The 113,634-nt window shown below is 69.8% G+C and carries 77 protein-coding genes; 47 read left to right on the forward strand and 30 right to left on the reverse strand.

The window, feature by feature from the left end:
• The coding region (locus Q664_RS60430; protein ID WP_235216513.1) for a DUF4215 domain-containing protein at nt 1-456 on the reverse strand (456 nt) is incomplete at its 3' end.
• Between the two features lie 123 nt (nt 457-579).
• Nucleotides 580-1,533, reverse strand: coding sequence for an alpha/beta fold hydrolase (locus tag Q664_RS01765; protein WP_043389151.1), 954 nt, complete (start codon nt 1,531-1,533; stop codon nt 580-582).
• A 63-nt stretch (nt 1,534-1,596) separates the two neighbouring features.
• Between Q664_RS01765 and Q664_RS01770 the strand changes: the two genes are divergently transcribed.
• Nucleotides 1,597-2,589 (forward strand): aldo/keto reductase, encoded by a 993-nt coding sequence (locus tag Q664_RS01770; protein ID WP_043389154.1) that lies wholly within the window; start codon nt 1,597-1,599, stop codon nt 2,587-2,589.
• A gap of 2 nt (nt 2,590-2,591) precedes the next feature.
• Nucleotides 2,592-3,383 carry a phytanoyl-CoA dioxygenase family protein gene (locus tag Q664_RS01775; RefSeq protein ID WP_075207287.1) on the forward strand — a complete coding sequence of 264 codons (792 nt, stop codon included), beginning with the start codon at nt 2,592-2,594 and terminating at the stop codon, nt 3,381-3,383.
• Between the two features lie 6 nt (nt 3,384-3,389).
• Here the strand turns inward: Q664_RS01775 and Q664_RS51425 are convergent, their stop codons facing one another.
• Nucleotides 3,390-5,792, reverse strand: a complete 2,403-nt coding sequence (locus Q664_RS51425; RefSeq protein ID WP_235216514.1) for an ATP-binding protein — start codon at nt 5,790-5,792, stop codon at nt 3,390-3,392.
• Nucleotides 5,793-6,171: 379 nt separating this feature from the next.
• On the opposite strand from Q664_RS51425, the gene Q664_RS51430 reads away from it, so the two are divergent.
• Together Q664_RS51430 and Q664_RS01795 are read left to right on the forward strand one after the other, a co-directional pair.
• The gene (locus Q664_RS51430; protein ID WP_052517545.1) at nt 6,172-7,281 is read left to right on the forward strand and encodes an endonuclease/exonuclease/phosphatase family protein; all 1,110 of its coding nucleotides are present in this window, start codon (nt 6,172-6,174) and stop codon (nt 7,279-7,281) included.
• A gap of 17 nt (nt 7,282-7,298) precedes the next feature.
• Nucleotides 7,299-8,099: a WbqC family protein gene (locus Q664_RS01795; RefSeq protein WP_425117388.1), complete on the forward strand. Its 801-nt coding sequence runs from the start codon at nt 7,299-7,301 to the stop codon at nt 8,097-8,099.
• Between the two features lie 30 nt (nt 8,100-8,129).
• Here the strand turns inward: Q664_RS01795 and Q664_RS01800 are convergent, their stop codons facing one another.
• The gene (locus Q664_RS01800) at nt 8,130-10,073 is read right to left on the reverse strand and encodes an ATPase (protein WP_043389155.1); all 1,944 of its coding nucleotides are present in this window, start codon (nt 10,071-10,073) and stop codon (nt 8,130-8,132) included.
• A 68-nt stretch (nt 10,074-10,141) separates the two neighbouring features.
• Between Q664_RS01800 and Q664_RS01805 the strand changes: the two genes are divergently transcribed.
• A complete protein-coding gene (locus tag Q664_RS01805; protein ID WP_043389157.1) occupies nt 10,142-11,803 on the forward strand; it encodes an acyl-CoA dehydrogenase family protein in 1,662 nt (553 codons plus the stop codon).
• A gap of 21 nt (nt 11,804-11,824) precedes the next feature.
• Here Q664_RS01805 and Q664_RS01810 read toward each other — a convergent pair whose 3' ends face one another.
• The 4 genes from Q664_RS01810 to sitA5 (Q664_RS01815) form a co-directional block, all read right to left on the reverse strand.
• Nucleotides 11,825-12,619 (reverse strand): alpha/beta hydrolase, encoded by a 795-nt coding sequence (locus tag Q664_RS01810; RefSeq protein ID WP_152621848.1) that lies wholly within the window; start codon nt 12,617-12,619, stop codon nt 11,825-11,827.
• Nucleotides 12,620-12,748: 129 nt separating this feature from the next.
• Nucleotides 12,749-13,120 (reverse strand): DUF2019 domain-containing protein, encoded by a 372-nt coding sequence (locus Q664_RS54370; RefSeq protein WP_075207289.1) that lies wholly within the window; start codon nt 13,118-13,120, stop codon nt 12,749-12,751.
• Nucleotides 13,121-13,139: 19 nt separating this feature from the next.
• Complete coding sequence (locus tag Q664_RS54375) at nt 13,140-13,559, reverse strand: DUF2019 domain-containing protein (RefSeq protein WP_084609469.1); 420 nt, start codon at nt 13,557-13,559, stop codon at nt 13,140-13,142.
• Nucleotides 13,556-15,010: a SitA5 family polymorphic toxin gene (gene sitA5, locus Q664_RS01815; protein WP_481954990.1), complete on the reverse strand. Its 1,455-nt coding sequence runs from the start codon at nt 15,008-15,010 to the stop codon at nt 13,556-13,558. The genes Q664_RS54375 and sitA5 (Q664_RS01815) overlap by 4 nt, the downstream gene beginning before the upstream one ends.
• A gap of 243 nt (nt 15,011-15,253) precedes the next feature.
• On the opposite strand from sitA5 (Q664_RS01815), the gene Q664_RS01820 reads away from it, so the two are divergent.
• From Q664_RS01820 to Q664_RS57240, 3 genes are read left to right on the forward strand one after another with little or no spacing between them, the layout of a single operon-like run.
• On the forward strand, nt 15,254-16,231 hold the full coding sequence (locus tag Q664_RS01820) for an SPFH domain-containing protein (protein ID WP_052517548.1): 978 nt from the start codon (nt 15,254-15,256) through the stop codon (nt 16,229-16,231).
• Nucleotides 16,224-17,150, forward strand: coding sequence for a diacylglycerol kinase catalytic domain-containing protein (locus tag Q664_RS01825; RefSeq protein WP_043389164.1), 927 nt, complete (start codon nt 16,224-16,226; stop codon nt 17,148-17,150). The genes Q664_RS01820 and Q664_RS01825 overlap by 8 nt, the downstream gene beginning before the upstream one ends.
• A 14-nt stretch (nt 17,151-17,164) precedes the next feature.
• Complete coding sequence (locus Q664_RS57240) at nt 17,165-17,797, forward strand: hypothetical protein (protein WP_152621850.1); 633 nt, start codon at nt 17,165-17,167, stop codon at nt 17,795-17,797.
• An 8-nt stretch (nt 17,798-17,805) separates the two neighbouring features.
• Here the strand turns inward: Q664_RS57240 and Q664_RS01830 are convergent, their stop codons facing one another.
• Nucleotides 17,806-20,835 (reverse strand): error-prone DNA polymerase, encoded by a 3,030-nt coding sequence (locus Q664_RS01830; RefSeq protein WP_043389284.1) that lies wholly within the window; start codon nt 20,833-20,835, stop codon nt 17,806-17,808.
• A 327-nt stretch (nt 20,836-21,162) separates the two neighbouring features.
• Here Q664_RS01830 and Q664_RS01835 point away from each other — a divergent pair, with 327 nt between their 5' ends.
• The 4 genes from Q664_RS01835 (at nt 21,163) to Q664_RS01850 (ending at nt 25,813) form a co-directional block, all read left to right on the forward strand.
• A complete protein-coding gene (locus Q664_RS01835; RefSeq protein WP_235216515.1) occupies nt 21,163-22,245 on the forward strand; it encodes a DUF3142 domain-containing protein in 1,083 nt (360 codons plus the stop codon).
• Between the two features lie 4 nt (nt 22,246-22,249).
• Nucleotides 22,250-24,247 carry a hypothetical protein gene (locus Q664_RS01840; RefSeq protein WP_043389167.1) on the forward strand — a complete coding sequence of 666 codons (1,998 nt, stop codon included), beginning with the start codon at nt 22,250-22,252 and terminating at the stop codon, nt 24,245-24,247.
• Between the two features lie 27 nt (nt 24,248-24,274).
• Nucleotides 24,275-25,360 (forward strand): acyl-CoA dehydrogenase family protein, encoded by a 1,086-nt coding sequence (locus Q664_RS01845; protein WP_043389168.1) that lies wholly within the window; start codon nt 24,275-24,277, stop codon nt 25,358-25,360.
• Between the two features lie 66 nt (nt 25,361-25,426).
• On the forward strand, nt 25,427-25,813 hold the full coding sequence (locus tag Q664_RS01850; protein ID WP_043389171.1) for a hypothetical protein: 387 nt from the start codon (nt 25,427-25,429) through the stop codon (nt 25,811-25,813).
• Nucleotides 25,814-25,854: 41 nt separating this feature from the next.
• On the opposite strand, the gene Q664_RS01855 is transcribed toward Q664_RS01850, so the two are convergent.
• Nucleotides 25,855-26,622 (reverse strand): glucose 1-dehydrogenase, encoded by a 768-nt coding sequence (locus Q664_RS01855; RefSeq protein ID WP_043389174.1) that lies wholly within the window; start codon nt 26,620-26,622, stop codon nt 25,855-25,857.
• 93 nt (nt 26,623-26,715) lie between these two features.
• Here Q664_RS01855 and Q664_RS01860 point away from each other — a divergent pair, with 93 nt between their 5' ends.
• The 10 genes from Q664_RS01860 to Q664_RS01905 all read left to right on the forward strand — a co-directional run bounded on the left by Q664_RS01860 (nt 26,716) and on the right by Q664_RS01905 (nt 36,988).
• On the forward strand, nt 26,716-27,198 hold the full coding sequence (locus tag Q664_RS01860; RefSeq protein ID WP_043389175.1) for an NfeD family protein: 483 nt from the start codon (nt 26,716-26,718) through the stop codon (nt 27,196-27,198).
• On the forward strand, nt 27,199-28,266 hold the full coding sequence (locus Q664_RS01865) for an SPFH domain-containing protein (protein ID WP_043389178.1): 1,068 nt from the start codon (nt 27,199-27,201) through the stop codon (nt 28,264-28,266). It abuts the gene before it with no gap.
• A 142-nt stretch (nt 28,267-28,408) separates the two neighbouring features.
• Entirely contained in the window at nt 28,409-28,798 is a 390-nt protein-coding gene (locus tag Q664_RS01870) for a hypothetical protein (protein ID WP_052517550.1), read from the forward strand.
• A gap of 197 nt (nt 28,799-28,995) precedes the next feature.
• Entirely contained in the window at nt 28,996-30,498 is a 1,503-nt protein-coding gene (locus Q664_RS01875) for an ATP-binding cassette domain-containing protein (protein ID WP_043389180.1), read from the forward strand.
• 69 nt (nt 30,499-30,567) lie between these two features.
• Entirely contained in the window at nt 30,568-31,875 is a 1,308-nt protein-coding gene (locus Q664_RS60435) for a PAS domain S-box protein (RefSeq protein WP_052517551.1), read from the forward strand.
• A gap of 11 nt (nt 31,876-31,886) precedes the next feature.
• Complete coding sequence (locus tag Q664_RS60440) at nt 31,887-32,531, forward strand: sensor histidine kinase (protein WP_235216517.1); 645 nt, start codon at nt 31,887-31,889, stop codon at nt 32,529-32,531.
• Between the two features lie 88 nt (nt 32,532-32,619).
• Nucleotides 32,620-33,864, forward strand: coding sequence for an acyl-CoA dehydrogenase family protein (locus Q664_RS01890; protein ID WP_043389185.1), 1,245 nt, complete (start codon nt 32,620-32,622; stop codon nt 33,862-33,864).
• Complete coding sequence (locus Q664_RS01895; protein ID WP_043389186.1) at nt 33,861-34,685, forward strand: SDR family oxidoreductase; 825 nt, start codon at nt 33,861-33,863, stop codon at nt 34,683-34,685. Before Q664_RS01890 ends, Q664_RS01895 begins: the two co-directional genes overlap by 4 nt.
• Nucleotides 34,682-35,758: a phosphotransferase family protein gene (locus Q664_RS01900; RefSeq protein ID WP_043389188.1), complete on the forward strand. Its 1,077-nt coding sequence runs from the start codon at nt 34,682-34,684 to the stop codon at nt 35,756-35,758. Before Q664_RS01895 ends, Q664_RS01900 begins: the two co-directional genes overlap by 4 nt.
• A gap of 219 nt (nt 35,759-35,977) precedes the next feature.
• Entirely contained in the window at nt 35,978-36,988 is a 1,011-nt protein-coding gene (locus tag Q664_RS01905) for a DUF481 domain-containing protein (protein WP_043389190.1), read from the forward strand.
• A gap of 9 nt (nt 36,989-36,997) precedes the next feature.
• On the opposite strand, the gene Q664_RS01910 is transcribed toward Q664_RS01905, so the two are convergent.
• From Q664_RS01910 to Q664_RS01950, 9 genes are all read right to left on the reverse strand, one after another.
• On the reverse strand, nt 36,998-37,960 hold the full coding sequence (locus Q664_RS01910; protein WP_043389192.1) for an NAD-dependent epimerase/dehydratase family protein: 963 nt from the start codon (nt 37,958-37,960) through the stop codon (nt 36,998-37,000).
• Nucleotides 37,961-38,056: 96 nt separating this feature from the next.
• Nucleotides 38,057-39,415, reverse strand: a complete 1,359-nt coding sequence (locus Q664_RS01915; RefSeq protein ID WP_160174311.1) for a protoporphyrinogen/coproporphyrinogen oxidase — start codon at nt 39,413-39,415, stop codon at nt 38,057-38,059.
• Nucleotides 39,412-40,137 carry a glycosyltransferase family 2 protein gene (locus tag Q664_RS01920; RefSeq protein WP_052517553.1) on the reverse strand — a complete coding sequence of 242 codons (726 nt, stop codon included), beginning with the start codon at nt 40,135-40,137 and terminating at the stop codon, nt 39,412-39,414. Before Q664_RS01920 ends, Q664_RS01915 begins: the two co-directional genes overlap by 4 nt.
• Nucleotides 40,134-40,751 carry a hypothetical protein gene (locus Q664_RS01925; RefSeq protein WP_043389196.1) on the reverse strand — a complete coding sequence of 206 codons (618 nt, stop codon included), beginning with the start codon at nt 40,749-40,751 and terminating at the stop codon, nt 40,134-40,136. The genes Q664_RS01920 and Q664_RS01925 overlap by 4 nt, the downstream gene beginning before the upstream one ends.
• A gap of 7 nt (nt 40,752-40,758) precedes the next feature.
• Nucleotides 40,759-41,349, reverse strand: coding sequence for an FMN-binding protein (locus tag Q664_RS01930; RefSeq protein WP_043389198.1), 591 nt, complete (start codon nt 41,347-41,349; stop codon nt 40,759-40,761).
• Nucleotides 41,346-41,870, reverse strand: a complete 525-nt coding sequence (locus tag Q664_RS01935; protein ID WP_043389201.1) for a hypothetical protein — start codon at nt 41,868-41,870, stop codon at nt 41,346-41,348. Before Q664_RS01935 ends, Q664_RS01930 begins: the two co-directional genes overlap by 4 nt.
• 14 nt (nt 41,871-41,884) lie before the next feature.
• The gene (locus Q664_RS01940; protein ID WP_152621851.1) at nt 41,885-43,294 is read right to left on the reverse strand and encodes a porin family protein; all 1,410 of its coding nucleotides are present in this window, start codon (nt 43,292-43,294) and stop codon (nt 41,885-41,887) included.
• 5 nt (nt 43,295-43,299) lie between these two features.
• Nucleotides 43,300-44,007 carry a hypothetical protein gene (locus Q664_RS01945; RefSeq protein WP_043389207.1) on the reverse strand — a complete coding sequence of 236 codons (708 nt, stop codon included), beginning with the start codon at nt 44,005-44,007 and terminating at the stop codon, nt 43,300-43,302.
• Nucleotides 44,007-45,521, reverse strand: coding sequence for a glycosyltransferase family 39 protein (locus Q664_RS01950; RefSeq protein ID WP_043389209.1), 1,515 nt, complete (start codon nt 45,519-45,521; stop codon nt 44,007-44,009). The genes Q664_RS01945 and Q664_RS01950 overlap by 1 nt, the downstream gene beginning before the upstream one ends.
• 103 nt (nt 45,522-45,624) lie before the next feature.
• On the opposite strand from Q664_RS01950, the gene Q664_RS01955 reads away from it, so the two are divergent.
• The 10 genes from Q664_RS01955 (at nt 45,625) to Q664_RS02000 (ending at nt 57,967) form a co-directional block, all read left to right on the forward strand.
• A complete protein-coding gene (locus Q664_RS01955; RefSeq protein ID WP_043389213.1) occupies nt 45,625-46,641 on the forward strand; it encodes an FAD:protein FMN transferase in 1,017 nt (338 codons plus the stop codon).
• 55 nt (nt 46,642-46,696) lie between these two features.
• Nucleotides 46,697-47,650 (forward strand): gliding motility protein GldB-related protein, encoded by a 954-nt coding sequence (locus Q664_RS01960; protein ID WP_052517554.1) that lies wholly within the window; start codon nt 46,697-46,699, stop codon nt 47,648-47,650.
• Nucleotides 47,651-47,700: 50 nt separating this feature from the next.
• Nucleotides 47,701-48,981, forward strand: a complete 1,281-nt coding sequence (locus Q664_RS01965; protein WP_043389215.1) for a lanthionine synthetase C family protein — start codon at nt 47,701-47,703, stop codon at nt 48,979-48,981.
• A gap of 3 nt (nt 48,982-48,984) precedes the next feature.
• Complete coding sequence (locus Q664_RS01970; protein ID WP_052517555.1) at nt 48,985-49,911, forward strand: MsnO8 family LLM class oxidoreductase; 927 nt, start codon at nt 48,985-48,987, stop codon at nt 49,909-49,911.
• A 413-nt stretch (nt 49,912-50,324) separates the two neighbouring features.
• The gene (locus Q664_RS01975; protein WP_043389218.1) at nt 50,325-50,528 is read left to right on the forward strand and encodes a hypothetical protein; all 204 of its coding nucleotides are present in this window, start codon (nt 50,325-50,327) and stop codon (nt 50,526-50,528) included.
• A 259-nt stretch (nt 50,529-50,787) separates the two neighbouring features.
• The gene (locus Q664_RS01980) at nt 50,788-50,991 is read left to right on the forward strand and encodes a hypothetical protein (protein ID WP_043389218.1); all 204 of its coding nucleotides are present in this window, start codon (nt 50,788-50,790) and stop codon (nt 50,989-50,991) included.
• A 259-nt stretch (nt 50,992-51,250) separates the two neighbouring features.
• Nucleotides 51,251-51,454, forward strand: coding sequence for a hypothetical protein (locus tag Q664_RS01985; RefSeq protein ID WP_043389220.1), 204 nt, complete (start codon nt 51,251-51,253; stop codon nt 51,452-51,454).
• A 125-nt stretch (nt 51,455-51,579) separates the two neighbouring features.
• Nucleotides 51,580-54,792, forward strand: coding sequence for a lantibiotic dehydratase (locus Q664_RS01990; protein ID WP_052517565.1), 3,213 nt, complete (start codon nt 51,580-51,582; stop codon nt 54,790-54,792).
• Nucleotides 54,793-55,737: an efflux RND transporter periplasmic adaptor subunit gene (locus Q664_RS01995; protein WP_043389222.1), complete on the forward strand. Its 945-nt coding sequence runs from the start codon at nt 54,793-54,795 to the stop codon at nt 55,735-55,737. It abuts the gene before it with no gap.
• Nucleotides 55,730-57,967 (forward strand): peptidase domain-containing ABC transporter, encoded by a 2,238-nt coding sequence (locus Q664_RS02000; RefSeq protein WP_043389226.1) that lies wholly within the window; start codon nt 55,730-55,732, stop codon nt 57,965-57,967. Before Q664_RS01995 ends, Q664_RS02000 begins: the two co-directional genes overlap by 8 nt.
• Nucleotides 57,968-57,993: 26 nt before the next feature.
• On the opposite strand, the gene Q664_RS02005 is transcribed toward Q664_RS02000, so the two are convergent.
• The 4 genes from Q664_RS02005 to Q664_RS02020 all read right to left on the reverse strand — a co-directional run bounded on the left by Q664_RS02005 (nt 57,994) and on the right by Q664_RS02020 (nt 62,745).
• Nucleotides 57,994-58,893: an efflux RND transporter periplasmic adaptor subunit gene (locus Q664_RS02005; protein ID WP_052517556.1), complete on the reverse strand. Its 900-nt coding sequence runs from the start codon at nt 58,891-58,893 to the stop codon at nt 57,994-57,996.
• A 137-nt stretch (nt 58,894-59,030) separates the two neighbouring features.
• The gene (locus Q664_RS02010; RefSeq protein WP_043389229.1) at nt 59,031-60,542 is read right to left on the reverse strand and encodes a Y-family DNA polymerase; all 1,512 of its coding nucleotides are present in this window, start codon (nt 60,540-60,542) and stop codon (nt 59,031-59,033) included.
• A gap of 21 nt (nt 60,543-60,563) precedes the next feature.
• Nucleotides 60,564-61,412, reverse strand: a complete 849-nt coding sequence (locus Q664_RS02015; protein ID WP_043389231.1) for an ImuA family protein — start codon at nt 61,410-61,412, stop codon at nt 60,564-60,566.
• A gap of 118 nt (nt 61,413-61,530) precedes the next feature.
• Nucleotides 61,531-62,745 carry a vWA domain-containing protein gene (locus tag Q664_RS02020; protein WP_043389232.1) on the reverse strand — a complete coding sequence of 405 codons (1,215 nt, stop codon included), beginning with the start codon at nt 62,743-62,745 and terminating at the stop codon, nt 61,531-61,533.
• A 261-nt stretch (nt 62,746-63,006) separates the two neighbouring features.
• On the opposite strand from Q664_RS02020, the gene lon reads away from it, so the two are divergent.
• Together lon and Q664_RS02030 are read left to right on the forward strand one after the other, a co-directional pair.
• Nucleotides 63,007-65,475, forward strand: coding sequence for an endopeptidase La (gene lon, locus Q664_RS02025; protein WP_043389234.1), 2,469 nt, complete (start codon nt 63,007-63,009; stop codon nt 65,473-65,475).
• Nucleotides 65,476-65,655: 180 nt separating this feature from the next.
• Nucleotides 65,656-66,591 (forward strand): N-acetylmuramoyl-L-alanine amidase family protein, encoded by a 936-nt coding sequence (locus Q664_RS02030; RefSeq protein WP_052517557.1) that lies wholly within the window; start codon nt 65,656-65,658, stop codon nt 66,589-66,591.
• Here the strand turns inward: Q664_RS02030 and Q664_RS51440 are convergent.
• From Q664_RS51440 to Q664_RS02050, 3 genes are read right to left on the reverse strand one after another with little or no spacing between them, the layout of a single operon-like run.
• Entirely contained in the window at nt 66,562-78,741 is a 12,180-nt protein-coding gene (locus Q664_RS51440; protein ID WP_052517558.1) for an amino acid adenylation domain-containing protein, read from the reverse strand. The two genes, Q664_RS02030 and Q664_RS51440, sit on opposite strands and share 30 nt — an antisense overlap.
• The gene (locus Q664_RS02045; protein ID WP_043389236.1) at nt 78,738-90,170 is read right to left on the reverse strand and encodes a hybrid non-ribosomal peptide synthetase/type I polyketide synthase; all 11,433 of its coding nucleotides are present in this window, start codon (nt 90,168-90,170) and stop codon (nt 78,738-78,740) included. The genes Q664_RS51440 and Q664_RS02045 overlap by 4 nt, the downstream gene beginning before the upstream one ends.
• The gene (locus Q664_RS02050) at nt 90,163-95,472 is read right to left on the reverse strand and encodes a non-ribosomal peptide synthetase (protein WP_043389238.1); all 5,310 of its coding nucleotides are present in this window, start codon (nt 95,470-95,472) and stop codon (nt 90,163-90,165) included. Before Q664_RS02050 ends, Q664_RS02045 begins: the two co-directional genes overlap by 8 nt.
• Before the next feature lie 226 nt (nt 95,473-95,698).
• On the opposite strand from Q664_RS02050, the gene Q664_RS02055 reads away from it, so the two are divergent.
• From Q664_RS02055 to Q664_RS02065, 3 genes are read left to right on the forward strand one after another with little or no spacing between them, the layout of a single operon-like run.
• Nucleotides 95,699-96,235, forward strand: coding sequence for a hypothetical protein (locus Q664_RS02055; RefSeq protein WP_152621853.1), 537 nt, complete (start codon nt 95,699-95,701; stop codon nt 96,233-96,235).
• Nucleotides 96,232-97,242, forward strand: a complete 1,011-nt coding sequence (locus tag Q664_RS51445; RefSeq protein ID WP_052517559.1) for a M28 family peptidase — start codon at nt 96,232-96,234, stop codon at nt 97,240-97,242. The genes Q664_RS02055 and Q664_RS51445 overlap by 4 nt, the downstream gene beginning before the upstream one ends.
• A gap of 27 nt (nt 97,243-97,269) precedes the next feature.
• Nucleotides 97,270-98,250, forward strand: coding sequence for an aldo/keto reductase (locus tag Q664_RS02065; RefSeq protein WP_043389243.1), 981 nt, complete (start codon nt 97,270-97,272; stop codon nt 98,248-98,250).
• Between the two features lie 4 nt (nt 98,251-98,254).
• Here the strand turns inward: Q664_RS02065 and Q664_RS02070 are convergent, their stop codons facing one another.
• A complete protein-coding gene (locus Q664_RS02070; protein WP_043389246.1) occupies nt 98,255-99,226 on the reverse strand; it encodes an FHA domain-containing protein in 972 nt (323 codons plus the stop codon).
• Nucleotides 99,214-100,545, reverse strand: a complete 1,332-nt coding sequence (locus Q664_RS02075; RefSeq protein WP_043389249.1) for a S1 family peptidase — start codon at nt 100,543-100,545, stop codon at nt 99,214-99,216. The genes Q664_RS02070 and Q664_RS02075 overlap by 13 nt, the downstream gene beginning before the upstream one ends.
• Before the next feature lie 272 nt (nt 100,546-100,817).
• On the opposite strand from Q664_RS02075, the gene Q664_RS02080 reads away from it, so the two are divergent.
• The 7 genes from Q664_RS02080 (at nt 100,818) to Q664_RS02110 (ending at nt 108,061) form a co-directional block, all read left to right on the forward strand.
• Complete coding sequence (locus Q664_RS02080; protein ID WP_052517560.1) at nt 100,818-101,135, forward strand: hypothetical protein; 318 nt, start codon at nt 100,818-100,820, stop codon at nt 101,133-101,135.
• 399 nt (nt 101,136-101,534) lie between these two features.
• Nucleotides 101,535-102,020, forward strand: coding sequence for a tetratricopeptide repeat protein (locus tag Q664_RS02085; protein ID WP_043389252.1), 486 nt, complete (start codon nt 101,535-101,537; stop codon nt 102,018-102,020).
• A gap of 124 nt (nt 102,021-102,144) precedes the next feature.
• Nucleotides 102,145-103,962, forward strand: coding sequence for a serine/threonine-protein kinase (locus tag Q664_RS02090; protein ID WP_043389255.1), 1,818 nt, complete (start codon nt 102,145-102,147; stop codon nt 103,960-103,962).
• Nucleotides 103,959-104,948, forward strand: coding sequence for a hypothetical protein (locus tag Q664_RS57245; protein WP_043389257.1), 990 nt, complete (start codon nt 103,959-103,961; stop codon nt 104,946-104,948). The genes Q664_RS02090 and Q664_RS57245 overlap by 4 nt, the downstream gene beginning before the upstream one ends.
• Nucleotides 104,949-104,966: 18 nt before the next feature.
• Nucleotides 104,967-106,856 carry a sigma 54-interacting transcriptional regulator gene (locus Q664_RS02100; protein ID WP_043389260.1) on the forward strand — a complete coding sequence of 630 codons (1,890 nt, stop codon included), beginning with the start codon at nt 104,967-104,969 and terminating at the stop codon, nt 106,854-106,856.
• 98 nt (nt 106,857-106,954) lie between these two features.
• Nucleotides 106,955-107,770: a hypothetical protein gene (locus Q664_RS02105; RefSeq protein WP_152621855.1), complete on the forward strand. Its 816-nt coding sequence runs from the start codon at nt 106,955-106,957 to the stop codon at nt 107,768-107,770.
• 54 nt (nt 107,771-107,824) lie between these two features.
• Nucleotides 107,825-108,061, forward strand: a complete 237-nt coding sequence (locus Q664_RS02110) for a hypothetical protein (RefSeq protein ID WP_043389263.1) — start codon at nt 107,825-107,827, stop codon at nt 108,059-108,061.
• Between the two features lie 23 nt (nt 108,062-108,084).
• Here the strand turns inward: Q664_RS02110 and Q664_RS02115 are convergent, their stop codons facing one another.
• A complete protein-coding gene (locus Q664_RS02115; protein WP_063934644.1) occupies nt 108,085-108,540 on the reverse strand; it encodes a DUF2019 domain-containing protein in 456 nt (151 codons plus the stop codon).
• Complete coding sequence (sitA5, locus tag Q664_RS02120) at nt 108,534-109,931, reverse strand: SitA5 family polymorphic toxin (RefSeq protein WP_152621856.1); 1,398 nt, start codon at nt 109,929-109,931, stop codon at nt 108,534-108,536. The genes Q664_RS02115 and sitA5 (Q664_RS02120) overlap by 7 nt, the downstream gene beginning before the upstream one ends.
• A gap of 213 nt (nt 109,932-110,144) precedes the next feature.
• Here sitA5 (Q664_RS02120) and Q664_RS02125 point away from each other — a divergent pair, with 213 nt between their 5' ends.
• The 3 genes from Q664_RS02125 to Q664_RS02135 all read left to right on the forward strand — a co-directional run bounded on the left by Q664_RS02125 (nt 110,145) and on the right by Q664_RS02135 (nt 113,573).
• Nucleotides 110,145-110,699: a hypothetical protein gene (locus Q664_RS02125; RefSeq protein ID WP_052517562.1), complete on the forward strand. Its 555-nt coding sequence runs from the start codon at nt 110,145-110,147 to the stop codon at nt 110,697-110,699.
• Nucleotides 110,696-112,306, forward strand: coding sequence for a peptidase associated/transthyretin-like domain-containing protein (locus Q664_RS02130; RefSeq protein WP_043389269.1), 1,611 nt, complete (start codon nt 110,696-110,698; stop codon nt 112,304-112,306). The genes Q664_RS02125 and Q664_RS02130 overlap by 4 nt, the downstream gene beginning before the upstream one ends.
• A 115-nt stretch (nt 112,307-112,421) precedes the next feature.
• A complete protein-coding gene (locus tag Q664_RS02135; protein WP_043389270.1) occupies nt 112,422-113,573 on the forward strand; it encodes an AI-2E family transporter in 1,152 nt (383 codons plus the stop codon).
• The last annotated feature ends 61 nt before the right edge of the window (nt 113,574-113,634 follow it).

The following is a 113,634-nucleotide window of genomic DNA, read 5'->3' on the forward strand; positions in this document are numbered from 1 at the left end:
CCACGTCCCCGCGTCGCCGGTTCCCGCGTCATGGCCCGCATCCGGCCACCACGTCCCCGCGTCATGGCCCGCGTCCGTCGGGGTACCCGCGTCCGTCACGGTGCCCGCATCCGCGGGGAAGCCAGCATCCGCGAGGCTGCCCGCGTCCGTCACGGTGCCCGCATCCTCGGGGAGGCCAGCATCCGCTGGGGTGCCCGCGTCCGAGCCAGCGTCCGTCCACGACCCCGCGTCCGTCCCTGTCCCCGGCCCCGCGTCCAAGCCCGTGCCGATGATGACCGGCAGGGTGCAGTTGTTCTCGCACCCGTCACCGCCCACGGTGTTGCCGTCGTCGCACTGCTCGGCACCAGTCACCACGCCATCGCCACAGCGCTCCGCTTCCTCCCCTTCAACGCACCCCGTGAGTACGAACAGCAAGGCGGTGAAGGCAACGATTCCGAGACGGCGGGCTGGCAGCATCGGGAACACCTGCTCCGGTACGGAGAGTCCCGCGAAAGGCAGGGGACCGGATCGGCGCCCATCATGCCCGAGAGGTCATCCCAGTGACATACGCGCCCTTCCACCCGGGGCGGAACTCCCCTCTCAGTGCGTCAGCACCGGGTACGCCGGGCCCACCCCGCATCTCTGCCGGAAGGCGCGCACGACCTCGGCGATTTCCGTGCCCGCCTCCACCAGGCCCGCGTGGCCCGCGTCCTCCACCAGCATCCACTCCGCGGCGGGCATCCGCGTGCGCATCCGCTCCATTTCGCGCAGGGGTATCAGGAGATCGTTCTTCGCGGCGATGATCTGCGTGGGCACCCGGACCTCCGGCAGCACGTCCCAGCATGGCGGGCAGTCCACCAGGCCGCGCATCATCATCCAGAAGGCCTGCGGATCCATCCGGCGCAGGGCGAGCAGGAACTCCACGATGTCCGCGCGCGGAGCACGCGCCCTCAGCAGACCCGAGACCCGCCCGAGCGGATACGCCAGCCGCGAGGCGAGCACCTGATGGACGAGCGGCGCCACCCGGGGCACCAGCGGCGTCAGCGTCTTCAGGGCGCGGCCGAGGGTGGCGTGTCCACCCGGCAAGGGGATGAACCAGGCGCTCGGATCCGGAGAGGACGGACTGCCGGCGATGAGCGTCATGGCGGGCACCAGCTCCGGCCGCCGCCGGTACAGCTCCAGCACCACCCGGACACCCATGGAGAACGCCACGTGGTGGGGCGGGCGCCCATCTCCCCGGACCATCATCTCCTCGGTGACGCGCTCCAGGTCATCCACGTGGACGCGCAGCGCGTAGTCGCCATTGACGGACAACTGGCTGCGGCCGTGGCCCCGGTAGTCCCAGTGCACCACCCGGTGGTCCTGCTCCAGATCCGCGACGAGGTAGCGCCAGAAGTTCTCCGACGTCCCGATGCCGTTGGTGAGCAGCACGGACGGACGGGAGGCGAGCGTGGGTTCCGCCTCGCTCTCCGGGGCATTGCCCACATGCGTGTGATACGCGACGCGGGTGCCATCGGGAGCGGTCACGAAGCGGGTGAGGCGGAGGTAGGGCATAGTGCACCCACCATTCGGCCGCTCCCCCATTGGCGCAAGGTCCGGCGTTCACTAGTGGCTATCATGACCCCTCCCCTTCCCCTCTCGCGTTGGCTCGAGCCCCGTGCATCCGGGTCCGGAGCGCCACCCGCCGCCGTCTCCGTGGGAACGATGAACTTCGGGGCGCGCACCCCGGCGCCCGAGGCGCAGCGGCTCATCGCCCGGGCCCTGGAGCGCGGCGTGCCCTTCTTCGATACGGCCAACTCGTACGGCAACGGAGAGGCCGAGCGGCTCCTCGGCCAGGCGCTGCGCGGCCGGAGGGCGGAGGTGGGCATCGCCACCAAGGTGGGGCTGGCGCGCGTTCGGGGCAAACCCGAGGGCCTCGCCCGGGAACAGGTGGTGCGTGCGGTGGAGGACAGCCTGAAGCGGCTCGGGACGGACTACGTGGACGTGCTCTACCTGCATGCCCCGGATGCCGCCACGCCGGTGGAGGAGACGCTGGAGGCCGTGCACGGACTGCTGCGCGCCGGCAAGGCGAGGCACTGGGGCGTGTCCAACCACGCCGCCTGGCAACTGCTGGAGCTGCGTGGCCTGTGCGATGCGCGCGGCATGCCCCGGCCGGCGGTGTCCCAGGTGCTCTACAACGTGCTGGTGCGCCAGGTGGAGGTGGAGTACCTGCCCTTCACGAGGCGCTACCCCATCCACACCACCGTCTACAACCCGCTGGCCGGAGGGCTGCTCTCCGGACGCCATGTGCCGGGCGGCACCATCCCCGCCGGCTCCCGCTTCGACGGCAACCGCTTCTACCAGCGCCGCTACTGGTCCGAGCGCCTCCTGGAGCAGGCCGTGCGCCTGCGCGAGGTGGCGGAAGCCGCGGGCCTCACGCTGGTGGGGCTCGCCTACGCGTGGCTGGCGGGCCGGCCCGGGGTGGACTCGGTGCTGGCCGGCCCGGCGACGGTGGAGCACCTGGACGCGGCGCTGGACGCCTGCGCGAAGCCGCTGCCCCCGGAGGTGGCCTCGCGCGTGGACGAGCTCTCCCGGGAGTGGCTGGGCACGGACGCCACGTACGCGAGGTGAGCATGTTGGCGGTGGATGCGGAGACGTTCGACCTGGCCGGGCCGCTGGCGCACTACGCCGAGCACGGCTACGCACGCCTGGGCCGGCTGCTCGGCCCCGAGGGCCTGGAGGCGCTACGCGAGCGCGCGGACGATCTGATGCTGGGCCGGGTGAGCTACCCGGGCTTCTTCTGGCAGATGGACGCGCCCACGGGCCGCTACGAGGACGCGCCGCTGGGGCTCGGCTGGCAGGGGCCGTCGCTGGACTACCGCAAGCTGGAGAAGCTGGAGAAGGATCCGCGCTTCCTCGAGTGGATGGAGAACCCCCTCTTCGAGCGCCTCGCGCGGACGCTCATCCCCGGGGACATCTGCCTCTACCGGGCCATCCTCTTCCACAAGGGCCAGCGGGGCGGCAGCGAGCTGCCCTGGCACCAGGACGGCGGCAAGCTGTGGGGCCTCACGAAGGATCCCGAGCTCCAGCTGTGGACGGCGCTGGACGACGCGCCCCTGGACGGAGGCTGCGTGGAGGTGGTGCCGGGGAGCCACCGCTGGGGACTGGCCACGGCGCTCGGGGGCGTGGTGCCGCCGGATCAAGTGGCGGCGCGAGGGGCGGACCGGCTCGCGGTGCCGCTGCCGGTGGAGGCCGGGGAAGTCCTGCTCCTCCACAACTCCGTGTGGCACCGCTCGGGGCAGAGCCGCACGGGCCAGCGGCGGCGGGGCTTCTCGGCCTGCTACATGAGCGCGGACACCCGCTGCGTGCGAAAGAAGAAGGCGCCTCGGGACTTCTTCCCGCTCTTCCGCCACGCCTCGCGCTGAGGCGCCCTACGCCGTCTTCAGCTTCTTGCGGATGGCGGGCAGGCTGATGCGGAAGATGCTGCCCCGGCCCACCTCGCTGTGGGCGGTGATCTCCCCGCCGAAGCCGGTGATGATGCCGTGGCAGATGGACAGTCCGAGCCCCGTGCCCTCTCCCACCGGCTTGGTGGTGAAGAACGGATCGAAGATGCGATCAATCACCTCGCGGGGCATGCCACACCCGGTGTCCTTCACCTCGATGATGGCGTGGTTGCTCTCCGCGCGCAGGGTGACGCGGATCTCGTTCTTGTCCGGCTGGCCGGCGTTGATGGCATGGGCGGCGTTGATGAGCAGGTTGAGCACCACCTGGCCGAACCGGGCCTCGCTGCCCTCCACCAGCGGCACATCGGAGGACACTTCCCTCACCACGTTGGCGCGGTGGCGCAGCTCGCCGCGCGCCAGCATCAGCGCCGAATCGACGACGCGCTTCAGATCCACCGCCGTGGGCTGCTCCTCGTCGCCGCGAGAGAACGTCTTCAGGTCCTGGACGATGAGGCGCACGCGGTTGACGCCCTCGTTCGTCTCCCGGAGCACCTCCTCCACCTCGCCGAGCCGCCCCTCGGGCAGCAGCGGGTTGATGGCCTGCAGCTCCTCCGAGAGGAACGACAGGTTGGAGATGACGAAGGCCAGCGGGTTGTTGATCTCATGCGCCACGCCCGCGGCGAGCGTACCCACCGAGGCCAGCCGGTCGGCGACGACGAGGCGCGCCTGGATCTGCTTGCGCTCGGTCAGGTCGCGCGCACTCACCAGCGTGGCGGGCTGGCCGGCGAAGACGAGCCGCAGGCTGCTGATCTCCGCCGTGAGCAGACCGCCGCCGGGAGGCAGGAAGCGGATCTCCCGCACACGGTTGGAGGCGCCCCGGCCGGGCAACCCATCGAGCGTGCCGGCGGCGGCGCCGCGATCCTCCGGGTGGACGAAGTCCAGCAGCGAGCGGCCCACCAGCTCACTGGCCTTGAGCCGCAGGAAGGAGGACGCGGACGGGTTGACGTAGAGCAGCGGCCCGCCACGGTGCACGAAGATGGCCTCGGGCGAGCCCTCGATGAGGGCGCGGAAGCTCTCCTCGGAGCGGCGCAGGGCCTCCTCCGCCGCCTTGCGCTCGGTGATGTCGAAGGACACGCCTCCGAGGAAGCGCCGGCCCGAGCTGTCGCGGGCGATGAAGCGGTAGGTGAGGAACTGACGCGGCTCGCCCTCCGGCGTGGGCATCATGCTCTCGGAGACCGAGGGCTGGCCGGACTTGAAGGCCTGCTCGTCCTGCTCGCGCAGGTGGGCCACCGTCTCCGCCGGCATGAGCTGCTCGTCGGGGATGGTGCTCACGTCCACGCCGGGCGACAGGCCGAAGAAGCGCCGGAAGGGCTCGTTGACGAAGACGCGCCGGCCCGCCTCGTCCTTCATGTACGCGAGCGCCGGGTTGTTGTTGAGGAAGGAGTCGAAGAGGTGCTGGCTCTCCTGGAGCGCGGTAACGATGGAGGCCACCTCCGTCATCAGCGCCTGCTTCGCCGCGTGCTCGGCGGCGTTGCCCATGGCGGCCCCGAGCAGCCCGGCCATCAACTCCAGCGTGCGCTCGTCCGAGTCCACGAAGGCGAACGGCACCTGCGAGGCGATGCTCAGCACGCCCACCGTCTGGTTATCGCGCTTGAGGGGCACGTTCAGCATCGAGCGCACCTTGAGCCGGCGCGCCGCGGCCACGTTGGCGCGAGGATCCCGCTCGGTGTCGTCGGTGCGCATCACCTCGCCGCGCAGCACGCTGCTGCCGGCCATGGTGTTGGCGATGGGCAGGCGCGCGCCCTCGAACTGCTTCGAGTAGCCCGTGCAGACCCGGTAGTACATCTCCTCGCCCTCGATGATGCCCACGGCCGCGCCACCCGCGCCGCAGAGGATCATCGCCCGCTCGGCGATGAGCCGCATCACCACGTCCAGATCCAACCCCGCCAGCGCGATGTCGTTCTGCGTCTGGATGATGGCGGCCAGCCGCTCGATCTCCCCGCGCGCGGACTCCTCGTGGGACTGCCGGCGCATGAAGGCGTAGCAGCGGCGCTCGAAGAGGGCGATGCGGGCGCGCACGTCCACCGGGTTGAAGGGCGCGACCAGGTAGTCGTCCACGCCGATCTCCATCAGCGGGGCGATGTCCTCCTCCGAGAGGCCGTCGGCCATGCCGAGCACGGACACCTCGGCGGCGCGGATCTGCGCGCGCAGCCGGTTGAACCAATCGGACTTCTCGCGGACCTGTTCGGCGCCAACGACCAGCACATCCACCAGGGAGATGGTGGCGGCGGTGACCTCGGGGCCCGAGGCGACCACCACCTCATGTCCCATCCGGGAGAGCTCCGCCCCGATGGGGTGGTCACCGTCGCGACTGAGGAGGAGAAAGCGCATGGAGGCAGGAGCGGATTCTAAGGGAACAGAAGATTGCTAGATCGAGGCCCTTCCGGTCCACCATGAGCGCCCGAACCGGGGAGAACCGCTCTCCGTTGGACGGAAGCCTACCCTCGTTCGCTCTGCGCGGGGGAGGGTTGGGAGGCGCAAGAGGGGCACCATGGGCCGCCCGTGCAGCGGGCGGACAGCCCCCATTATTGCCACGTGTCCAACGTTTGTGCGACCTCGACGTGCTCAATGGTGGTCGGCCGGGTGGAAGAAGGGGCTCGGTCCCCTGGCATTCGAGCAAGAGCGGCCTATCTCCTCGGGGTGGTCCGCCGAGGTCGGACGCGGGCACGGGTTGCTCGGGGCGGGGTCGGTCCGGGGGGGAGGGTCGCAGATGAAGTACGGCATCGCGGTGGGGCTATGGATGGTGGCGCTCGGCGCCTGTCAGGTGGCGACGCTGCCCCAGGTGGTGGACGGACGGGAGGAGCGCTCCACGTCCGAGCTCTTCGATCGGGGCTCCCTCACGGTGATGACGCGCGGCCTGTCGGGTGGGAGTCACCTGGAGCAGGTGCTGGAGGGTCCGCTCGCGGAGGAGCCGGTGCGCGCCGCGGAGCTGCTCGATGCACTGCGGCAGGAGGACGTCCTGGCGCGGGCGCGCAAGCTGGCGGAGGAGATCCAATACGCGCGGCCGCACCTGATCGGACTGCAACAGGTGACGCAGGTGCGGCGGCAGTCGCCGGGGGACGCGATCTTCGGAGGCACGCGGCCGGCGGAGGCGCTGCACCTGGACGTGTTGCCGGTGCTGCTGGGCGAGCTGGAGGCGCGCGGGCTGCACTACCGCGAGGTGGCGCGGGTGCGCAACGCGGACGTGGAGCTGCCGCTGCTCACGAGTGGCGCGCCGACGTTCGACGACGTGCGGCTGACGGACTTCGACGTGATTCTCGCGCGGGCGGACGTGGAGGTGAAGGAGGCGCGAGCGGGCAACTACGTGGCGCGCCGGGAGGTGCGGCGGCCGGGCCAGGAGCCGGTGGCGCTGCCGAGGGGCTGGGTGTCGGTGGCGGCGAAGGTGGAGGGCCGGAAGTACCGCTTCGTCAGCACGCACCTGGAGCCGGCGCCGGACGAGCAGGGGCTGCGCGTGCAGGTGGCGCAGGTGGGCGAGCTGATTGGCAGGCTGCGCGGCGAGTCGCTGCCGGTGGTGCTGGTGGGGGACTTCAACACGCCGGCCAACCTGGGACTGATGGGGGCGCCCACGTACCGGGAGTTGCTGCTGGCGGGCTACGTGGACGTGTGGACGCACCGGCCGGGGCGCACGCGGCTGGTGGGAGCGGAGCTGCCGCTCGCGATGCCGGAGCGCCTCGAGCTGGTGCTGGTGCGCCAGCCGGTGGCGCCGGGCCCGCGGCGGATGGGCCCCGTGCTGGCGTACGGAGTGGGAGGTGCGCTGGAGGAGCGGTTCAGCCCGTGGAAGCCGGAGCTGTCGGGAGTGGTGGCGCGCCTGCGCATGTGACACCTACACTGAGACCCGTGACGGAGCCGCACGCGGGAGTCCTGGTCGCCGAGCAACCCCACTACCTGCCGTGGCTGGACTTCTACGAGCAGGTGGCGAGGGCGGACACCCTGCTGGTGCTGGACAACGTGCAGTGGCTGAGGAGGGGTTGGCAGCGGAGGGCGCGGGTGGCACTCCCGCCGGGCACTCCCCTGCCCGCCCCCACCGAACCGGCGTTCCAGTGGCTGACGATACCGTTGGAGGGAGCGCACCGGGACACGCGGATCTCCGAGCTGGCGGTGGACACGGGGCAGCGGTGGACGCGCAAGCATCTGGCGACGCTGACGATGCTGTACGGGAGGAGGCCCTACTTCCGGAGCCAGGTGCTGCCGAGGCTGGAAGGCTTCTACGCGGAGGCGGAGAAGGAACAGGGCCCGGGCTCGCTGCTGCGCACGTTGCTGGCGAGCATGGCGCTCTTCAACGAGCCGCTGGGCATCAGCCCGAGGGTGGAGCTGGCATCGAAGCTGGACCGCTCGCACCCGGACAAGACGGGGAGGCTGGCGTCGTACTGCACGCAGCTGGGAATGGGGACGTACTACTCGGCGGTGGGGTCGCTGTACCTGAAGCCGGGGCCATTCCGGGAGGCGGGGGTACGGCTGCTGTGGCAGAAGTTCCGCTACCCGGCATACGACCAGGGGCGCAAGGGAGAGCGCTTCGTCGTGGGCCTGTCGATCGTGGACGTGCTGTCGAACGTGCCGGTGGACGAAGTGCGCGAGTGGCTCAAGCCGAGCCCCTGGGGCCCCTTCGCCCCATCCCCTCTCCCTTTGGGAGAGGGTTAGGGTGAGGGTCTACGGCCTTCCCCGCCTCCGTCAGCGCCCGCCCCCGCGCTCCTTGTCGAACCGGACGAAATAACTCCGCACCGCGGAATCGATGAGGTCCTGATCCAACTGCGGCGCCATTCCGCGGTAGTGCGCCATATCGATCATCTGATCGAGCAGGTCACGAGGCTGGCATGCGGCGAAGCGGCGGCCAACGGGCTTGTAATGGGTATCGATGAGGTACTGGACCATCTCGGAGTCATAGGGAACGCCGCGCTTGCGGCACATGACGTCGAAGATCTGATGGAACAGCTCCTCATCGGGGGGCTGGACCTCGAGCTTGTAGCGGACGCGGCGGAGGAAGGCGTCGTCGACGAGGTCACTGGGATCGAGGTTGGTGGAGAAGGCGGCGAAGACGTCGAAGGGGACCTGGATCTTCTTGCCGGTGTGGAGCGTGAGCATGTCCACATCGCTCTCGAGCGGGACGATCCACCGGTTGAGGAGATCCTTCGGGGAGACCTTCTGACGGCCGAAGTCGTCGATGAGGAGCATCCCGTTGGTGGCCTTCATCTGGAAGGGGGCCTCGTAGTACTTGACCTCGGGGGAGTAGACGAGGTCGAGCATCTCGAGGGTGAGCTCACCGCCGACGACGACGAGGGGCCGGCGGCAGCGGACCCAGCGCCGATCATAGGAGGGGGTGGTGTCGTCGTCCTCGATGGGCTTGTGGAGGATGCTGTCGTAGATGCGGACGACGAAGTCGTCGATGAGGATGGCGTGGGGGACGAAGATCTCGCCGTCGAAGCAGTTGACCATGCCCTGGCAGATGGCGGTTTTTCCGTTGCCGGGGGGCCCGTAGAAGAAGATGGCGCGGCCCGAGTTCATGGCGGGGCCGATGCCATCGAAGATGTAGTCGCGGATGATGAGGTCGCCGAACTGGTCCTCCATCCGGTTGCGGGTGATGCGATTGCCGCGGACGGTCTGCTTCTTGACCGAGTCGATCCACTCCTGGAGGGTGACGGGAGCGGGGCCGTTGTAGCGGTTGCGATCGAGGATCTGCCGCAGCACGTCGGTGGCGAACGTGGTGAGCTGGTAGATCATCGTGGACTTGCCCACGCCCGAGCCGCCGCCGCCGCGGATGTCGATGTACTTCTGGCGGCGCAGGCCCTCGACGACCTCATCGATGATGGTGGAGGGGAGCTTGAGGCGGTTGGCGATGTCCATGCCCCGCATCTCGCCGGCGTAGAAGATGGCCTTGAGGACGAGCTCCTCCACCATGGAGGCGGTGAGCCCCGTCTCGGAGAGGGTGCGCGGCTGGGCGGGCCAGAAGCCGGCGGAGCTCGGAGCGCCCCCACCGTCGGCGATGGCGGCGCGGCGCATGGTGCCGGTCATCCTGCGCTCGGAGCCGGGAACGGCCATGCCACCCATCGTGGGCCGCCGCATCTCGACGGGGACGGGAGGCAGCTCCGACGTCGGGACGGGGGGAGCGGAACGGCGCTGATCCACGATGACGGAGGGCAGATCCATGGAGGGCACCGGCGGGGCCGGGCGGCGCTGTTGCTCCATGGGGACGGGAGCCATCTCCATGCTGGGCACGGGAGGCGCGGACCGCTTCTCCAGGGGAACGGCGGCCAGGTCCATGCTGGGCACGGGAGGAGCCTGGCGGCGCAGCTCCGCGGGCACGGGGGGGAGCTGCTCCGTGGGAAGGTTGGAGATGACGCGGCGGGCCTCGGGGCTGGGAGGGCTCGGGGCGCGGCGCTCGAGGAAGGGACTGGGACCGAGGGGACGGCGCTCGGGGGCACCGCCCTGGGGGGGAGTCCGCGCCGGGCCGCCCTGGGCGGGACCCTGCCCCGAGGGGTTCCGGAGCTTGGGAGGCGCGGAGAGCACATTGCCCACGGGGGGAGTCTCCCGTGGGTTGGCGGTGTGACCCGTGTCGGTCTCGAATTCGGGGGACTCGAATGGAGGGGGATTCGCCCCTGGCCTCCGCTGCTCGGGCATGGTTGCTCCGGGTTGGGACGGACGAGTCTAGCAGGAACCAGGCGCGGCTCGATGCTAGCTTGCCGGGTATGAGCTTCTTCCAGGAACCGCCGAGGCTTGGAAACCAGTACGACGACGACGCGCTGCTGCGCGGCTACCTGGAGCGGGTGCTGCCGAAGGAGATGCGGACGGGGCTGGAGGACGAGTTCCGGGAGCTGGGCGAGCTGGGAGGCGGGCCCCTGTACCAGTTCCAGCTCGGGGACCGGTTGAATGAGCCGGAGCTGACGCAGTGGGACGCCTGGGGCCACCGGGTGGACCACATCGAGGTGTCGCCGCTGTGGAAGGAGGCGGAGACGCTGGCGGCGAAGCGGGGCCTGGTGGCGGTGGCGTACGAGCAGAAGAACGGAGATCGCTCGCGCATCCACCAGTTCGCCCTGAACTACCTGGTGCAGCCGTCGCTGGACGTCTACTCGTGCCCGCTGGCGATGACGGACGGGGCGGCGCGGACGCTGCTGTCGCTGGGGAACCCGGAGCTGATCGAGCGCGCCCTGCCCCACCTGACGTCGAGGGACCCGAAGACGTTCTGGACGTCGGGCCAGTGGATGACGGAGCGGACGGGCGGCTCGGACGTGGGGCTGACGCAGACGGCGGCGAGACAGTCACCCGAGGGGTGGAGGCTGTACGGAACGAAGTGGTTCACCTCGGCGACGACGGCGCAGATGGCGCTGACGCTGGGGAGGCCGGAAGGGAACGGACCCGGGGGCAAGGGGCTGGCGATCTTCTACGTGGAGACGCGAGGGGCGGACGGGAGGCTGAACGGGATCCAGATCAACCGGCTGAAGGACAAGCTGGGGACGAGGAAGGTGCCGACGGCGGAGCTGACGCTGGACGGGACGCTGGCGGTACCGGTGGCGGGGCTGACGGACGGCATCCGGAACATGGCGTGGATGCTGAACGTGACGCGGACGTGGAACGCGATGGGCGCCGCGTGGAGCATGAGGAGGGCGCTGGCGCTGGCGAGGGACTACGCGAAGCGGCGGGTGCAGTTCGGGGCGCCGCTGGCGGAGAAGCCGCTGCACGTGGACACGCTGGCGGGGCTGGAGGCCGAGTTCCACGGTGGGTTCCTGCTGGCGTTCCGGGCGGTGGAGCTGCTGGGGAAGATGGAGGCGAGGACGGCGACGGAGGAGGAGCTGCTGTTGCAGCGGCTGGTGACGCCGTTGGCGAAGCTGACGACGGGGAGGCAGGTGGTGCACGTGACGTCGGAGGCGGTGGAGAGCTTCGGCGGAGCGGGCTACGTGGAGGACACGGGGCTGCCGAGGCTGCTGGCGGACGCGCAGGTGCTGAGCATCTGGGAGGGGACGACGAACGTGCTCTCGCTGGACACGCTGAGGGCGATGGCGAAGGGCGGCGCGCTGGAGGCCTTGTACGCGGACGCGGAGCGACGGCTGGGGGCGGCGAAGGACGCGGGGCTGAGACCGTGCGTGGCGGCGGCGCAAGACTCGCTGGAGAAGGCGCGGGCGTGGGTGATGAAAGCGATGGAGAACCCGGCGGGGGTGGAGGCCGGGGCGAGGCGGTTCTCACTGACGCTAGGCCGCACGTACGAGCTGGCGCTGCTGGTGGAGCACGCGCAATGGTGCCTGGACAATGGACACGGCCCGAGAGCCATGGCGGCGGCGCGCCGGCTCATGCGCAACGGCGTGGACCTGATCGCCGACATGGACCTGGACGACGCGCGGCTGCTGGTGTCTTGACTGTCTTCCCCGCGAGGGTGGCTACGAACCACCCTGTGCGAACCGCACCAGCTCTTGAAGAGTGGCGGGTTGATCGAGCACATCATTGTGACGCTTGCCTTCGAGCAGGCGCACGGTGGCATTCGGGAACAAGGTTCCCAACGTCTGCCCCATGTCCACGGGAACGACCTCATCCCGCGTCCCGTGGACGATGAGCACCGGCAGCTTCAGCCCGGGAGCCTTGGCCGCGTTGTCGAACGGATCCCTCACGAGCAGGCTCGCGGGGAGCCACGAGAAGAGCCTCGCCCCCAGTTCCACGATGGAGGTGTAGGGTGTGATGAGCACCAGCCGCGAGCCGTGGCCCCGCTTCGCCATCTCGACCGCCACGCCCGAGCCGAGTGATTGTCCCTGCAGCACCGTGAGTTCGCGAGGCACACCCAGCTGCTGGTGCAGGTGCTCCAGCGCGGTCTCAGCAGCCGCGTAGATGCCAGTCTCGGAAGGCGCCTGCACGGCCGCGAGCCCATAGCCCGGGTACTCCACCGCGTAGAACCCGAGTCCCGCCTCCTGGAAGCGCTGCGCCAGCCACGCCCCGTCCGCGAGTTGCTCGCCATTGCCGTGGAAGTGCACCACGGTTGGCGCCCCCGCCGGGGCGGGTACATGGAACGCGTAGACCATCGAGCCGACGGGTCCCGGGATGCGCAGGAGCGTAGCCCCACGCAGCGAGGGCTCACGAGCCCCTGGAGGGACCGGGAACACCATGTGCCGCTGATTGAGGAACACCAGCAGGCAGATGCCCACGTACGCGATGACCACCGTGACCAGTACCAGGAGCAACATCCGCTTCGCTCCTCGGAGGAGACGATCCATGGCGGTACCTTACGCCAGACCGGTCTCCACGTCAGAACTCCTCATAGTGGCTTCAAAGTTCCCGCCCTCCACTCCTCCAACGTCCACTCCGCCAAAGCATCAAAGAGGTTTGAAGGTACCTGCTTTCCATTGCTCCAGCGTCAACTCTGCGGAAAAGCCCACCAAGCTGTCAGGCAGTTTAGCGAGTTCCGCAAGCACTCGCTCCCCCTCACTCGGAGCGAACTCCAAAACAGATACCGCAGCCCAACAACGAATCCCCGGTTCTGGATCATCGAGCAACCTCAAAAACTGGAGCTGGGCGTCCAGACCTCTCATTCGCAATTCCCTGCGAATTGCAACGAGAAGATCAAACATGCGATTCCCGTCTTTAGGCCTGCCTGCCTCAATGGCACGCCACCTCTCGGCGGAAGCGGTCCTAGTCATTTCAATCAACTGCTCAACCGAAAGCTTCTTCAACTGCGTCTTCTTCATGGCATAGGCTTGAAACGCTTCAACGTTTGCTAGAGGAGCCCCATGTGGCCGGGTTACCTGGCTCATTGCCACCTTCCTCTACAGGGGGGTCTGCGGGGTCCAGGGCCCAGACTCCTTCTTCCCAACGCTTCAATGCCTCGGACGCTCCAAACGCAGCCAGCCCTTCTCCCTTCGATATATCCGCCAGAACAGCTTTAGACTCCGCTGTTCGGTGACGAAGCAGATATGCCGCAGCCATGACGCGAACATCCATGCGCGGGTGTTTGAAGAGTACAGCGAGCGCATCCCGTCCGGCATCCCCATGAGCGCGCAACTTCTTGAACGCGGCAAGGCGCTTATTGGCGTGTTTGTTTCCTGCCTTGGCATCTCCGCGAAAAATCGCGTCGGTCTGTGCTGCCGTATGGCGGGCAAATGCCTCAACAAGCTCTTCGAGACTCATTTTCGACCTCGCCAAGCTCCACTCCTGATGTTTTCGATGGCTCTCAATCCAAATTGACGTTGGACTTCATAGGATTGCGTATTAAGCCATTGCCGTACGGTCAAGCCTGGAGAGCCGGTGATGAATTCCTGCTTTGACGAATAGAATGCGCTCACGTCAGCATGCAAACCCTCCTCCAAAGGAACGACATTCTCTGTATTGTGCAGAGCTTCAGAGCCAAACCGCTTCAGATTGGCTTCGCGCTTCTCGACAATGTGATGCCATTGCTTGCCCTCGCCCGCAGGGCCCACGAAGTCCTTGAAGTCGTCGAAGGACTTGAAGGCCCGGTGCCCACTCGGAAGCACTCTGCCCTCCTTGGGTGTCCCGCTCCCTCCTCCAGAGGATTTGTCACCACCGCCCCGGGCCGCCATGGCCACCGCAGTCATGGGCAGCACGGCCCGGAGCGTTCCCTCGGGCACGGACACGATGACCCGCTCGGCTCCGACCGCCGCCTCCATCAGGTTCCAGCCGGTGTTGAGCTCGACGGTACGTGAGGCCTGCCCGAAGCTCGGCAGCTTCGGCGCCCTGGACATGAGTGCCGCTGTCTCCCCGACCGCCGCCGTCCCCACCAAAACGAGAATGCGCACGCTGTTGGGGCCAATGACCTGGCCGAACCGCTCGCCCGCCTCGCGCAGCTCCTCGAACGTGGTGGCCCGCGCCGCTTCCTCGGAGAGCCGCCTATAGGCTCGGATCAGATCGAAGAACTCGAACCCGAGATAGCCCCACAAGAGCAATGCAGCCCCCGCCGCTACGCCCTTGGTCATCACCGGATCCGGTGCCGCCAACAGCGCCATGTAGGCCGTGATGGAGATGCTGAGCGTCGCCAGCACTCGCGTCGGATCGAGCATGGCCCGCACCTCCGCGTCCACGCCCTCCAGCGCCGGGCCCACCGCCAGGGCCATGGCGATGCTTCGCTTGTCATCCTCCTGGAGGAGGGGCCCGTCCTCGAGACGTATGAAGCAGTCACCCGGCGTTCCGCGTTGCTCGCAGTGACGTATGTAGGACCGGGTCAGTTCTGCCTGCCACGCCTCTCCGTCCGAGCCCCCAGTGCCGGGCATCCACTGGCCGCCGCGTCTCTCAGGGGCGGAGGAGACCACCCGCAGCGGCATGTCCAGCACCATCCTCACCAGTGCGTCCTTGAACTCCGCCTCCCCGAGTCGCACCGGCGCGAAGTCCGTGGGCAACCTGGCGAAGAGCAGCGCGTCATGACCCGCCCCTCCCCAGGCCGCCTCTGTCCACTCCCGGGTTTCCGAGGGCTGGCGCATCCCTGGTGGCTGGTCGCGCTGTGCCATCAGCCGTCCCCCCGAGGACGCGACCGGAGTGCACGCCCCAAGGAGCACCAGCGCCACCAGGGCCAACGCCCCCACCCGCGAGCGCCGCCGCTCACTCGAGGGAGCATGATGAGTAGACATGGCTGGACCTCTCTTTACCTGGGGGTCCAGATGTCAGGTGGTCACGAGTCCCACTGTCAAGCCGACGGCTCCGTCAGGGAGCCGGATTGGTTACGTGCGGCACAACCCCTGGGGCCATACACCCTCACCCCAGCCCGCTCCTAGAGGGAGAGAGCGCATCCACGGATTCATTCCCTGTTGCATCAGTGTCTTATGGACACTATGTTGGTGTCAATAAAACACGAAGACAGGAAGAGTCCGGCCATGAGCATCCGGTACATGAAGGCGCCTCCGACGACGTACGTCATGCAGTTCAAGGATGGACGGGTGAAGCGGGAGGGGCCAGGCCTCTCCTTCTTCTACTGGGCACCCACCACCACCGTGGTCGCCGTGCCGCTCGCCAGCTCGGACGTGCCCTTCGCCTTCAACGAGATCACCCAGGACTTCCAGGCCGTCACCCTCCAGGGCCAGCTCACCTACCGCGTGGCCGACCCCAAGCTGCTCGCCGGGCTGCTCGACTACTCGGTGAAGCCCTCGGGCGAGTACGCCTCGGAAGACCCCTCGAAGCTCGAGGAGCGGCTCGTCCAGATTGCCCAGGTGCGCGCCCGCACGGTGGTGCAGTCCATGCCCCTGCGCGAGGTGCTCGTGCAAGCGGCCACCATCGAAGGCAAGGTGCTCGCGGCGCTGCGGGAGACGGAGGCAGTGCGGATGCTCGGTGTGGAAGTGCAGGGCTTCTCGCTGCTCTCGGCCCGCCCTACCCCGGAGATGGCTCGAGCCCTGGAGGCCGAGGCCCGCGAGGCCCTCCAGCGGCGCGCGGACGAGGCCATCTACGCCCGCCGCAACGCCGCCGTGGAGCAGGAGCGCCGCATCAAGGAGAACGAGATCGCCACCGAGCTGTCCGTGGAGGCCGGCAAGCGGCAGATCCGCGAGGCACAGATCGCCGCGGACATCGCCGTGGAGGAGCAGCGCGCCTCCTTCATGGAGCGCTGGAGCGAGAATGAGCGCAAGGCCGCCGAGGCCAAGGCCTACGCGCTGGAGAAGACGCTCGCCCCGGTGCGGGACGTGGACTGGAAGGTGCTCATGGCAGCGGCCGGAGGCGGGAACGATCCCAAGCTGAACATCGCGCTCGCCTTCCGCGAGATGGCGGAGAACGCGGGGAAGATTGGCGAGCTGAATGTGTCCCCGGACCTGCTGCGCTCGCTGCTCTCGGCTCCGTCCGGCAACCAGGGCCGCCATGGCTGAGTACGAGAAGATTGTCCTCGTCACCCGCAAGACGAGGCTCGCCGAGCTGGTGGAGCGCTTCAACACGCGCTCGCAGGCGCGCTTCTACCTGGAGCACGCCGGCCAGGACTTCGAGGACTACGCGCGGGAGGATGACACCTACCGCCGCTCGCTCGATGCGCTGCACAAGCTGCTGGAGCTCGGCCTGCCGGTGCAGCAGGTGGACCGCTCGCTGGTGCCCACCTTCCTCTTCACCGGCAAGGAACTGGTGGCGACGGTGGGCCAGGATGGCCTGGTGGCCAACGTGGCCAAGTACGTGGGCTCGCAGCCCATCGTCGGCGTCAACCCGGACCCCGAGCGCTTCGATGGCGTACTGCTGCCCTTCGGCGTCGACAAAGCGCGGGTGGCGGTGCGCCATGTGCTGGAGTCACACGCCCGTTTCCGCGAAGTGACGCTCGCCGAGGTGGTGCTGAGCGATGGCCAGCGGCTGCTCGGGTTCAACGACTTGTTCCTCGGGGCGCGAACCCACGTCTCCGCGCGATACATGCTGCACTACGAGAAGCGCGCCGAGTCCCAGTCCTCCAGCGGCATCATCGTCTCCACGGGCGCGGGCTCGAGCGGCTGGCTGTCCTCGGTGTTCACGCTCGCCCAGGGACTCACGGCGGCAACGGGTGGACAGCCGGGCCAGCCCTGGCGAATGACTTGGGAGGACCCGCGGCTGGCCTTCGTGGTGCGCGAGCCCTTCATCAGCCGGCACTCGGCGGCCAGCGTGGTGGCCGGATTCGTCAGCGCTCAGCAAGAACTGGAGGTGGAGTCGCGGATGCCCTCGGGGGGCGTCATCTTCAGCGACGGTATCGAGGAGGACTTTTTAGCATTCAACGCGGGAACCACGGCCCGAGTGCGTCCGGCGACCCAGCGCGCTAGGCTTGTCGTCTCCTAGAAGGAGCAAACCGCATGCCCGTGCCGAGCTGGTACCACTTGCACGAAGAGTGGTTCAACAAGATCCCATCAGACCATGAGCGCCTGGAAAGTCTGATGCAAATTGCTCTCCACGCGCTGAAGACAGAGGACGACGACCTCTCATCTCGGTTTGCGCTAGGCACAGCTCGAGGGTTCGCGTCCACATATCACCCTCATTACAATCAAGGTGTCGGCTCCCTTTTTGAAACGGCCCTTGCCTATACGGTTTTCAAGGCATGGTTGCCTGTAGCGCCAGTAGGGTGGGAAGCGGCATACCCATCAAATTTAGCTCAGAAAGCAGATCTCGTGGTGCGAGATGCATCTGGGAATGCGCAGTGGGTTTTCGAGATGAAGTGGTGGCAGAACAACCACGCTAAAACTCTGAATGTGCTGCGAGATGATCTAGACAAACTGCGAACCTGGAGCCCTGCCGAAGAACGGTTCCTGCTTGCGATCTGGTATGGCCGTCGAAGCGATTACGGCAAAGATCGCGAAGCAATGCTGGCTGGGTGTGAGCAATTCAACCAGGTTACCCCCATTTACCTTGGAAGTTTCGCAACGGATATTGCGGCCTATCGTCAAGTCGGTGGAGGGTATTTCGCTGTAGGCTTGGTGCGAGTCCTCTGAAACCAAACTCAGCCCGGAAGCCCCTGGGCGAGCGGCTCCAGGTGCTGCACCTTCACGTTCAGCACCTTCCCAGTCTTCTCCAGGACCCCCTGCCCCACCAGGAACAACGCGCCATGGATGTCCTTACGGAACCGCGCGTACGCGTCCGGCGCCACCACCAGGTTCGCGATCCCCGTCTCGTCCTCGAGCGATAGGAAGCAGAACCCCTTCGCCGTCGGCGGCATCTGCCGGGTGATGAGCATCCCGCCCACCGCCACCCGGGCCCCCGCTCGCACCCGCTCCAGCCCCGCCGCCGTCACCGCGCCCCTCTTACGCAGTGCCGGTCTCAACAGTTCCAGCGGGTGCTTCTCCAGCGACACCCCCACCGTCTCGAAGTCCTTGCTCACCCGCTCCGCCACGTTCATCTGCGGCAGCTCCACCTGCGTCCCGTCCATCGCCATCCCGAAGAACAGGTCCGTCTCCTCCAGCGGGCCCAGTGCCTGGATCTCCCACAGCGCGTCCCGCCGCGAGCCGCTGATGCTCCCCAGCGCCCCCGCCAGCGCCAGCCGTGCCAGCTCGTGCCGAGGTGCCCGCGTCCGCCTCGCCAGCTCGCCGATGCTCGCGTAGCGCCCTCCCTGTCTCGCTGACTCCACCCGCCTCCCCGCTGCCTCCTGGAGCCCTCGTATCATCCGCATCCCCAACCGCAGCGCCCCGCCCTCCTCCATCGTGCAGTCCCACCCCGAGTGGTTCACGTCCACGCCCAGCACCTTCACCCCATGCCGCTGCGCGTCCGCCACCAGCGTGTGCGGCGCGTAGAAGCCCATCGGCTGCGAGTTCAACAGCGCCGCCGTGAACGCCGCCGGGTAGTGGCACTTCAGCCACGAGGACGCGTACGCCAGCAGCGCGAAGCTCGCCGAGTGGCTCTCCGGGAAGCCGTAGTGCGCGAACCCGCGGAACTGGCGGAACAACGTGTCCACGTACTCGGGCGAGTATCCCCGCCCCACTCCACCCTCCACGAAGCGCTGGTGGTACGGCCCCAGCCGCTCCTCCGCCCGCTTGTGTGACAGCGCTCGCCTCAGTCCGTCCGCCTCCGCCGGCGTGAAGCCCGCCACCGCCATCGCCAGCTTCATCGCCTGCTCCTGGAAGAGCGGCACCCCCAGCGTCTTCTGCAGGATCCGCCGCACGTCCTCCGACGGGTACTCCACCGGCTCCTTCCCCTCCCGCCTCCGCAGGTACGGATGCACCATGTCCCCGACGATCGGCCCCGGCCGGATCAGCGCGATCTCCACCACCAGGTCATAGAAACACCGCGGCTTCAGCCTCGGCAGCATGTTCATCTGCGCCCGGCTCTCGATCTGGAACACCCCGATCGAGTCCGCGTTGCACAGCATCTCGTAGACCTTCGGATCCTCCGCCGGAATCGTGGCCAGCGACAGCTCGCGCCCGTGGTGCTCCTTGATCAGCGCCAGGCACTTCGCCAGCGCCGTCAGCATCCCGAGCCCCAGCAGATCCACCTTCAGGACGCCCACCGCCTCCAGGTCGTCCTTCTCCCACTGCACCACCGTGCGGCCCTTCATCGCCGCGTTCTCCACCGGGATCATCTCCACCAGCGGCTCACGCGTGATGACGAACCCGCCCACGTGGATGGAGAGGTGTCTCGGGAAGCTCTCGATCTCCTGCGCCAGTGCCAGCGTCTGCCGCACCCGCCGGTCCTCCTCCGACAGCCCCACCTCCTTCAGCAGCTCCAGCGACATCTCGCCGTGCGCCCCCGCCACCTTCGCCAGCCGGTCCACCTGGTCCAGCGACAGCCCGAGCGCCTTGCCCACCTCGCGCAGCGCCAGCCTCCCCCGGTAGCAGATGACCTCGCACACCATCCCCGCACGGTGCCGGCCGTGCTTCTCGTACACGTACTGCAGCACCTCCTCGCGCCGCTCGTGCTCGAAGTCCACGTCGATGTCCGGCGGCTCCTTGCGCTCCATGCTCAGGAAGCGCTCGAAGAGCAGCCCCATCCGCACCGGATCGATCGCCGTCACGCTCAGCGCGTAGCACACCGCCGAGTTCGCCGCGCTCCCACGCCCCTGGCACAGAATCCCCTTCGAGCGCGCGAACCGGACGATGTCCCAGATCGCCAGGAAGTACCCCGCGAAATCCAATGCCGCGATCAGCTTCAGCTCGTGCTCGATCTGCTTCACCACCTCGGGCGGCACGCCTCCCGGGTAGCGCACCTGAAGCCCCTGGTACGTCAGCTCGCGCAGCCACGTCGACGTCGTGTGCCCCGGCGGCAGATCCTCTTCCGAGAAGTGATAGCGCAGCCCGTCCAGCGTCGCGTTGCAGCGGCTCGCCAGCTCCACCGTGCGCTCCAGCGCCTCCGGGCAGTCCGCGAACAGCCGCGCCATCTCCTCCGGCCCCTTCAGCGTCCGCTCCGCGTTGGGCAGCCTCCTCGTCCCGAGCTGCCCCAGCGTCGTCTTGTACCGGATGGCCGTGAGCACGTCCTGCAACGGCTGGCGGCTCCGCTGGTGCGTGTGCACGTCGTTGTGCGCGCACAGCGGCACCCCGAGTGTCTTCGCCAGTGCCTTCGCCTTCGCCACCCGCGCTTCGTCCCCAGAGGACAGCGTGCGGCACATGCCCACGTAGAAGCGATCCCCGAAGGACTCCGCCAGCGGCCCCACCCGATCCGCCGCCACGGGGTACGGCAGCAGCGCCAGCAGCCCCTCGTTGCCCTCCGCCAGCTCGCGCCACGGCAGGCCCGCCTCGCCCTTGGGGTGCAACATCCGGCTCTTCGAGATCAGCCGGCTCAGGTTCGCGTAGCCCCTCGCGTCCTGCGCGTACACCACCACCGGCGGGCCATCCATCAGTGTCAGCTCGCTGGCGATCAGGTATTTGATTCCCGCTTCCCTCGCCGCGAGGTGGGCCTTCACCGCTCCGTACAGGCCGTCCCCATCCGCCAGCGCCACGGCGGACAGTCCCCGCTCCGCCGCTGCCTGGATCAGTTCCTCGGGGTGCGATGCCCCGCGCAGAAACGAGAAGTTCGACCGGCAGACCAGCTCGGCGTACACGATCGCCACCCTACTGAGCGGCCGTTCAGGCGGAAGGTCCGCCCCGGTAGGTATGTTGAGGCTACCCGCCGTGTCTCGTCACTGGGGAAGTGGGATCATCCCGCATGACCTTCTTGCCGGGTGTGGCACGGGGTGGAACCTGGGACGTCTGATCCAGACCCTCACCCTGACCCTCTCCCAGAGGGAGAGGGGATTCACACGGGTGGGAACCTGGGAGCCGGATACCCTCACCCCAGCCCTCTCCCGGAGGGCGAGGGAGTGGGGCCGCTCGAACCGGGTTAGGATTCCAAGGTGTCCTCGATACGACGATGCACCTGGATGCCGCCAGGCATGTTGCTCCTCGCGTTCGGCCTCGCTTGCTCGCGCGGGGACTCACGGCCATCACAGCAGCTCGTCCACGAGGCCTACGTCTGGCAGCGCGACTGGAGCCCGGAGTTGGAGCAGTCCATCGCGGACGTTCCCTCGGAACTGGGCGCTCTCCGCGTGCTGGCTCGCGAGCGCTCTGGACCCTCCCGCACGCCGGTGGACATCGCGGTGGATGTGGAGGCATTGGCTCGCAGCGGCCGCGAGGTGGTGGCGGTGATGCGCGTGGATGGCACGGCGCCGCTCGAGGGCATCTCCCTCCAGGAGGTCGCCACCCACGCCCGGGCCTGGCGGGCGAAGGGCGTCCGCGTCCGGGGCATCGAGCTGGATCATGACTGCGCTACCGCCGCACTGCCCGCCTACGCGGACTGGTTGGCGCGCGAGCGCGTGGCACTCGGAGACCTGGCGCTCTCCCTCACGGCGCTACCCACGTGGAGCACCTCGCCGGCACTCGCCCGGCTCGTCTCCATTCCCGATGGCATCGTGCTCCAGGTGCACGCCGTGCGTGCTCCCACGCTCTTCACCCCCGACGAGGCCCGGAGCTTCATCGAGGCCTGGTCCCGGGTCACCCGCCGTCCCTTCCACGTGGCGCTCCCCACCTACCGTGTGCGGCTGCGCGACGGGACGCCCCTGTCCGCGGAGCCTCGCGAGGTGGCCCGCTTCCTCGCCGGACTGCGCGAGCGCCCCGTGGAGGGAGTCGCGGGCATCGTCTGGTTCCGGCTCGGCCACCGGGGCGATCCAGAGGCGTGGAGCACGTCCACCCTCTCGGCGGTGGTGCGCGGTGAATCGCTCGACCCGCGGTTCCTCCCCCGACTGGTGGACGCGGGCGGAGGCACGCTGGACATCGTCATCGAGAATACCGGCCGCGTGGACGCCCCCGCTCCCGCGAGCCTCACCCTTTCTGGAAATCTCGAGGTCCTCGATGGTGTGGGCGGCTATGCCCCGCGAGGGACCTCGCTCGTGGCGCGCATGCCTCCCCGGCTGCGCGCCGGCGAGCGCCGTGTCATTGGCTTCGTCCGGGGATCCGAGGTGGCCATTGCTGCTCCGTAGTGCATTGACGTTCCTGGTCTTCCTGGTGGTGCTCACTCCCGTGCGCCGCGCGCGCGCCTGCGGCCCCGACTTCCCGCCCGTGTTGCTGGGCGATCGGGCACACCTGCTGGCGGAACTGCCGGACGGTGCCTTCCTGCACGAGGCCTCGCACCTGCTGCCGAAGCCGGCGGACACCTTCGTCGTCGTCGAGTCCGCCGCGGAGCCGGAGGGAGCCCGGACGGGTGGCGGTGCCCGCGAGACGGAGCTGTACCAGTCCGGTGCGAAGGCCTTCCACGCGGGGCACTGGGACGAGGCGCGTGCCCGTTTCCTGGAGGTGCTCGCCTTGCCCGCCGGGGAGCGCCGCCGGTTCTCCACCTTCGCGGCCTTCATGTTGGGGCGGATGGCGGGTGCGGGCACCGAGCTGGAGGAAGCACGGCAGCGCTTCGCCGAGGTGCGCGCTCTGGTGCGAGAGGGTTTCGATGATCCGCTGGGCCTGGCGGTCGCCAGCCTGGGCGAGGAAGCACGGCCCCTGCTGAGAGCGGGTGACGACACGGGAGCGCTCCAGCTCTACGCGGAGCAGGCGGCCCACGGGAGCTGGAACGGAACAACCTCCCTGCTGTTCATGGCCCGGGCCATTGCCCGTGACGAAGCGCGCCTGCTCCAGGTGTTGAGGGAGCCCCTGGGGCAGCGCCTGATGGCCACCTATGCCTGGACGCGCGGGCAGGAGATCCTATGGGTGGACGACACCACGGAGTCCCCCACGCCGCTGCGGCGTCTGCTGGAGGCACTCGCGGCCGTGCCCGGACTGGCCGGAGCGGACCGGCTGGCGGCGGGAGCGTGGCGCGCGGGACGCTTCGACCTGGCCGAGCGCTTCGCCGGACAGGAGCGGACCCCGCTCGCCGCCTGGGTGCAGGCGAAGCTGGCGGTGCGCCGGGGAGACAATGCGGCGGCGGAGCGGTTCCTCGCGGAAGCCGCGGAGGGCTTCCCGCCCCAGGAGAACTGGGCGCCCCAGGACTGGTTGACGCCGCAGCGTCCACGGGCCCATGTGGAGGGAGAGCGGACGCTCCTGGCGCTCCTGCGCGGCGATTTCCCACAGGCGGCGGAGCTCGTGCTGAAGACCTGCTCCTGGCCGGACATCGCCTATGTCGCGGAGCGCGTGCTGACGGTGGAGGAGTTGCAGCGGTTCATCGCGGCCCATGCCTCCAGCCCGGAGCTCCAGTGCAAGCCCGATCCTGGCTTGTGGCAGGAGGAGAACGAGCGCCAGGACGTGAATGCCCAGCTCCGTCTGCTCCTCGGGCGGCGCCTGCTGCGCGGCGGGCGTGGCCAGGAGTCCCTGGAGTACTTCCTCGGCACGAAGTGGGAGGAGCCCGCGCGCAAGTACGTGGAGGCACTCGAGCAGGCCCGGTCCGCCTGGCGCGACCTGGATGAGGCTCAGGCGCTCTACGCGGCGGCGCGGCTCGCGCGCTCCACGGGCATGGAGATCATGGGCACCGAAGTGGCACCAGATTGGGCCTGGGTGGCGGGCCTGTACGACGTGGGCGAGTGGAATGCCGAGCTCCAGCGGGCCTCCGAGGGTTCCCCCGCGCGAGCCAGCCTGGGAGATCCGCCGCTCGACTCGGAGGCGGAGCGCGCGCGGCTGACCGCCCACGCACCACCGCATACGCGGCGCTTCCACTACCGCTCCACGGCGGCGGATCTCGCCGAGCAGGCCGCGGCGCTGGTGCCTCCCCGCAGTCAGGCATACGCCGCGCTCCTGTGCCACGCCGCGCGATTCGTCGCGCGCACCGAGCCGGAGCGCGTCCAGCGGCTCTGGGCCACCTACGTGAAGAACGGAGCGTTGATCTACGACACGACGTTGTTTGGCGAGCGCTGCCCGGAGCCGGACTTCGAGCGGCTGCGCAACCAGAAGCTTGCCATGCCCTGGCGGACCTGGAGGCTGCGCACCCTGGCCACGGTGGGCGCGGGCTTCCTGCTGCCCATGCTGGGCGCCGTGGTCCTCGTACGCCGCAAACGCCGCCAGTAGGATGGCTCGCTTCACGTGGAGACAACGATGACGGATGCGAATCTTCTGAAGGAAGCGGAGCGGCTCCAGGTACTGCTGGCCGAGCAGGCCGCGAAGCATGATCGTGAGACCACCTTCCCCGAGGAGGGGAAGACGGCCATGAGTCACTCGCCGCTGAACACGGCGCTCCTGGACGGCGCCTCGTGGCTGACCTTCGGGCAGGTCATCAGCATCCTGGCCCGGGGGGATGCCTCCTTCGCCACGGTCTGGCTGATGCATCAGGGGTCGGCGGCGATGCTGCGGGCCCTGGTGGACCCGGCGCAGGCCTCCTTCATGGAGGCGGAGTTCCGCCGTGGCGCCTGGTTCGGAAACGCCCTGGGCGAGCCCACCAGCGGCAACCAGTTCCTGATGCCGCTGCAGCAGGCCCGCCGCGTGGAAGGAGGCTGGCGCCTCTCGGGGTCCAAGCGCTTCGTCTCCGGCGGCGAGGGTGCGAAGTACCTCATCACCAGTGCCGTCTGCGACGGGCAGCCCGGCTTCTTCCTCATCGACAAGGATGACTCCGTCCGGGCGGAGGAGATCTGGGATCCCATGGGCATGCGGGCCACCCGCAGCCAGCTCCTGCACCTCCAGGACACGCTGCTGCCGGAGTCCCGGAGGCTGCGGCTCGATCCCACCCAGGCCAACGCCATCGCCGTGGGGCTGCCGTGGATCTCCATCGGCATCGCCGAGGCGGCGATGGGCTTCGCCATCGGCTACGCGAAGGAGCGCAGGCTTCCCCCGGAGAACAAGCCGCTCGCCGAGCTGCAGTGGGTCCAGTTCTCCGTCGCGGACATGAGCACCCGTCTGGAGGCGGCGCGCTCCCTGGCCATCCGCTCGGCCACCGCCACCGACCAGCGCACCCCGGACTCTCCCTTCCTGCAGATGCAGGCCAAGATGGTGGCCAATGACGCCGCCATCGCCATCGCCACCGCGGCCCTGGAGCTCGCGGGAGGCTCGGGCTACCTGAAGAGCCGCCCCATCGAGCGCTACGTCCGTGACGCCATGAGCGGGCCGCTGATGGCCTGGTCCCCCGCCGTCACCCGCGACCTCCTCGGCAAGGCCATCCTGGGTCTCCTGGGGCCTCCACCGGCCTGAGTCAGGTGCACTCCGCCGCCTCGCTTTCGCCCATGCGGGGCGGGCATTTCAGGAGAAGATGGCCTCATGGATCGGCCGGAATTTCTGCGCTGGGCGGGCATCGAGTTGTCCACGAGGCACCCGGGATACGCCATAGGCGAGGGCGACCACTACCGGACTGTTCGCTGCGCGAGGAACATGTACCTGGGCGTCGACGCGCTCCTCGACGGTGAGATGCGGGTGCACGTCTTCACGGACACAGATCATCTGATGCTGACCACCGCGGCACCGGTCCTCGGCCTGCCTCCACCAGGGATGGAGTACAAGGTCCAGCGCGGCGTGGATTCACCGGGCCGCCTGTACGCCAGGCTCACATGGCGGAACAGTGGAGTCAGCTATGCCGCCCAGAAGTTCCAGACCCTCGCGGCACTGGATTGGCTCCACGTGCTCGTGATCCCCAACCTCCTCCCTTGATGGGAACCTGTCAGCGCGGCGTCTGGAGTTTGGAAGGTGGCTCACATCGCCGTGGAGCCACCGTCCACGACGAGCTCCGAGCCGGTCATCAGCTTGGACTCGTCCGAGGCCAGGTACAGCACCGCGTAGGCGACGTCGTCCGGCTCACCGAGGTGGCCGAGCGGAATCATGCGCGACAGCTTCGCCTTCCCCGCCGCCATGTCGCCGCCCAGGCTGGCGAGGCCATCCACCATGGGCGTCTCGATGAACGTGGGGTGCACGGAGTTGCAGCGGATGCCGTAGCCCTTGCGCGCGCAGTGCAGCGCCACGGACTTCGTCAGCAGGCGCACCCCCGCCTTGCTCGAGCAGTAGGCAGGCAGGGTGTCCACCCCCACCAGCCCCGCCACGGAGCTGATGTTGATGATGGAGCCCTTCGCGCCGCTCTGGCGCATGCCGCGGATGGCGTGCTTGCAGCCGAGGAACACCCCATCCAGGTTCACCGCGTGCACGAGCCGCCACTCCTCCAGTGAAAGTGTCTCGATGTCCTTCGAGACGCCGATGCCCGCGTTGTTCACCACCACGTCCAGGCGGCCGAAGGTGGCCACCACCTCGTCCACCACCCGCTGCCAGTCCTGTTCGCGCGTGACGTCCAGCGTCCAGGCCTGGGCGGACGCCCCCAGTGTCTCGGCTACCGAGCGGACACCGGCCTCGTTGCGATCCGTGAGCGCCACCCGGGCGCCCTCGCGCACCAGCATGGCCGCCGCGGCCTTGCCCAGCCCCGATGCCGCTCCCGTCACCAGTGCCACCTTGCCCTCGACTCTTCCGGCCATCACTCCTCCAGGGGTTCGAAGGCGGCGGAGCCTACACGGTCCTGGCGCACCGCGTCTCGAAGGTGGCAAGCTCTCGGCCGCATAGGAGCGTTCATGGACATCCATGGCTGGCAGTTGTGGATTCTCGCGGCGATCATCGGGGGAGCGCTGGAGATGGCCCTCCCCGGCTTCGTGGTGCTCTGGTTCGCGTTGGGCGCGCTGGCCGCCAGCCTCATCGCGGCGCTGGGGCTGGGCATCAACGTCCAGCTCACGGTCTTCATGGGCGTCTCGCTGGCGCTCTTCGCCGGCTCGCGCACCATCTTCAAGAAGGCCTTCATGCGCAACGCCTCCAAGATGAAGACGGGCGTGGAGGCCATGGTGGGTCAGGAGGCCGTGGTGACCGAGGCCCTCGTCGAGGGGCACAACGGCGGCACCGTGCGCATCAACGGCGAGCTCTGGTCCGCCCGCTCCCTGGGGGGCGGCGTGGCCGAGGGTGAGCTCGTCGTCGTCGAGCAGGTGGAAGGTTTGAAATTGTGGGTGCGGCGTCCCTCCGCGTCCCTGGAAGTGTCTCCGAAACAGAAGAAGGAAGGTCGTTAGATGGGTACTGCCCTCTTTGTGATTGGTGCGGTGGCCGTGGTGTTCGCCATGGTGAAGGGCCTGCGCATCGTGCCCCAGGCCAAGGTCATGGTGGTGGAGCGCCTGGGCAAGTTCCACCACGTGGCCGGCAGCGGTCCGAACATCCTCATCCCGTTCTTCGACTCGCCGCGTGTGATGGAGATGCGCGTGGGTCACAACTACCACCGCAGCCACCTGGTGGACTTGCGCGAGCAGGTCATGGGCTTCGAGACCGTGCAGGTCATCACCCATGACAACGTCACCATGGAGGTGGGCTCGGTCATCTACTACCAGATCGTGGATCCCGCGAAGGCGCTCTACGCGGTGGAGAACCTGGCGCTGGCCATCGAGCAGCTGACGATGACGAACCTGCGCAACATCATGGGCGGGCTGACGCTGGATCAGACGCTCACCAGCCGCGAGACGGTGAACACCAAGCTGCGCACGGTGCTGGACGACGCCACGGAGAAGTGGGGCGTGAAGGTGACGCGGGTGGAGCTGCGCGAGATCGAGCCGCCCTCCGCCATCAAGGACGCCATGGCCAAGCAGATGACGGCCGAGCGTGAGCGCCGCGCCGAGGTGACCAAGGCCGAGGGTGACAAGGCGGCCGCCATCCTCTCGGCCGAGGGCGAGAAGATCTCCCGGATCCTCCGCGCGGAGGCCGAGCGTGACGCGGAGGTGGCGCGCGCCGAGGGCCGCAAGCGCGCCACGCTGCTGGACGCGGAGGCGAAGGCCGATGCCACGCGGCTGGTCTTCGATGCCATCAACTCCGGTGGCGGCGCGACGCCCGAGGTGCTGGCGCTGCGCTACATGGAGACGCTGCAGGAGCTGGGCAAGGGCGACAACAAGATGTTCGTGCCCTACGAGGCCACGGCGGCGTTGGGCAGCATCGCGACGCTCAAGGAGGTGTTCGCCAAGGAGGGCACCACGAAGGCACAGCCCTCGCCGAGCGCCGCGGCCCTGAGCGCGCAATCGCTGTCGCGCACGCTGCAGACGCAGCCGCCGGCCGTACCGGTGCGCAACCGCCCCGCGCTCCCCTCCGAGGAGTAACCCCAGAGGACCCCTCCCCTCACCGCGTCAACCTCCCCTCGCCCTCCGGGAGAGGGACGGGGTGAGGGTATCGAGGTTCGTGGGCTGGAACCTTTCGCGCCCCCCATTGTCCGAGGGGTTGCTCATCACAAAAGGAGAGCCCATGTCCATTTCGGACGCGTTCATCGCGGGTGGTTTCGGGATGTACCCCACGCTCATCGCGGGGGTGGCGCTGTTGGTGACCAGCATCCGATACGCCAGCCGTCCCGAGTCCCGCTATGTCCCCATGCTGCTCACCCTGGGGCTGTTCACCCTCTTCGCGGGATGCCTGGGCTTCGTCTCCGGCGTCATCACCCTGCTGCGCTACTCCGCTGAAATGCAGGGCGGGCAGCAGCCGGCCATCCTGTATTACGGGTTCCAGGAGTCGCTGCACAACATCGCCCTGGCGCTCCTGTTGACCACGATGTCGACGCTGGCCGCGTCCGTTGGCGCTTGGCGGCTCGCCCGGCAGGCCCAGGCCGCCGCGGTGCCCGCTCCCTCGCCTGCCCGCTAGAACTCGCATGTCAGGGATTGCGCGGGGACCCGTCCGTGGTTAAAGCTCCGGACGCTGAAGTCCGGTCCCCGCGGTCCGGGCCCCCTCGAACACGAGGCTTCGTACTCCATTGAAGCTCCACTCCTGAATCGTCGGCGCTGTCTCTCAGCCAACCCCCGGGCCCCTCGTGCGTGCCCGGAACGATTCTGGAGTTCCTCGTGTCACTCGTTCGCGCCCACCGCGTTTCCTTCGCGTTCTCCGACGCCGTTGCCCTCTTCTCCGATGCCGAGTTCCACCTCCCCGCGGGCTGGACCGGCCTCGTCGGCTCCAACGGCGCCGGCAAGTCCACCCTGCTGCGGCTGATCTCCGGCGAGCTCCAGCCCTCGGACGGACACCTCCACTTCGAGCCCACCTCGGCGCTCGTCCACCTCTGTCCGCAGCGTGTCGAGGAGCTCACCCCCGACATCACCGCGCTCGCCGAGGCCTATGACTCCCGCTCGAGGCGGCTGCTCGGCCAGCTCGGGTTGGATGTGACGGCCCTGGAGCGATGGCCCACGCTATCGCCCGGGGAGCGCAAGCGCTGGCAGATCGGCGCGGCGCTGGCGCGCGAGCCGGACGTGCTGCTGCTCGACGAGCCCACCAACCACCTCGACGCCGAGGCCCGTGAGTGGCTCATCTCCGCGCTGCGCCGCTTCCGCGGGGTGGGCGTGCTCGTCTCCCACGACCGCGAGCTGCTCGAGTCCCTCACCACGTCCACGCTGCGCGTCCACGGGGGCACGGTGCGCCTGTGGCCCGGAGCCTACACCGCCGCGCGTGAGGCCTGGGAAGCCGAGCTGGAGGGCCGCCGCAACGCCCGCCATCAGGCCCAGGAGGAGCATCGCCGCCTCCAGCAGCGGCTCGACAAGACACGCCGGGATCAGGAGGCCGCCTCCGCCTCGCGCAACGCGGGCGCCCGCATGAGGGACAAGTACGACAGCGACGCGCGCACCCTGGGCGCCAAGAACCTCGTGAACTGGGCGGATGCCCGGCTCGGCCGCAGCGTGACGCTCATCCGCCGCGAGGCCGAGCGCGCCGCCAGCGCCGTCGAGTCCATCGAGGTGGAGAAGACGCTCGGCCGCTCCATCTTCGTCGACTACGTCCGCCCGCCCCACGCGCTGCTGTTCAGCCTCGACGTGCCCCGGCTGTGCGCGGGCGAGGTGGAGCTGTTCGGCCCGCTGCGGCTGGACGTACCGAGGGACGCCCGTATCCGCATCGAAGGCCCCAATGGCGCGGGAAAGAGCACCCTGCTCCGGGCCCTGCTCGAACAGGCGCGCGTCCCACTGGAGCGCGTGCTGTACGTGCCGCAGGATTTGAACGCGGACGAGGCCGAGGAGGCGCTCGAGTCCGTGCGCGAGCTGCCCCCCATGGAGAAGGGCCGGGTGCTGTCCCTGGTGGCCGCGCTCGGGGTGGATCCGGATCGCCTGCTCGCCTCGGAGCAGCCTTCCCCCGGGGAGGCGCGCAAGCTGCTCATCGCGCGGGGGCTGGGAGAGCACGCCTGGGCACTGGTGCTCGACGAGCCCACCAACCACCTGGACCTGCCGTCCATCGAGCACCTGGAGCAGGCGCTGCGGGAGTACCCCGGGGCCCTGCTGCTGGTGACGCACGACGCGCACTTCGCGCGGCGCTGTACCACCACGCGCTGGCAGGTGCGGTCGGGCGGTGTGGACGTCACCTCGGACTGAGGCCTCGCTCGCCTGGAGGCACGAGGGGCAGGAAGCAGGCGGCTCGTCCCCCTGCCGGGGGCGGGCATCATGATGCCGAACACCGAGATCGGCGCCATCTTGAGAGGCACCGCGCTCTGGCCGCTGGTCATGGTGTTGGGAGGCACAGGAATGCTCCTCCGAGACGACCTGGGAGGCATCATGGCCCGCCGGCTTCTCCCAGCGGCCATTCTCATCCCCCTGCTGGTGGGGGGAGCCTGGCTCTTGGGGGAACGGCTGGGGCTCTACGGAACCACCTTCGGGGTCCCGGTCTTCGTGCTCATCACGATGGCGGCATTCCTGCTCGTGATCGTGCGCAATGCGAACGCCCTCTCCCGGCTGGAGACGCAGCATCGGGACATGGAGCAGCGCGTGAAGGAAGGGCTGCGCAACAGCGAGGAGCGCTTCCGGACTGCCTTCGAGGATGCTCCCATCGGAATGGCCCTGGTCGGTCTGGATGGCCGGTTCCTGAACGTGAACGGCTCACTGTGCGAGATCATCGGTTACTCGCGAAAGGAGCTCCTCTCCAAGACGTTCCAGGACATCACCTACCCCGATGACCTGGAGCTGGATCTGGCGAACCTGCACCGGCTCATCCAAGGAGAGATCAGCTCCTACCAGATGGAGAAGCGCTACTTCCACAAGCGGGGCCAACTGGTGACCGTCCTTCTGACTGCCTCGGCGGTACGCAACGCCCAGAACGAGCCGCTCTACTTCATCTCGCAAATCCAGGACATCTCCGAGCGCAAGCAGCTCGAGCAGGCGTGGCGCTTCCTGGCCGATGCGGGCCCACGGCTCGCGGCTTCGCTCGAGTCCCAGACCACGCTCACCACCATCGCGGGGTTGATCGTTCCTGAATTGGCGGACTGGTGTGTGCTCGAGCTCCTCGGTGACGACGGACGGGTGCACTGGGTGGAAAGCATGGCGGCGGCGCCCGAGAAGTCACGGGTCCTGCGCGAGTTGCTCACCGCCTATCCCTACAATCCATCCCGCCAGGGACACATCGTCGCCGACGTCCTCCGGACGGGGCAGCCGGCCCTCTTGCCGGAGATCCCCTCGGGGATGCTCGAGGCGGCGGCGGAGGAGGCGCACCATCTGGAACTGCTCCGCCGCCTCGACCTTCGTTCGACCATCATCGCCCCCTCACCGCTCGCGGGCGCATCCTGGGCGTCATCATCCTCGCGGCATCCGAATCAGGACGCCGCTACGGTGCCAGGGACCTCGCCATGGCCGAAGAGCTGGCCAGCCGGGCCGCGCTCGCCATCGACAATGCCCGCCTCCACGAGAAGTCCGAACAGGCGACACGCACTCGCGACGAGGTCCTCCGGATCGTCGCTCATGATCTGCGCACCCCCCTGAACGTCATCTCGCTGAGCACCGGGGTGCTCCTGAGGTGTCCGCCCGAGAAGCGAGCCACCGACACGAAGCCGCTCGAGACCATCCGGAATGCGGTCAACCGGGCCACCCGGCTCATCCAGGACCTGCTGGACGTGGCCCGCCTGGAGGCAGGCCGCCTGTCCGTGGATCGCGGAGCGGAGCAGACCGCTCGACTCGTCAAGGATGCCGCTGAGTTGCATCGCGCGCTCGCGGAGGCGAAGTCCATTCAGCTCACGATCGCCATCGCGGACAACGCCCCACCTGTCTTCGCGGACGGAGACCGGGTGATCCAGATCCTCTCGAACCTGCTCGGCAACGCGCTCAAGTTCACGCCCGGGGGTGGGCAGATAACCCTCCGGGCCGAACCGGTGGGACAGATGATGCGGTTCTCGGTGAGCGACACCGGGTCCGGGATTCCCGAGGAGGACCTGCCCCACCTCTTCGAGCCCTTCTGGCAGGCGCACGCGGGAAGGAAGCAGGGGACCGGCCTGGGACTCGCCATCGTGAAGGGGCTCGTGGATGCCCACGGCGGACACATCTGGGTCGAGAGCAGCCCGGGAGTGGGGAGCACCTTCTTCTTCACGATTCCCACCACGAGCATGGCCGAGACCGCGGACTCCGTCTCCATGCGCTGGTAACCCAGGCGGCCGAGCCCCAGGTCCAACATTCACTGGATTCATCAAGAGGCCTCGCCACAGGATGGGGTGGCGAGACAAGGGACCTCTCATGAACTTCGAGCCGAGTGACCGTTCCAAGGACTACCGCGAGCGCGTGCGGAGTTTCATCCAAAAGCACATCCAGCCCGTGGAGGCGCGGTATTGGGCGCAGATCCGCTCGGCCAGCCACGGTGGTGACTGGCGGCAATGGAAGATTCCCCCCGTCATGGAGGAGCTCAAGGCGCGCGCCAGGGCCGAGGGCCTGTGGAACCTGTTCCTGCCCGACGAGAAGCTCGGCGCCGGCCTCAGCACCCTCGAGTACGCCCCCGTCGCCGAGGAGATGGGCCGCAGCTTCATGGCCCCCGAGGTCTTCAACTGCAACGCCCCGGACACCGGCAACATGGAGGTGCTCTGGCGCTATGGCTCCGACGAGCAGAAGGCCCGCTGGCTCTCTCCCCTGCTCGCCGGAGACATCCGCTCCGTCTTCTGCATGACCGAGCCCGATGTGGCCTCCTCGGACGCCACCAACATGCAGGCCACCGCCATCGTCCAGGGTGACGAGGTGGTGCTCAACGGCAAGAAGTGGTGGTCGAGCGGCATCGGCGACCCCCGCGCGAAGATCATCATCTTCATGGCCCGCACCGCCAACGAGGGCGGCGACCGCCACCATCAGCACTCGATGGTGCTGGTGCCGCTGGACACCCAGGGCGTGGAGATCCAGCGCATGCTCCCGGTGTACGGCGACTACGACGAGCCCCACGGCCACGGCGAGGTGCACTTCCGTGACGTCCGGGTGCCGGTCTCCCACATCATCGCGGGCCCGGGACGCGGCTTCGAGATCGCCCAGGGACGTCTCGGCCCTGGCCGCATCCACCACTGCATGCGCTGCATCGGCGCGGCGGAACAGGCGCTCGACCTGATGATCGACCGCGGCATGAGCCGCACCGCCTTCGGCAAGCCGCTGCTCAACCTCGGCGGCAACCGCGAGCGCGTCGCCGAGGCCCGCATCGCCATCGACCAGGCCCGCCTGCTCACGCTCTACGCCGCCTGGAAGCTGGACGAGCTGGGCGCCCTGGGCGCGATGAACGAGATCTCCGCCATCAAGGTCGTCGCCCCCAACGTGCTGCAGAAGGTGGTGGATGACGCCATCCAGATCCACGGTGGCGCCGGCGTGTCGGGCGATACGCCGCTCTCGGGCTTCTTCGCCCAGGCGCGCACCTTGCGCCTCGCGGACGGGCCGGATGAAGTCCACAAGGGTGTCATCGCCCGCATCGAGCTCGCCCGCCGCGGGTTCTCCAGGAGCCGTGAATCATGAGCAACCAGCGCATCTTCATCACCGGCGGCGCCAGCGGACTCGGGCAGGCCATCGCCCTGCGCTACGCCCGTGCCGGCTGGCGGGTCTGCATCGCCGACGTCAACGACACCCGCGGGGCCGAGACCCTCGAGACCCTCTCCTCCCTCACCCAGCATGCGCACTCCCTGCGCTGTGACGTGACTCGCGAGGAGGACCTGCGCACCGCCTCCGAGTGGCTCGCCTCGAACTGGGGCGGTGTCGACGTGGTGGTCAACAACGCCGGTGTCGCCCAGGCCGGTGCCATCGACGAGGTCCCCCTCGACGACTGGCAGTGGATCATCGACATCAACCTCCTGGGCGTCGTGCGCGGATGCAGGGTCTTCACGCCGCTCTTCAAGCGCCAGGGCCACGGCCACTTCGTCAACGTGGCCTCCATGGCCGGGCTGCTCGATGTGCCCATGATGAGCAGCTACAACGCCACCAAGGCCGCCGTCGTCTCACTCTCGGAGACGCTGCACAACGAGCTCGCGGACCACCACATCGGCGTCAGCCTCGTCTGCCCGTCCTTCTTCAAGACCAACCTCACCGAGTCCCTGCGCACCTCCAACGCCGGGCTGCGCACGGCCATGGGCAAGCTGCTCGATCGCTCGCCCATCACCGCGGACGACATCGCCGATCAGATCTTCCGGGCCGTCGAGCGGCGCGACTTCTACGTCCTCCCCCACCCCGATGGCCGCAAGGCCTGGTTGATGAAGCGGCTCCTCCCGCGCAACATCTATGCCTCGGTGATGCGCAAGAGCACCCGCCGGATGCGCGGGCACGGAGGGGCACAGCAGGCATGACTCCCGCTCTCGATGAAGCCAAGGCCGTCCGCGCGGGCGAGGAGCTCGACATCCCCGCCGTGGATGCCTGGCTCAAGGCCCAGGAGCCCTCGCTGGAGGGCACACCCCAGGTGACCCAGTACGCGGGCGGCGCCTCCAACTGGACCTACCGGCTCCAGTACGCCAACCGCGACCTCATCCTGCGGCGGCCTCCCGCGGGCACCAAGGCGAAGTCGGCACACGACATGGCGCGCGAGTACACGGTGCAGAAGGCGCTCAAGCCCGTCTACCCCGCCGTGCCCACCATGATCGGCCTGTGCCAGGACCCGGCCGTCATCGGCGCCGACTTCTACGTCATGGAGCGCATCCCCGGCCTCATCCTCCGCTCGCGTCTGCCTCGGGGGCTCGAGCTGGACGCGGCACAGACCCGGCAGCTGTGCCTCGGCGTCATCGACAAGCTCATCGAGCTGCACCGGGTGGACTACCGCGCCGTGGGGCTCGAGTCGATCGGCAAGGGCGCCGGCTACCCCCGGCGGCAGATCGAGGGCTGGTCGGATCGCTACGAGAAGGCCCGCACCTGGAACGTCCCCAGCTTCCGATTCGTGCGTGACTGGCTCGCCGCCCACACCCCCGACGACGTCTCCACCTGCGTCATCCACAACGACTGGCGCTTCGACAACGTGGTGCTCCACCCCGAGCGGCCCACCGAGGTCATCGGCGTGCTCGACTGGGAGATGGCCACCCTGGGAGATCCGCTGATGGACCTCGGCAACACCCTGGCCTACTGGGTGCATGCCGATGATCCCTGGCTGATGCGCATCACCCGCCGCCAGCCCACGCACCTGCCCGGCATGCTCCGGCGCGAGGAGGTCGTCGCCTACTACCTCGAGCGCACCGGGCTGAAGCCGGCCAACTGGGCCTTCTACGAGGTCTACGGCCTGTTCCGCCTCGCCGTCATCGCCCAGCAGATCTACTACCGCTACCACCACAAGCAGACGCGCAACCCGGCGTTCAAGAACTTCTGGATTCTCATCAACTCCTTCGACTGGCGTTGCCGGGGCATCATCCAGAAGGCGTCTCGAGCCGCCCGCTGACACGTCAAGGTGCCCGGCTGACGCGTCATCCGGTGTGTCAGCGGAGCCCTCACGCCCCTTCCTGAAACCCGAGGCCCGTCGTCTCGCGGGGTTCCCCGCGGGACGGCGCTGGCCCGGTTTGTGCTCATAGGAGGGGTCGATGATGAAAACAGGACTTTGCGCTCCAAGTACTCCTGGTAGTAGACGCCGCTGACGTCACCCATCTTCCGCGAGTTCGCCGTGCTTCCTGCCCACGCCTTTCTCTCCGCCTTCCTGACGTTCCAGACCCCCGCGCCCGCGCAGCCCACTACTCCGGCGCAGACCTCCTCCGCCGAGCAGTCCGCCGAGCGCGCCGCGTCCTCCGCCGAGCGCGCCGCCGCCGCCGCCGAGCGCGCCGCCGAGGCCAATGCCCGCATGGCCGAGGCCATCGAAAGCCTCGCCCGTGGCATCGCCCGCACCGCGCCCCCCGCCGAGCAGCCCCCCGCCGAGCAGAAGCCCGAGACCGCCGCCGAGAAGAAGGAAGAGGCCAAGAAGGACGTCTGGGACGTCACCGTGGGCCTGGGCCTCATCTTCATCACCGGCAACGCCTCCACCGTCACGTTCAACGGGCTGCTCGCCGCGGAGCGCAAGTCGGAGAACTGGATCTACTCCGTCAAGGCCTCGGGCGTTTACGGCGAGAGCCGTCCGCCCGGGCTCGAGGGCGAGGTGGAGACGGTGGCGCAGGTGACGGCGCTCAACGCGGCCCTGCAACTGCGCGGAGACCGCCGGTTCAACGAGAAGATCAGCGGCTACCTGCTGGGCGCCGCGGACACGGATCACGTGCGCAGCGTGGAGTTCCGCGGCGCGGGCGAGGCGGGTGTCGGCATCATCTGGTTGGACGAGAAGCGCAAGGACGGCGGTGAGTCCTTCCTGCGTACCGACCTCGCCTTCCGCTACGCCCGAGAGATGCGCTTCCAGTACTACCCCATCCGCTCGAATCTGCCGGACGTGTCGATCGGCGGCCCCCGCCTCGGCGTGGCCTTCCGCTACGGCCTCTCCAAGGACGTGTCGTTCCTGGAAGAGTTCAGCGTGCTGCCCAGCCTCGTGGATGACGCGCGCCTGCTCATCAACAGCCAGACGCAGCTCACCGTGCGGCTGACGAAGGCGCTGTCGATCGCCACCACCTTCCTCTTCCAGTACGACAGCGTTCCGGCCCCGGGCAAGCTGCCCACCGACACCTCGCTGTCGGTGAGCGCCGCCATCACCTTCTAGGCGCTCCGCTCAACCCTCGGTGCCGCGGTACCAGGCCACCAGCCTGGCGAGCCCCTGCTCCAGCGGCACCGAGGGACGGAAGCCCGTCTCTCGCTCCAGAGCCGTCACGTCCGCGCACGTCACCGGCAGCTCGCCCGGCTGCGCGGGCCGCAGTTCCACCCAGGCCTTCGTCCCCAGCGTCTCCTCCAGCAGGTCCACGAAGCGCGCCATCGCCACCGGCGTGCCCCGCCCCACGTTCAGCACCCGGTACGGCGGCGCACCCGCGGGCGGCTTGTCCAGCAGCCGCACCAGCGCCTCCACCACGTCGTCCACGTAGGTGAAGTCGCGCTGCATCTCGCCCCCGGCATGGAGCACGATGGAGCGGCCCTCCAGAATCGCCCGGAGGAACAGCATCGGCGCCATGTCCGGCCGGCCCCACGGGCCATACACGGTGAACAGCCGCAGCCCCGTCACCGGCAGCCCATACTGGTGGCTGTACACGTGCGCCATCAGCTCGTCCGCGCGCTTCGTCGCCGCGTACAGGCTCAGTGGGTGATCCGCTGGCGAATTCTCGGCGAAGGGCACCGGCGTGCCCGCCCCATACACCGAGCTCGACGAGGCGAACACCAGGTGCTCCACCTTCGCCAGCCGGCACAGCTCCAACACCTGCAGGAAGCCCGAGACGTTCGTCTCCGCGTAGTCCGGTGCCTCCGAGGGCATCGCCCGCACACCCACTCTCGCCGCCAGGTGCACCACGCGCTCGGGCTTCGCCCCGTCGAAGAGCTCCCGGCACGCCTTCACGTCCCGGATGTCCATCCGGTGGAAACCGAAGTTCGGCGCCGCCCTCAGCCTGGAGAGCCGCGTCGCCTTCAAGGTCACGTCTCCCGACGTGTCCAGGTTGTCTACCCCAATGATCGTGTCCCCACGCGCGAGCAGCCGCTCACACACGTGATACCCGATGAAGCCCGCTGCGCCCGTGACGAGCACCTTCATGACTCGACTCCCACTTCGCGATCCAGGACCTCGGAGCTGCTCCGGGAAGACCCTCACCCGGCCCCTGTCCCAGAGGGGGAGGGACATAGCACCGAGTCAGTCCTCGATCTGTGTTTCGAGAAATGGTTTCTGCCGGTCGCGCCAGACTCGGGAACTCGCGCCTTCCGAGACCATTCTCCCTACCGCCAGACCCGCCGCGCACGCGTGGTGCACGTTGTCGTGGACGAACAGTGCGCTCCGCCCCACCGGGTAGAGGCCTTCGACCCGACTCAACTCGTTCAGCGCCCGCTCGCGCGCCACCGCGAAGCCCTTGCGATACAGCGGATAGGCCGCCGCCATGCGCCGCACCCGGGCTCCCAGCACCTCCACTCCCGCCAGCCCCGTCCGCTCCAGCGCCGGGCGCACCCGCTCCGTGAGCTCCTCCGGCGAGGCCCGCCAGATGCCGTCTCCCACCGCGCACGGCAGATCGAAGCCCACCACCGTCCGGCCCGCGGGCCCCGCTCCGCCCAGGAAGTTCCTCGCCTCGAAGAGCCGGTTGGCCGGAAGCCGCTCGTCCGCGAAGTAGTGCACGTCCCGCGGCGTGCCACGGTGCGTCGCGAGCATCAGGTACAGCAACGTCAGGGCCCGGTAGTCCAGGCCCTCGGCCGCCTCCGGCCGCCCCGTCCACTCGCACAGCAGCGGCAGGGGCACCGTGGCCACCACCGACTCCGCCGCCAGCTCCCGCCCCTGTACCACCACCGCCCTCACCCGCCCGCGCTCCAGCACCAGACCCTCGGCCGCCGCGCCACAGCACACCTCGCCACCGGCCCGGCGGATGCCTTCCGCGAGGCCCTCGGCCAGCGCGCCCACTCCGCCCTCCGGGTAGAAGTACCGCCGCCCCGCGGACGCGCCTCCACGCCCGAGCGCCGCGCGCACCACCGCCAGCGGGCCCCCCTTCTGCACCCGCGCCCGCCCGAGTGAGGCGTCCAGCTCCTCCGGCGCCAGGCCCCACACCTTCCTCGCCGCGGGCCCGTACAGCACCCGCGCCGCGTGCCGCCCCAGCCGCCTCGCCGCCTCCGAGCCGAAGTGGTTGCCCTCCGGTGGACGCAGCCGCGCCATCACCGCCGACAGTCCGTGCCTCGCCACCTCGGAGAGCCCCAGTCCTCGCACGATGCCGAGCAGCGACAGTGGATACGGCAGCCGCCTCCCGCCCACGTGCACCATGCCGCTGCGCGCCCTCACGTGCAGCGCGCCGCCCAGGGCCTCCCGGTAGAGCGCCAGCACCTCCGGCCCGGCCGCCTGGTGCAGCCGGTGCGGGCCGTAGTCCACCTTGAAGCCCGCGAAGTCGAACGAGCCCGACAGTCCACCCACCTGCTCGGCCGCCTCGAGCACCACCACCCGCTTGCCGGCCCGGACGAGCGCATGCGCCGCGGCCAGTCCCGAGGGCCCCGCACCGATGACCACCGTTGCGCTCACCCCGTGCCACCCACCGCCGGCAACTCCAGCGCCGCGAGCGTCCTCGGGGCCCGGCCCTCGCGCAGCCAGCCGATGCCTCGCGCCACCGTGCGCCCCATCAGCCACGTGTCCCGCACCGGCCGCCACTTCGAGCGGCCCACGCGCGCGTGGTAGTCGATGGGCAGGAAGACGATGGGGTCCCCCGCCGCCGCCAGCGCCAGTGTCAGCGTCGTGGTGAGCGAGAAGCGGTCCGGCAACACCGGCGCGAGCGACAGCAGATCCGCCGTGCGCAACACCCGCAGGCCCGAGTTGAGATCCGGCGCCTCGAAGCCGCCCAGCCATCGCACCGCGCCCCGGAAGAGCGCCTTCACCGCCGAGCGCGCGAAGGGCTCGGAGGCTCCGAGCTTCGGCCGCGCGCCAATCGCCTGCCGCGCGCCCCCGCGCACCGCCGAGAGCAACCGGGGCAGCGCCGCTTCCGGGTACGTCCCGTCCGCGTCGATGAGCGCCAGCAGCGAGCCGTGCGCCTGGGCGGCTCCGGCCTTGATCGCCGCGCCGTAGCCCACCCCGTTCAACGTCAGCACCCGCGCTCCGGCCTCGCGCGCCACCGCGCCCGTGCCGTCCCGCGAGCCATCGTCCACCACGAGGAGCTCGTACGCCTCCCCCGCCAGCGCCGCGCCCACCCGCCGCACCACTCCGGCGATGGCGCCCACCTCGTCGCGCGCGGGAATGACGACGGTGATCATCCCGCCGCCGCCTCCGACGAGTCAGGCACTGGCCGCCACATCTCCCACAGCGGCCACACCAGCATCGGCAACCACCCCACCGCCGCGCCCACCACCGACACCGGCATCAACCACCCCCACTGGGGCCCCACGAAGCGCACCAGCAGCGGCGCCAGCAGGTGCACGAACGTCGCCACCGAGGCCACCGCGATGACGCCCACCTTCAGCCGCACGGACAGCGCCGTCAGCATGAACAGGTGCCCGACGATCAGCAGCACCACCGGCACCGTGAACAGGTGGAAGTGGAACGTCTCCATCACCTGCCGCGCGGGCTTCTCCAGCCGCATGGGCGCGGCGGCCACCGTCTCCCCGGGCAGCTCCAGCGTCGGCCCATCCGGAGGCAGCTCCAGCGCCGGGCCTCCCTCGGCTTCCGCTCCGGACGCGGGCGCGGCTTGCGCGGCACCACCCCGGTAGTACTCCGTGGCACCGAGCCCGGACAGGCCTCCGAACGAGTCCGCGTACAGCCACACCGAGGACACGAAGCCCAACACCAGGAACAGCAGGAACCCGGTGTAGAGGACGCGCGCCTCGAGCGACAGACGGGTGATGGGAAACGGCCGGGCGTATTGACGCACGAGAAGGCTACCCCTTGGGCGCGACCGAACCGGGTTTGAGGATGAGCTCGTCCAGCAGCACGATCGCGCGGCGCACGCCCATGGCCATCGACCTCGACGAGATGGTCGCTCCCGTCACCACGTCGATGTCCACTCCCGCCCGCACGGCGTCCTTCACCGTCTTCCCCTGGAACTGGCGGCGGAAGCGCGCGTCGGTGATCTCCTGGCCGTACGACTCCCGGTACACCATCACCTCGTGGCGCTCGACCACGCCCTCGGGCGACAGCTTCACCGCGAAGGTGATCTGCTCGTGCTGGCCCATCTCCTCGTCGATGATGGCGTAGCCGTCCACGTGCTCGCCCGTGGTGGCCACGAAGATGACGTACTCGGGCTTCGCCGGCTTGTAGCCGAGCCGCCCCTGCACCGCGGCCAGCTCGGCGGGTCCGAGCTTCACCTTGCGGTAGGTGACACGCTGGCTCTTGGGGAAGAACTCCTTGAGCACCTGTGGCGTCGTGAAGAACGTCCCCGCCGCCCGCGCGGGGAGCGACGCTCCGAGCCCCAACCCCACCAGCAGCGCCAGCACGAAGTGCTTCACGGTCACTCCCCTTACCACGCTCATGGCAGCTCCCGGACCGCCTGGATGACGGCCTGCCTGACGTGCGAGCGCCAGTCCGTCCTGGCGCGATAGAGACTCTGAGATGTCGTGCTCCGGCGATCGTCGCTCGACAGGACCCGGCCGTCCGGGCCCACCATCATGGCTTCCAGCTCGATCCCGGCCCGCCCGAGCGGCTGCACCGACGACAGATCCAGTTGCGTCAGCACCAGCACCACCGCCGCTTCCGCACGGTACTGGCGCGCCAGGGCCGCGGCCTGCTCCACCGTGGGCGCGGCTCCCGCCGTCAGTTCCACGCCCAGCACCTCGTAGCCCCGGGTGCGCAGGGCCTCGGCGCCCTCCCGGGCCACCACGTCGCGTGGATTCTCCGAGCCGAACACGTCCGCCGTGAATCCTCGCGGCGCGGGCCTGGGCACCACCGACGCACCCACCACCACCACCCGCGACACAGCCCCCTCCGGACGCACGGCCTTCCCGCCACAAGCGGCGGCGAGCAACACAACGGTGGTGAGCCACAAGGCGCGCATCGGATATCCGGCTTTCAGAAGAGGTAGGCCACGCTGGCCAGGAACGTCCAATGGCCCTCGCTCCAGAAGTCACCCGACCACGCGTGGGGCTGCTCGCCATCGCCGCCGCTCTTCTCCCAGTAGTAGCTGGTCTTGAGCACATAGGGCGGCAGCGGCCGGAAGTTCAGGCCGAGCGTCAGCCGCGCCACGTCTCCCGTGGTGATGAACTCCGTGTCGGTGTCCTTCTCCTCGTAGCGCAGCGAGGCCGTGAAGTGGCCCTCCTTCCACTCGTCCGGCAGCAGCCGGAAGAAGGGCTCGATGCGGAAGCGGTAGTTGGCCTGCCCGTAGAAGCCGAACATCCCCGTGGGCACCCGATCGCGCGTGTTGGCATTCGAGTTGTTCGGGAAGCCCTGCACGTAGCCGGGATCGATGAAGGCGCGCACCACCTCGCCCGTCAGGTCCAGCGCGCCGAGCCGCCAGAAGACATCGGCGTTGATCATGTTCACCCGGCGGCCCTCGACGTCATACGCGCCCGTGTAGCCGGAGAGGCCCGCCTCCAGCCCCAGGAAGGGCGAGACGGACACGCGGCCGGTGATGGCCTTGTCGCTGTTGTTGTCCTCCAGGTGGCTGCCGCGTGCCGCCCGGAAGCCCTGCCCGTCGAGGATCTTCGCATCCAGGCCGTTGACCGCGTACACCTCGTAGGACAGCCGCCAGTCCTGGCCCAGATCGAAGCCACCGAGGAAGCCCGCGCCGGACTCGAACCAGGTGGTGGGAACGATCGTCGTGTACGCGATGGGCCGCTCGGGCAGTTCCTGCGCCGGCGCGTCGTGCCGCAGGTTGTACGCCCCCACCGGCACCAGGATGACGCCCGCCCGGAAGGTGGCCCAGTCCGTCAACATCAGGTCCACCACCGAGAACTCGAGCAGCACCTCGCCCGCGCCCAGGAGGCCGTCGCGCTTGAGCGGACTGCCCGCGAACTCGAACTCGATCTCCGTCGCCGTGGAGACGCGCTCGGAGATGTGGCTGTAGACGAAGAGCACGTACCGGTGCGCACGGAACGTGGTCACACCCTGCTGGGGCACGATGAAGTCGTGCTCGGCGTAGCCACCCAGCGTCGTCCGATCGAGGATCGCCGCCGCCCTCTGCGCCAGCGTGGTGGTGGGCTGGAGCCGCTCGGTGAAGGTGTCCTGCGCCGTCTGGCCGGCTGTCTCGGCATCGGACGCCGGAGCCTTCGTGCCCGTCCCGGCCGGATCCTCCAGGCCCTCCAGCTCCAGGCGGGGGCCCTCGTCCTGTTTCGGTTGCTCCTCGGCGGGAACACGGGGCGCGTCCTCCGCCGGCCGGGCGGGCATGGAGCCCTCTTCTCGCGCGAGGCCCGTGAGGGGCACGAACAGCAGGGACAACAGGAACAGGTGATGGCGGCCTGGCACGGTGGCTCTCGAAGTCATACGCGTCACTCGCCCGTCTCGACGTCCACGCAGCGGCCACGCAGACACGTCTTGCCCGTGGCGCACTCGCTCTCCGGGGTAGAGCCCCCACAGCACACGCCCACGCATACGCAGCACACGGTGCCCTCGGGAGCGGTGCCCGCCAGACACCCGGGTGTCGCCTGGCAGCCCGGCGGATCCACGCACACCACGGCCTTGGGCGCGCTCGACTCGCCCACGTACGTGACCGTGCCGTAATACGAGTCCACCACCTGGCGGCCCGGACTCCCCATGTTGGTGTCGAAGTACTCGTAGACACCCGGCCGGGGGAAGGCGTAGCGCCAGTAGGAGTACGTCTGCCCGGACTCGGTCATCACGTTGTAGGGGCGCACCAGGTTGGGGCTGAAGAGCGGCGAGGGCGACGTCAGCGAGGTGATGTTGGTGGGCACTTCAGGCTGGTAGTTGCGGAACTCGACGATCTGCTCCGGCAGCATGGACAACCCGCCCGTCCGGGTGAACGCCTCCGTGCTGCCCTCCGGCACGTCCACCGTGAACCGCGGCCCGATGCACGTGGGCGTGATGGTGCGGTAGCGGCCGTCGATGGTGCGGTTGAGGGATACGGTGATGCGGGGCGCGCCCTTCGCCGAGTCCTGGACGGGCTGGAAGTCCGAGGGCACGGGGCCCTTGCACGCGGCGGCACAGAGCGCGAAGACGAGGAGGAGGCGGGCGCGCATCAGAGGACCTTCTCGGGGCGGGCCGGCGGCACGGGCCGGTAGTGGAAGAGAACGATGTCGTGGGCGTGCGAGCGCACACGCCGGTCGCACGTGAAGCGAGACACGGGCTCCAGGTGTGGCGCGAGCGCCTCGGCCCCGGGAGCGGTGGAGGTGACGTAGACGTCCGCTCCGGCGGCGGCCACGCGCTCCACTTCGCGGCGCAGCTGCTCGCCCGTGGCGGGACGGCCAGCACGGAAGTGAGGCACGTAGTGCTCGAAGAGCCGCGCCTCCTCGCCGGTGAAGAGCAGCGTGCCGGACGGTGCCAGCGTGGAGGACACGTGCGCCACCAGGCGCACCGCGGGCGAGGGCTCCCGGCCCTGCTCGAGCGCCACGGGCAGCATGACGGCCACGGTGCTCACGGCGAGGGCTCCGGCCACGGAGAGGGACACCCGGGACGGCCGGACGCGGGCGAGCACCGCCACGCCCACCGCGGCCAGCAGCGCCAGCGCGAGCACCACGGGCAGGGCATGGCGCGCCTTGAGCAGGTTCTGCCCGAGGAACATCCACACGGCGTAGGGGCCACCGAACGCCAGGGCCAGCAGGGCCACACGACGCTCGGTGACGGACAGGGACGCCCGGAGCGCCGCATGGGCGAGCGCCACCAGGGCTCCGGTCAGGCCGAACGCCAGGAGGAGCCGCGCGGCCAGCACGGCCACGGAGTCCTCCCCCACGCCGGGCCAGGGAAGCCCGAGGCCCGCGGCCAGGATGTCGAAGCCGAAGTGCTCCAGGCGCCAGCCGAGGTCCGGGCGCACGGCCACGGTGCCGCCCCACTTGCCCGCATGGCCGAGCAGGAAGCCCGAGCAGATGCGCGGCAATTCCGCCGGGCCCGTGAGGACCACCAGGGGAACCAGCCACGCCCCCACGCCCATTCCGCTGCCCGCGAGCGCCGCCAACCGCCGGCCGCGAGGCACCACCAGGGCGAGCCCGAGCAACGCCGGGAGAAACGAGGGCCGGGCTCCGAGCGCCACGCCCGCCACCGCGCCCGCCAGCACCGCCGCTCGAGGCGAGGCGTCAGCCACCTTCAGTGCCGCACAGGCGGCGAGCACCAGGAACGCGAGGCCCGTCCCATCGGAGCCAGGGGTGGCGCCGAAGAGCACGGGCAGGGGCAACAGGGCCAGCAGGGCCGCGGCCACCAGCGCCCCGGCGGCCCCGAGGTACGGCCGCAGCACGAAGCCCAGCGCGCCAATGGCCACCGCTCCGAGGACCACCCCGGGCAGGGCCAGCGCCAGCACCTCGGAGGCACCCGCCACCGAGGCCAGCCGGGCCAGGGCCACGTACACGGGGTAGCCCGGGAAGTGCGGCGCCTGCGCGGCGAGCTCGAAGCGGCCGAGGGAACGCGCGAAGTTCACCGCGTCCAGGTCCGGCAGGAGCCTGGGCAGTGCGAGCACTCGCGCCACCACTCCGGCCCCTACCACCAAGGCGAGGACACCAGCGAAGGCCCGGGAAGGCACGGAGTGATTGATTTTGAGATTCATTCTCAAAAACAGAGAATACATGACCTACTACGCCCTCGAGCAGGTGGTCAAGCAGAGGAGAGCGGTAGCGCCAGCGGGCCAGCGCATGTGACAGAGGGAGGCCATGACGCCGAGTGCCCTGCTGATGGTGATCCTGGCCGCCGCACCCGCTCCACGACTCCGCACCGAGACGCGTCCGATGATGGGGACGACGGTCACGGTGACGCTGGTGGGAGGCACGCCAGAGAAGGCGCGCGAGGGGTTCGACGCGGCCTTCGGCGCCTTCGAGCGCGTCAACCGGGTGATGAACGAGTGGCGCCCGGACAGCGAGCTGTCGGCGGTGAACCGCAAGGCGGGAGATGGGGAGTGGGTGGCGGTACCCGAGGACCTGTGCGCGGCGCTGCGGCGCGCGGTGCGGGGGGCGGAACAGACGGGAGGCCTGTTCGATCCGACGTGGGCGGCGCTGCGGGGGATGTGGAGATTCGGGACGGACCTGACCCCCGCCCTGCCGGACGAGGCCGGGTTGAAGAAGCGATGCGCGCTCATCTCGTACAAGGACCTGGAGTTCGCGCCGGCGGCGGACGGAGGGGCGCCCGGGTGCGGAGTGCGGCTGAAGCGCGCGGGGATGCAGTTGGGGTTGGGAGGGTTGGCGAAGGGCTGGGGCGTGGACGAGGCGGTGAAGAAGCTGCGGGGACAGGGCTTCAAGGACTTCTTCGTGCAGGCCGGGGGAGACTTCTACGCGGCGGGGAAGAAGGAGGGGCGCCCGTGGAAGGTGGGGATCCGGGATCCGCGCGGCGAGCCGGACAGCGCCTTCGCGGTGCTCGAGGTCTCCGACGCGGCGTTCTCGACCAGCGGGGACTACGAGCACTTCTTCGTGCTGGAGGGCAAGCGCTACCACCACATCATCGATCCGCGGACGTGCTCCCCGGCGACGGCCTCACGCTCGGCGACGGTGCTCGCGCCGAGCGCGGTGGACGCGGAGGTGCTGACGAAGTCCGTGTTCATCCTCGGGGGCCAGGAGGGACTGTCGCTCGCGGAGCAACACGGCGCTTCCGCCGTGGTGGTGACGGCCGACAACCAGGTGCGGGTGTCGCCCCGGCTGGAGAAGAAACTGAAACGGCTGAAGCCCCCGAGTCATTAGAGGGAGCACGGTGCTTCCTGCTATCCTGGGCTCCAACCTCATTCGTGGAGAGCCTATGCGGTGGTGGCCCCTCCCCCTCCTTCTGGTGTTCTTCGGCTCGGCCCAGGCCCTGGCTCGAGGCAATAGCGCCAGCTCCGCGCGCATCGTCACCGACGATGTCGCGCGCTTCTGGAAGGTCTTCGATCGCACCACACCGAAGTTCCCCGCCAAGGACTTCGACAAGCAGTACCTCGCACGTGGAAGCCAGGGGCTGAAGGACTTCACGAAGCTACGGATTGGAGACGCGGACAAGCTGGCGGCCACGGTCCGCTCCAGGCCGCGCTATTACGCCTCCGTGCGGGCCCACACCTTGCGCATCCGCTCCATGGAGGGCCGCATCCGCTCCAGCTTCCACGCACTCGAGAAGCTCTACCCCGAGGCGGTCTTCCCGAATGTGTACTTCGTGATCGGACGCATGAGCGCCGTCGGGACCGTCTCCGAGCACGGGCTGTTGCTCGGAGCCGAGATGTTTGGCCTCACCCCGGAAACGCCCTTCGACGAGCTCGAGGACTGGCATCGCGAGGCGCTGCAGCGCTTCGAGGACATCCCGTACGTCGTGGCTCACGAGCTCGTCCACTTCCAGCAGCCCGAGGCCCCCGAGAAGACGACGCTCCTGGCCAGTGCGCTCGATGAGGGCGCCGCGGACTTCGTCGCCGAGCTCATCTCCGGCCGCCACCTCAATGCCCACCTGCACACCTTCGGCAACGCCCGCGAGCGCGAGTTGTGGGAGGAGTTCCGCCAGAAGATGCGGGGCGAGGACGTCTCCGGTTGGCTCTACGAAACGGCGCCAGGACGGCCCACCAACCTGGGCTACTGGATGGGCTACCGCATCGTCCAGGCCTACTACGAACGCTCGACGGACAAGCGAGCGGCCCTGCGCCAGATCCTCCACCTGCGCGATCCCGAGGCCTTCCTCGCGGCCAGCGGCTACGCCGAGCGCTTCCGCGACCGAGCAGCCGGAGAACCCTGAAGGGGGTTCGTTGAACTTTCTCGGACAAACCCGTATTGATGGAAGGTTGTATGAGCCACGCTTCAGCGCAGACGAGTGACTCCTGGAAGCCCCTGCTGTCCGGCCCCCTCCAAGCCGAGGCCCTGAAGGTGGCGGAAGCCATCACCCAGGACGTCGCGAATCTGTCCCTGGAGGGACTGCCCTGGGGGTTGCTCGAAGGCCACCCGGGTTACGCCCTCTTCTTCGAGATGGCGTCTCGCACGCTGAAGCCGGAGCTGCTGGACAAGGTAGTCGAATGCCTCCAGGCCGGCACGGAGGCCTTCGCCCGCGCCAAATGGCACCAGTTGGATCTCCACGGCGGACTGGGCGGTCTGGGTTGGGTGGCGGCCCACCTCGCCCGGCGCTACCCCTCGCTGGACGTGGAGGATCTCTGTGCGCCCGTGGACGAGCATCTGAACGCGGAGCTGAGCCGCACCCCGTGGGCCTACCCGTGTGACATCCGCTCCGGGCTGTCGGGCATGGGGCTCTACGTGCTCGAGCGTCTGCCCGCCCCGGGCGCGCGCCAGCTGCTGGCTCGCATGGTGGCCAAGGCGGAGGAGACCGCCGAGCGCTCCGAGGAGGGCATCACCTGGTCCATGCCCAGCTCGCACTGGGGCATCTACGGGCGCAACTCCCAGTTCCCCCAGGGCCTGTACACCATGGGGGTGGCCCACGGCATCCCCGGCATGATGGCCTTCCTGGCCGCCGTCCACGCGTCGGGCATCGAGCAGGAGCGGTGCGCGGCGCTGCTCGACGCCGGCTTCCGCTGGATCGCCAACCGCTCCAATCCCGAGGGACACCCCGGTTTCCCTCACTACTTCCACGGACGTGAGCGCGTCATGGATGACCGCTTCAGCTGGTGCGTGGGCTCGCCCGGCATCATCGCCGGGTTGTGGTGGGCCGCCCGCACCTGGGGACACCCCGGCTGGCGCGAGCGCACCCAGGAGTGGGCCGTCCACATCGCCCGCGAGGCCCTGGAGCGCCAGCCCGTGCGCGGCTCCTCCAACCTGTGCTGCGGCAGCGCGGGCGCCGCCCAGGTCTTCATCCGGCTCCACCAGGAGAATCCCCACCCCGCCTTCGAGGAGGCCGCGGTCCGGTGGATCCAGCACACGCTCGCGCTGCGTCAGCCCGGGCTGGGCATCGGGGGCTACTGCTTCGAGCAGGATCCGACGAAGCCCTCCCCCAACATCCAGTTCGGTGCCGCGGGCGTGGCCCTCACGCTCCTGGCCGCCGCCACCCCGGTCGAGCCGGATTGGGATCAGTGCTTCCTCTTCTCCGTCAAGGCCCCTTCCCTCCCCACCGCCGCGCCCTGAGCCATGCACCTCGGCATTCTCGACTTCTGTCCGATCCGCAAGGGCCACCTGCCCTACGAAAGCATCCACGAGACCATCCGGCTGGCCCAGGAGGCGGATGCGCTGGGGATGTCGCGTTTCTGGCTCGCCGAGCACCATGAGCTGGCCTACGCCCATCACGCCCCGGACATCATGGCGGCCCTCCTCGCCGGCGCCACCGATCGGATCCGCATCGGCGTGGCGGGCATGCTGCTCAAGCTCCACAGCCCCATGCGGGTGGCCAAGGCCTTCCGTCTGATGGAGTCGCTCTTCCCCGGGCGGATCGATCTCGGCATGGCGGGCGGCGAGGCCGAGCCGGCCGTCATCGACGCCATGCGCGACCGCTCGCAGCCGCTGCCGGAGATGCGCGCGGAGTACCCGCAGCGCGTCCTGCGGCTGGTGGAGCTCATCCGCGGGCAGTCCCCCCTCGTGTTCAACCCCCTGGGCACGCCCACCCCTCCCCTGTGGATGCTCGGCATGTCCAGCCTGGACACCGCGCGGCTGGCGGCGCACCAGGGCATGAACTTCGGCTTCTCGCTCGCCCACCCCCAGAGCCGGGACAACCCCAGCGTCACCGCCTGCTACCTGGAGGAGTTCCGCCCCGCTCCGCACCAGCCCCAGCCCGGGCTCGTCGTCGCGGTGACGGGCCTCTGCGCGGAGACCGAGGAGGAGGCCCGCCGCCTCGCCGGTGCGCACGCGGAGCACAACCGCGAGGGGCTCGCCCTCATTGGCAACCCGGCGCAATGCCGCGAGCGGATGGAAGAGATCTGCCACCGCTATCGCACCCAGGAGCTCGTCTTCCTGGATCTCGCGCCGGATGCCGAGTCCCGCCTGCGCTGCTACCGCCTCCTCGCCTCCGAGCTCCGCCTCTCCGTGCCCGCCCCCGCCCCGCGCGTCGAGAAGAGCGCCTAGCGGAACACCTCGTGTCGCCCCTCTGGCGGCACAGGTGTGTTCCCTGGCCACATTTTCCACCATCAGAGGAAAAATGCAGCACAGGGGGTTGATAACCGCCCTCTTCCCGTGGAGAATAAGGAATCACCGCTTTCGCTGAGTGACCGGTCGTGACCGGTCCAGCCACACACGCGCTTCATCTATTCCATACATGAAAGCAGTTGTCGCAGGGGCCTGGCGGAGCATTCGCCGGCCCCTGTTGCGTTTGCACAGGTATGTCCAATGGGTACCCGCTCCTCCCCCGAAAAAAACGCAGTAGGGGGCTTGATGTCTGACTATTCCTGTGCGAATAAGGAATCACGGCTTTCACGGAGTTGCCGGCTGCATCCGGAATTCCCTGAAGAGCACCCACCCCCGTCTGGAAAGGTCATCCCATGAGCGAGATCAAGAAGCCCGAGCTGAAGGTGAAGCTGTCCCTCGAGAAGGAGACCCTCCGCGTTCTGGACGACACCCAGCTGCACCTGCTGGACGAAGTTGTCGGTGGCGTCGAGGCCCCCGCGGACCCCTGCAACACCACCCGCTGCTTCACGAGCTGTGGCTCCGGCAGCTGCACCGGCGGCGCCACGAAGCTCGAGTAATACCGCTCCATCCTTCATTCAAAGCAGTTGTCGCAGGGGCCTGGCGGAGCATTCGCCGGCCCCTGTTGCTTTTGCGGGCACGTCTGATTTGTAGCCTCCCGAGCTACGTGTAGCCTCTCAAGCAACAGCAAAAAAATGCAGTAGGGGGCTTGATGTCTGGCCATTCCTGTGCGAATAAAGAATCACTGCTTTCGCCGAGCTACCGGACGTATCCGGGATTCCCGGGAGAGCACCCACCCCCGTCTAGAGAGGTCATCCCATGAGCGAGATCAAGAAGCCCGAGCTGAAGGTGAAGCTGTCCCTCGAGAAGGAGACCCTCCGCGTTCTGGACGACACCCAGCTGCACCTGCTGGACGAGGTTGTCGGTGGCGTCGAGGCCCCCGCGGACCCCTGCAACACCACCCGCTGCTTCACGAGCTGTGGCTCCGGCAGCTGCACCGGTGGCGCCACGAAGCTCGAGTAATACCGCTCCATCCTTCATTCAAAGCAGTTGTCGCAGGGGCCTGGCGAAGCATTCGCCGGCCCCTGTTGCTTTTGCGGGCACGTCTGATTTGTAGCCTCCCGAGCTACGTGTAGCCTCTCAAGCAACAGTGAAATAATGCAGTAGGGGGCTTGATGTCTGGCCATTCCTATGCGAATAAAGAATCACTGCTTTCGCCGAGCTGCCGGATGTGTCCGGGATTCCCGGGAGAGCACCCACCCCCGTCTGGAGAGGTCATCCCATGAGCGAGATCAAGAAGCCCGAGCTGAAGGTGAAGCTGTCCCTCGAGAAGGAGACCCTGCGCGTTCTGGATGACAGCCAGCTGCACCTGCTGGACGAAGTCGTGGGTGGCGTCGAGGCCCCGGCGGAGCCCTGCAACACCACCCGCTGCTTCACGAGCTGCGGCACCGGTAGCTGCACCGGCGGCGCCACGAAGCTCGAGTAGCTCGCGGTATTCGAGCACCGAGCCGTTCCGAGCTGGTTCTTCAAGGGGCGAAAGGAGTCCTTCGGGATTCCGATCGCCCCTTGTTGTTTTCAACGTGGAAGCCTGCTGGCACCATGAGCAACACCATGTCTTCTGCCCGGTCTGGTTCGTCCGAGAGATTCATCCCCGCGGGTTTCTTCGCCTTCCGGACTCCGCTGCTTCCGTTCGATGCCCTGGTGGAGTTGTTGGGGGCGGGAAGCGGAGGGGGTTGGAGTGACGAGGCCCTGCGCCGCTCGCGCGAGCGGCTGCGCCAGTGGGTGGAGGAGCCCGTCGTCCGGGAAGCGCTCTTCCTCGCCTCGCCCAGCCTGGATGAGAGCCTGTCCATCTGGCTCAGCGCGCCGGAGTCGGAGCGTGGGCAGAAGGTGGAGCGGTCGCTGGTGCGCTACTTCTCGCGCATGGCGGGCCGCGCGACGCCCTTCGGGCTGTTCGCCTCCAATGGCGTGGGACGCGTGGACACGGCGACGCGGCTGAGCATTGGCGGGCGCGGCACGCTGCGCAAGCACACGCGGCTGGACGCGGAATATGTCTGGTCCCTCGCGGAGGCGCTGCAGCGTCAGCCGGAGGTGCGGGAGTCGCTGCGCTTCTTCCGCAGCACCAGCATCCACGCCACGCCCAACCAGTACCGCTACGTCGAGGCCCGTCAGTCCGGGGAGAAGCGCACCTATGGGCTGGTGGCCGTCGCGCGCTCGTCCCACCTGGACGCCGTCCTCGAGCGGGCGCGCACGGGCGCCACGCTGGCGGAACTGGCCCAGCTCCTGGTGGACGCGGAGCCGGATCTCTCCCTGGAGGAGGCCCGGCAGTACATCGAGTCCCTGGCCGAGTCCCAGCTCCTGGAGCCGGAGTTCGCCCCGCCCCTGACGGGTCCCGAGCCCGTCCCCGCCCTGCTCACCCAGACGCGGCGGCTCGCCCCGCTCGCCTCCGTGAGCGAGCGGCTGGCCTCCGTACAGGCCATGCTCCAGAAGATGGACGAGATGGCCCCGGGGCTCGGGCCCGAGTCCTACCGGGAGGTGGCCCACGCCCTGGAGGGACTGCCGGTCCCCGTGGAGGTGGGGCGTCTGTTCCAGGTGGACACCCTCCGCCCGAATGCCGGCGTCACGCTGTCCCAGCGCGTAACGGACGAGCTGCTGCGCGGCGTGGAGGTCATCCGGCGCATCACCCCGCGCACGGAGACGTTGGAGCCGCTGCGCCAGTTCCGCGAGCGGTTCGTCGCGCGCTACGAGGAGCGCTCGGTGCCCCTGCTGGAGGCCCTGGACGAGGAGCGCGGCATCGGCTTCGCGCTCGACGCGCGCCCCGGCGCCGCCACGGGTCCGCTGCTCCAGGGGTTCGCCTTCCCCTTGCGAGGCAGGGATCAGGCCCGCGTGGATCGGCGCTGGCCGTACCTGCTGCGCCTGGTCGACTCGGTCCACCGCGGCGGCCGCCAGGAGCTCGCGCTCACCCCCGAGGACGTGGATGCCCTGGAGGTGGAGGATCCCATCCAGTTGCCGGACTCGCTCGGCCTGGCGGGCACGCTCGCGGGGCGCTCGGCCGAGGCGGTGGATCGCGGGGAGTTCCGCTTCCTGCTCGACTTCCTCTATGGGCCCTCCGGTGCCACGCTCCTGGGGCGCTTCTGCCAGGGGGACCCGGAGCTGACGGCCCTGGTGCGCCAGCACCTGGAGGCCGAGGAGGCGCTGCGCCCCCATGCCGTCTTCGCCGAGGTCGTCCACATGCCGGACGATCGGCGCATGGGCAACATCCTGGGCCGCCCCAACCTGCGGCGGCATGATCTCGTCTTCATGGGCCAGTCCGGGCTGCCCGGGGAGGCCCGCATCGAGCCCGAGGATCTCCTGCTCTCCGTGGAGGGAACGCGGCTGGTGCTGCGCTCGCGGCGGCTGGGCAAGGAGGTCATCCCCCGGCTGACGAGCGCCCACAACTTCGCCATGTACGGGCTGGGGGTGTACCGCTTCCTGTCGATCCTCCAGGCGCAGGATGGGCAGGGCGGCGCCTTCCACTGGGGCCTGTTGCAGCACTCGCCCTTCCTGCCGCGGGTGACGTACAGGAAGATGGTGCTGTCGCTGGCGCGGTGGAACGTGGATCGCGCGCAGTTGCAGGAGTGGAGCCGGCCCCAGGGCGCCGAGCGCTTCGAGGCCGTGCAGCGCTTCCGCCAGGCCATGCGGCTGCCCAGGTGGATCTGCCTGCGTGACGGCGACAACCTGCTGCCCATCGATCTGGACAGCCCGCTGAGTGTGAACACCCTCGTGCACCTGGTGAAGGATCGGTCGCTGGCGACGCTCGAGGAGATGTTCCCGGGCGTCGACGAGCTGCCGGTGGAGGGCAGCGACGGGCGGTACGTGAACAGCCTGGTGATTCCCTTCGTCCGGGCTCCCGCCACGCAGCCGTCCGCCCCGGCCACCCCGCGCGAGAGGCCGGCCCCGCCGCCGCTCCGCCGCCGCTTCCCGCCCGGCTCCGAGTGGCTCTACCTCAAGCTGTACGCGGGCGCGGCGAGCGTGGATCGGCTGCTGCGCAACGAGCTGGGGGACACCATCCGCGAGGTGCTGGCCTCGGGCGCGGCGGATCGCTGGTTCTTCCTCCGCTACCGGGATCCCGACTTCCACCTGCGGTTGCGCTTCCACGGAGACCCCTCGCGCCTGCAGTCGGAGGTGTGGCCGCGGCTGAGGGACACCTGCGAGAAGGTGCTCGAGGAGGGCACGGGCTGGCGCCTGCAACTGGACACGTACGAGCGCGAGGTGGAGCGCTACGGAGGCCCCGCCGGCATCGAGCTGGCGGAGGAGCTCTTCGCGGCCGACAGCTCGGCGGCGCTCGAGCTGGTACGGGCCTATGGCGGAGACCGCGGAGCGGATCTGCGCTGGCGCCTGCTGCTCAAGGGCATGGACCTGATGCTGGACGACCTGGGGCTGCCACTGGCCGAGCGGCTGTCCGTCGTGCAGGCGATGCGCACCGGCTTCGGGGCGGAGTTCAGCGTGGACCGCAGCACCCGGTTCGAGGAGCAGCTCAGCCAGCGCATGCGCCGCGAGCGCAAGGTGCTGGAGACGATCCTCTCGGCCGGGCAGGCGTCCACGGGTCCGCTCCAGCCCGGGCTGGCCGCCTTCCAGCAGCGCAGCGCCCGCGTGAAGCCGGTGGCCGAGCGGCTGCGGCTCGCCGCCGAACAGGGCGCGCTGACGGTGTCAATCAAGGGCCTGGCCGAGAGCCTGCTCCACATGCAGGTGAACCGCGTCCTCGCCGATGAGCACCGGCGCCACGAGCTCATCCTTTATGACTTCCTGACGAGGTTGTACCGTTCCGCTCTCGCAAGGGGACGATAGATGAGCGCGGCACCAGAGCGATTGTTCCGCCAGGAAGCCCTGGAACATCACGGGCGGAGCGAAGTGCAGGGCAGTCTGCTGAAGCTCACCCCCATCTGGGCCCGGGTCGCCTATTGGCTGGTGTTGGTCTTGTGCGTGACGGTGGGCGTGGGGCTGGCGATCGTCAGCATCCACGACTATGCCCAGGGGCCGGTGCTCATCCAGGTGAAGGGGCTGGAGGAAGTGAGCGCCACCTCGGGGGGCCGGGTGAGCCGGATCCTCGTCAAGCGCGGGCAGCAGGTCCGCGCGGGCGAGCCGCTGGTGGAGCTGTACTCCGGAGGCGAGACGGCGGAGCTGGAGCGCGCCAACGAGGAGTTCCGCGCCCAGTTGGCGGCGCGGCTGTTGGATCCCCAGGACGGAGCGGCGCGCCAGTCCCTGGCCAGCCTGCGTGCGCAACTGGATCTGAGTGGCGCACGCCTGTCGGAGCGCACCCTCAAGGCGACCGTGGATGGGTGGGTGCGGGAGATCCGCGTGCGCGAGGGCCAGCACATCTCGGTGGGAGACCGGGTGGCCACGCTCATGAAGGAGGGCACCGAGTCGTATGCACTGGCGCTGGTGCCCGGCCAATACCGGCCCATGCTCCAGCAGGGGCAGAGCATGCGCCTGGAGCTGCAGGGCTTCGCCTACCTCTACCAGGACCTCGAGGTGACGCACGTGAGTGACGAGCTCCTGGGGCCCGCCGAGGTGAAGCGCTACCTGGGCGCCGACCTGGGTGATGTGGTCACGCTCACCGGGCCCGTGGTGGCCGTGGAGGCCCGCCTGCCGCACGACACCTTCCGCGTCCAACACTACAACTACCGCTTCTACAACGGCATGCTGGGCACGGCCCGGGTCCGGGTCCGCAGCCGCAACGGATGGTCCATGCTGATCCCCGCGATCGATCTGCTCCGGAGGGACCGTGGCTGAGCAGCAGGAGCCGAAGGAGCCGAAGCACTCGCCCTCGCTGGCGGAGCGATTCCCGGCCCTGGCGAGGTTGGGCAGTGGCCTGCGCAAGCGCCGCATCCGCTTCGTGGCCCAGGTCACCGCGGTGGACTGCGCGGCGGCGTGTCTGGCGATGGTGCTGGGCTATTGGGGCCGGCAGATGCGCCTGGAGGAGGTCCAGCGCGCCGCCGGCCTGCTGAACCTGCATGGCGTGAACGCGCGGGCCCTGCTCGAGGCGGGCCGCCGCTTCGGCCTGACGGGACGCGCGGCCCAGGTGGAGATCGACAGCCTGGGGGCGCTGCCCATCGGGAGCATCCTCCACTGGGAGTTCCGCCACTTCGTCGTCTTCGAGGGGCTGACGCGGCAGGGCGTGCAGGTGGTGGATCCGGCCTATGGCCGCCGCTACCTGTCCATGGAGCAGTTCCGCAAGTCCTTCACCGGCATCGCCCTGCTGTTCGAGCCGTCGGAGACCTTCGAGACGGGCACGGCCGTGCGGGGTCCGAGCCGCTACCTGCGCAGCCTGCTGGAGGCACGCCCCATCCTCCTGCGCGTGCTGGTGATGTCGCTGCTGTTGCAGTTCTTCGCCCTCGCGCTGCCCTCGCTCACCGGGGCGTTGGTGGACTTCGTCATCCCCACGGGAGACCTGTCCATGCTCACCCTCCTGTCGGTGGGGATGGGCGTGCTGCTCGTCTTCCAGTTCCTGTCCACCATGGTGCGCTCGCACCTGCTGCTGCACCTGCGCACGCACCTGGACGCGCGCCTGACGGTGGGCTTCCTGGATCACCTCGTCCACCTGCCCTTCGCCTTCTTCCTGCTGCGCTCCTCGGGAGACCTGATCGCCCGGCTCAACAGCAACGCCACCGTGCGCGAGCTGCTCACGTCCGGGGCGCTCTCGGCGCTGCTGGACGGAATGCTGGCCACCACCTACCTCTTCCTCCTGCTGGCCATGAACTGGAAGCTGGGCCTGCTGGCGGTGGGCCTGGCGCTGGCGCAGGTGCTCGTCTTCATCCTGTCGCGCGAGCGGCAGCGCGAGCTGATGTCCCGGGACCTGGAGGTCTCGGCCGCGGCGCGTGGCTACGAGGTGGAGATGATGACGGGCATGCAGACCATCAAGTGCCTGGGTGTGGAGACGCGCTCGGTGCAGCACTGGTCCAACCTCTACGTGGATGTGCTCAACGTGTCGCTGGAGCGCGGGCGCGTGGACGCACTCGTGGAGTCCCTCACGGGCGTGCTGCGCCTGGGCTCTCCGCTGATCCTCCTGATCGTCGGCACCCACCAGGTGATGCAGGAGCAACTGCGGCTGGGCGAGATGCTGGCGCTCAACGCGCTGGCGGTGGGCTTCCTCGTGCCCATCGCCAACCTGGTGACCAATGCGTTCCGGGTGCAGTTGGTGGGCACCTACCTGGAGCGCGTGGACGACGTGCTGGAGACGCCGCTGGAGCAGCAGTCGGGCACGGCGCGCCGGAGCATCGAGCTGCGCGGTGGCATCCAGCTCGACAATGTCTCATTCCGCTACGGGCCCCTCTCCCCCATGGTGGTCCAGGACATCTCGGTGAAGATCCAGCCCGGACAGTTCGTCGCCATCGTGGGACGCTCGGGCGCGGGCAAGTCCACGCTCGCCCACCTGTTGCTCGGGCTCTACCAGCCCACCGCGGGGAGCATCTTCTTCGACGACGCACCGCTGGCGGAGCTGGACGTCTACGAGCTGCGCCAGCAGCTGGGGGTGGTGCTGCAGAACCCCATCCTGTTCCGCGGGGACATCCGCCGGAACATCGCGTACGTGGATCCCTCGCTGCCGCTGCAGTCGGTGATGGCGGCCGCCAAGTTCGCCCAGGTGCACGACGACATCATGGCGATGCCCATGCAGTACGACACCCTGCTCAGCGAGTCGGGCAGCTCCGTGTCGGGCGGGCAGCGCCAGCGCATCGCCCTGGCCCGGGCCTTGGCGTGCGATCCGGCCATCCTGCTGCTGGACGAGGCGACGAACGCGCTGGACGTGAAGACGGAGCGCGCGGTGCAGGAAGCACTCGCCCAGCTCCAGTGCACCCGCGTGGTGATTGCCCACCGGCTGACCACCGTGGAGCGGGCGGATGTCATCCTCGTGATGGAGAAGGGGCGCCTGGTGGAACAGGGCTCGCACGCCGAGCTGATCGCCCGCCGTGGCTTCTACTACGAGCTGGTCGCCGCGCAGCAGGTGGGTGACCTGGCGGCGTGAGGTTCCCGCCCCCGGCCTCCAGCGGCCTACGGCTTGGCCGCCGTGGGCCCCGGGGGAGTCAGTGCCGGCAGGCTCACGTCCACCACCAGGCCGATGGGGATGCGCCCGCGTAGCTCCGGGGAGAGCTCCAGCCGGGCCTCGGCGCGCAGGTGGCGGGAGGAGGGATCCAACTCCGGGGAGATGCGATCCACCACGCCCTTGAGGGGCTGGGGCAGCCGAGCCACGTGCACCCACACCTCACTGCCCGGACGCAGAAGCGTGGCCAGGGCCTGGGGAACGGCGAAGCGCAGCCGGAGATCCTCCCGCACGAGCCGGAGGATGGGCGTCGCCCGGTTCACCAGCATCCCCGGCTGGACGTACTGCTCCGAGACGATGCCCGTGAAGGGGGCACGGATGCGCGCCTGCTCCAACGTCTCGGTGGCCACGGCCACCTGCGCCTTCATCTCCGCGAGCTTCGCCTTGGCGAGATTCAGGTCCACGGAGGCGAGCTGCACGCCCTGCTCCGCGGTCTCCACCTCCTCGCCCGCGGCGTAGGAACGGATCTGCTGCTGGCGTTGGGACTTCTGCTTCGCGTGCTCGAGCTGCAGGACGGCACGCGCATGCTCGGCCTCGGCGGCCTGCAGTTGCGCCTGGCGGGCGGAGAGCTCCAACTGCCACACCCGCGTCTCCAGGATCGCCACCACCTGGCCCGCCTCGACACGATCCCCCAGGTGGGCCTTCACCTGATCCAACCGCCCCTCCACCAGGGGTGCGAGATCCAACGTCTGGCTGGCGGCGATGACACCGACGAGCGGAGCGGCCCGAGGCGCGGGCGCCACCGGCGGGGCGCTCTCCGTGGAAACGGGAGGAGCAACGGGCTGGGCCGCGGCGGCGCCCATACCCAACGTGGCCAGACAGGTGAGAACCCACCGTGAAGAAGACGCCATGCGCCCATTGTCGCGTGAGCGGGGCCCTACCCGCCAGGAGCCTCTTGCCCAGGCGAGGCGGAAAAGAAGGATTCCTTGCATCAGGCGTCACCGCCTGCCCGCTCGGCCCTCTCCCGTGGGAGAGGGCGGGCCGGGCGCTAATCGAAGAGGCCCTGGAGATAGAAGCGGCCATCCCTCGCGTCCCGGAACACCCACGCCGGGCCCAGTCCCTCGAAGTGCACCCGATAGTAGTCCCGGCTGTACGGCCTCGCGTCCCACCAGTCCCCGCTCAGCCGCTCCGGGCCCACCAGCGCCATCACCCGGCGCCTCCGGCCTCCCAGCCTCGCCGCCAGCAACTCCCCCGAGGCCGTCATCTCCACGTCGATCGTCGCCGGTGTCCCCAGCATCCGCGAGGGCCGCTCCCGCATCACCTCGGGCACCGGCTCCGCCGCTTCCACGGGTTGGAGCAATTCGCCTTCCAGTCCGCGCCTCATGGGCGGTGGCCGGAAGGTCTTCGTCTCATACGCCTCCTCGGGCCGGTGCGTGTCCTCCAGCGCCGCCATGAAGAGCGCGTCCTCTCCCAGCGCCGTCGCCAGCCTCGAGAGCACCACCTCCAGTGCCGCGTCTCCCTCGGGTGCATCCCCCAGAGAGAGTTGCTGGCCCCGGTCCTCACAGTCCTCCTCCACCCGGAGGATCAGCCCCGCCACCGGTCCCTCGAGCCGCACGTCCGACAGCCGGTGCCGCGTCAGCTCCAGCAGCATCTTCGCCTGCGCCGTCGGCCTCGCCAGCGTCAGCGGCACCACCGCCTGTCCCGACGGGTCCAGCTTCAACGTCAGGTTCATCCGCACCGCCGCGCGCTTCCGGCCTCCCAGCCGTCCGCACAGCCGGTCCAGCACCGTCTTCAGCGCGAACTGCAGCGGCTCCAGCGACTCGGCCGGCCACTCCAACGTCAGCTGCTCCTCCAGCACCTCCTCCAGCACCTCCGCGATGAACGGGGTCTCATCCCCTCCCCGGCAGCGCGCGTGCGCCCTCATCCCCGCCGCCCCGCCTCGCGCCGTCACCGCCCCCACCGGCAGCCCCGCCACCTCGCCCAGCGTCATCAGCCCGAGCGCCGCGAACGCCGTCTGCTCCGGGCCCTCCAGCGCGCTCAGCGGCAGTGGCGCCAGCGCCCTCGCGCTCTCTCCTTCCGGCACCACGCTCATCCGCGGCGCCCCATGTCTCGCCAGCGCCCTCGCGGTGAACTTCTCCGAGGCCACCACCACCCGCCCCCTCCACCCCAGCTCCGAGCACTGCGCCAGCACCTTCGCGCACAGCCCCTCCTCCCCCTTCGCCAGGTGGGCCGCGCTCGCGTCGAACCACAGCCCGTCCGGCTCCGACAGTTGGAAGCCCGGCGCCAGCCCCATCAGCATCTCGCCAATGCCCACCAGCGCCCGCCGCTCCTCCTCGGGCCGGTACGGAAAATGTCTCAGCGCCGGCTCCAGCGCCGTCGCCGCCGTCACCGTCATCCCCTGCTTCACTCCCGCCTTCAGCGCACTCGTGGACGCGCACGCCACCCGCTGCTGGCCTCGCACCTCCTCCACCAGCACGAAGGGCTTGCCCGCCAGCTCCGGCAGCTCGATGACCTTGCGCTGCACCGGGAAGCGCGAAAAGTGCAGAAACCCCAGCCGCATCTCCGTTCCCCTCCCCTCGACTCAGTGCAGCGCCGAGCCCGCGTCCAGGCTCGCGCGCAGCGACGGCATCGGCGCGTCACGCCCCGGGCGCTGCCACGGGATTCCCCGGTGTCCCTCGGACGGGGGCCGCTCCCTCGGGAGCTCCGGCACCGTCACCTCCTCCGCTGGCGGCAGCTCCGCACCCCACGGGGTCTCCCCGCCCTCCAGCTCCGGATAGAGCGCCTTCCACGGCACCAGCGTCCGAGCCCCGATCCCGCCCTGCCGGCTTCGCACCACCTCCACCGACAGGCCCTCGTCGTCCCGCGCCTCCGTGCGCAGCCTCATCATCCCGTCCCCCGGGGCCTCCGGCGCCGTCAGCAGCAGCAGCAGGCTCCCTCCCCGCACCGCCGCGTCCATCAGCCGCTTGCCCTCCGCCGGGGACAGGCGCACTCCGCTCGCGCCCTTCGGGCCTCGCGTCAGATCCAACACCACGCACGCGAACGCCCCACTCCTCACCAGCTGCACCGCGGACCACGCCAGCTGCTCCGCCGTCTTCGGCCGCACGATCAGCAGCCGGGCGGGGTCTACCCCCGCCGCCATCGCCGCTGGCGGGTAGAGCTCCCCAGGTCCGTCCACGTACGCGCACAGCCGCCCTTCCCGGTGCGCCGACGCCATCGCCCTCAACGCCAGGCTCGTCCTCCCCGACGCCGCCTCTCCCCACAGCTCCACCACCTGCCCCAACGGCAGCCCTCCCCCCGGCAGCAGCTCGTCGAAGGCCTCCACCCCCGTCCTCAGCGCCGCCAGGTACTTCCTCGGCGCCGCTTGCAACCGGCGGATCTGCTCCTTCAGCGCCTCCACCGTCACCGACACCTTCTCGGCCGTCGCACTCATCACGTCCCCCGTCCCACACTGGACCTGAAACTAGGTTCAGTATGACGAGCGGGCTGACATGCGCCAGAAAATGTCGCCTGGTGATCAGCCGGGCGCGTTCTTTTTCACGGTTTCCAGGTTAGTTGGCGCAAAGCAGTTTCACTTCCAACTTCTGGTCCGTCGGCTGCCTCGGACACGAGGACTGGAAGTACAGCCTCGCCGCCCTCCCCTCCGCCGATGGCTCGTACGTCAGGTCTCCCCCCGCCACGCTGCACGTCTGCACCGTGCCGTCCTCCCTCGTCACCCTCACCTGCGCCAGCCTCGCGTCCGGCAGGTTCACCACCTCGATGCTCTGCGACGTCCTCGCCAACGTCGCGATCGACACCAGCGTCTCCCGGAAGCTCGGCCGGCAGATGGAGTCCAGGTTCTTCAGCCCTGTATCGAACTGTGACGCCATCTCCTTCTGCCGGAATCCCGGCCCATACGACGTCGGGCAGTCCACGTTGCGCACGAACGTCCCCTGCGGCGTCCGATCCAGCACCGTCCCCACCTCCTTGTCCGTCAGCCCCACCGGGCCAATCGTCGCCCACAGCACCTCGCGCGCCGACCCCCTCCCGTCGTCCAGGTTCCGGAAGATCCGCACGTACTCGCGCACCGGCGTCAGCCGATCCGACTGCTCACTGCACAAGTCCCGGCTGGTGTCCTCCGTGAGGAGCACCGGCGGCGGCCGCTCCGTCGAGCTGCAGTCCTCCTCGTCCGACACCACCACCACCAACAGCCGCGCCCCATCCCGCAGGAAGCCTCCGTTGCCTCCCTCCCCCACCGGCGTCGTCGACAGGGGCGGCGTCACCGCCAGCCGCGCCGCCTCGAAGGGCGTCTCCTGCCCACTTCCACTCGTCCCCACCTTCACCAGGCGGCGGAACTTCGCCAGGAGGTCCGGATCGCTCTCGTCCAGGTAGCGTTCGGCCGTGGGCCGCTCCCGCTCGTCGGGCACCGGCCTCAGCCTCCCCGCCTGATCGGGAAAATCCGTCAGCTGCTCGCGGTTATCATAGAACGCGCGCAGGTAGACCGACGTCGTGATGACGCCCACGCGGAAGTCCTGCTCCACGCCGCTCCCCCGCTGGAGCTCCTCCAGGAACGCGGGCAGCTCGGAGGCAATGGCCGCCTGCTCCTCGGCCATCGAACCCGAGTTGTCGATGACGAAGAGCAGATCCGTCTTCTGGGCCGAGATCAGCGGGGCGTCCGCCTGACACCGGCCTGGCAGCGTGGAGCCGGGCTCCTCCACCGGCGATGTACACGCCACGCCCCACAGGGCGGTGGCCAACAGCGCGCTCGTACGGATGGACTGCATCATGGGGGGGTCTCCTGGGAACGTGGCCGGATGTAGCGCGCACCGGTCCACGGACAAAGGGGGGTCCAACGAACATGCCCCACATCCGGGGGGATGTGCGAGCAACCGTCCGGGATCCGACGACCTTCACGAAAAACGCAGGCCACGTTTGCCATGTGCGTTTTGGTTGCTACGTTGAGTCAACTCTCACAGAAGATCGACAACTAAGTTGTTTGACCGGCTCGGAAGCTGTCCGGCCGGGCTGGAAACCGAGGCATCGACTACATGTCCGACGACAAGAAGAAGGGTTCCGGCGCTGCGGCCATGCCGGCCGCGATGGCGCCCCCGGGGATGATCAACAAGGAGGACATTCCACAGGTCCTGCCGATCCTCCCCCTGCGTAATTCAGTGTTCTTTCCGGGCGGCGTGCTGCCGCTCGCGGTGGGGCGGCAGAAGACGATCGCCCTCATCAAGGACGCGGTGCGTGACGACCAGGTGATCGGCGTCGTCACCCAGCGCCGCGCCGAGGAGGAGGACCCGGGCGCGTCCGACCTCTACACGATGGGCACCGTGGCCCGCATCGTGAAGCTCCTCAAGATGGGCGAGGACAACTACTCCCTCGTCGTCCAGGGTCTGGCGCGCTTCCGCGTCATGGACCTGGTCCAGGAGGCCCCCTACCTCAAGGCCCGCGTGGAGGCCGTGGAGGATCGGACGTCGGCGGAGAACGTCGAGGTCGAGGCCCTGGGCATCAACCTCAAGAAGCTGGCGCGCGAGGTCATCGAGCTGATGCCCGAGCTGCCCGCCGCGGCCACCGAGCTGGTCGAGTCCATCACCCACCCCGGCCACCTGGCGGACCTCATCGCCGCCAACGTGGACGTGCCCATCGAGGAGAAGCAGGCCGTCCTCGAGACGGTGGACCTCAAGGCCCGGATGAAGCTCGTGCTCGAGCTGCTCAACCGCAAGCGCGAGATCCTCAAGCTCTCCAACAAGATCGACTCCGCCGTGAAGGGCGAGATGTCGAAGACCCAGCGCGAGTACTACCTGCGCCAGCAGCTCAAGGCGATCAAGGAAGAGCTCGGCGAGATGGGCGAGGAGGAGGAGGAGCTCGACGAGCTGCAGGAGCGCCTGAAGAAGGCCGGCCTGCCGCCCGAGGTGGAGAAGGTGGCCAACAAGGAGCTCAACCGCCTGAAGACGATTCCGGCGGCCTCCAGCGAGTACACCGTCGCGCGCACCTACCTGGATTGGATCGCCGACCTGCCCTGGGCCAAGCTCAGCGAGGACAACCTCGACATCGAGAACGCCCGGCAGACGCTGGACAAGGACCACTACGGCATCAAGAAGGTGAAGAAGCGCATCCTGGAGTACCTGGCGGTGCGCAAGCTCAAGAACGACATGCGGGGGCCCATCCTCTGCCTGGTGGGGCCGCCGGGTGTCGGTAAGACGTCGCTGGGTCAGAGCATCGCCAAGGCGGTGGGCCGCAAGTTCGTGCGCCTGTCGCTCGGCGGCGTGCGTGACGAGGCGGAGATCCGTGGCCACCGGCGTACCTACGTCGGCGCGCTGCCGGGCCGGTTCATCCAGAGCATGAAGAAGGCCGGGACCAAGAACCCGGTCATGATGCTCGATGAGATCGACAAGCTCGGCGCGGACTTCCGCGGCGACCCGAGCGCGGCCCTCCTCGAGGTGCTGGACCCGGAGCAGAACAACACGTTCAGCGACCACTACCTGGACGTGGCGTTCGATCTGTCCAAGGTGCTCTTCATCGCCACGGCGAACCAGCTGGATCCGATCCCTGGCCCGCTCCGTGACCGCATGGAGATCATCGAGCTGTCCGGCTACACCTTCGAGGAGAAGCAGAGCATCGCCCGCATCCACCTGGTGCCCAAGCAGCTCAAGGAGCACGGGCTCAATTCGGACCACATCACCATCACCGATGAGGCCCTGCTCACGCTGACCACCGCGTATACGCGCGAGGCCGGTGTGCGTAACCTCGAGCGGCGCATCGCGGACATCTGCCGCGCCGTGGCGGTGGAGGTGGCCGGCGGGAAGACCGACAAGCAGAACATCGATGGCAACCGGGTGAAGGAGATCCTGGGGCCCGAGATGTTCTACTCCGAGGTCGCCGAGCGCACCGAGGTGCCGGGCGTGTCCACGGGTCTGGCCTGGACGGCGGCCGGTGGAGACCTGCTCTTCATCGAGGCGACCAAGATGGCGGGCAAGGGCGGCATGACGCTCACCGGCCAGCTGGGCGACGTGATGAAGGAGAGCGCCACGGCCGCGCTGAGCTACCTGCGCAGCAAGGCGGAGGTGCTGGGCATCAGCCCGAACTTCCTCGAGAAGACGGACCTGCACCTGCACTTCCCCGCGGGCTCCATCCCCAAGGATGGTCCCTCGGCCGGCGTGACGATCCTCACCGCGCTCACCAGCCTCCTCACGGGCATCCGGGTGCGCGGCGATACGGCGATGACGGGCGAGGCCACGCTGCGTGGCCTGGTGCTGCCGGTGGGCGGCATCAAGGAGAAGGTGCTCGCGGCTCACCGCGCCGGCATCAAGCGCGTCATCCTCCCGGAGCGCTGCCGCAAGGACCTGCAGGACGTGCCGGATCAGGCGAAGAACGACATCGAGTTCATCTTCGCCACCCGCATGGACGAGGTCCTCGATGCCGCGCTGGAGACCTCCCCTTTCAAGAAGGGCGTCACCGAGGAGGAGAAGGCGGTGCCGCCCCAGACGGAGCCGGCTCCCGAGGTCCGAGCGTAACGCGGCCCTGAGCCAGAGCTGATGTAGATGGCGGGCAGGTCTCCAAACAGGGGGCCTGCCCGTTGTCATTTGGTGGGGTATCCGTCCCCTGGGATGTGCCCGTGTATGCTCCCTCTCCCCCTGGGAGAGGGTTGGGGTGAGGGTGGGAACGCCGAGTCACCGGCCGGGGTCCGAGGAGACATGTCGAAGAGCCCCACCTGGCCGCTGCTCCTGATCCTGGGCTTGTCCGCCGGATGCGAGGAGCAGGCCCGCGCCGCGCCCCCTCCGCCAGAGGCCGTCCCCGCTCCCGCCGTGATCGCCGCGCCCGCCCCCGTCCCGGAGGCGCCACCCCGCTGGCCAGCCGCGAGCGCCCCGCTCACCGTGGCCAGGGTGGAGTTCCCCAAGGGCTTCGGGAAGAAGCGCATCTACCTGGACGCGGGACACGGCGCGCCCGGGAACGAGGGGAACACCTCCGTCATCTGCGAGCCGGAAGAGGCCCACACGCTCCGGGTGGCCGAGGATCTGGCGAAGCGGCTGGAGGCCACCGGGCACTTCCTGGTGAAGGTGAGCCGGAAGGCCGGGCAGCGACCCACGTACCAGACGCGGCTCGAGGAGGCCGAGCGCTGGCGGGCGCAGCTCTTCGTGAGCATCCACTCGGACACTCGGGGAGAGGCGCGCTGGTGGCAGAGCTCGCTGGATCAGGTGTGCCTGAGGAACGACACGGCCCCCGGGTACAGCGTGCTCTACGCCGATGACATCCCCGAGCCCCTGCTCTCCCAGCGGCACACCCTGGCCCGGACTCTGGCCCGGCGCATGGGTGACGCGGGCTTCCTGCCCTATGGCGGCGAGGACTACGTGGGCCTCTACGCCCCCGACTCCGAGCAGCCGGGGACCTTCGTGAGCCGGCACCTGCCGGGACAGCGCATCTTCGTGCTGCGCAAGCCGCCCATGCCCTCGGTCATCATCGAGACGCACCACGCGCTGGACCTCGAGGAGGTGGCGCGCTGGCGCGAGGAGCGCACCCTGGAGGCCTTCGCCGCGGCGGTGACCCAGGGGCTGGTGGACGCCTTCGCCCCACCCCCGAGTGCCCCGCCAGCGCCCCAGGTCTCAACCCGTGCCACGCTCCCCGTGCCCTGACTCCGGCTCCGCCTCCGCCAGCCAACGCGTGAGGCGCTCCGCCAGCTCGTGCACGTGTGGCGCCCGGAGGACCCCGTGGTGGTCTCCCGGAACGTCCTCCACGGTGAGCCCCGAGGCCGCGAGCCGCCCCCAGCCGTGCGAGGCGTCCACCCCGGCGCCCCTCCGCGCGTCCCGCGCCCGGAGCAGGAGCATCCGCCCCTCGTAGGGCTCGGGGTCGTAGCCGGCCACGGCGCGCAGGTTCGCCCGGGCCACCTCCAGCAGCACCCGTAGCTCCTCCTGGCCCGTCCCTGGAGGGAGAAGCCCGGTCTCGCGCACGTGCGTCCAGAGGGTGCGGAGTTGATCCTCGGGGGACAGGCCCGTGAGGGACTCGGGCCCGAGGGACGGCTCACGCCCGGTGCTCCGGGCCAGGTCCGCCGCGAAACCCGCCAGCAACGTGGCCGAATCCGGCTCCGGCGTGGGCCTGGGCTGCCCCGAGGGGGCGAAGCTGTCGAGCAGCACCAGCAGGGCCACCTCCTGCCCCTGGCGCCGCAGCTCCCTGGCCATCTCGTAGGCCACCGTGCCGCCCAGCGACCAGCCTCCGAGGAGGTACGGCCCCTCGGGCTGAATGGCCCGCACCTGCTCCACGTACCGCCGGGCCATGTCCTCCACGGTCGTGAGGGGGGCCTCGCTCCCGTCCAGCCCCGTGGCCTGCAACGCATGGAAGGGCCGCCCGGTGCCCAGGTGTCTCGCGAGCTCCGCGTAGCACAGGACGTTGCCTCCCACCGGATGCACCCAGAAGACCGGCGTGCCCATGCCCTCCGGTTGCAGTGTCACCCGGTTGCCCTGGACCGAGGCCAGTGTCCCCGCGCGCAGCCGGGCCGCGAGCTCCTCGATCGTGGGCCCCTCGAAGAGCGCCGCCAACGGGACCGTGTGTCCCAGCCGCTCCCGCAGCCTCGCCACCAGACGCACCGCCAGCAGCGACTGCCCGCCCAGCTCGAAGAAGCTGTCCGTCACCCCCACGGACGTCACACCGAGCACCTCTTCCCAGACGTTCGCCAGCTGCCGCTCGAGCTCGTCCCTCGGCGGGACGGAGCTCCGGCTCCCCTGGCGGGATTCTCCGGGCGCCGGCAGGGCTCGCCCGTCCACCTTGCCGCTGGACGTCAGCGGCAGTTCCTCCAACACCACGAACGCCGAGGGCACCATGTACTCCGGTAGCCGCTGCTTCAGCCAGGTACGCACGGCCTCGAGGTTCAACCCGGGGGACCCGGCACCCTCACCCCGTCCCTCTCCCGGTGGGCGAGGGGATATGGGCACGGTGGGGGACGTGGGCACCACAGACGTGGGCACCACGTACGCCACCAGCCGCGACTCGCCCGAGGGGCTCTTCCAGGCCCTCACGTGCGCTTGTTTCACCCCGGCCCGCTCCCGCAGCACCGCCTCCACCTCCCCCGGCTCCACCCGGACTCCGTTCACCTTCACCTGCGCGTCCACTCGGCCCAGGAAGTCCAACCGCCCGTCCGCCCTCCACCTCACCCGGTCCCCCGTGCGGTACAGGCGCTCGCCCGGCTCTCGGCCGAAGGGGTTCGGGACGAAGCGCTCCGCCGTCAGCTCCGGCCTCCCCACGTAGCCCCGCGCCAGACCCGGGCCACCCAGATACAGCTCCCCCGCCACTCCCGGGGGCACCGGCCTCATCGCCCCGTCCAACACGTACGTCCGCGTGTTGGCCAGCGGCCTTCCGATGGGCGGACGGGCCTCGCCCGGCTCGCACTCCTCCCACGTGGCGAGCACCGATACCTCCGTGGGTCCATACCCGTTGACGAAGCGCCGGCCCCTGCCCCACCGCGCCACCAGCTCCGCCGGGCAGGCCTCGCCCGCCACCATCACCACCCGCAGGTGCTCCAGCCCCTCGTCCGGCAACAGCGCCAACACCGAGGGCGGCAGCGCCAGCACCGACACCGCGCCTTCCACCAGCTCGCGCCGCAGCTCCTCCCCCAGCGGCACCTTCCCTCCCGAGGGCACGTACAACGTCCCGCCCACCGCCAGCGCCAACAGGTAGTCCCAGAGCGACACGTCGAAGCCCAGCGACGAGAACTGCATCACCCGGCTCTCCGCCCCCACCCCGAAGGCCCTCGCCTTCCCCCGGACGAGATCGCACGCGCCCTCATGTGTCACCTCGACGCCCTTGGGCCTCCCCGTGCTTCCCGAGGTGTAGAGGACATAGGCCGCGTTGCCGACACGGACGCCGCTCTCCAGCGGGCCCGCGTCTTCTCCGCTCAGCTCCTCCAGCACCACCACCGGAACTCCTTCCGGCGGCCGGCACCTGCCCTCCAGTCCGCGCCTCGTCACCACCGCGCGCACGCCCGCGTCCCGCGCCATCCACTCCAGACGCTCCGCGGGCAGCACCGCCTCCAGCGGCACGTACACGCCCCCCGCCTTCTGCACGCCCCAGAAGGCCACCACCGCCTCCACGCTCTTCTCCAGCAGCACGCCCACCCGCACCTCCGGCCCCACGCCCTCGCGCCGCAGCCTCCGGCCCAACTGGTTCGCACGGGCCTCCAGCTCCCGGTAGCTCAGCCGCTGCCCGCTCCCCTCCAGCGCCATGGCCTCGGGTGTGCGCGCCGCCTGGAGCTCCAACAACCGCCCCAGTCCCTCCGCCCCACCCTCCACTCGCGGGCCCTGGCTCCACTGCTCCAGCACCCGGGTCCGCTCTTCACCCGCCAGCAGCTCCACCTCCTCCACCCGCCGCTCCGGTGCCTCCGCCACCGCCGACAGCAACATCTCCAGGTGCCGGGCCAGACGCGTGATCGTCTCCGGCTCGAAGAGCGACGTGTCGTAGGAGAACACGCCTCGCAACCCCTCCGGCGTCCGCGTGAAGCTCAACAGCAGCTCCAGCTTCGCCGCCGGGCCCTCCTTCTCCACCGGCGACAGCTTCAGCTCCCGCAGCGAGACCTCGCGGTCCGGCGTGTTCTGGAGCACCAGCATCACCTGGAACAACGGCGAGTGCTTCAGCTCCCGCTCCGGACGCAGCTCATCCACCAGCTTCTCGAAGGGCACGTCCTGGTGCGCGTACGCCCCGAGCGCCACCTCGCGCACCCGAGCCAGCAGCTCCCGGAACGTCGGCGCCCCGCTCACGTCCGTGCGCAGCACCAGCGTGTTGACGAAGAGGCCGATCAACCCCTCCACCTCCGCCCTCGTGCGCCCCGCCACCGGCGTGCCCACCACGATGTCGTCCTGGCCACTCCAACGCCCCAGCAACGCCTGGAAGCCCGCCAGCAACACCATGAAGAGGCTGCTCCCCTCCTGGCGCGCCAGCTCCTCCAGCGCGTCGCCCTGCTCGCGCGACAGCACCACCGGGACCTTGCCCGCCCTCCGCGTCCGGGCCGAGGTGCGCGGTTTGTCCAGGGGAAGGCTCAGCAGCGACGGGCTGCCCGCGAGCTGCCGCCGCCAGTACGCCAGCTGCGTCTCCAGCACCTCGCCCTTCAGCCACTCCCGCTGCCAGCGCGCATGGTCCGCGTACTGCAACGGCAGCTCCGGCAACGGACTCGGCGCTCCCCGCGAGAAGGCGTCGTACAGCGCCGACAGCTCCCGGAAGAGGATGGAGGCGGACCACCCATCGAACACGATGTGGTGCACCGTCAGCAGCAATACGTGCTCCCGCTCGCCCAGCCGCAGCAGCGTCGCGCGCAACAGCGGGCCCCGGGAGAGCTCGAAGGGCCGCCGCGACTCCTCGGAGGCGAGCCGCTCCACCGCTTCGTCCCGCGCGCCCTCGTCCAGCCCCGACAGATCCATCGGAGACAGCGGCAGCCTCACGGGCCCGGAAGGGCGCAGCACGGGCTCGCCCCCATGGCTCTCGATCGAGGCCTGGAGGATTTCGTGCCGGCGCACCACTTCCCCCAGCGCGCGCTCCAGCGCCACCGTGTCCAGCACGCCCTCCAGCCGCAGCGCGTACGGGATGTTGTACGCGTTGCTCCCCGGCTGGAGCTGCTCCAGGAACCACAGCCGCTGCTGCGCGAAGCTGAGCACCGGCCGCTCGTCCGGAGTCCTCCTCACCGGAGCGCTCGGGGTCACGGTGCCGTGTGTCTTCCTCGCGGCCTCGAGCCGCTCCGCCAGCGCCCCGAGCCTCGGCGCGTCGAAGAGCGCCCGCAGGGGCAGCTCCACCCCGAAGGTCTTGCGCACCCTCGACACGAGCTGCGTGGCCAACAACGAGTGCCCACCCAGCTCGAAGAAATCGTCGTGCAGCCCCACCCGCTCGACCCGGAGCAGCTCGCGCCACAGTTGGGCCAGGGGGCGGGCCACCGGCCCTTCGGGCTCCACGTACTCGCGCTTCCGCGGGCGTTCCGGGGGAAGCACGGGTCGCGCCGGGGGCACGGACATGCCCCCCAGCAGCCGGGGCAGAGGCTGGTCCGGTTCGCTCGCCACCGCGCCGAGCAACGTCTCCAGCTCCGCGCTCCACCGCGCCACCGTGCCTTCGTCGAAGAGGCGGGCGTTGTAGCTGAACACGCCCCGCAGTCCGTCCTCCCGCTCCTCCAGCGACAGCGAGAGATCGAACTTCGAGCCCCCCGTCCCCGTCTCGATACCCGTGAGCGTCAGGCCCGGCAGCTCCAGCCTCGCCCGGGGCACGTTCTGCAGCGAGAACATCACCTGGAAGAGCGGCGTGTACCGGGGATCCCTCACCGGGCGCAGCTCCTCCACCAGCTTCTCGAAGGGCACGTCCTGGTGCGCGTACGCCTCCAGCGAGCCCTCCCGGACCCGAGCCAACAGCTCGCGGAACGTCGGCGCCCCGCCCACCTGCGTGCGCAGCACCAGCGTGTTGACGAAGAAGCCAATCAGCCCCTCCACCTCCGCTCGCGTGCGCCCCGCCACCGGCGTGCCCACCACGATGTCTTCCTGCCCGCTCCAGTGCCCCAGCTGCGCCTGGAAGCCCGCCAGCAGCACCATGAACAGGCTGCTCCCCTCCTTCCGCCCCAGCTCCCGCAGGGCGTCCACCCGCTCCCTGGGAAGCGAGAACACCCGCATGCCCGCCCGGAACTCCGGCACCTCGGGACGCGGCCTGTCCAATGGCAGGTTCAACACCGGCGCGCTCCCCGCCAGCTTCTTCCTCCAGTACGCGAGCTGCGCCTCCAGCACCTCTCCCTTCAACCACTCGCGCTGCCACGCCGCGTAGTCCGCGTACTGCAACGGCAACCGCCCCAGCGGATCCGGCTCGCCTCGCGCGAAGGCTCCGTACAGCGCCGCCAGCTCCTTCACGAAGATGCCCGTGGACCAGCCATCCGTGATGATGTGGTGCATCGTCAGCAGCAGCACGTGCTCGGACTCGCTCAGGCGCAGCAGCGTGGTGCGAAGCAGCGGGCCCTCCGCGAGTACGAAGGATGTCCTCGCATCCCGCTTCGCGTACCGGTGTATCTCGGCCTCGCGCTCCGGCTCGGGCAGTAGCGAGAGATCCTCCTGCTCGAGCGGCACCGGCATCCGCTCCGCGATGCGCGCCACCGGCTTGCCGTCGTCCTCTCCGAATACCGTGCGCAGCACCTCGTGACGCTGGAGGATCGACTCCATGCCTCGCTCCAGCGCCTGGAGATCCAACTCCCCCGTCAACCGCACCGCGTACGGGATGTTGTACGCCGCGCTTCCGGGCTGCAGCCGATCCAGGAACCACAGCCGCTGCTGCGCGAAGCTGAGCAGCGTCTGCTCCGTTCCCGAGCGCGCCACGAACGGTGGCGGTGCAGATGCGCCCGTCGCGAGACGAGGTGCCCTCTCCACCGCACGGGACATCCCCTCCAGCGTGGGCTGCTCGAAGACGGCTCGCAGGGGGAGCTCCACCTCGAAGGCGCTCCGCACTCGCGACACGAGCTGTGTGGCAAGCAGGGAGTGTCCGCCCAGCTCGAAGAAGGAGTCCGTTACGCCCACCCGCTCCACTCCCAGCGTGCGCTTCCATAGCTCCGCCAGGCGTTGCTCGGTGTCCGTGCGCGGTGGGATGAAGTCCTTGCTGCCCCCCGTTGCTCCCGGCAGCGGCAGTGCCTTGCGATCCACCTTGCCACTCGGCGTGAGCGGGAAGGCGGAGAGTTCCACGATGGCCGCGGGTACCATGGGCTCCGGTAGGCGCTGACGGAGACGGGCTCTCAGCTCGGTGAGATCCAACCCGGGGCCCGTGGCACCCTCACCCCGTCCCTCTCCCGGGGGGCGAGGGGAAATTGGCACGACGTAGGCCACGAGGCGCTGGTCTCCCGGTCCGTACTCGCGCACCACTGCCACTGCTTCGCGCACCTCGGGCTGCTCTCGCAGGGCCGCTTCCACTTCGCCCAGCTCGATGCGGTGGCCTCTCAGCTTCACCTGGAAGTCCACTCGCCCCAGGAACTCCACCGACCCGTCCGCCAGCCACCTCGCCCGGTCTCCCGTCCGGTATAGACGCGCCCCAGGGTCTCCGCTGAACGCGTCCGGGACGAAGCGCTCGGCCGTCGCGTCCGGGCGTCCGAGGTAGCCACGCGCCAGTCCCGCTCCTCCGATGTACAGCTCGCCCGCGACTCCCACGCCCACCGGCCTCCCGTGCCTGTCCAGCACGTACAGCCGCACGTTCTCGATGGGCTTCCCCAACACCGGTCGCGCCTGCTCCAGCGTGATGGGGCACACCGTCGCGTCCACCGTGCACTCGGTGGGGCCGTAGACGTTGAAGGCCTTCACCGCTCGCGACGCGCCCAGCCGCCGCCACAACGTCTCCGAGATGGCCTCGCCTCCCACCAGCACCGTCACCGGCCTCGCGGCCTCCTCCAGCCAGCCCATCTCCACCAGCAGCTGCAACTGCGAGGGCGTGCAGTCGAGCACCTCCACCCGCTGGCGCTCCAGGTAGTCCCGTAGTTCCGCTCCGTCGAAGCGGACGTGCTCCGGCGTCACGTCCAGCGTGTGCCCGCGCAACACCTGGAAGAGCTGCTTCACCGACGTGTCGAAGGACACCGAGCCGTTGACGCTCACCCGCCTCCCCGGCTCCAGCCCCGCGTACACCGCGCCGTGCAGCGCCTCGACGAGGTTGGCCACCGCCCCCTGCCGCACCATCACCGCCTTCGGCCGGCCCGTGCTTCCCGAGGTGTAGATGGCATACGCCAGGTGCTCCGGCCCCGCGCCTCCCAGCACCGGTGTCTCCGCCTCCCCACGCAGCGACTCCGCCTCCGCGTCCAACCGCAACAATCGCTGCCCCGGACCCACCAGCCCTCCGGCGGCCTCTCCCGCCGTCACCACCACCCCCGCCCCCGAGTCCTCCAGCATGTAGCGCAACCGCTCGATCGGGTACCCCGGATCCAACGGCACGTACGCACCACCGGCCTTCAGGATGCCCCACAGGCCCACCACCAGCTCCAGCGAGCGCTCCACGCACAGGCCCACCCGCACGTCCGGACCCACGCCCATCCGCCGCAACCGGTGCGCCACCTGGTTGGCCCTCGCGTCCAGCTCGCGGAACGTGAGCCAGGCCGGCCCCATCACCACCGCAGGCACTTCCGGCGTGCGCGCCACCTGCGCCTCCAGCAACGCCGCCAATCCCGCCCCCGCCTCGCGCGCCACCGCCGTCGCGTTCCACTCGCGCAGCACCCGCTGGCGCTCCTCCTCGCTCAGCGGCGACAGTTCCTCCACCAGGCGCTCCGCCGACTCCGCCAGGCCCACCAGCAGCCGCTGGAAGTGCTCCAACAGCCGCTGCGCGTCCTCTCCGTCGATGCGGCGCTCGTCATGGAAGAGGTGCAGCCCCAACCCCTGGTGCGGATCCACGATCAGCGCCAGCGGGAAGCTGTCGAGCTCGAAGCTGCGCAGATCCCGCATCTCCAGCCCGGTCCCATTCCCGAGCTCACCCTCCAGCGAGCCACCCACCTGGAGGTTCTCCACCACCACCAGTGTCTCGAAGAGCGGCGTTCCGTGTGGCACCTCGCTCCAGCGCCGCACCTCCACCAGCGGGCTGTAGTCGTGCTGCCGCATCTCCAGCAGCCAGCCCTGCAACTCCCGCAGCCACTCGCCCACCGGCTTGCCTCGGGACACACGCGCGCGCACCGGCAGCGTGTTGATGAACATCCCGATCGTCTCCTCCACGCCCGGCAGCGTCGCCGGACGGCCCGAGACGGTGTTGCCGAACACCACGTCATCCTCTCCGCCGTGGTGGCGCAGCAGCAGCGCCCACGCGCCCAGGAGGCACGTGCTCAGGGTGACCTTCTGCCGGCGCGCGAGCTCCTGGAGCGCCCCGAGCTGCCCATCCGTCAACCGCGCCCGCCGCTCCCGGCGCACCGGCACACCACCCGGCACGGGCCCCCGATCCACTCCCACCTGCGTGGGAGACGTGAAGCCCGCGAGCGACTCGCGCCAGAACTCCCGGGCGGTGCCCAGCTCCTGACGCCGCAGCCAGGCGATGAAGTCGCGATACGCGGGCGCCTCCGGCCAGACCCGCGCATTCCCGTTCAGCAGCGCTCCGTAACGGGCGAACACCTCGCGCAGCATCAGCGGCATGGACCAGCCGTCCAGCACCAGGTGCGAGTAGCTGAGCACGAGCCTCCAGGCCCGCTCCCCGACTCGCAGCAGCGCGAGCCGCAGCAACGGAGCCCGTTCCAGCTCGAAACCCTGGCGCCTGTCCGAGGCGATCCACTCGGCGAACCGCGCCTCGAACTCCGAGGGCGGCACCTCGCGCCAGTCCTCCGAGCGGATGGGCAGCTGCACGTCCCGCATCACCACCTGCAGCGGCTCCTCCAGGCCCTCCCAGAGGAAGGCCGTGCGCAGGCTGGTGTGGCGGGCCACCGTCTCCTGCCACGCGCGCGCCACCGCCGTCACATCCAGCGGACCCTCCAGCTCCCAGGAGACCTGGTTGAGGTACATGTCCGCGCTCTCCGCGTGCAGCACATGAAAGAGCAGCCCCTTCTGGAGCGGCGAGAGCGGGTACAGATCCTCGATGCTCCGGCGGCGCCATTCATCTCCGCGCGCCACCCGCTCCAGCACCGCCTCCAGCTCCTTCTCGCCCAGCGTCACGAGCGGGAAGCCGGACCGCGCTGACTCCACCGGCTCCCCCGCCGGCTCCAGGGCCTGTCCGGGCGCCGCACCCGCCACCGCGGCGAGCCGGGCGATCGTCGGCTGGGAGAACAACTGCTTCGCGGTGAAGTGGACTCCCGCCTGCGCGGACCGGGAGATGAGCTGGATGGCGAGGATGGAGTCTCCCCCCAGCTCGAAGAAGTCGTCGTGGATGCCCACCCGCTCGTGCCCGAGCACCTGGGCCCAGATCTCCGCCAGCGCGCGCTCCTCCGGCGTGCGAGGCGGCTCATGCGCGGTGGGCGTCTCCCGTGCCTGCTCCGGCGCGGGCAGGGCCTTGCGGTCCACCTTGCCACTCGTCGTGCGAGGCAGTGCCTTCAGCACCACGAAGGCCGCGGGCACCATGTACTCCGGGAGCCGCTCGCGCAACCGTTCGCGAAGCTCGCGCACCGGCGGCTCCGCACCCGCTGCGGGCACCACGTAGGCCACCAGCCACGGCTCTCCCCCGGCCCGCTTGCGCAGCACCACCACCGCCTCGCCCACCGAGGGCTCCGCGCCCAGGGCCGCCTCTATCTCCCCCAGCTCGATGCGGAATCCACGCAGCTTCACCTGCTCGTCGGCCCGGCCGAAGAACTCGAGCTGCCCATCCGGCATCCACCGCACCACATCGCCCGTGCGGTACATGCGCGCACCGGACTCTCCCCGGAATGGATCCGGAAGGAAGCGCTCCGCCGTCAGCTCCGGCCTCCCGAGGTAGCCCCGCGTCACGCCCTCGCCTCCCACGTACAGCTCGCCCCGCACGCCCACCGGCACCGGGCGCAGGTCCGCGTCGAGCACGTAGGCACTCGCCCCCGCGAGCGGTCCTCCAATAGGCACCACCGCCATGTCCGGCGAGCACCTCGTCAGGGTCGCGTAGATGGAGATCTCCGTCGGGCCGTACGCGTTGACGAAGAGCCGCCCCACGCCCCACCGCCTCGGCAGCCTCGGACCGCAGGCCTCGCCCGCCACCATCATCGACTCCAGGGCGGGCAGTGCCTCGACGGGCGTCGCCTCCAGCACGGACGGCGTGAGCACGGCGGACGTCACCCGCTCCTCGCGCAGCACGCGCAGCAGATCCGCGCCCGGCATCAGCGCCTCGCGCGGAGCCATCACCAGCGCCGAGCCGTCGCTCAGCGCGCCGAAGATCTCGAAGACGGACACGTCGAAGCTCGCCGAGGCGAACTGCAACACCCGCTTGCCCGGCCCGATGGCCCACGCCCCTCGCGAGGCCCGCACGGTGTTGCTCGCGCCCCGGTGCTCCACCAGCACGCCCTTGGGCTTCCCCGTGGAGCCCGACGTATAGATGACGTAGGCGAGCTGCCCCGGGTGCACCTCCACCCCGGGAGACGTCCCCGGCGCGCGAGCGAGCGCCTCACGCTCCGCCTCCGCGTCGAGCAGCACCCGCCGCACATCCCGTCCCTCCAGCCACGCGGCCGTGCGCCGCGAAGCGATCACCCCGAACGCGCCGCTGTCCTCCAGCAGGGAGCGGAGCCGCGCCGAGGGCCAGGCCGGATCCACCGGCACGTAGGCCCCGCCCGCCTTGAGCACGCCCAGCATGGCGATGATGAGCTCCGGCGAGCGCTCCAGGCACAGCACCACCCGGGACTCCGCTCCCACTCCCATCCCTCGCAGATGGTGCGCGAGCTGATTGGCCCGAGCGTCCAGCTCCCCGTAGGTGAGCCGCTCCTTCCCGAAGACGATCGCCTCCGCCTCTGGAGCCTCCGCCGCCCGCGCCTCGAAGCGCCGGTGCAGCACCCCGGCGTCCACCGCGGGCACGCCCACCCCGCTCCACTCGTGCAACAGCCGGCGCCGCTCGGACTCGTCCACCAGGGACAGCTCGCCCAGCCGCTGAGCGGGCCGGGCCGCCATGGACTCGAGCACGTGGCGCAACTGCCCCAGCATCCGCTCCACATGCTCCGCGTCGAAGCGCGCGCGCTCATACGCGAGCTCCAACCGAAGCTCCCGCCCCGGCACCGCCACCAGCGTCAACGGGTGGTGGTCCTCCTCCACGGCGCGGACGTCGCGCACCTCCAGCGCGGGCAGCGACGCCGTGAGCGCCGCGTCCACCGGGTAGTTCTCGAAGACGAACAAGCTCTCGAAGAGCGGCGTGCCCTTGGGGACCTCGCTCCAGCGCTGCACCTTCACCAGCGGCGAGTGCTCGTGCTGACGCATCTCCAGCACCCACGCCTGGAGCCCCTTCAACCAGGTGACGAGTGGCTCGTCCGCGGGCAGGCGCACGCGCACCGGGAGCGTGTTGATGAAGAGGCCCACCATGCCCTCCACGCCGGAGAGCTCCGGTGGACGGCCGGACACGGTGGTGCCGAAGACGACATCCCTCGTTCCCCCGTGGTGCCCGAGCAACAACGCCCAGGCGCCCTGCACCACCGTGTTGAGCGTGAGCCCCTGCTGGCGCGCGAGCCCGTTCAACGCCTCGGTGGTGGAGGCGGACAGGAGCACCCGCCGCGCGGCACGGCCGGACACCGGCGCGCCCTCCTCCACCGGAAAGCCCCGCCCCAGCTCCGTGGGCGCGGAGAAGCCCGCGAGCGATCGGCGCCAGAAGCGCTCCGAGTCCTCCAGCCCGCGCTCCTGGATCCACTCGATGTAATCGCCATACGGCCTCGCCTGCTCCACGCGCGGCGTGAGTCCCCGGACGAGGCTTTCGTAGAGGACGAACACCTGCTTGATGAGGATCGGAACGGACCACCCGTCCAGCAGGATGTGGTGGTGGCTGAAGACGAAGCGGTACGCCGCGTCCCCGGTTTGCAGCAGGGACAGGCGGATCAGCGGCGGCGTGCCGAGCTCCACACCCCGGCGGCGATCCGCCTCCAGCCACGCCGTGAAGCGCGCCTCCTGCTCCGCCGCCGGAGCCCCTCGCCAGTCCTCCTGCTCGAGCGGCAGCTCCACCTCGTTGAGCACCACCTGGAGGGGCTCGTCGACGTCCTCCCAGACGATGGCCGTACGGAGGATGGAGAACGCCGCCACCACCCGCCGCCACGCCTCCGTGAAGGCCGGGAGATTCAGTGACCCGCGCAGCTCGCAGGAGAGCTGGTTGAAGTACAGGCCGGTGCCCTGCTCCTGGAGGACGTGGAAGAGAATCCCCTGCTGTAGCGGGGAGAGCGGATACAGGTTCTCGATGTTGTCGCTCATTTGTTCTTCTTGCCGAACCGGGCGGAGAGCTTGTCGAGCTGGGACTGCTTCACCTTGGCCATCGGGAAGTCGGAGGGCGTGTGGCCTCCGGCCTCGGGGGACTGGCAGTGCGCGATCAGCTCGCGCAGCCGCTCCAGGAAGTCCGCCGCGAGCTTCTCGACGGTCTCCCGGCGGTGAATCGACTCCCCATACGTCCACGTCATCTGGAGGCAGCCGCCCACCACGGCGCCCATCACGTCGAGCAGGTACGGCCTGCGGGTCCGGGGCCCTCGCTGCGGTCCCATGCCCTCGGGCGCGAGCGAGAGCATCCCACTCCCGTTCAGCGCCCCATCCACCTGTCCGAGGTAGTTGAAGCTCAGCTCGGCCCGGGGCAGCCCCACCAGCCCGGCGTCCTCGGACAGGTGGCGCAGCAGCCCGTAGCCCATGCCCTTGGAGGGTACGGCTCGGAGCGATTCCTTCACGTCCCGCAGCACCTCACCGGGGCTCGCCGCCTCCCGCGCCTCCAGCAGCGCCGGGAAGAACGTGGTGAACCAGCCCACCGTGCGAGAGACGTCCAGGCCCGCGAGCAGCTCCTCGCGCCCGTGGCCCTCCACGTCCACCAGCACCAGCGGGTTGTTGGACCATCGCCCCACCGTCCTCGCCAGCGCCGTGAGGAGCGCGTCGTTGATCTGCGTGTGGTACGCGCGCGGCACGTCCTGCAGCAGCGCGCGGGTCTCCTCGGCGGTGAGGCTCACGCTCACGTTGCGCGCCGAGCCCTCCAGGTTCTCCCCTCCCGGCGAGTCCACCGGCAGCCGCGTGACACGCGCCCAGGGACGCGCCATCCACCAGGAGCGCTCGGCGTCCAGCTTGCCCGAGCGGGCGTGCTCGGAGAGGCCGCTGGCCCAGGCCTGGAAGGAGGTGGTCTTCGGAGGCAGGGCCACCGGAGCGCCCGCCGCGAGCCGCTGGTACGCCACCAGCAGGTCCTCCAGGAGGATGCGCCACGAGACGCCGTCCACCACCAGGTGGTGCAGCACGAGCAGCAACCGCCCGGACTGTCCCGCCCCGAGGTCGAACAGCACGGCACGGAGCAGCGGTCCCTCCTCCAATCGGAGCGAGCCCTGCGCCTCCGTGGCCCGCCGCTCCAGCTCCGCGGTCCGCGTCTCGGGAGCCACGCCCGACAGGTCCACGCGATCCAGCCGCACGGACTCATCCGGGGGAGCGCTCACCTGCCGCCATCCCGCCTCCGTGCGAGCGAAGCGCAGCCGCAGCGCGTCGTGGTGCTCCACCACGTGTCCCAGCGCGCGCTCCAGCACCGCCGCGTCCAGGGCCGTACGCACCTCCAGGAAGAGCGACATGTTCCAGTGGTGGGGCTCCGCCGGAGACTGAGCGAAGAACCAGCGCTGGATGGGGCTCAGCGCCACCGGGCCCGTCACCGGCCCCTGCTCGGCCTGCACGGCGAGCCGCGTGTTCGCCACCGCCGCGAGCCGGGCCACCGTGGGGTTCTGGAACACCTGGCGCGGCGACAGCTCGATGCCCGCCCGGCCCGCCCGCGTGACGATCTGGATGCTGAGAATGGAGTCCCCGCCCAGCTCGAAGAAGTTGTCGTCCACGCCCACGCGCTCCACGCCGAGCACCTCGCACCAGAGGCGCACGAGCTGCGTCTCCAGCTCGTTGCGCGGTGCCACGTACGCGGCGCTCCGCACGGCCGTCTGGAGCTCCGGGGCCGGCAGGGCAGCCACATCCACCTTGCCATTGCGTGTGCGCGGCAGGGCTTCCCGCTCCACGAACGCGGACGGCACCATGTACTCGGGGAGCCGCTCGCGCAGGAAGGCACGCAGCGCGTCCGGAGTGGGCCCGGGGCGCTGGTGCGGCACCACGTAGCCGACGAGCCGTCTGCCGCCCCGTCCGTCCTCGCGCGCGGCCACCGCCACCTCGCGCAGTCCGGCGTGGGCGGCGAGCACCGCTTCCACCTCGCCCGTCTCGATGCGGAAGCCCCGCACCTTCACCTGTCCGTCCTGACGGCCGAGGAACTCGAGCACCCCGTCCTTCCGCCAACGAACGCGATCGCCCGTGCGGTACAGCCGCGCGCCGGGGCTCGTGTCGAACGGATCCGCCACGAAGCGCTCGGAGGTGAGCTCGGGCCGGTTGAGATAGCCGCGCGCCACGCCCGCGCCTCCCACGTACAGCTCGCCCGGCACACCCACGGGCACGGGCTGGAGACGCTCGCCGAGCACGTACACCCGTGCTCCAGGAATGGCCCGGCCGATGGGCACGGAGCCCGGGTCCGTGGGATCCACCTTGTGCACGGTGCTCCAGATGGTGGCCTCGGTGGGGCCGTACTCGTTGAAGAGGGCCGTATCGGGCAGCGCCTCGTGGTGGGCGCGGACCAGCTCGCGCGGGAGGGCCTCACCGCCGACACTCACGGCCCGCAGGCTGGAGAGCCCACCGGCCGGAGCCGCCGCGAGGATCTGCGCGTACAGCACCGGCACGCCAATGAGGTGCGTGACCCCGTGCCGGGCAAGAGACGCGGCCAGCTCCCTCGGATCATCCATCACGCCGGAGTCCGGGAAGCGCAGCGTGCCTCCGTGGAGCAGCGTCCAGAACAGGCCCGCGAGCGAGGCATCGAAGGTGAACGGCGACAGCGGGACACAGACGCCCGGAGTCCCGTACACCTCGAAGCGGGCCTGTGTGGCATGCGCGAGCTGGCGGTGCTCCACCACCACGCCCTTGGGCCTGCCCGTGGAGCCGGAGGTGAAGAGCACATAGGCCGCGTGATGGAGCTCGGGACGCGACGTGGGAGGCGCGGAGGGCTCGGACGCCGCGGACTCCACGGCGAGCACGGTCCTTCCCTCTCCCGAGAACCGGCCCGTCATGGCCTCGCGCGTGAGCACCACACGCGCCCCCGCGTCCTCGAGCACGAGCCGCAAGCGCTCTGGCGGGCTGGAGATATCCAGCGGGAGCCAGGCGCCTCCCGCCGCGAGCGTCCCCAGGATGGAGGACACGACGTCCGTTGGGCGCTCCATCCCGAGGGCCACCACATGCTCGGTGCCCACGCCCTGCCTCCGCAGCAGCGAGGCGATGCGCCAGGCCCGCGTGGCCAGCTCGCGATACGAGAGCACTTCTCCGGCATCGGCCACGGCGGGCGCGTCCGGTGTCCGGGCCACCTGGGCCTCGAACAGCTCGAGCACGGTGGCGGAGGACGCGGGCACGTGAGGCGGATTCCACTCCACCAGGAGTTGACGGCGCTCCGCCTCGGACAGGAGCGTCAGCGCGGAGAGCCGCTGCTCCGGAGCCGTGGCGATGCCCTCGAGCAGCCGCACGAAGTGGCCGCCCAGGCGGGTGATGCTCTCGGCGTCGAAGAGATCGGTGTTGTACTCGAGGGCGGCCCACAGCCCGTTCGCCGTCTCGCGCAGTTCCATGGCGAGGTCCAGTTTGGCGGCGCCCGCGTGCACGTCCATGGCGCTCAGAGTGAGGCCCGCGAGCTTCACCGTGGGCATGGGCGTGTTGTGGAGCACCAGCAGCGTCTGGAAGATGGGCGAGTGGCCCAGGTCACGCGAGACGTGCAGGGCGTCGACCAGCTTCTCGAAGGGGGCCTCCTGGTGGGCGAAGGCCTCCAGCGAGGTGCGGCGGACGCGGCCGAGCAGCTCCAGGAAGGACGGATCCCCGGAGAGGTCGGCGCGCAGCGGCAGCGAGTTGATGAAGCAGCCCACGAGGGGCTCCAGCTCGGGACGGGTGCGGCCCGCCACGGCGGTGCCCACCGCGAAGTCCTCCTGGCCGCTGTAGCGGGACAGGAGCAACTGGTAGGCGGCCATGAGCACCATGAAGGGCGTGGCCCCCTCGCGCTTCGCGAGCGCCCCGAGGGAATCGGCCACGCTCCGGGGCACGGTGAAGCGGTGCTGCGCGCCCCGGTAGGACTGCACCGCGGGCCGGGGTTTATCGGTGGAGAGCCGCAGCACCGGGACGTCGGCCAGCGTCTGCTTCCACCAGGACAGCTCCTTCTCCAGCGCGGGGCCACGCAACCACTGGAGCTGCCACGCCGCGTAATCCGCGTACTGCACGGACAGCTCCGGCAGCGGCGACGCGGCTCCCGAGACGAACGCGGCGTACAGGACCGCCAGTTCCTTCATCATCACGCCCGCGGACCAGCCGTCGGAGATGATGTGGTGCGGGGTGACGAGCAGCACGTGCTCCGTGTCCTGGACGCGCAGCAGCGCCGCGCGGAGCAGCGGACCCGCGGAGAGATCGAACGGCTTCCGGGCCTCGTCCCGGGCCCACCGGGCGATCGCCGCGTCACGGTCTCCCTCGGCTTCCAGCGGCACCACCGGCACGGGCACGGACAGGCTCTCGGCGATGCGCTGCACGGGGCCGGAGTCCTCGAGGGCGAAGGTGGTCCGGAGCGCCTCGTGGCGGCGAACGACCTCGTTGAGGGCACGCTCCAGCGCGGCGGCATCCAGGGGCCCGCTCATGCGCAGCGCGGACGGGTTGTTGTAGGCGAGGTTCCCCGGCTCGAGCTGATCCAGGTACCACAGCCGCTGCTGCGAGAAGCTGAGGGGCAGCGGCTGGTCGCGCGGCACGCGGACGATGGCGGGAGGGCCCTCGGGACGCGGAGCCACTTCCGGGCGAGGAGTCCGCGCGGGCACGGGCGCGGGCACCGTCACCGGGCGACGGGCCTTCGGAGCTCCCATCGGAAGGAGCTCCACGGACCCATCGGCGAGGAGCCGGGCACGCCGGCCCGAGGTGAGCAGCTTCGCCCCCGGCTCGGAGGGATGGGGCACGAGCCGGTGGCGCGTGGCCTCCGGGGCCAGCCAGAAGCCTCGGGGCACGGCTCCGCCCCCGATGGCGAGCTCACCGGCCACCCCCACGGGCACGGGCATTCCCCGCGAGTCGAGCACATGGAGCCGCACATGGGCGGGAGGCACCGGCAGGATCTCCGGCCCCTCCTGTCGCGACGTCCGCACGGGCAGCCACGTCCCGGGTCCGAGCGCTCCCTCGCGGCGCACCACCTCCACGCCCGCCGCGCGAGCGAGCGACGCGGCCAGTTCGGGCGCCACCCCCTCGACGAAGAGCCGGCGCACGGGGCGGAGCGCCTCGGCGGCTCCGGGCAGCTCCGACAGCGCACGGGCCAGGGCCGGGGTGCAGTGCACATGGGTGACCCCCGCCTCACGGACGAGCGCGAGCAACGCCTCCGCCTCCGCGCCGCTCTCGTGCAACACGGTGGGCGAGCTCCCCGTCTCCTCGGGCTGTGAGCGCCGCCGCAGGAGGTCCAGGTGGTGGAGGCTGTCCAGCGTCGCCTCGGTGCCGGTGCCGAAGTCCACCAGACAGGCCACCTCGTCGATGTCCAACCGCCGCACGCGCTCGACGATGGACGCGCTCGAGTCGGGCGTCCCGAAGAAGCCACCGTCCTCCATGTAGCGCTCGAGGCCATGCTCCAGCAGCGCCTCCATGTCCCGGGGCGTCAGGGTGCGCGGATCCACTTTCAGGCCCTGGCTGGCGATGAAGCCACTGAGGATGTCCACCGAGCTGCGGAAGTACCGGAGCAACGGCTCGCGCACGGCGCGGCGCGCCTCGGAGGCATCCGACCCGAGGAACGCGTGCAGCATCAGGCTCACGTGGCCACGGCCGGGGCCATGACCATGCTGCCGCCACGTCTCGCGGTAGAGCGCGACCTTCTCGGCCAGGGAGTCGAGCTGCTGGCCCATCAGGTTGGTGAGGACGTTGGCGCCCATCTCGCCCGCGAGCCGGAACGTGTCCGGGCTGCCCGCGGCCGTCAGCCAGAAAGGCAGCTCGGCCTGCACGGGGCGTGGGCGGAGGGCGAGCTCCACCTCCTTCCCCTCACCGTTGCGGCGGCGCACCGTGCCACCGCGCCACAGATGCCGCACCGTCTCGATACCGCGCAGCATGATCTCCTTGCGGCGCGCGTAGTGGTCGGGGGCGAAGACGAAGTCGTTGGCGTTCCACCCCGAGGCGAACGACACCCCCGCCCGGCCACCGGAGAGGTTGTCGATCATCGACCACTCCTCGGCGACCTGGATGGGATCGTGCAGCGGAAGCACCACGCTGCCCGCGCGGATGCCGAGCCGCTCGGTGAGGGTGGCGAGGCCCGCGCCGGTGATGGCGGGGCTCGGATAGAGGCCGCCGAAGGAGTGGAAGTGGCGCTCGGGCGTCCAGATGGCGGAGAAGCCGTGGGTATCGGCGAAGCGCGCTCCGTCCAACAGGAGCTGGTACTTGCGCCGGCCGAGCCCGTCCTCGTCATTGGCGAAGTACGAGAGGCTGAAGTCCAGGGGACGCCGGGCCTTGGCGCCCTGCCCCATCGGGACGAAGCGCGCGCGTCCGGGCTCGGGGGCCAGCACGACACGCAGGCCCCGCGTCAGCGCCCACAGCACCTCCAGCCCGCCGCCGTGCACACCGGGCTCCTCGGCCCAGAGCCACGCGCCTCCCGGAGCCGCTCCGTAGCCCTCGTCGAGCGCGCGGAACAGGTGGCTCACGGTGCGGTGCGTGTGGATGGCCTGGAGCGGAGCACCTCCTCCGGAGGCCAGCGGCTCGAGGCACACCATGGCCTCGGCATCCGGCGAGCCGTGGCGCTCCAACCGGCCCGTGGGCTCGCCCTCGGGCAAAGCATCCACGCGCAGCACTCGCGATTCGTCGAAGGCCACGCTCGTCCGCAGCCGCGAGTGCGTGAGCAGCAGGGGCGGCGGAGTCCCCTCGGGCGAGAGCGAGGCCAGTTCCCGGAGCCGTGCGGGCGGCAGGAGCACCCAGGCCCCACCGGCCTCCAGCACGGCCCAGAGGGCCACGAGCCGCTCGGGCGAAGGCTCCAGGCACACGGCCACGAGCCGCTCGGGGCCCACGCCCTTCCCCACCAACCATCCGGCGAGGTACCGGGCCCGCTCCCGCAGCTCACGCCACGACACGCGGCGCTCCCCCGCGGTGATGACGAGCGCCTCCGGGTCTCGCGAGGCCTGGGCCTCCAACAAGGCCGGCACCGGAGTGCTCTCGGCGCGCGGAGCGGCCGTGAAGACGATGAGCTCACGCCGCTCGGCCTCGGACAGCAGGGGCAGCGCGGAGAGGCGCGAACCAGGCTCCGCGACGGCCGCCTCGATGAGCGTGGCCAGGTGGCGCAGCATGCGCTCCGCGGTGGACGGGTCGAACAGCTCGGCGGAGAACTCCAGGTTGCCCTCGAAGCCGTGCTCGTCCTCACCCATGTAGAGGGTGAAGGGAGAGAGCGTGGCGCCGAACTCGGCGGGCGCGTCCGGCACCTGCACGAGCCGCATGCTCAGTCCCGGCATCTCCAACTGGGACTCGAAGCGCGCATGGAGGACGAAGACGGCGTCGCACAGCCAGGAGCGGTTCGTGTCCCGGGCGGGCTCCAGCTCGCGCACGAGGTGCTCGTAGGGCACGTCCGGGTTCGCGTAGGCGCCGAGCGTCGTGTCCCGTACGCGGGCCAGCAGCTCGAGGAACGTCGGATCTCCCGAGAGGTCCGTGCGCAGTGGGACGGAGTGGGCCACGTAGCCGATGAGCTGCTCCAGCTCGCCCCGGGAGCGGTTGGCGATGGGCGTGCCCACGACGATGTCTTCCTGGCTGGCGTAGCGGGCCAGCAGCGCCTTGAAGGCCGCCAGGAGGATCATGAAGTCGGTGACGCCCTCGCGCTGGCCGAGCGCGTGGATGGCATCGGTGGTCCGGCGCGAGAGCCGGAGGGGCCTGCGCATGCCGAGCAGCTTGTGAGCGGACTCGCGCGGCCGGTCCGAGGGAAGAACGAGCGTGGGGGGCGGATCCGCCATGCGCTCGCGCCAGTAGGACTCCTGGGCGGAGAAGGCGCCGGACTCGAGCGCGCGCCGCTGCCACGCCGCGAAGTCCATGTACTGCACGCTCAGGGCCGGGAGCGGCGAGGGCCCGCCCTGGAGGAACGCCGCGTAGAGCACGGCCAGCTCACGGGCCACGGCCACCAGGGACAGGGTGTCCGAGACGACGTGGTGCAGGGTGACGAGCAGCAGGTGCACGTCCGTGTCGATGCGCAGGACGCTCGAGCGGATGACGGGGTCCCGGTCCAGCGAGAAGGGCCGCAGCGCCTCCTCGCGGGCGAGCCGCAGCGCCTCGGCCTCGCGCTCCTCGCGGGAGCCCTCCAGTACGGTGACGGGGAGTGACGGCTTCAGCTCGGGGAGGACGCGGAGCACGGTGCGCCCGTCCACGGTGGCATAGGTGGTGCGGAGGGCCTCATGGCGGCGGATGACCTCCCCGAGACTCCGCTCCAGCACGGCCATGTCCAGCGAGCCCGTGAGCCGGAGGGCCATGGGCATGTAGAGCGCCGGGTTGCCGGGCACGTAGCGCTCCAGCTCACACACCCGCTCCTGCACGAAGGACAGCGGCAGGACCCCCTCGCGCGGAATGGGAGCGAGCGGCGGAAGCGCGGCGTTGCCAGCTCCGCTCCCCTGCTCCTTCAGACGGGCCTCGATGCGCGCGGCGACGCCCGCAACGGTGGGGGCCTCGAAGAGATCGCTGAGCGGGAGCTGCACGGGGAACGTCTCGCGCAGGCGCGTGAGCATCTGCGCCGCCATGAGCGAGTTACCGCCCAGCTCCAGGAAGTTGTCGTGGATGCCGCAGTCCGGGATGCCGAGCCGCTCGCGCCAGATCTCCATCACCTGGCGCTCGATCTCGTTGCGCGGACCCTCGGTGCCCCCGGCCCTCACGGTGCTCGGAGCCGGGCTCGAAGGCGCCAGGGGCTTCGGAACGGGCGCGGCCACCGGAACGGGAGTGGGCACCTGCTGCCGGGGCGTCTCCTGCTCCAGCCACCGGGACTCGAGCACGAAGCGCTGGCGCTCGAACGGATACGTGGGCAGCGGAACGCGCCGGCGCTCCTCATGCGCGTAGAACCTGTCCCACCGAAGCGCCAGCCCGGCCTGCCACAGCGCTCCGAGCGCTTCCAGGAGCGCACCATGCTCGGACGCGGACACACCGGCCCGAGGCAGCGACGGGACGGCCAGGGCGCCCTGCTCGCCGCGCAGGCGAAGGCGGGCCAGCGAGGTGAGCGCCTGATCCGGCCCCACCTCCAGGTGGATGCGGCAGTCGTCTCGCAGCAGGGTGTCCAGACCCTCGGCGAAGCGGACGGGCTGGCGCATCTGGCGGACCCAGTACGAGGGATCCGTCGCCTCCTCGGGGCGGATCCACGTACCGGTGAGGCTGGAGACATAGGGCCGGGTGGGCGCGGAGAGGCGCAGTCCCGCGACGACGCGCTGGAGCGCGGGCATCAACGGCTCCACGTCGGCCGAGTGGAAGGCCTGACGCGCGGGCAGGCGCAGCATGCCCACGTTCCGGCTCGCGAGATCCTGCTCCAGCCGCTCTACTTCAACCACGGGGCCGGAGACGACACACCGCGAGGCGCCATTGACGGCGGCCAGAGACAGCCCACCCGTCAGCAGCGGGCGCAGCTCTTCCTCGGAGCAACCCACGGCGGTCATGGCGCCCGCGGGCATCGAAGCCATCAACCGGCCGCGCTCCACCGCGAGCGTCAGCGCGTCCTCCAGGGACAGCACGCCCGCGAGGCACGCGGCGACGTACTCGCCATAGCTGTGACCGAGCATGGCGTGCGGCTCGACGCCCCAGTCCATCCAGAGGCGGGCGAGCGCGTACTCCACGGTGAACAGCAGGGGCAGCGCGAAGCGGGGATCCGCGAGTGCCTCTCGTGCGGCGGCCTCCTGGCCGGGAGCCGGGTACAGCAGCGGGCGCGGGTCCCTTCCCCACCGGGAGACGAGGAACTGGAGACACGCCTCGGCGTGCTCACGGAAGACGGGCTCGGAGGCGTACAGCTCGCGCGCCATGCCCACGGACTGCGCGCCCTGCCCGGGGAACAGGAAGGCCACGCGCTGCTCACGAGCCGCTTCCAGGCTGGAGATGCTTCGGAACGCCGGAGGCGCCTTCAACCGCTCGAGCAGCGCGGCCCGGTGCTCCACGACGAGGGCCCGCCGGTGCTCGAAGGCCTTGCGGCCCACGGCGCGGGTGAAGGCCAGGTCGGCGAGGTCCACCTCGGGCCGGGCCTCCAGGTGCGCGGCGAGCTCGCGCGTCATCACCTCCAGGGCCTCGGGGGTACGGGCCGAGAGCGTGACGAGCTGGCGCGGCCGGGCGCTCGGCTTGCCCTCCACGCTCGGAGCCTCACCGAGGATGGCGTGCGCGTTGGTGCCGCCGATGCCGAAGGAGCTGACGCCCGCGAGCCGGGGCGTCTCCCCGCGCGTCCACTCGCGACGCCCGGTGACGACGAAGAAGGGGCTGCCCTCGAAGTCGATGGAGGGGTTGGGGCGCTCGAAGTGGAGGCTGGGGGGAAGCTCCTCGTGGTACAGCGCCAACGTGGCCTTGATGAGCCCGGCGATGCCCGCGGCGGTGTCCAGGTGCCCGATGTTCGTCTTCACCGAGCCGATGCCGCAGAAGCGCCGGGCGTCGGTGTCGCGCCGGTAGGCCCGGGTGAGCGCGGCGAGCTCGATCGGATCGCCAATGGGCGTGCCGGTGCCGTGCGCCTCCACGTAGCCGATGTCCCCCGCCTGGACGCCGGCATAGGCCAGGGACTCGGAGATGACGTCGGACTGGCCCTCGACGCTGGGGGCGGTGTAGCCGACCTTGAGGTGACCATCGTTGTTGATGGCCGAGCCCTTGATGACGGCATAGACGTGATCGCCATCGCGCAGCGCGTCCGCGAGCGGCTTGAGGACGACGACGCCCACGCCATTGCCGGCCACGGTGCCCCGGGCCCTGGCATCGAAGGCGCGGCAGTGCCCGTCCGGAGAGAAGATCATCCCCTCCTGGTAGAGGTAGCCGGTGCGCTGGGGCAGCGAGATGCGCACGGCGCCGGCCAGGGCGATGTCGGACTGGCGCATCAGCAGGCTCTGGCAGGCCATGTGGACGGAGACGAGGCCCGTGGAGCACGCGGTGTAGACGGCCATGCTCTCGCCGCGCAGCTTGAGCTTGAAGGAGACCTTGGTGGCCGCGTTCTCGCCCGTGGTGCCGAGCGCCTCGAAGAGGGCGGCCGGCTCCTTCTTCACGTGACCCAGGAGGGACAGCAGGTGCCCGGACTGGCCCACGCCCGCGTAGAGGGCGATCTTCCCCGGGAAGCGCTCGGGGTCATACGCCGCGTCCTCGAGCGCGGCCCACGCGCACTCGAGGAACACGCGCTGCTGCGGATCCATCCACAGCGCCTCGCGCGGGGCGATGTCGAAGAAGCCCGCGTCGAAGAAGTCCGCGCCCTCGAGCACACCGCCCGCGCGCACGAAGTCCGGGTGGGCGCGCAGCGTGGAGGGAACGAGCGGCGAGTCCTCCAGCGCGTCCGCCTGGAAGCGGGAGATGGACTCGACGCCCTCGCGCAGGTTGCGCCAGAAGGCGCGCACGTCACCGGCCCCGGGGAATCGCCCCGCCATGCCGATGATCGCGATGTCGTTTCCGGTGCCCTCGTCCATGGGAGCCTGCTCAGCCATTGCCTCGGGTTCCTCTCGGGTTGCGGCGCTGGAGGACCTGACGGCGGGCCTCTGCGCGATCCTGGTGCGCGGTGGTGTTGGAAGTCGGAGACGGCAACTGGCCCAGGCGCTTCGCGAGCGCGTGGACGGTGGGGTGCTCGAAGAAGTGGGTGATGGGCACGTCCTGCTTCAGCTCCTCGCGGAGCAGCGCGCAGGCGCGGACCACGGTGAGCGAGCTGCCCCCGAGGTCATCGAAGAAGTGCTCGTACAGGCCCACCGGCTCGCGGCCGAGCACCTGTTCCCAGGTGCGGGCGATGCTCGTCTCGAGCGGGGTGCGCGGTGGGACGAAGGAGGCATCGCGCTGGGGCGGCTGGGGTGGAGGCAGGGCGCGGACGTCCACCTTGCCGTTGGGGGACAGGGGCAACGCCTCCAGGGGAATCAGGGAGACGGGCACCATGTGCTCCGGCAGGCGCTGGCGCAGCCGGGCGCGGGCCTCGCGCGGATCCGAGGGGGTGGCCTCACCGGGGACCACGTAGGCCACCAGCCGCGTCTCTCCACCCGGTCCCCGCCAGGGGCGCACGAACGCCCGCCGGGCCCCGAGCAGCTCGCGCAGCGCGGCCTCCACCTCGCCGGGCTCCACGCGCATGCCGCGCAGCTTCACCTGCCCATCCGCGCGGCCGAGGAACTCCAGCGAGCCGTCCGTCCTCCAGCGCACCACGTCGCCGGTGCGGTACAGGCGGGCGCCGGGCTCGCGGGAGAAGGGATGGGGCACGAAGCGCTCCGCCGTCAGCTCCGGCCGGCCCAGGTAGCCGCGCGCCACGCCCGGCCCGCCCACGTACAACTCTCCGGCCACGCCCGGAGGCACCGGCCGCATCGCCCCATCCAGCACGTACGTCCGCACGTTGGCCAGCGGCCGCCCGATGGGAGGCGCTCCCTGGCCCGGCGAGCACTCGGCCCACGTGGCGCACACGGTGATCTCCGTGGGCCCGTAGGCGTTGAAGAAGCGCCGCCCGTGTGCCCACCTGTCCACCAGCTCCGGGGGGCACGCCTCCGCTCCGGCGACCATGACGCGCAGGTGCTCCAGGCCGCCCTCGGGGAGCAGCCCCATCACGGAAGGCGTCATGGTGATGGACGCCACCCTGTTCTCGTCCAGGAAGCGCTTGAGCGGCTCGCCCACCAGCACCTCCCCGGCGGGAGGAACGAGCACGGCCGCGCCCGAGCTGACGGCGGTCAGGTAGTCCCACACGCAGATGTCGAAGCCGAGCGGCGACAACTGCAACAGCCGGTCCCCCTCCCCCAGGCCAAACCGGCGCACGGACAGACACAGGTTGCGGGCGCCCCTGTGCGTCACCTCGACACCCTTGGGCCGGCCGGTGCTCCCGGACGTATAGATGATGTACGCGGCGTTCCCGCCCCGCGTGCCGGACTCCAGCGGGCCCGCGTCCTCGCCGCCGCCCTCCTCCACCCGCAGCACCCGGACGCCCTCCGGCGCCTGGAAGCGCTCCGCGAAACCCGCCTGCGTCACCAGCACCTGGGGCCGGGCATCCGCCACCATCCACTCCAGGCGCTCGCGGGGCTGCGACAGCTCCAGCGGCACGTACACGCCGCCCGCGAGCTGCACACCCCAGAAGGCCACCACCGCCTCCACGCCCTTCTCCAGCAGCACGCCCACGCGCACCTCGGGCCCCACGCCTTCGCGCCGCAGCCGGTGCCCGAGCCGCCGTGCCCGTGCCTCCAGCTCGCGATAGCTCAGCCGCTCGGCGCCGCACAACAGGGCCTCCGCCTCGGGCCGGGCCGCCGCCTGCTCCAACAGCAGCGCCGCCACGTTCCCCGCCTCCTCTTCCTCCCGAGGCCCCTCGCTCCACGCCTCCAGCACGGTGGCGCGCTCTTCCCCCGCGAGCAGCTCCACCTCCTCCACGCGGCGCCCGGGTGCCTCCAGCAATCCCGTGAGCAATGACACGAAGTGCCGCGCCATGCGCGCGGCCGTGGAGGCATCGAAGAGGTCCGTGCAGTACTCCAGCGAGGCCCCCAGGCCGCCGTCGGTCTCGGCCATCGTCAGGGAGAGATCGAACGCCGAGCCCCGGCGCACGAGCGGCAGGGACTCGATCTCCAGGGCACCGAGGCTCATGCGCGCGTTCGCTCCGCCCAGGGCGAAGGACGGGAGCAAGGCGCCCTCGCCGGGCAGGTGGCCGCGCTGCAGGACGAACATGGACTGGAAGACGGGCGAGTGACCCGGCTCACGCCTGGGCTGGAGCTGCTCCACGAGCCGGGGGAAGGGCATGTCCTGGTGCTCCAGCGCCTCGAGCACCGTGCCGCGAACCTGGGAGACGAGCTCCCGGAAGGTGGTGCCCGGGGACACGCTGGCGCGCAGGGCCACGGGGTTGACGAGGTAACCCACGAGCCGGGTCAACTCCGGCCGGGTGCGGCCCGCGGTGGGCGAGCCCACGATGAGATCCTCCTGACCGGTGTAGCGGCGCAGGAAGGCGAAGAAGGCGGCGAGCAGCACCATGTACGGCGTGGCCCCGCTCTCCCGCGCGAGCGCGTTCACGCGCCGGGTCAGCTCCGGCCCGACGTGGAACGGGAGTGAGTCACCGCGGAAGGACTGGAGCCGGGGCCGGGGACGATCCGTGGGCAGCGCCAGCAGGGGCAGTTCCCCGCCGAGCCGCTGCTTCCAGAAGGAGCGCAGCACCTCGCCCCTGGGGCCCGCGAGCCGGGCCGAGAGCGCGCGGGTGGCCTCCACGGGGTTGGGAGCGAGCGCCGGCAGCACACCCGCGAGGCCGCCCGTCTCCGCGGTGTAGAGCGCGCCCAGCTCCTCCACCATGACGCCCATGGACCAGAAGTCGGTGATGAGGTGGTGGAGCGAGAGCAGCAGCACGTGCTCGTCCGGGCCCCGGGTGAGGAGCAGGACGCGCATGAGCGGACCGCGTTCCAGGTCGAAGGGCCGGTGGGCCTCGGTGTCGAGCCGCGCAGCCACCTCGGCCTCGCTCCAGCCGGTGGCGTTCTCCACCTGGAGGAGGGGGCCCGAGGACTCCAGGAAGCGCGGAACGGGGGCGCCATTCTCCTCGGGGAACACCGCGCGCAGCGACGGGTGGCGCGCCACGAGCGACAGGAACGCCCGCTCCAACGCCGCCCCATCGAGACGCGAGCGGATTCGCGCCGCGCGGACCACGTGGTACGCGGTGCTCTCCGGGGACATGCGCTGCAGGAACCACAGCGCCCGCTGGCCCTCGGAGAGGGCTGGAGCCGATTCGAGGGCCTGAGGCGCGAGTGGAGCCTCGGCTTCGGAGGTGGGGCGGGCCACGAGACTCTCGGCCAGCTCGCGCACACTGGGCCCGCGCAGGAGGCTGGTGACGGGCAGGGACACGCCGAACGTCAGCTCGAGCGAGCTCCGCACCTCCATGGCGCGCAGTGAGTCGAGCCCATACCGCGTGAGGGGCTCATCCAGCCGCAGCTCGCCTGCGGGAATCCGCAGCTCCCGCGACAAGCGGGCGGAGAGCCAGGGAAGCAGCGCCTCCACTCCCGCGGACAAAGGCGGCGCGGACTCCTCCGTTCCCTCCACGAGCGCCGCCGCCACGCGAGTCCCGTCGGCGCCCTCGCGCCAGGAGCCCACGGCCTCCAGGGAGCCATGGAGGAACGCGGTGCGGCAGGCATGGCGTTGGATCTTCCCGCTCGACGTCTTGGGGATGCTCCCGGGCACGAGCAGCACCACGGCATGCACGCCGAGCTCATGCTCCTCGGCCACCGCCTGGCGGATGCGGGCGATGACCTCACGGGTGCGGCTCTCCAGGTCACCACCGGAGCGATCGGCGAACTCCTGGACGACGACCAGCCGCTCCTCGCCTCCGGAGTCCACGGAGAAGGCGGCGCCACAGCCGGGCCGCAGCCCCGGGTCGCACCGCTCCACGGTGAGCTCGAGGTCCTGCGGGTAGTGGTTGCGCCCACGGATGATGAGGAGGTCCTTGCGCCGGCCGGTGACGAACAACTCGTCCCCCTCGAGCAGGCCGAGGTCCCCGGTGCGCAGGTACGGCCCTTCCCCGGAGCCCGCGAGGCGGGCCTGGAAGGTGCGGGCGGTGTCGTCGGAGCGCTCCCAGTAGCCCCGGGCCACGCTGGGGCCGCGGACCCAGATCTCCCCCACCCGGCCGGGGGCACACGGCTCGCACGTCTCGGGATCGACGATGCGCACCGTCTGCTCTCCCAGGGAGCCGCCGCAGCCCACCATGGACACGCCCTGGCGCCCGGTGTGCTCGAGGCGGCGCACCACGGGCGGCGCGGCCTTGCGCCCACCGCTGACGATGAGCGTGCCCTCGGCGAGCCCGTAACAGGGATAGAAGGCGTCGCGCCGGAAGCCCGCGGGAGCGAACGCCTCGGCGAACCGGTCCAGCGTCTCCGGGCGGATGGGCTCGGCGCCGCAGAAGGCCACTTCCCAGCCGCGCAGATCCAACGCGGCGCGTTGCTCGGGGGTCGTCTTCCGGATGCACAGCTCGTAGGCGAAGTTGGGACCGCCGCTGACGGTGCCGCCGTGCCGGGAGATGGCCTCCAGCCAGTTGAGGGGGCGCTGGAGGAAGAAGAGCGGCGACATCAGGACGGTGGGGATGTCGCGGTAGAGGGGCTGGAGGATGCCGCCGATGAGCCCCATGTCATGGTACGGCGGCAGCCAGATGACGCCCACGGGCCGGGGCGAGGCGTCGAAGCCGAGCGCGATGAGCCCCGAGTTGTGCAGCAGGTTGCGATGGCTGAGCATCACGCCCTTGGGCGTGCCGGTGGAGCCGGAGGTGTACTGGAGGAAGGCCAGGTCGTCGGAGGACAGGGCGGGAGCGGACCACGCGCTGGCGGCGCCGGGCTCGAGCGCATCGGTGGCCAGCCAGCGCAGCGCGCGAAGGCCGGGAGCGTCCTCGGTGACGAAGCCGACCATGTCGAGCAGCGCGGAGGTGGTGAGCGCGGCGGTGGCCTGACAATCGGCCACCAGGGCCTGGAGCCTGGGCAGGGTGCGGGCGAGGCGGGAGGGATCCGGCGGATACGCGGGGACGGCGATGACACCGGCGTAGAGGCACCCGAGGAAGCCCAGCACGTACTCGCGGCCCGGCGGGTAGAGCAGCAGCGCCCGCTCACCGGGAGCGAGGTGCTGACGCAGCGTGGCGGCGACGGCGCGGGCGCCCTCGTCCAGCTCGCGGTAGGTGACGGAGCTCTCCCCCGCCTCGTCGAGGAAGGTGAAGACCCGGGCGTCGGGCTGGAGGAGGGCCCGCTCGCGGAGCACGTCCACGAAGGTGGTGCCCTCGGGCATGGGGACGGCGCGCGCAGGATTCTCTCGCGACAACAGCGGCATGGGACCTCACGAGCGGGGCTCGGAGGGCATGAGGAACCCGGCACGGCAACCACACGGCCGCCAGGGGCCGAGCGGTTCCGACAAGCTCTTCCTGCCCCCTGTTTCTCGGACGCCACCTTAAACGCTGACCATCGGGGCTCCAAGACTCCCGGTTCGGGCCGACGCCAGCCCGCTGGGACTGCGGGCGCGCGCCCCTTTACTCGCGGAGGAGTTAGAGTGCCGCGCCATGCGCCATTGGATGATGCTCGCCTCCGTACTACTTCCGGGAATGGCCTCGGCCTCCGGACATGAGCTGTCCCTCGGGGGGAACCTGTTCTCCTCGAGTGGGCTGTCGCTCGCCCTGCCCCACCGCCCGGGTCTCGAGGCCGCCTATGCCTACGAGACCGGCGGCTGGCGGCTGGGGGGCGGCATACGTTGGAACTTCAGCTCGGCGGGGGGCAACCCACCGCTCGAGGTCTACGCCCGCGCCCAGATCACCGCGGAGATGGGTGTGTGGCGGCCGGCGGTGGGCCCGGAGCTGGGGCTGAGCGGTCTGCGTGTCGTGGCCGCGCCCAACACGGGTTTCCCCGCGGACTACCCCGACGTCCGGACCCGGGGCTTCGGGCCCGTCTACGCGGCCATCCACGCCGCGCCGCTGCGCTTCGCCTTCGGCCGCTTCACCGCGAGTGCACTCGAGCTCCAATGGGGCACCCTGCTCTCGCCCCGGCCCGGCTCGTTGATGCGCCTGCAGCTCGGCCTGCTCCAGGTGGGGGTGATGCTGTGAGAGCCCTGCGCGCCGCCCTGCTGCTGCTCGCCGTGAATGCCTGTTCCTCGCGCCCGGCCGTCGAGGAGACCGCCGTCCTCCGGGCGGGAGACTTCGGCGCGGGCGCGGAGAAGTCCCGCCTGGAGTCGGACGTGCTCGCCCTGGAGAAAGCCCACCTCGAGGACACCAAGCTCGACTGCGGTGCCTTCGACCCGGACCAGATCGACCTGGAACACCAGCCCGTGTGCAACCTCACCCGGGAGAAGGCCCGCCAGTTCATCCGCGAGCGCTTCCAGTCCCTCGAGTACACGGTCAGCGAGCAGAAGGCGGAAGGCCCGACGTGGCCGACCACCAACATCATCGCGGAGGTGCGCGGCACCGAGCACCCCGAGCAGGTGGTGGTGGTGGGGGCGCACTACGATTCGTTCTACTCGGGCGCGGACGACAACAGCTCGGGCGTGGCGGCCATGTTGGAGATGGCGCGGCTGGCGGCGGGCAAACGCTTCGCGCGCACCATCCGCTTCGTGGGCTTCGACCTGGAGGAGCTCGGCCTGGTGGGAAGCACGCGCTTCGTGCGCATGCTGCCGACAGAGGAGATCGTCGCCTCCATCGTCTTCGACTGCATCGGCTACAAGGACGCGCGTCCGGGAGCGCAGATGGATCTGCCCGGTTTCCCCATTCCCAACACGGGGGATTTCATCGCCGCCATCGCCAACGAGCAGTCGCGGCCCCGGCTGGAGGAGCTGTACGCGCTGGGGAGCCGGCTGGACTTCGTGCCGCTCCGGGGCGCGGTGGCGCCGATCAACGGCTCCGGTCCCTTCTCGGGCAACCTCATGCGCAGCGATCACGCTCCCTTCTGGCTGGAGGGGCACAGCGCGCTCTTCCTCACGGACACCGCCAACTTCCGCAATCCCCACTACCACAAGAAAACGGACGTGCCCTCGACGCTGGACTACGACTTCCTCGAGGGCGTCACCCGGCTGTCCGCGGCGGGAATCGCGTACTGGGCAGAAGGTCCGCTGCCATGACTCCGGCCGGTATGACAGGGTGAGGGCATGAAATACGCCAACCTGGGTCATACCGGTCTGAAGGTGTCGCGCATCTGTCTGGGGTGCATGAGCTATGGCACTCCCAGCTGGCGCCCGTGGGTGCTGGATGAAGCGGCCTCGCAGCCCTTCTTCCAGCGCGCGGTGGAAGCCGGCATCAACTTCTTCGACACGGCGAACATGTACTCGCTCGGGGTGAGCGAGGAGGTCACCGGCCGCGCGCTGCGCAAGTACGCGCGGATGGAGGAGGTGGTGCTCGCCACCAAGGTGTACTTCCCCATGACGGACGGGCCCAACATGGGAGGCCTGTCGCGCAAGAACGTGGTGCAGGCCTGCGAGGCGAGCCTGAAGCGGCTCGGGGTGGAGACGATCGACCTGTATCAAATCCACCGGACGGATCCGGAGACGCCGCTGGAGGAGACGCTGGCGGCGCTGGACCAGTTGGTGCGGCAGGGGAAGGTCCGTTACATCGGCGCGAGCTCGTCGGCGGCGTGGAGGTTCGCGAAGGCGCTGAGCCTCTCGGAGCGCAACGGCTGGGCGCGCTTCGTGTCGATGCAGAACCACTACAACCTCGTCTACCGCGAGGAGGAGCGGGAGATGATGCCCCTGTGCGAGGCGGAGGGCATCGGGGTGATTCCGTGGTCGCCGCTGGCGCGCGGGCTGCTGGCGGGCACGCGCAAGTCGCTGGATGACAAGCAGGCCACGGCGCGAGCGGGCTCGGACGCGTTCGCGACGGCGCTCTACGACAATCCGCACGACTGGGACGTGGTGGAGGCGGTGAAGAAGGTGGCGGCGGCCCGGGGCAACACGCCCGCGGAGGTGTCGCTGGCGTGGCTGCACTCCAAGCCGGCGGTGGTGGCGCCCATCATCGGCGCCACGAAGCTGGAGCACCTGGAGGCGGCCATCCGCTCGGTGGACGTGGCGCTCGGCGCGGACGAGGTGAAGGCGCTCGAGGCGCCCTACCAGCCGCACGCCGTGCGCGGGATGTAGCGCTTCAGGACTTCTCCTTCGCCAGCTTGTCCACGTCCTCCTGGAGCTTCTGCGTGTCCTCGAAGAAGGTGTCCACCGGCTTGGAGGGCACCCACTGGAAGGCGGGCGGCAGCAGCGTGCGGTCGAAGTCGATGGTGGAGGAGAAGTCCTCCTCGCCCAGCAGCGAGTCCGCCTGGGTGAGCGCGCCGAAGCACACGAGGACGAGCCCCAGCACGGTGATGAGCCGCTGGGGCTCCGTGCGCGTCACGTAGCGCAGGTGCCAGAAGAGGATGAAGCCCATCCACCCCAGGTAGGTGGCCAGGTACAGCCACCGGACCCACGCGCCGAGCCCGAGGCTGTACGTGATGACGCCGATCAGCAGCGGAATCACCAGCAGCCCGAGCAGCCCGAGGCTCCCGATGGCGCCGTGCGCGCCGAAGTGGAACACGCGCCGCGCCACCTTGCTCGCGACGGACCAGAGGCCCGACCAGACGAAGCACACGAACACTGGCGCGACGACGGCCAGGGCCAGCGAGCCCCAGTCGGTCTTCTGGTAGTTCGTCAGGTACTCGCGGAGGAGGTAGGTGAGCACCGTCACCGCCAGCACCACGGGGAAGGCGAAGGGCCGCTCGAAGGGGCGGACCTGGGGTGCCACGGGGATGGCGGTGACGCGTGTGTCCTCCACCACGTGCGACCGGCCGCGGAAGCGCAGCACGGTGTCTCCCACGGCCACGCGCGCGTCGTCCGTGAGCTCCAGCTCCGCGAGCCGCGCCCAGGGCTCCACTCGGAACGTGCCATTGGTGCTGCCCGTGTCGCGCAGCATCAGCCGTCCGTCCTCGGTGCGCTCGATGAGCAGGTGCGAGGCGGACACCTTGGGGTCATCCAGGATGACGTCGTTGGAGTAGCCGCGCCCCACGGTGGCGGGGAAGCGGTCCAGCCGGTGGCGGGCATGGACCTCGTCCGCCTCGAGCACCTCCAGGAAGATCACTTCGTCCACGCGAGCGCCTCCAGGTAGCGGCGAGCGATGGCGCGCGCGTTGTCGGCGGAGAACCCCGCCAGGGTGAGGCTCGTCTGCACGCCCGAGGTGCTCGCGTTGAGCGTCGCGGCCCGGAGCGCCAGGTCATACAGGCCGGGGAACTTCTTGTAGGCGCGCAGGCACAGGGCGGTGCGAGTGGGGATGCCGCCGACCTTCACGAACTCCACGCGGCAGCGGAAGTTCGTCACGTCCTCCTTGGTGGCGTCCACGCCGCCCGGGTCATTGCTGAAGGTGGCCTCGTAGAGCGAGGCGAAGCGCAGGGACCCGAGCTGGTCGCTCGACACATAGGCATGGTCATAGGCCACCACGCCGGTGCGGTGCGCGCCGCTCAGGTAGATGTCCTCCTCGGAGGAGCACTGGTAGCTGGTGATGGTGTACGGGTTCTCCGGCTCATGGGGGGTATCGCCCCAGCATTTGAGGAAGGGCGACCAGCGGCCGGGCACGTGGTAGTCCCCGAGCTTCTGGGTCGGGAGGGGCGCGGCCAGGAGGCGCTCGGTGATGCGCTGCTGGTTGTCCAGGAGCTGCGAGCCCACCACGGCCAGGAGTGCCGAGGGGCTGCTCTCCTTCACCTCGCGCGCGCGTTCCACGAGCTCGCGGGCATGGACCACGGGCACGAGGAAGCCGAGCTGGTTGCCCATGGTGGACACGTTGACGCCCACCACGCGGCCATCACTGGTGACGGTGGGGCCGCCGCTCATGCCGGGGTTGATGGCGCCGCTGAAGTGCACCTTGTCATAGAGCGCGTCCTGCACGAGGCCGTTGTAGGTGCCCTCGACGATGGTAGTGCCCAGGTCATGCGGGTTGCCCATGGCGTACAGGCGGGTGCCCTGGGGAGGCTCCTTGGGGGCCAGCTCGAACCAGTCCGTCACCGGAGCGTCCTGCTGGATGACGGCGAGGTCGTGCACGACGTCCACGTCCACCACGCGGACGGGAATGGACTCGGATTCCTTGCCCTCGCGCACCAGCTCGGCGGTGTAGTCCTCGGGGTGGTGAACGATGTCGGAGATGACGTGGTAGTTGGTGAGGGCGTGTCCCTCGGTGCTCACGAAGAACGCCGAGCCGATGGACGACCGGGTGCCACTGCGCCGCTCGATGATGCGCACCTGGGCGACGCGGCCCTTGAGGCGCTCGAAGAGCTCATGGGTGGCGGGGGGCAGCGTGGCCACGGGCAGCGGAGGCACGACGGCCGGAGTGCCGGCATCCGGCGGGTCTCCGGGAAGGGCATCCGCGGCCGGGACCGGAGCCTGGGCCAGCGCGGCGAGGAGGAGGAGCGTCAACATGGGGGGCACACACTAGGCGGAACCACCGCGCATTGCCCGCCTCACTTCAATGGAATCCACTCGGCTACCGGCGCCTCGCGACGAGTGCCGCCGCTGGCGGGTGTGGAGTAAACTGGGCGGATAGCACCCTTATGGAACCAGGTGCATTCTGGGGGGGAATCGTGCCAACCGAACACATCGTCAAGAAGGAAGACGGAATGTCCTGGAGACCTGCTGTACGCGGAGCTTGACGGTCTCCGGAAAGAATTTGCCCTCAAGGCGCCAACAAAGCGATGAGAGCCATTCGACTCGGACTGGTGGTGGTCTCCCTGCTTGCACTGACCACCAAGTTCTTCACCTTCGAAGCGACCCTTAAAGACGATCCCACGGTCAGCCTCGTGCTGCGCCCGATGCCGTCTCTCGAGAACGAGCGCCTCCTCGACGACTCGTCTCAACTCACTGGGGCACTGGTGCTCGCCGAGGATGAGAATGCCTTCTGGGGAGGTGGCCTCTACTCCTGGATCGTCAGCGTGGGATGGTGGTTGCTCCCCCTCCTGCTCATCGCCGCGTGGGCAGTGCCGCAAATGCGGCGCACCACCTCGCGAGCATAGGCAGTCCCTGGAATGGGGCGAGCGCGCAGGCCCACGGTCATACCCGGCCGCCGGCAGCGCGTCGGCCCCGAAGTCCACCGTGCCCAGGAGTCCCCCGCCACCACCGACCCACCCGAACCACCGGCCGCGAAGGCCTTCACCGACCGCCCATGCCGTTGCCGAAGATGCGGCTCCACAGGTGCTCGCCCGGCGCCGCCTCCCCTTGCCCCCTCGCCGGAGCGGAACGGGCGTACCGCCAGCACAAGAAAAATCTAGATAAAAAGAATTTTCTGTCTCCCGCCGCCAGGGCAGGCGGACGACCGGGCGGTCTTCCCGGGGTGAACCTCCGGTCCACCTTCAGAGCAAGCCCCAGAGTCCTCGGGTGACTTCCCCCCTTTGTACGGTAACCTTGCGCCCGAGATGAACCCCGAAGCCCGCGCCGAAATGGTCGCCCATGCCGAACGCGCCCTGCGCCGCGGAGAGCTGAACGAGGCCCTGAGCCTCTTTGAATCGCTCTGTCGGGCCTTCCCCGAGGACGAGGCGCTCGGCCTCAAGCTGGCCAACCTGCGCGAGATGCTCCAGCCCCAGGAGCTCCAGACGCTCCAGGCCCTCCGGGCCAGTGCCGTCCCCGAAGCCATTCCCCAGGGCCCCTCCACCCCCGTCACCGAGGGCGAGCGCCTCTTCTTCCTCGGGGACTATGTAGGTGCCGCGGCCGCCTACCGCCGCGCCCTCCAGGAGAATCCGGAGAACGAGCTGTTCCGCGAGCGGCTGGTGGAGCTGTACCGGCTCGCCCGCTCCCTCCCGGTGAGCTCGCCCACGGACCGCAAGCTGCCCCGCCAGCCCGAGCCGCTGTTGCACGCCCTGTTGGACCGGCTCGCCGCGCGTCGCCGCATCAAGCGCGATTGACGCTTTGCACCCCACGGGGGTGGCTCCTAGAATCCAACCCCGACGTCGCTGTCATACCCACGCCCGCCACCCTGACACTCGCGTCCGAACAGGCCTCGGCTTGGTAGACTGAGACTCGGCACCCATGACGCACATCGGCCGCAACATCGGGCGGTACCGCATCCTCGAGGAGCTCGGCTCCGGGGGCATGAGCGTCGTGTACAAGGGGTTGGACACGGCGCTGGATCGCGAGGTGGCGGTGAAGGTGCTGCATCCGCACCTGGCCAACAAGTCCGAGTCGCGCCGGCGCCTGGCGCGCGAGGCCCGGGCGGTGGCGCGGCTGCACCACCCCAACATCCTCGAGGTATTCGACTTCTCGGCCGAGGGCGCGCAGGACGCCTTCCTCGTCACCGAGTACGTGCGCGGCCGCACCCTCAAGGATTGCGTGGACGAGCTGGGCCGGCTGGAGGTGCCCGAGCTGGCGGCGATGATCATCCATGAGCTCGCCGCGGCGCTGGCGCACGCGCACGAGTCCGGCGTCATCCACCGGGATTTGAAGCCCGAGAACGTGATGGTCCGCGAGGACGGCGTCCTGAAGCTGATGGACTTCGGCATCGCGAAGCTGCTCGACATCGAGGAGCGGATGACCGTCACGGGGGCGCTGGTGGGCTCGCCGGCGCACATGGCCCCGGAGATCATCGAGGGCCACGAGGCCGGTGCCGAGGCGGACATCTTCTCGCTGGGCACCATCCTCTACTCCCTCATCGTGGGCCGGCTGCCCTTCACGGCCACCAACGCCACCGCCACGCTCAAGCGGATCCTGGACGGGGCCTATGAGGATCCGCGCCAGCGGGTGCCCACGCTCTCGGACGAGCTGGCGGAGATCTGCGCCACGTGCCTCGCGAGGGATCCCGCGCGGCGCTATCCGAACGCGGGCAGGCTGCGCGACGCGCTCGGGGACTACCTGGCGGGGCTCGGCTTCGCGCGCGTGGGCGAGGAGCTCGCGTCCTTCTTCGCGGATCCGCCCTCGTACCAGAAGCTGATGCGCCCGCGGATCATCGCCACGCTGTTGGAGCGCGGGGAGCGGCTGCTCGCGGACAAGCGCATGCCCCGGGCGCTGGCGTGCCTCAACCAGGTGCTGGCGCTGGACGCCACCAACGCGCGGGCGCTCGGGCTGCTCCAGGGACTGGAGCGGGAGCGCCGCGTGAAGCTGTGGCGAGCCCGGGGGCTGAAGCTGGGCGCGGGCCTGCTGGTGGCCTCGGTGCTCGGCGTGGGCCTCTACCACTTGCAACAGCGCGCTCCGGAAGCCGCGCCCACCCCCACGCCCAAGCTCGAGACTCCCGCGAAGGTGACTCTCCCCCCGGTGCCGAAGGCGGCGCCCGAGGAGAAGAGACCCCCGCCTCCCCCGCCCCAGGCAACAACCACCCCGGAGCCCCCGCGGCCCATCCCCGAGAAGCGGTCCGTCCCGCGTCCCGAGCCCGCGCCCCGCGAGCCCGTCCGGGCCGCGCCGGAGTCCGTGTCCATCCTCGTGCGGCCCTACGGCTACATCCGCGTGAATCAGGAGGCGCGCAGCGACCAGGCGCTCGCGCGGCACGAGGTGGAGCTGACGCCCGGCCGGCACACCGTCAGCATCACCTGCGACTACTGCGAGGACGCGCAGGAGACGATCGAGGTGCGGCCGGGCGTGGAGAACATCTTCCGCCTGCGTGCCCTGCTGAAGAGTTCGTGGCTGTCCTTCGCCTATGAGCCGGCGGACGCGGTGGTGCGCGTGGGCAACGAGGTGCGCACCGTACGCGAGTCCCAGGAGCGTCCCTTCGAGATCCAATCTCCGAGGGGTCCGGCGAGCTTCCAGCACCGGGTGGAGTACGAGGTGAGCCACAGCGGGTACCTCACCGAGAAGCGCGTGGCGAACCTGGAACCCGGCAAGTCCACCACCCTGAGCGGGAAGCTCGTCGCCGAATGAGCCGCTGCCTTCGCCTCCTGTTGTTGGTGGGACTGCTGGCTCCCGCCTCCGTGCTCGCCGAGGAGCCGGTGGACGCGGAAGTGACCACGCTGCGCGGCACCTACGAGTACGGCCGTTACGCCGAGGTGTTGGAGCGGGCGGGGATGCGCATCGACCGGGGCCGGCTGGCGGACAAGGACCTGGCGGAGCTGCACAAGCTGGCGGGGCTGAGCGCCTTCAACCTCAACCGGACCGAGGACTCGGTGCGCCACTTCCGGGCGCTGCTGCGGTTGGAGCCGGACTTCAACCTGGATCCCTTCTCGGTGCCGCCGCCGGCGGTGGAGCACCTGGACGGAATCCGCGAGGAGATGTCGGCGGAGCTGGAGCTGGTGCGGCAGGAGCGGCGGCTGCGGGTGGAGCGGGAGCGCACGGAAACCGAGCGCCGGGAGCGGGAGCGGGTGGCGGCCGAGGAGCAGCGGCGGCGCCTGGAGGTGTTGTCGAGGCAGGTGACGGTGCGGCAGGTGGAGTCGCGCAGCTTCCTGGTGAATTTCGTGCCCTTTGGCGCGGGCCAGTTCCAGCAGGGCCGCAACGGCCTGGGGACGGTCTTCGCGGCCACCCAGGGAGTGCTCGCCATCACCAGCGTCATCTCCTTCTTCGCGTACGACTCGCTCATCGAGACGGGGGACTTCACGGTGGACGACCCGCGAGGGCCCATCAAGGTCTCCGTGAGATTCATTCCCACCGCGCGCCGGAGGGAGGCCGACACCTGGACGGGGCTCAAGTGGGGCTCGGCCGGGGGCTTCTACGCCGTCTACGCGTTGGGGGTGCTCGACGCGCTCCTGCACCACCAGGATCAGGTGGTGCGCACGAGCATCGAGACGCTGCCATCCACGCCCGCGCCCAGCGAGCCCGCGCCGCCCGCGCCCGCGCCGACAGCGCCCCGGGCGAGCCTGCACCTCTCCCCCACCTCCGGCGGCGCGATGGCCGGATTCACCCTCACCTTCTAGGACCAGGAGCGCTTCGACATGGCCAGCCTCACCGTCCGCAGCCCCGAGGGCAAGGTCCGCACGGTCCCCCTCCACAAGCGCATCACCAGCATCGGCCGCTCGGCGGACAATGACGTGCAGCTGGAGGATCCGTCGGTGCCGGACAGTGCACTGCACGTGCTCTTCGATGGAACGCGCTACCAGCTGGGAAGCCTGGGGGCGTCGTTCCAGGTGAACGGCAAGAAGCGGGACAACCACGTGCTGGCCTCGGACGACGTCATCCGCGTGGGCGCCACCGAGCTCGTCTTCGCGCGTGAGGACACGGTGCAGAAGCCGCCTCCGGCCCCGGCGCTGTCGGTGACGCGCGAGCAGACGTCGGATCCGGATTCACACACCCGGGACATGCCAGGGGTGGTGGGACGGGAGCTGGTGCTGCTGCGCCGCCTGACGGCGTTCAGCGAGCGGCTGCTGGGCAGCTCCAGCCGGGACGAGCTGCTGGAGAGCGTGCTGGACGAGGCCATCGAGGTGACGCGGGCGGACAAGGGCTTCCTGATCCTTCGGGAGAACGGCGAGCTGGCCGTGAAGGTGGCGCGCAACCTGTCGCGGGAGAACCTCGAGGACGCGACGGCGCGGGTGTCGGACTCGATCATCGAGAAGGTGGTGCGCAGCCGCAAGCCGCTCATCCTGAGCGACGCGCTGGATGATCCCGAGTTCAAGAGCAGCAAGTCGGTGGTGAACCTGAAGCTGCTGTCGGTGATGTGCGTGCCGCTGGTGCGCAACGACGAGCTGTTCGGGGTGCTGTACGTGGGCAATGATCGGTTGGTGAACCGGTTCGAGCCCAAGAGCCTGGACATGCTCACCATCTTCGCGGCGCAGGCGCTGCTGCTCATCCAGAACGCGCTGCTGGTGAACGATCTGAAGCTGGACAACACGGAGCTGCGCAAGCGGCTGGACGACACCCACTATGGGGAGATCGTCGGCGCGTGCCAGGGGATGCTGGACGTGTACCGGCGCATCGACAAGATCGCCCCCACGGACATCTCGGTGTTGATCACGGGAGAGACGGGCACGGGCAAGGAGCTGATCGCCCGGGAGATCCACCGGCACTCACCGCGGAACAAGGGTCCGTTCATCACCATCAACTGCGGGGCGATTCCGGAGAACCTGCTGGAGAGCGAGCTGTTCGGCCACGTGCGAGGCGCCTTCACGGGGGCGGTGAACACGAAGGTGGGCAAGTTCCAGGCGGCCATCGGCGGCACGCTCTTCCTGGACGAGATTGGAGAGATGCCGCTGCAGTTGCAGGTGAAGCTGCTGCGGGCGCTGCAGGAGAAGGTGGTCTACAAGGTAGGGGATCACCGGGGCGAGCCGGTGGACATCCGGGTGGTGGCGGCGACGAACCGGGTGCTCGAGGAGGAGGTGCGCAAGGGCACCTTCCGCGAGGATCTGTACTACCGGCTGAACGTGGTGACGCTGAAGCTGCCGCCGCTGCGCGAGCGGGGCGAGGACCTGTTCGTGCTGGGGAAGTACTTCCTGCAGAAGTACTCGAAGGAGTTCAACTCGAAGGCGAAGGGCTTCTCGCCGTCGGCGACGGTGGCGATGAAGAAGTACGGCTGGCCGGGCAACATCCGCGAGCTGGAGAACCGCATCAAGAAGGCGGTGGTGCTGGCGGACAAGCCGCTGCTGGGGCCGGATGATCTGGACTTGAGACCGGAGAGCCTGGAGCCGGTACTGCCGCTGTCGGATGCGCGGGAGCGCTGGCAGAAGCATTACATCCAGGAGGTCTACGAGCGGAACAACCGCAACAAGACGAAGACGGCGAAGGATCTGGGAGTGGATCCGCGCACGATCTTCCGCCACTTCGAGAAGCTGGAGGCGGAGAAGAACGGTGGGCCCCTGCCGCCCGGCGAGGACGGCGACGAGCTGTTGTAGTCACGGAGCGCCGACGCAGTTCTATTGCCAAGGGACGTCGAGACTTCTAGCCTCCTCCTGACACCGGCATCAGGCCGGAAAGCGCCAGAGGAGGACCCTTGCGATTCCTTTTCGTGTGCCTCTGCGCGACGGGGCTTGCCTGTTCGCGCGGCGATCAACCTCTGGTCAAGGTCGCTCCCATGGAGGAAGCGACGGCGAAACCCGTCCAGTCCCTCGATTTCCCGCCAGAGACAACACGCGAGGGCACGGGTGGCGCTGGGACCGCAAGCTCCGTGCGCGTAGTGCAGCGACGTAAGACCTACACCACGGGAAAGGGGCGATGTGCCGTCGACGTGGCGTATCCCGAAATCGTCGGACTCTCGTCGCCCGAGACGCTCGCGAAGGTCAACCGACTCATTGACGAGGCCGTGCTGGCCACTGTTCCCGAGAGTTGTCGAACGCCGCACGACGCCTCGCCAACACGTCAGGGCGAGGGCTGTTCCGACCTGCCTGACCCCGGGAAGACCGATGTCTCCGTTGCATATTTGGTAGGGGTGGTGAAGGACGGGCTCCTCAGCGTCCGGCTGCAACGTATCGCCTGCACCAACCCGAGCCTCCAGCCCGATGACCTGGTCGATGGGCTCACCGTCAATCTCGTGACAGGCACGGTGTATCAGGTGGCGGATCTGTTTCGCCCCGGTACCCCCTGGAAGGAGACCATGACCCAGGCCGTGCAGGAGAAGCTCTCGGCGACCACGAAGGTGGGCGCAAACGTGCCGATTTCGGTGAACCGCTTCTTCTTGAAGGAAGGAACGCTCGTGGTGCTTCGACCGGTCTCAGCGCGAGCCTTCCATGCACTCGACGTCGAAGTGCCGTTGAAGCAACTTCAACCCATGCTGCGCGCCGACTTTTCAGGGAGTAACGCTGGAAGGTGATGAGACCCGACGCCAGGCGCAGACAATGATGACTCCGCGGCGCACGGCCTGTCGATGCTCCATCCCGAACTCGTCCTTGAGCCGGACGTCGCGTACAAGATCATGTCCTACGGGATGCGTAACGGCTCGTTCACGTCGAGGTCACTCGGCGATTACATCAAGGACAGGGACTGCAACTACGTCAACGCTCGGCGGATCATCAACGGAACGGATGAGGCAACAAGAATCGCTATCTACGCCAAGGAGTTGGAGCGGATGCTGATGGCGAGCCGCTACGGTGTTTCGAAGTAAGCTTGTCGAGTTCCGCCATCGCGTCACTCGCCGGTCTTATCCCGGTGATGTCCCCGGCCACGGCCCTGGGTGCTCTTGCTCCTGGTTCGTGACCGGGCGCGCTTGACCGGTGGGTCAACCGGGTCCGCGGGATCCAGGGCCCAGGTGCCCTCCTCCCAGCGTTTCAGACACTCGGAAGCCGACCAGGGAATGAATCCCTCCCCCTTCGCGGCTTCCTCCAGAACCGCCTTGGCCTCCGCAGTCCGATGGCGCAACAGGAAAGCCGCTGCCGACGTCCGCACGTCCATACTCGGATGGTTGAAAAGCACGGCGAGTGCATCCCGTCCGGCGTCACCGTGAGCACACAGCTTACCGAATGCGGCAATGGCTTTCTTCGCGTGCTTGTTTCCGGTCTTCGCGTCCCCGTTGAAGATCTCACGGGTTTGCGCCTCTACGTGGTAGGCGAACGCCTCAATGAGCTTGTCGAGCTCCGCTACCATATCCCCTTCCTCACGTTCTCGATTGCCAACAAACCAAACGCCCGCTGCGCCTCATAGGACTGAGTGCTGAGCCACTTGCGCACGGTGAGGGTGGGAGAACCAGTGATTCGCAAATAGATCGATGAATACAGGCTGCTGATTTTCGTGTGGAGTGCCTTGTCCAACGCAATGACATTCTCCGTGTTGTGCAGGGCCTCTCCTCCGAACCGATCCACGTTGCCTGGGGTCTGCTCCACGATGTGATGCCACTCCTTGCCCTGACCCGCCGGCCCCATGGCCGACTTGAAACCACTCGGTGAGCCCCACGCCCTGTGCCCGTTGGGCAGGAGCGTCCCCCTCCCCGGTGAGGGCCCCCCACCCACAACGCTTCGCGTGGCCATGGCCACCACGTGAGGCGCCAACACGACGCGAATCCCCCCCTCGGGTACCGAGACGATGACGCGCTCGGTGCCAGTGGCCACATTCAACAGACCCAGACCCGTACCTGCCTCGACCGTGCGCGAGGCCTGCCCGAATCCCGGCAGCTTCGGCGCCTTGGACGCAAGCGCCACCGTCTCCCCTATCGCCGCCGTCCCCACGATGAGGAGAATCCGCACGCTGTTCGGACCGATAACACGGCCGAACCGCTCGCCAATCTCGCGCAGTTCCGCGAAGGTGGAGGCACGCGGCGCCTCGTCGTAGAGCCGCGCATAGGCCCGCAGCAGATCGAAGAACTCCCACCCCAGGTAGCCCCACAAGAGCACGGTGAACGCGGCGGCGATGCCCTTCGTCACGGGCTCGGGCACCGGCGCGACCAGGAGCGCCATGTAGACCGTAATGGAGATGCTGAGCGTCGCCAGCAACCGTGTTGGGTCGAGCATCGCCCGCGCTTCCGCATCCAGTCCCTCCAGGGCCGGCCCCACCGCCAGCGCCAGCGCGAGACTCCGTTTGCCCTCATCCCGTAGCCTCGGCCCGTCCTCGAGCAGCGTCAGGCAATCCCCCGGTGTGCCGCGCCTCTCGCAATAGCGCCCATAAGAGCGCTCCAGGTCCGCGTCCCACGCTCCGCCGCTCGAGGACGAGCAGGCCAGCGCCAGTTCGCGGCCGGCATACAGTGGAAAGTGGGAGATGGCCACCCGAGGCGGCATGTGGAGCCAGAACGTCGTCAGCGCCGCCTGGAACTCCGAGTCCCCTACCCGCACCGGCGCGAAGTCCGTGGCCAGCGAGGCGAAGACCGCATCCCCTGCCCCGGCGCCGTCCACGGGCGGACCATCACGGTACGCCGTCATTCCGCCGCCCGGAGGAGCCCCCGTGGCGCACGCCGTCACCAGCATCAACGCCGCCAGGGCCAGCGCTCCCATGCGCGAGCGCCACCGTTCACCCAGGGGGTACGAATCGACAGGAGGTTTGGACATCGGCACCAGTAGTACCCCATCCGGACCGTCCCTCTACTCGGCCGCCTGCCTGGCGAGGGGCGCTCGCTCCACCGCCGATCGTCGTGGACTCGTCGTGACAGGCCTGTCGCGGTTCCCTGCACCTCCCGGGTGTGGCACCCTCGCCAAACCCCTGTTCCGACGATGAAATCCGCTTTCTACCGATTGGCCAGCGAATTGCTAAGGCTCCCCGCCATGAACTGGGTGGGACTTGGAGCCGCCGCATGGATTCTCGGGGGGTGTGTCATCCCCCAGGACGAGAGTTTCCTCAGCGACATCCCCCAGCAGCGCAACCGCCCCCCGCGAATCGTGGAGAGCCAGGCGCAACCCACCGAGCGCATCATCCGGGGCTACGGCTCCGGAGACCAGTGCAAGCTGACGTTCGAGGCGATCCTCGAGGATCCCGACGTCGACGACCGCCTCATCGCCTACTGGTACGTGGACTACGATCCCACCCGGCCCAGAAGCGAGGACGCGCGCAACGTCATCCTGGCCAATAACTCCAAGGTCATCCGCGACGATCGCGCCACCTTCCAGGTGAGCTTCGACTCGGCGGACTTCAACCGGCTCAACGTCCCGGGCGACCACATCGTCGAGGTCGTCGTCACCGACACCGTCCTGGTGAATGGCCGCGAGCCCGACGGCAGCAGCGCCATCGAGCTCTCGGATGGGGGCACCGGCACGGATCCCGGCTACACCGCCACCTACGTGTGGTTCGTCAGGACCGAGGCCGCAGGAGACTGTCTATGAAGAGACTTACCCCGCTCGTGCTGCTGACCACGGCCCTCGCCACGGGCTGCGGCGCTGGAGACCTGGACGCCTTCCTCGGCTGCCGCAGTGACAGCGAATGCGACAGCAACGAGGTGTGCTTCATCGACGGATGTGGAGACCCGGGCAGGAACATCGTCGTCGAGGTGGTCCCCAACCCCCGTGGTGGCCTGCACGCCCAGGACTTCCGGGTCACGGAGCTGCGCAGCCAGCAGAACATCGAGCTGTACGGGTCCTCCACCCTCACGGGCCAGGTGCGCGTGGAGGGGCTCTCCTCCAACAGCGCGTACTCCTCCCCCATCACGCTGCGCATGACGGGCGAGAGCCTGCTCATCCCCGGCCTGGTGCGCCGCCACGAGAGCACGCTCGTGCCCAACGACGGCCACTACACGCTGCCGGTGGGCGTGGGGCGCTACAACGTGACCCTCTTCGCCAACGACTCCGAGCTGCCGCCCCTGTCCGGCACCCGCGAGGTGCAGCCGGGCCATGAGGTGATGATGGACTTCACCCTGCCCGTCTCCTCCGAGCTCGTCCGGCTGTCCGGCAAGGTGGTGCGCTCGGATGGAAAGCCGGTGGATGTGGAGCTGGAGGTCCAGGCCCAGGACGAGGAGCTGCGCCCGCTCTCGCAGCGGGTGATGGTGACGCGCGAGACGGGGGAGTTCACCCTCGCGCTCCCGCCCGCGGCCGCCGAGCGGCCCACGGTGCTCCTCCAGGTGGTGCCCACCTCCCCGCAGGCGCTGGTGCCGCAGAAGCAGTTCTCCGTGAACCCGCGCCAGGGCGTGGTGGAGCCCCTGTCCATGGGGGACCATGGCGAGCCGGTGCGGCTCCGCAGCCGGGTGCTGGACCGGGAGGGGCAACCGGTGGCGCACGCCACGGTGTCCCTGCAGGGCAAGGTGGGGGGTGGCGGGCAGTTCCGCAGCCAGAAGGTGCTCACGGACGAGACCGGCGCCTTCGAGCTGCTCACCCTTCCGAACGAGACCGGGAGCGCGATGATGCTCTCCGTCCTGCCCCCGCCGGGCTCCAGCGCGAGCTTCACGGTGAGGTACGTCCAGGTGCCGCGCATCAGCGTCGTGCAGTCGGCGGACGTGGTGTGTGGGGAGCGGGTCATGGTCCGTGGCGAGCTGAAGAAGCCCAGTGGCTCGCAGCCGGCGGCGGGCGTGACGATCGTGGCCGAGCCCCTCGAGGAGGCCTCCTCCGGATGGCCCCGGCTCACGGCCAGCTTCGAGGCTCCGCGCACCACGAATGAGGAGGGCAGATTCGAGCTGGCGATGGATCCGGGGCGCTACCGGCTCGACTTCATCCCCGCCGAGGATCTCCCGCGCGTCAGCCGCATCCTGACGGTGCCGCCCCCGGACGCTTCCCTCGCCGAGCCGAGCCTGGAGCTCTCCACCTTCACCCTCTCCAAGGGCCGCAGCGTCACCGGGCAGGTCTCCTTCAACGGCTCGAACATGGTGCCGCCCTCCGCCCCCTATGCCTCCATCCGCTTCTTCCGCGTGGTGGACGTGGAGGGCAAGCCGTCCGCCCTGCTGCTCTCTCAGACGCTGACGGATCAGAACGGCGCCTACTCCACCACCGTGCCCGCGCGCTGAACCGGGCTCCCGGGAGCTCGGATGCATCAGGCGGGAGGACGAGGGCCGCCCTGGCCGCCCGTCCTCCTGGCCCCGAACGAAGCCGATACCGGACCGTGCCTACCTTGAGCACGGGATGGATACCCGGGATCCGACACGCCGCTCGCAGATCTCCGCCCGCACCGTCTGGACGGTGGGGTTCAACGCCGGTGCGCTGGTGCTGCTGGCGTACATGCTCATCCAGCTGCGCGCCGTCTTCGTGCTGCTGGCGGTGGTGCTATTCGTCTCCCTGGCGATCGATCCGCTGGTGCGCTGGCTCCAGCGGCGGGGACTGACCCGGGGCTGGGGCGTGCTGGTGGGTTTCCTGGGGCTGCTCGGGCTCGCGGGACTGCTGGGTGCCACGTTGGTACCGCTGGTGGTGCAGCAGGTGCGCAGTCTGGTGCGGTCCGCGCCCGGACTGGTGAGCGAGGTCCGCACCTGGGAGTGGACGCGGTGGCTCGAGGAGCGCTTCGACCTGGAGCGCAAGGTGCAGGAAGCGCTGTCGCACCTGCCGGACGAGGTCGCCCAGTCCCTGCCGGGCGTGGTCTCCACCACGGTGAACGGCGTGCTGTTGTTCATCACGGTGGTGACGCTGAGCCTCTTCGCCCTGCTCTTCGGGAAGGACCTCTACGAGCAGGCCCTGGGATGGGTGCGTCCCACGCGCCGGCCCGCGATGCGCGAGCTGGTGAAGAACATGCACCGGGCGGTGAGCGGCTACCTGGCGGGCACGGCCCTCACGGTGACGCTGGGTGGGCTGATCACGGCGCTGGGCACCTTCCTGTTGGGCGTGCCCTACTTCCTGGCGCTGGGGAGCCTGTACCTGGTGCTCGGCCTCATCCCATACATCGGCAGCTTCCTCATGGCGCTGCTGGTGTCCTTCACCACGCTGACGACGGTGGGACTGAACAAGGCGCTGCTCGCCCTGGGCCTCTTCCTCATCTACCAGCAGGTGGAGGGAAACCTGATCCAACCACTCGTCCAGCGCCACTCCATCCGGATGAATCCGCTGCTCATCTCGGTGGTGCTGCTGATGGGCGCGGCGCTGATGGGGCTGGTCGGCGCGATGATCGCCCTGCCATTGGCGGCGGCCCTCCAGGAGTTCCTCCGGGAAGTGCAGGAGGAGCAGCGCGAGCGGTGGGGCGAGAAGCACGAGGCGGGCGCCTCCCGCCCGGAGGCAGCTCCCGTGCTACCGGAGCCCGAGACCCACGACCACGGTCCGGACGAGCCAGTGGGCCCCGCGCCGCACTGATCCGTGCGCCTCCGGAAAGATGCGCTGACCCGCGGCCAATTTCCCCTCGCCCTCCGGGAGA

It is taken from the genome of Archangium violaceum Cb vi76 (assembly GCF_000733295.1).
Lineage (GTDB): Bacteria > Myxococcota > Myxococcia > Myxococcales > Myxococcaceae > Archangium > Archangium violaceum.

Coding starts and splice junctions, on each gene's coding strand:
- Q664_RS02015 (WP_043389231.1), bottom strand. CDS start 61,412: ATGAGTGCGACGGCCGAGAAGGTGTCGGTGACGGTGGAGGCGCTGAAG.
- Q664_RS02030 (WP_052517557.1), top strand. CDS start 65,656: ATGTCGAAGAGCCCCACCTGGCCGCTGCTCCTGATCCTGGGCTTGTCC.
- Q664_RS01820 (WP_052517548.1), top strand. CDS start 15,254: ATGAGCATCCGGTACATGAAGGCGCCTCCGACGACGTACGTCATGCAG.
- Q664_RS01980 (WP_043389218.1), top strand. CDS start 50,788: ATGAGCGAGATCAAGAAGCCCGAGCTGAAGGTGAAGCTGTCCCTCGAG.
- Q664_RS01965 (WP_043389215.1), top strand. CDS start 47,701: ATGAGCCACGCTTCAGCGCAGACGAGTGACTCCTGGAAGCCCCTGCTG.
- Q664_RS02065 (WP_043389243.1), top strand. CDS start 97,270: ATGAAATACGCCAACCTGGGTCATACCGGTCTGAAGGTGTCGCGCATC.
- Q664_RS01845 (WP_043389168.1), top strand. CDS start 24,275: ATGACGGATGCGAATCTTCTGAAGGAAGCGGAGCGGCTCCAGGTACTG.
- Q664_RS01930 (WP_043389198.1), bottom strand. CDS start 41,349: ATGAGCGTGGTAAGGGGAGTGACCGTGAAGCACTTCGTGCTGGCGCTG.
- Q664_RS01775 (WP_075207287.1), top strand. CDS start 2,592: ATGTTGGCGGTGGATGCGGAGACGTTCGACCTGGCCGGGCCGCTGGCG.
- Q664_RS01805 (WP_043389157.1), top strand. CDS start 10,142: ATGAGCTTCTTCCAGGAACCGCCGAGGCTTGGAAACCAGTACGACGAC.
- Q664_RS02050 (WP_043389238.1), bottom strand. CDS start 95,472: ATGCCGCTGTTGTCGCGAGAGAATCCTGCGCGCGCCGTCCCCATGCCC.
- Q664_RS01890 (WP_043389185.1), top strand. CDS start 32,620: ATGAACTTCGAGCCGAGTGACCGTTCCAAGGACTACCGCGAGCGCGTG.
- Q664_RS02115 (WP_063934644.1), bottom strand. CDS start 108,540: ATGGTAGCGGAGCTCGACAAGCTCATTGAGGCGTTCGCCTACCACGTA.
- Q664_RS02075 (WP_043389249.1), bottom strand. CDS start 100,545: ATGTTGACGCTCCTCCTCCTCGCCGCGCTGGCCCAGGCTCCGGTCCCG.
- Q664_RS01970 (WP_052517555.1), top strand. CDS start 48,985: ATGCACCTCGGCATTCTCGACTTCTGTCCGATCCGCAAGGGCCACCTG.
- Q664_RS51430 (WP_052517545.1), top strand. CDS start 6,172: ATGAAGTACGGCATCGCGGTGGGGCTATGGATGGTGGCGCTCGGCGCC.
- Q664_RS01895 (WP_043389186.1), top strand. CDS start 33,861: ATGAGCAACCAGCGCATCTTCATCACCGGCGGCGCCAGCGGACTCGGG.
- Q664_RS01960 (WP_052517554.1), top strand. CDS start 46,697: ATGCGGTGGTGGCCCCTCCCCCTCCTTCTGGTGTTCTTCGGCTCGGCC.
- Q664_RS51440 (WP_052517558.1), bottom strand. CDS start 78,741: ATGAGCGACAACATCGAGAACCTGTATCCGCTCTCCCCGCTACAGCAG.
- Q664_RS02130 (WP_043389269.1), top strand. CDS start 110,696: ATGAAGAGACTTACCCCGCTCGTGCTGCTGACCACGGCCCTCGCCACG.
- Q664_RS01850 (WP_043389171.1), top strand. CDS start 25,427: ATGGATCGGCCGGAATTTCTGCGCTGGGCGGGCATCGAGTTGTCCACG.
- sitA5 (WP_152621856.1), bottom strand. CDS start 109,931: ATGTCCAAACCTCCTGTCGATTCGTACCCCCTGGGTGAACGGTGGCGC.
- Q664_RS01955 (WP_043389213.1), top strand. CDS start 45,625: ATGACGCCGAGTGCCCTGCTGATGGTGATCCTGGCCGCCGCACCCGCT.
- Q664_RS01860 (WP_043389175.1), top strand. CDS start 26,716: ATGGACATCCATGGCTGGCAGTTGTGGATTCTCGCGGCGATCATCGGG.
- Q664_RS54375 (WP_084609469.1), bottom strand. CDS start 13,559: ATGAGTCTCGAAGAGCTTGTTGAGGCATTTGCCCGCCATACGGCAGCA.
- Q664_RS01920 (WP_052517553.1), bottom strand. CDS start 40,137: ATGATCACCGTCGTCATTCCCGCGCGCGACGAGGTGGGCGCCATCGCC.
- Q664_RS60435 (WP_052517551.1), top strand. CDS start 30,568: ATGATGCCGAACACCGAGATCGGCGCCATCTTGAGAGGCACCGCGCTC.
- Q664_RS01910 (WP_043389192.1), bottom strand. CDS start 37,960: ATGAAGGTGCTCGTCACGGGCGCAGCGGGCTTCATCGGGTATCACGTG.
- Q664_RS01940 (WP_152621851.1), bottom strand. CDS start 43,294: ATGACTTCGAGAGCCACCGTGCCAGGCCGCCATCACCTGTTCCTGTTG.
- Q664_RS01770 (WP_043389154.1), top strand. CDS start 1,597: ATGACCCCTCCCCTTCCCCTCTCGCGTTGGCTCGAGCCCCGTGCATCC.
- Q664_RS01825 (WP_043389164.1), top strand. CDS start 16,224: ATGGCTGAGTACGAGAAGATTGTCCTCGTCACCCGCAAGACGAGGCTC.
- lon (WP_043389234.1), top strand. CDS start 63,007: ATGTCCGACGACAAGAAGAAGGGTTCCGGCGCTGCGGCCATGCCGGCC.
- Q664_RS01995 (WP_043389222.1), top strand. CDS start 54,793: ATGAGCGCGGCACCAGAGCGATTGTTCCGCCAGGAAGCCCTGGAACAT.
- Q664_RS01975 (WP_043389218.1), top strand. CDS start 50,325: ATGAGCGAGATCAAGAAGCCCGAGCTGAAGGTGAAGCTGTCCCTCGAG.
- Q664_RS54370 (WP_075207289.1), bottom strand. CDS start 13,120: ATGAAGAAGACGCAGTTGAAGAAGCTTTCGGTTGAGCAGTTGATTGAA.
- Q664_RS01800 (WP_043389155.1), bottom strand. CDS start 10,073: ATGCCCGAGCAGCGGAGGCCAGGGGCGAATCCCCCTCCATTCGAGTCC.
- Q664_RS01985 (WP_043389220.1), top strand. CDS start 51,251: ATGAGCGAGATCAAGAAGCCCGAGCTGAAGGTGAAGCTGTCCCTCGAG.
- Q664_RS02055 (WP_152621853.1), top strand. CDS start 95,699: ATGCGCCATTGGATGATGCTCGCCTCCGTACTACTTCCGGGAATGGCC.
- Q664_RS01990 (WP_052517565.1), top strand. CDS start 51,580: ATGTCTTCTGCCCGGTCTGGTTCGTCCGAGAGATTCATCCCCGCGGGT.
- Q664_RS02085 (WP_043389252.1), top strand. CDS start 101,535: ATGAACCCCGAAGCCCGCGCCGAAATGGTCGCCCATGCCGAACGCGCC.
- Q664_RS51425 (WP_235216514.1), bottom strand. CDS start 5,792: ATGCGCTTTCTCCTCCTCAGTCGCGACGGTGACCACCCCATCGGGGCG.
- Q664_RS01865 (WP_043389178.1), top strand. CDS start 27,199: ATGGGTACTGCCCTCTTTGTGATTGGTGCGGTGGCCGTGGTGTTCGCC.
- Q664_RS01810 (WP_152621848.1), bottom strand. CDS start 12,619: ATGTTGCTCCTGGTACTGGTCACGGTGGTCATCGCGTACGTGGGCATC.
- Q664_RS02005 (WP_052517556.1), bottom strand. CDS start 58,893: ATGGCGTCTTCTTCACGGTGGGTTCTCACCTGTCTGGCCACGTTGGGT.
- Q664_RS02125 (WP_052517562.1), top strand. CDS start 110,145: ATGAACTGGGTGGGACTTGGAGCCGCCGCATGGATTCTCGGGGGGTGT.
- Q664_RS02135 (WP_043389270.1), top strand. CDS start 112,422: ATGGATACCCGGGATCCGACACGCCGCTCGCAGATCTCCGCCCGCACC.
- Q664_RS01900 (WP_043389188.1), top strand. CDS start 34,682: ATGACTCCCGCTCTCGATGAAGCCAAGGCCGTCCGCGCGGGCGAGGAG.
- Q664_RS01855 (WP_043389174.1), bottom strand. CDS start 26,622: ATGGCCGGAAGAGTCGAGGGCAAGGTGGCACTGGTGACGGGAGCGGCA.
- Q664_RS01935 (WP_043389201.1), bottom strand. CDS start 41,870: ATGCGCGCCTTGTGGCTCACCACCGTTGTGTTGCTCGCCGCCGCTTGT.
- Q664_RS57240 (WP_152621850.1), top strand. CDS start 17,165: ATGCCCGTGCCGAGCTGGTACCACTTGCACGAAGAGTGGTTCAACAAG.
- Q664_RS01950 (WP_043389209.1), bottom strand. CDS start 45,521: ATGAATCTCAAAATCAATCACTCCGTGCCTTCCCGGGCCTTCGCTGGT.
- Q664_RS01945 (WP_043389207.1), bottom strand. CDS start 44,007: ATGCGCGCCCGCCTCCTCCTCGTCTTCGCGCTCTGTGCCGCCGCGTGC.
- Q664_RS02045 (WP_043389236.1), bottom strand. CDS start 90,170: ATGGCTGAGCAGGCTCCCATGGACGAGGGCACCGGAAACGACATCGCG.
- Q664_RS01870 (WP_052517550.1), top strand. CDS start 28,409: ATGTCCATTTCGGACGCGTTCATCGCGGGTGGTTTCGGGATGTACCCC.
- Q664_RS02020 (WP_043389232.1), bottom strand. CDS start 62,745: ATGATGCAGTCCATCCGTACGAGCGCGCTGTTGGCCACCGCCCTGTGG.
- Q664_RS02090 (WP_043389255.1), top strand. CDS start 102,145: ATGACGCACATCGGCCGCAACATCGGGCGGTACCGCATCCTCGAGGAG.
- Q664_RS57245 (WP_043389257.1), top strand. CDS start 103,959: ATGAGCCGCTGCCTTCGCCTCCTGTTGTTGGTGGGACTGCTGGCTCCC.
- Q664_RS01835 (WP_235216515.1), top strand. CDS start 21,163: ATGTTGCTCCTCGCGTTCGGCCTCGCTTGCTCGCGCGGGGACTCACGG.
- sitA5 (WP_481954990.1), bottom strand. CDS start 15,010: ATGTCTACTCATCATGCTCCCTCGAGTGAGCGGCGGCGCTCGCGGGTG.
- Q664_RS02080 (WP_052517560.1), top strand. CDS start 100,818: ATGAGAGCCATTCGACTCGGACTGGTGGTGGTCTCCCTGCTTGCACTG.
- Q664_RS01765 (WP_043389151.1), bottom strand. CDS start 1,533: ATGCCCTACCTCCGCCTCACCCGCTTCGTGACCGCTCCCGATGGCACC.
- Q664_RS02100 (WP_043389260.1), top strand. CDS start 104,967: ATGGCCAGCCTCACCGTCCGCAGCCCCGAGGGCAAGGTCCGCACGGTC.
- Q664_RS02010 (WP_043389229.1), bottom strand. CDS start 60,542: ATGCGGCTGGGGTTTCTGCACTTTTCGCGCTTCCCGGTGCAGCGCAAG.
- Q664_RS02110 (WP_043389263.1), top strand. CDS start 107,825: ATGCTCCATCCCGAACTCGTCCTTGAGCCGGACGTCGCGTACAAGATC.